Annotated in this window: 110 protein-coding genes and 1 pseudogene (2 of these 111 only partly in view); 50 read left to right on the forward strand and 61 right to left on the reverse strand. The window is 66.7% G+C overall.

Features of this window, described 5'->3' with window-relative positions; translation table 11 throughout:
• The 9 genes from AC1Q7Q_RS04260 to AC1Q7Q_RS04300 all read right to left on the reverse strand — a co-directional run.
• On the reverse strand, positions 1–453 hold the 5' portion of the coding sequence (locus AC1Q7Q_RS04260; protein ID WP_492371962.1) for a 2-thiouracil desulfurase family protein. 60 nt of this gene lie to the left of the window's left edge; 453 of the gene's 513 nt are visible here — the first part of the coding sequence; it begins with the start codon at positions 451–453; its stop codon lies beyond the left edge, outside the window.
• Between the two features lie 88 nt (positions 454–541).
• Entirely contained in the window at positions 542–1003 is a 462-nt protein-coding gene (locus tag AC1Q7Q_RS04265) for a winged helix-turn-helix transcriptional regulator (protein WP_492371963.1), read from the reverse strand.
• A gap of 128 nt (positions 1004–1131) precedes the next feature.
• Positions 1132–1950, reverse strand: coding sequence for a siderophore-interacting protein (locus AC1Q7Q_RS04270; RefSeq protein ID WP_492371964.1), 819 nt, complete (start codon positions 1948–1950; stop codon positions 1132–1134).
• 71 nt (positions 1951–2021) lie between these two features.
• Positions 2022–2777: a PadR family transcriptional regulator gene (locus AC1Q7Q_RS04275; protein WP_492371965.1), complete on the reverse strand. Its 756-nt coding sequence runs from the start codon at positions 2775–2777 to the stop codon at positions 2022–2024.
• A 537-nt stretch (positions 2778–3314) separates the two neighbouring features.
• The gene (locus AC1Q7Q_RS04280) at positions 3315–3650 is read right to left on the reverse strand and encodes a hypothetical protein (RefSeq protein WP_492371966.1); all 336 of its coding nucleotides are present in this window, start codon (positions 3648–3650) and stop codon (positions 3315–3317) included.
• On the reverse strand, positions 3647–3790 hold the full coding sequence (locus tag AC1Q7Q_RS04285; RefSeq protein ID WP_492387131.1) for a hypothetical protein: 144 nt from the start codon (positions 3788–3790) through the stop codon (positions 3647–3649). The genes AC1Q7Q_RS04280 and AC1Q7Q_RS04285 overlap by 4 nt, the downstream gene beginning before the upstream one ends.
• A 143-nt stretch (positions 3791–3933) precedes the next feature.
• Positions 3934–4260: a polymorphic toxin type 8 domain-containing protein gene (locus AC1Q7Q_RS04290; RefSeq protein ID WP_492371967.1), complete on the reverse strand. Its 327-nt coding sequence runs from the start codon at positions 4258–4260 to the stop codon at positions 3934–3936.
• A 194-nt stretch (positions 4261–4454) separates the two neighbouring features.
• Positions 4455–5081, reverse strand: coding sequence for an isochorismate family cysteine hydrolase YcaC (gene ycaC, locus AC1Q7Q_RS04295; RefSeq protein ID WP_492371968.1), 627 nt, complete (start codon positions 5079–5081; stop codon positions 4455–4457).
• Between the two features lie 65 nt (positions 5082–5146).
• Positions 5147–6028, reverse strand: coding sequence for a pirin family protein (locus tag AC1Q7Q_RS04300; RefSeq protein WP_492371969.1), 882 nt, complete (start codon positions 6026–6028; stop codon positions 5147–5149).
• Between the two features lie 123 nt (positions 6029–6151).
• Between AC1Q7Q_RS04300 and AC1Q7Q_RS04305 the strand changes: the two genes are divergently transcribed.
• Entirely contained in the window at positions 6152–7060 is a 909-nt protein-coding gene (locus AC1Q7Q_RS04305; RefSeq protein WP_492371970.1) for a LysR family transcriptional regulator, read from the forward strand.
• Positions 7061–7377: 317 nt separating this feature from the next.
• A pseudogene (locus tag AC1Q7Q_RS04310) lies at positions 7378–7615 on the forward strand (patatin-like phospholipase family protein); the annotation flags it as partial.
• Positions 7616–7736: 121 nt separating this feature from the next.
• Here AC1Q7Q_RS04310 and AC1Q7Q_RS04315 read toward each other — a convergent pair.
• Both AC1Q7Q_RS04315 and AC1Q7Q_RS04320 read right to left on the reverse strand, forming a co-directional pair.
• A complete protein-coding gene (locus tag AC1Q7Q_RS04315) occupies positions 7737–8270 on the reverse strand; it encodes a hypothetical protein (RefSeq protein ID WP_492372073.1) in 534 nt (177 codons plus the stop codon).
• A gap of 516 nt (positions 8271–8786) precedes the next feature.
• Complete coding sequence (locus tag AC1Q7Q_RS04320) at positions 8787–9635, reverse strand: LysR substrate-binding domain-containing protein (RefSeq protein ID WP_492371971.1); 849 nt, start codon at positions 9633–9635, stop codon at positions 8787–8789.
• Positions 9636–9735: 100 nt separating this feature from the next.
• Between AC1Q7Q_RS04320 and AC1Q7Q_RS04325 the strand changes: the two genes are divergently transcribed.
• Positions 9736–10383 (forward strand): LysE family translocator, encoded by a 648-nt coding sequence (locus AC1Q7Q_RS04325; RefSeq protein WP_492372074.1) that lies wholly within the window; start codon positions 9736–9738, stop codon positions 10381–10383.
• 55 nt (positions 10384–10438) lie between these two features.
• On the opposite strand, the gene AC1Q7Q_RS04330 is transcribed toward AC1Q7Q_RS04325, so the two are convergent.
• Together AC1Q7Q_RS04330 and AC1Q7Q_RS04335 are read right to left on the reverse strand one after the other, a co-directional pair.
• A complete protein-coding gene (locus AC1Q7Q_RS04330) occupies positions 10439–10789 on the reverse strand; it encodes a VOC family protein (RefSeq protein ID WP_492371972.1) in 351 nt (116 codons plus the stop codon).
• 200 nt (positions 10790–10989) lie between these two features.
• Complete coding sequence (locus AC1Q7Q_RS04335; RefSeq protein ID WP_492371973.1) at positions 10990–11460, reverse strand: SRPBCC family protein; 471 nt, start codon at positions 11458–11460, stop codon at positions 10990–10992.
• A gap of 225 nt (positions 11461–11685) precedes the next feature.
• Between AC1Q7Q_RS04335 and AC1Q7Q_RS04340 the strand changes: the two genes are divergently transcribed.
• Entirely contained in the window at positions 11686–12441 is a 756-nt protein-coding gene (locus AC1Q7Q_RS04340; protein ID WP_492371974.1) for a hypothetical protein, read from the forward strand.
• Between the two features lie 110 nt (positions 12442–12551).
• Here the strand turns inward: AC1Q7Q_RS04340 and AC1Q7Q_RS04345 are convergent, their stop codons facing one another.
• A complete protein-coding gene (locus AC1Q7Q_RS04345) occupies positions 12552–13184 on the reverse strand; it encodes an MlaC/ttg2D family ABC transporter substrate-binding protein (RefSeq protein ID WP_492371975.1) in 633 nt (210 codons plus the stop codon).
• Between the two features lie 55 nt (positions 13185–13239).
• Positions 13240–13818 carry a TetR/AcrR family transcriptional regulator gene (locus AC1Q7Q_RS04350; protein ID WP_492371976.1) on the reverse strand — a complete coding sequence of 193 codons (579 nt, stop codon included), beginning with the start codon at positions 13816–13818 and terminating at the stop codon, positions 13240–13242.
• Between the two features lie 191 nt (positions 13819–14009).
• On the opposite strand from AC1Q7Q_RS04350, the gene AC1Q7Q_RS04355 reads away from it, so the two are divergent.
• Both AC1Q7Q_RS04355 and AC1Q7Q_RS04360 read left to right on the forward strand, forming a co-directional pair.
• The gene (locus tag AC1Q7Q_RS04355) at positions 14010–14738 is read left to right on the forward strand and encodes an SDR family oxidoreductase (protein WP_150985585.1); all 729 of its coding nucleotides are present in this window, start codon (positions 14010–14012) and stop codon (positions 14736–14738) included.
• Between the two features lie 91 nt (positions 14739–14829).
• Complete coding sequence (locus tag AC1Q7Q_RS04360) at positions 14830–15423, forward strand: 2-hydroxychromene-2-carboxylate isomerase (protein WP_492371977.1); 594 nt, start codon at positions 14830–14832, stop codon at positions 15421–15423.
• A 29-nt stretch (positions 15424–15452) separates the two neighbouring features.
• Here the strand turns inward: AC1Q7Q_RS04360 and AC1Q7Q_RS04365 are convergent, their stop codons facing one another.
• Positions 15453–16256 (reverse strand): MetQ/NlpA family ABC transporter substrate-binding protein, encoded by an 804-nt coding sequence (locus tag AC1Q7Q_RS04365; RefSeq protein WP_492371978.1) that lies wholly within the window; start codon positions 16254–16256, stop codon positions 15453–15455.
• Positions 16257–16505: 249 nt separating this feature from the next.
• Between AC1Q7Q_RS04365 and AC1Q7Q_RS04370 the strand changes: the two genes are divergently transcribed.
• On the forward strand, positions 16506–16871 hold the full coding sequence (locus AC1Q7Q_RS04370) for a hypothetical protein (protein WP_492371979.1): 366 nt from the start codon (positions 16506–16508) through the stop codon (positions 16869–16871).
• Between the two features lie 7 nt (positions 16872–16878).
• Here the strand turns inward: AC1Q7Q_RS04370 and AC1Q7Q_RS04375 are convergent, their stop codons facing one another.
• Positions 16879–18126 (reverse strand): AI-2E family transporter, encoded by a 1248-nt coding sequence (locus AC1Q7Q_RS04375; protein ID WP_492371980.1) that lies wholly within the window; start codon positions 18124–18126, stop codon positions 16879–16881.
• A gap of 343 nt (positions 18127–18469) precedes the next feature.
• Between AC1Q7Q_RS04375 and AC1Q7Q_RS04380 the strand changes: the two genes are divergently transcribed.
• Positions 18470–19381: a YihY/virulence factor BrkB family protein gene (locus AC1Q7Q_RS04380; RefSeq protein WP_492371981.1), complete on the forward strand. Its 912-nt coding sequence runs from the start codon at positions 18470–18472 to the stop codon at positions 19379–19381.
• A 43-nt stretch (positions 19382–19424) separates the two neighbouring features.
• Here AC1Q7Q_RS04380 and AC1Q7Q_RS04385 read toward each other — a convergent pair whose 3' ends face one another.
• The gene (locus tag AC1Q7Q_RS04385) at positions 19425–20180 is read right to left on the reverse strand and encodes a sulfite exporter TauE/SafE family protein (protein ID WP_492371982.1); all 756 of its coding nucleotides are present in this window, start codon (positions 20178–20180) and stop codon (positions 19425–19427) included.
• A gap of 90 nt (positions 20181–20270) precedes the next feature.
• Complete coding sequence (locus tag AC1Q7Q_RS04390; RefSeq protein ID WP_492371983.1) at positions 20271–21254, reverse strand: LysR substrate-binding domain-containing protein; 984 nt, start codon at positions 21252–21254, stop codon at positions 20271–20273.
• Between the two features lie 156 nt (positions 21255–21410).
• On the opposite strand from AC1Q7Q_RS04390, the gene dsdA reads away from it, so the two are divergent.
• From dsdA to AC1Q7Q_RS04425, 7 genes are all read left to right on the forward strand, one after another.
• The gene (gene dsdA, locus AC1Q7Q_RS04395) at positions 21411–22784 is read left to right on the forward strand and encodes a D-serine ammonia-lyase (protein ID WP_492371984.1); all 1374 of its coding nucleotides are present in this window, start codon (positions 21411–21413) and stop codon (positions 22782–22784) included.
• Between the two features lie 52 nt (positions 22785–22836).
• The gene (locus tag AC1Q7Q_RS04400; protein ID WP_492371985.1) at positions 22837–23817 is read left to right on the forward strand and encodes a Bug family tripartite tricarboxylate transporter substrate binding protein; all 981 of its coding nucleotides are present in this window, start codon (positions 22837–22839) and stop codon (positions 23815–23817) included.
• 135 nt (positions 23818–23952) lie between these two features.
• The gene (locus AC1Q7Q_RS04405) at positions 23953–25131 is read left to right on the forward strand and encodes a DSD1 family PLP-dependent enzyme (RefSeq protein ID WP_492371986.1); all 1179 of its coding nucleotides are present in this window, start codon (positions 23953–23955) and stop codon (positions 25129–25131) included.
• Positions 25132–25205: 74 nt separating this feature from the next.
• Positions 25206–26732 carry an amidase gene (locus AC1Q7Q_RS04410; protein WP_492371987.1) on the forward strand — a complete coding sequence of 509 codons (1527 nt, stop codon included), beginning with the start codon at positions 25206–25208 and terminating at the stop codon, positions 26730–26732.
• Between the two features lie 505 nt (positions 26733–27237).
• Positions 27238–28692 (forward strand): cytochrome ubiquinol oxidase subunit I, encoded by a 1455-nt coding sequence (locus AC1Q7Q_RS04415; RefSeq protein WP_492371988.1) that lies wholly within the window; start codon positions 27238–27240, stop codon positions 28690–28692.
• Between the two features lie 5 nt (positions 28693–28697).
• Positions 28698–29705, forward strand: coding sequence for a cytochrome d ubiquinol oxidase subunit II (cydB, locus tag AC1Q7Q_RS04420; protein ID WP_492371989.1), 1008 nt, complete (start codon positions 28698–28700; stop codon positions 29703–29705).
• The gene (locus AC1Q7Q_RS04425; RefSeq protein WP_492371990.1) at positions 29705–29869 is read left to right on the forward strand and encodes a DUF2474 domain-containing protein; all 165 of its coding nucleotides are present in this window, start codon (positions 29705–29707) and stop codon (positions 29867–29869) included. Before cydB ends, AC1Q7Q_RS04425 begins: the two co-directional genes overlap by 1 nt.
• 96 nt (positions 29870–29965) lie before the next feature.
• Here the strand turns inward: AC1Q7Q_RS04425 and AC1Q7Q_RS04430 are convergent, their stop codons facing one another.
• On the reverse strand, positions 29966–30730 hold the full coding sequence (locus AC1Q7Q_RS04430) for an SDR family NAD(P)-dependent oxidoreductase (protein ID WP_174423665.1): 765 nt from the start codon (positions 30728–30730) through the stop codon (positions 29966–29968).
• Positions 30731–30888: 158 nt separating this feature from the next.
• On the opposite strand from AC1Q7Q_RS04430, the gene AC1Q7Q_RS04435 reads away from it, so the two are divergent.
• The 9 genes from AC1Q7Q_RS04435 (at position 30889) to AC1Q7Q_RS04475 (ending at position 41519) form a co-directional block, all read left to right on the forward strand.
• Complete coding sequence (locus AC1Q7Q_RS04435) at positions 30889–31485, forward strand: TetR/AcrR family transcriptional regulator (protein WP_492371991.1); 597 nt, start codon at positions 30889–30891, stop codon at positions 31483–31485.
• Positions 31486–31539: 54 nt separating this feature from the next.
• Positions 31540–32856, forward strand: coding sequence for an MFS transporter (locus AC1Q7Q_RS04440; RefSeq protein ID WP_492371992.1), 1317 nt, complete (start codon positions 31540–31542; stop codon positions 32854–32856).
• A gap of 364 nt (positions 32857–33220) precedes the next feature.
• Positions 33221–35236, forward strand: a complete 2016-nt coding sequence (locus AC1Q7Q_RS04445; RefSeq protein WP_492371993.1) for a LamG-like jellyroll fold domain-containing protein — start codon at positions 33221–33223, stop codon at positions 35234–35236.
• Between the two features lie 30 nt (positions 35237–35266).
• A complete protein-coding gene (locus AC1Q7Q_RS04450; RefSeq protein ID WP_416052405.1) occupies positions 35267–35434 on the forward strand; it encodes a hypothetical protein in 168 nt (55 codons plus the stop codon).
• A gap of 101 nt (positions 35435–35535) precedes the next feature.
• The gene (locus AC1Q7Q_RS04455; protein WP_492371994.1) at positions 35536–37704 is read left to right on the forward strand and encodes a phosphocholine-specific phospholipase C; all 2169 of its coding nucleotides are present in this window, start codon (positions 35536–35538) and stop codon (positions 37702–37704) included.
• Positions 37705–37851: 147 nt separating this feature from the next.
• Positions 37852–38721, forward strand: coding sequence for a LysR substrate-binding domain-containing protein (locus tag AC1Q7Q_RS04460; protein WP_492371995.1), 870 nt, complete (start codon positions 37852–37854; stop codon positions 38719–38721).
• Positions 38722–38858: 137 nt separating this feature from the next.
• Positions 38859–39557 carry an HAD family hydrolase gene (locus AC1Q7Q_RS04465; protein ID WP_492371996.1) on the forward strand — a complete coding sequence of 233 codons (699 nt, stop codon included), beginning with the start codon at positions 38859–38861 and terminating at the stop codon, positions 39555–39557.
• A gap of 166 nt (positions 39558–39723) precedes the next feature.
• The gene (locus AC1Q7Q_RS04470) at positions 39724–40755 is read left to right on the forward strand and encodes a M14 family zinc carboxypeptidase (protein ID WP_492371997.1); all 1032 of its coding nucleotides are present in this window, start codon (positions 39724–39726) and stop codon (positions 40753–40755) included.
• Positions 40752–41519: an alpha/beta fold hydrolase gene (locus AC1Q7Q_RS04475; protein WP_492371998.1), complete on the forward strand. Its 768-nt coding sequence runs from the start codon at positions 40752–40754 to the stop codon at positions 41517–41519. The genes AC1Q7Q_RS04470 and AC1Q7Q_RS04475 overlap by 4 nt, the downstream gene beginning before the upstream one ends.
• Positions 41520–41536: 17 nt before the next feature.
• Here AC1Q7Q_RS04475 and treF read toward each other — a convergent pair whose 3' ends face one another.
• The 4 genes from treF to AC1Q7Q_RS04495 form a co-directional block, all read right to left on the reverse strand.
• Entirely contained in the window at positions 41537–43207 is a 1671-nt protein-coding gene (gene treF, locus AC1Q7Q_RS04480; protein WP_492371999.1) for an alpha,alpha-trehalase TreF, read from the reverse strand.
• A 191-nt stretch (positions 43208–43398) separates the two neighbouring features.
• Positions 43399–45576, reverse strand: a complete 2178-nt coding sequence (locus AC1Q7Q_RS04485) for a sensor domain-containing protein (RefSeq protein ID WP_492372000.1) — start codon at positions 45574–45576, stop codon at positions 43399–43401.
• Between the two features lie 146 nt (positions 45577–45722).
• Positions 45723–46463 carry a DsbA family protein gene (locus AC1Q7Q_RS04490; RefSeq protein ID WP_492372001.1) on the reverse strand — a complete coding sequence of 247 codons (741 nt, stop codon included), beginning with the start codon at positions 46461–46463 and terminating at the stop codon, positions 45723–45725.
• Positions 46464–46538: 75 nt separating this feature from the next.
• On the reverse strand, positions 46539–47444 hold the full coding sequence (locus tag AC1Q7Q_RS04495; protein WP_492372002.1) for an MBL fold metallo-hydrolase: 906 nt from the start codon (positions 47442–47444) through the stop codon (positions 46539–46541).
• Between the two features lie 148 nt (positions 47445–47592).
• Between AC1Q7Q_RS04495 and AC1Q7Q_RS04500 the strand changes: the two genes are divergently transcribed.
• Positions 47593–48519, forward strand: coding sequence for a LysR family transcriptional regulator (locus tag AC1Q7Q_RS04500; RefSeq protein WP_492372003.1), 927 nt, complete (start codon positions 47593–47595; stop codon positions 48517–48519).
• Positions 48520–48585: 66 nt separating this feature from the next.
• Here the strand turns inward: AC1Q7Q_RS04500 and AC1Q7Q_RS04505 are convergent, their stop codons facing one another.
• From AC1Q7Q_RS04505 to AC1Q7Q_RS04515, 3 genes are all read right to left on the reverse strand, one after another.
• Positions 48586–50724 carry an alpha/beta hydrolase domain-containing protein gene (locus AC1Q7Q_RS04505; RefSeq protein WP_492372004.1) on the reverse strand — a complete coding sequence of 713 codons (2139 nt, stop codon included), beginning with the start codon at positions 50722–50724 and terminating at the stop codon, positions 48586–48588.
• Positions 50725–50890: 166 nt separating this feature from the next.
• Complete coding sequence (locus AC1Q7Q_RS04510) at positions 50891–51412, reverse strand: DUF2938 domain-containing protein (protein WP_492372005.1); 522 nt, start codon at positions 51410–51412, stop codon at positions 50891–50893.
• A complete protein-coding gene (locus tag AC1Q7Q_RS04515; RefSeq protein ID WP_492372006.1) occupies positions 51405–52286 on the reverse strand; it encodes a class I SAM-dependent methyltransferase in 882 nt (293 codons plus the stop codon). The genes AC1Q7Q_RS04510 and AC1Q7Q_RS04515 overlap by 8 nt, the downstream gene beginning before the upstream one ends.
• 73 nt (positions 52287–52359) lie before the next feature.
• On the opposite strand from AC1Q7Q_RS04515, the gene AC1Q7Q_RS04520 reads away from it, so the two are divergent.
• Positions 52360–52797, forward strand: coding sequence for a helix-turn-helix domain-containing protein (locus AC1Q7Q_RS04520; RefSeq protein ID WP_492372007.1), 438 nt, complete (start codon positions 52360–52362; stop codon positions 52795–52797).
• Positions 52798–52963: 166 nt separating this feature from the next.
• On the opposite strand, the gene pdxR is transcribed toward AC1Q7Q_RS04520, so the two are convergent.
• Positions 52964–54409, reverse strand: a complete 1446-nt coding sequence (gene pdxR / locus AC1Q7Q_RS04525) for a MocR-like pyridoxine biosynthesis transcription factor PdxR (RefSeq protein ID WP_492372008.1) — start codon at positions 54407–54409, stop codon at positions 52964–52966.
• 81 nt (positions 54410–54490) lie between these two features.
• Between pdxR and AC1Q7Q_RS04530 the strand changes: the two genes are divergently transcribed.
• Positions 54491–55387, forward strand: a complete 897-nt coding sequence (locus AC1Q7Q_RS04530) for a DMT family transporter (RefSeq protein WP_492372009.1) — start codon at positions 54491–54493, stop codon at positions 55385–55387.
• A 344-nt stretch (positions 55388–55731) separates the two neighbouring features.
• Here AC1Q7Q_RS04530 and AC1Q7Q_RS04535 read toward each other — a convergent pair whose 3' ends face one another.
• Positions 55732–56148: a hypothetical protein gene (locus AC1Q7Q_RS04535; RefSeq protein WP_416052389.1), complete on the reverse strand. Its 417-nt coding sequence runs from the start codon at positions 56146–56148 to the stop codon at positions 55732–55734.
• Positions 56149–56666: 518 nt separating this feature from the next.
• Between AC1Q7Q_RS04535 and AC1Q7Q_RS04540 the strand changes: the two genes are divergently transcribed.
• From AC1Q7Q_RS04540 to AC1Q7Q_RS04555, 4 genes are all read left to right on the forward strand, one after another.
• Positions 56667–58433 (forward strand): FAD-dependent oxidoreductase, encoded by a 1767-nt coding sequence (locus AC1Q7Q_RS04540; protein WP_492372010.1) that lies wholly within the window; start codon positions 56667–56669, stop codon positions 58431–58433.
• A 170-nt stretch (positions 58434–58603) separates the two neighbouring features.
• Positions 58604–58891: a hypothetical protein gene (locus tag AC1Q7Q_RS04545; protein ID WP_253929278.1), complete on the forward strand. Its 288-nt coding sequence runs from the start codon at positions 58604–58606 to the stop codon at positions 58889–58891.
• Positions 58892–59148: 257 nt separating this feature from the next.
• Positions 59149–59835: an alpha/beta hydrolase gene (locus AC1Q7Q_RS04550; protein ID WP_150989309.1), complete on the forward strand. Its 687-nt coding sequence runs from the start codon at positions 59149–59151 to the stop codon at positions 59833–59835.
• Between the two features lie 72 nt (positions 59836–59907).
• Positions 59908–60330, forward strand: a complete 423-nt coding sequence (locus AC1Q7Q_RS04555; protein ID WP_492372075.1) for a hypothetical protein — start codon at positions 59908–59910, stop codon at positions 60328–60330.
• Positions 60331–60377: 47 nt separating this feature from the next.
• On the opposite strand, the gene mdtD is transcribed toward AC1Q7Q_RS04555, so the two are convergent.
• Complete coding sequence (gene mdtD / locus AC1Q7Q_RS04560) at positions 60378–61772, reverse strand: multidrug transporter subunit MdtD (protein ID WP_492372011.1); 1395 nt, start codon at positions 61770–61772, stop codon at positions 60378–60380.
• A 189-nt stretch (positions 61773–61961) separates the two neighbouring features.
• On the opposite strand from mdtD, the gene AC1Q7Q_RS04565 reads away from it, so the two are divergent.
• On the forward strand, positions 61962–62822 hold the full coding sequence (locus AC1Q7Q_RS04565; protein ID WP_043354809.1) for a LysR family transcriptional regulator: 861 nt from the start codon (positions 61962–61964) through the stop codon (positions 62820–62822).
• 30 nt (positions 62823–62852) lie between these two features.
• Here AC1Q7Q_RS04565 and AC1Q7Q_RS04570 read toward each other — a convergent pair whose 3' ends face one another.
• Positions 62853–63338 carry a copper resistance protein CopQ gene (locus tag AC1Q7Q_RS04570; protein ID WP_492387132.1) on the reverse strand — a complete coding sequence of 162 codons (486 nt, stop codon included), beginning with the start codon at positions 63336–63338 and terminating at the stop codon, positions 62853–62855.
• 339 nt (positions 63339–63677) lie between these two features.
• Between AC1Q7Q_RS04570 and AC1Q7Q_RS04575 the strand changes: the two genes are divergently transcribed.
• Complete coding sequence (locus tag AC1Q7Q_RS04575; protein ID WP_492372013.1) at positions 63678–64397, forward strand: Crp/Fnr family transcriptional regulator; 720 nt, start codon at positions 63678–63680, stop codon at positions 64395–64397.
• A gap of 24 nt (positions 64398–64421) precedes the next feature.
• Here AC1Q7Q_RS04575 and AC1Q7Q_RS04580 read toward each other — a convergent pair whose 3' ends face one another.
• Positions 64422–65561 (reverse strand): AGE family epimerase/isomerase, encoded by a 1140-nt coding sequence (locus AC1Q7Q_RS04580; RefSeq protein ID WP_492372014.1) that lies wholly within the window; start codon positions 65559–65561, stop codon positions 64422–64424.
• A gap of 376 nt (positions 65562–65937) precedes the next feature.
• Here AC1Q7Q_RS04580 and AC1Q7Q_RS04585 point away from each other — a divergent pair, with 376 nt between their 5' ends.
• Positions 65938–66210 (forward strand): hypothetical protein, encoded by a 273-nt coding sequence (locus AC1Q7Q_RS04585; RefSeq protein WP_174423701.1) that lies wholly within the window; start codon positions 65938–65940, stop codon positions 66208–66210.
• A 42-nt stretch (positions 66211–66252) separates the two neighbouring features.
• Here the strand turns inward: AC1Q7Q_RS04585 and AC1Q7Q_RS04590 are convergent, their stop codons facing one another.
• The 8 genes from AC1Q7Q_RS04590 to phnG form a co-directional block, all read right to left on the reverse strand.
• A complete protein-coding gene (locus AC1Q7Q_RS04590; RefSeq protein WP_492372015.1) occupies positions 66253–66834 on the reverse strand; it encodes an MOSC domain-containing protein in 582 nt (193 codons plus the stop codon).
• Between the two features lie 2 nt (positions 66835–66836).
• Entirely contained in the window at positions 66837–68078 is a 1242-nt protein-coding gene (locus AC1Q7Q_RS04595; protein ID WP_492372016.1) for an alpha-D-ribose 1-methylphosphonate 5-triphosphate diphosphatase, read from the reverse strand.
• Positions 68079–68130: 52 nt separating this feature from the next.
• The gene (gene phnL / locus AC1Q7Q_RS04600) at positions 68131–68904 is read right to left on the reverse strand and encodes a phosphonate C-P lyase system protein PhnL (RefSeq protein ID WP_492372017.1); all 774 of its coding nucleotides are present in this window, start codon (positions 68902–68904) and stop codon (positions 68131–68133) included.
• 2 nt (positions 68905–68906) lie between these two features.
• Positions 68907–69695 (reverse strand): phosphonate C-P lyase system protein PhnK, encoded by a 789-nt coding sequence (gene phnK, locus AC1Q7Q_RS04605; RefSeq protein ID WP_150989340.1) that lies wholly within the window; start codon positions 69693–69695, stop codon positions 68907–68909.
• Complete coding sequence (locus AC1Q7Q_RS04610; RefSeq protein WP_492372018.1) at positions 69692–70603, reverse strand: alpha-D-ribose 1-methylphosphonate 5-phosphate C-P-lyase PhnJ; 912 nt, start codon at positions 70601–70603, stop codon at positions 69692–69694. Before AC1Q7Q_RS04610 ends, phnK begins: the two co-directional genes overlap by 4 nt.
• Positions 70600–71754 (reverse strand): carbon-phosphorus lyase complex subunit, encoded by a 1155-nt coding sequence (locus AC1Q7Q_RS04615; protein ID WP_492372019.1) that lies wholly within the window; start codon positions 71752–71754, stop codon positions 70600–70602. The genes AC1Q7Q_RS04610 and AC1Q7Q_RS04615 overlap by 4 nt, the downstream gene beginning before the upstream one ends.
• Before the next feature lies 1 nt (position 71755).
• Positions 71756–72334 (reverse strand): phosphonate C-P lyase system protein PhnH, encoded by a 579-nt coding sequence (gene phnH / locus AC1Q7Q_RS04620; protein WP_492372076.1) that lies wholly within the window; start codon positions 72332–72334, stop codon positions 71756–71758.
• A 79-nt stretch (positions 72335–72413) separates the two neighbouring features.
• Positions 72414–72923 carry a phosphonate C-P lyase system protein PhnG gene (phnG, locus tag AC1Q7Q_RS04625; protein ID WP_492372020.1) on the reverse strand — a complete coding sequence of 170 codons (510 nt, stop codon included), beginning with the start codon at positions 72921–72923 and terminating at the stop codon, positions 72414–72416.
• A gap of 196 nt (positions 72924–73119) precedes the next feature.
• Here phnG and phnF point away from each other — a divergent pair, with 196 nt between their 5' ends.
• From phnF to phnN, 4 genes are all read left to right on the forward strand, one after another.
• Positions 73120–73854, forward strand: a complete 735-nt coding sequence (phnF, locus tag AC1Q7Q_RS04630) for a phosphonate metabolism transcriptional regulator PhnF (RefSeq protein ID WP_492372077.1) — start codon at positions 73120–73122, stop codon at positions 73852–73854.
• Positions 73855–73947: 93 nt separating this feature from the next.
• The gene (locus AC1Q7Q_RS04635) at positions 73948–75144 is read left to right on the forward strand and encodes an alpha-D-ribose 1-methylphosphonate 5-triphosphate diphosphatase (RefSeq protein WP_492372021.1); all 1197 of its coding nucleotides are present in this window, start codon (positions 73948–73950) and stop codon (positions 75142–75144) included.
• 26 nt (positions 75145–75170) lie between these two features.
• Positions 75171–75932, forward strand: a complete 762-nt coding sequence (locus AC1Q7Q_RS04640; RefSeq protein ID WP_492372022.1) for a DUF1045 domain-containing protein — start codon at positions 75171–75173, stop codon at positions 75930–75932.
• An 11-nt stretch (positions 75933–75943) separates the two neighbouring features.
• Positions 75944–76573, forward strand: coding sequence for a phosphonate metabolism protein/1,5-bisphosphokinase (PRPP-forming) PhnN (phnN, locus tag AC1Q7Q_RS04645; protein ID WP_492372078.1), 630 nt, complete (start codon positions 75944–75946; stop codon positions 76571–76573).
• Here the strand turns inward: phnN and AC1Q7Q_RS04650 are convergent.
• The 7 genes from AC1Q7Q_RS04650 to AC1Q7Q_RS04680 all read right to left on the reverse strand — a co-directional run bounded on the left by AC1Q7Q_RS04650 (position 76527) and on the right by AC1Q7Q_RS04680 (position 84881).
• Complete coding sequence (locus AC1Q7Q_RS04650; protein ID WP_492372023.1) at positions 76527–77807, reverse strand: CoA transferase; 1281 nt, start codon at positions 77805–77807, stop codon at positions 76527–76529. The two genes, phnN and AC1Q7Q_RS04650, sit on opposite strands and share 47 nt — an antisense overlap.
• A 44-nt stretch (positions 77808–77851) precedes the next feature.
• Positions 77852–79048 (reverse strand): acetyl-CoA C-acetyltransferase, encoded by a 1197-nt coding sequence (locus tag AC1Q7Q_RS04655; protein ID WP_492372024.1) that lies wholly within the window; start codon positions 79046–79048, stop codon positions 77852–77854.
• The gene (locus AC1Q7Q_RS04660) at positions 79045–79869 is read right to left on the reverse strand and encodes an enoyl-CoA hydratase/isomerase family protein (RefSeq protein ID WP_492372025.1); all 825 of its coding nucleotides are present in this window, start codon (positions 79867–79869) and stop codon (positions 79045–79047) included. Before AC1Q7Q_RS04660 ends, AC1Q7Q_RS04655 begins: the two co-directional genes overlap by 4 nt.
• Positions 79862–80611, reverse strand: a complete 750-nt coding sequence (locus AC1Q7Q_RS04665) for an SDR family NAD(P)-dependent oxidoreductase (RefSeq protein ID WP_492372026.1) — start codon at positions 80609–80611, stop codon at positions 79862–79864. Before AC1Q7Q_RS04665 ends, AC1Q7Q_RS04660 begins: the two co-directional genes overlap by 8 nt.
• Before the next feature lie 47 nt (positions 80612–80658).
• Positions 80659–81552: a MaoC/PaaZ C-terminal domain-containing protein gene (locus AC1Q7Q_RS04670; protein WP_492372027.1), complete on the reverse strand. Its 894-nt coding sequence runs from the start codon at positions 81550–81552 to the stop codon at positions 80659–80661.
• Positions 81553–81690: 138 nt separating this feature from the next.
• Complete coding sequence (locus AC1Q7Q_RS04675; RefSeq protein WP_492372028.1) at positions 81691–83796, reverse strand: acetate--CoA ligase family protein; 2106 nt, start codon at positions 83794–83796, stop codon at positions 81691–81693.
• Positions 83797–83903: 107 nt separating this feature from the next.
• A complete protein-coding gene (locus AC1Q7Q_RS04680) occupies positions 83904–84881 on the reverse strand; it encodes a tripartite tricarboxylate transporter substrate binding protein (RefSeq protein WP_492372029.1) in 978 nt (325 codons plus the stop codon).
• A 147-nt stretch (positions 84882–85028) separates the two neighbouring features.
• Here AC1Q7Q_RS04680 and AC1Q7Q_RS04685 point away from each other — a divergent pair, with 147 nt between their 5' ends.
• A complete protein-coding gene (locus AC1Q7Q_RS04685; RefSeq protein WP_492372030.1) occupies positions 85029–85976 on the forward strand; it encodes a LysR family transcriptional regulator in 948 nt (315 codons plus the stop codon).
• Between the two features lie 8 nt (positions 85977–85984).
• On the opposite strand, the gene AC1Q7Q_RS04690 is transcribed toward AC1Q7Q_RS04685, so the two are convergent.
• From AC1Q7Q_RS04690 to phnC, 5 genes are all read right to left on the reverse strand, one after another.
• Entirely contained in the window at positions 85985–86482 is a 498-nt protein-coding gene (locus AC1Q7Q_RS04690; RefSeq protein ID WP_492372031.1) for a GNAT family N-acetyltransferase, read from the reverse strand.
• Positions 86483–86525: 43 nt separating this feature from the next.
• Complete coding sequence (locus AC1Q7Q_RS04695; protein ID WP_492372032.1) at positions 86526–87062, reverse strand: phosphonate degradation HD-domain oxygenase; 537 nt, start codon at positions 87060–87062, stop codon at positions 86526–86528.
• Positions 87063–87141: 79 nt separating this feature from the next.
• Positions 87142–87933 carry a phosphonate ABC transporter, permease protein PhnE gene (gene phnE, locus AC1Q7Q_RS04700; protein ID WP_416053247.1) on the reverse strand — a complete coding sequence of 264 codons (792 nt, stop codon included), beginning with the start codon at positions 87931–87933 and terminating at the stop codon, positions 87142–87144.
• A gap of 115 nt (positions 87934–88048) precedes the next feature.
• Positions 88049–89041, reverse strand: coding sequence for a phosphonate ABC transporter substrate-binding protein (gene phnD, locus AC1Q7Q_RS04705; RefSeq protein ID WP_492372033.1), 993 nt, complete (start codon positions 89039–89041; stop codon positions 88049–88051).
• Between the two features lie 69 nt (positions 89042–89110).
• Positions 89111–89950 (reverse strand): phosphonate ABC transporter ATP-binding protein, encoded by an 840-nt coding sequence (gene phnC, locus AC1Q7Q_RS04710; RefSeq protein ID WP_492372034.1) that lies wholly within the window; start codon positions 89948–89950, stop codon positions 89111–89113.
• 384 nt (positions 89951–90334) lie between these two features.
• On the opposite strand from phnC, the gene AC1Q7Q_RS04715 reads away from it, so the two are divergent.
• Positions 90335–90742, forward strand: a complete 408-nt coding sequence (locus AC1Q7Q_RS04715; RefSeq protein WP_492372035.1) for a DoxX family protein — start codon at positions 90335–90337, stop codon at positions 90740–90742.
• Between the two features lie 22 nt (positions 90743–90764).
• Here AC1Q7Q_RS04715 and AC1Q7Q_RS04720 read toward each other — a convergent pair whose 3' ends face one another.
• The 3 genes from AC1Q7Q_RS04720 to AC1Q7Q_RS04730 form a co-directional block, all read right to left on the reverse strand.
• A complete protein-coding gene (locus AC1Q7Q_RS04720) occupies positions 90765–91055 on the reverse strand; it encodes a type II toxin-antitoxin system RelE family toxin (protein ID WP_150989398.1) in 291 nt (96 codons plus the stop codon).
• Positions 91045–91299, reverse strand: a complete 255-nt coding sequence (locus AC1Q7Q_RS04725; RefSeq protein ID WP_043354770.1) for a type II toxin-antitoxin system Phd/YefM family antitoxin — start codon at positions 91297–91299, stop codon at positions 91045–91047. Before AC1Q7Q_RS04725 ends, AC1Q7Q_RS04720 begins: the two co-directional genes overlap by 11 nt.
• A 196-nt stretch (positions 91300–91495) precedes the next feature.
• Positions 91496–92146 (reverse strand): VTT domain-containing protein, encoded by a 651-nt coding sequence (locus tag AC1Q7Q_RS04730; protein ID WP_492372036.1) that lies wholly within the window; start codon positions 92144–92146, stop codon positions 91496–91498.
• A 210-nt stretch (positions 92147–92356) separates the two neighbouring features.
• Here AC1Q7Q_RS04730 and AC1Q7Q_RS04735 point away from each other — a divergent pair, with 210 nt between their 5' ends.
• The gene (locus tag AC1Q7Q_RS04735; RefSeq protein WP_253929250.1) at positions 92357–92758 is read left to right on the forward strand and encodes an OsmC family protein; all 402 of its coding nucleotides are present in this window, start codon (positions 92357–92359) and stop codon (positions 92756–92758) included.
• Between the two features lie 64 nt (positions 92759–92822).
• On the opposite strand, the gene AC1Q7Q_RS04740 is transcribed toward AC1Q7Q_RS04735, so the two are convergent.
• Entirely contained in the window at positions 92823–94055 is a 1233-nt protein-coding gene (locus tag AC1Q7Q_RS04740; protein ID WP_492372037.1) for a bifunctional alpha/beta hydrolase/OsmC family protein, read from the reverse strand.
• 189 nt (positions 94056–94244) lie between these two features.
• Positions 94245–94646 carry a MerR family transcriptional regulator gene (locus tag AC1Q7Q_RS04745; RefSeq protein ID WP_492372038.1) on the reverse strand — a complete coding sequence of 134 codons (402 nt, stop codon included), beginning with the start codon at positions 94644–94646 and terminating at the stop codon, positions 94245–94247.
• 62 nt (positions 94647–94708) lie between these two features.
• Between AC1Q7Q_RS04745 and AC1Q7Q_RS04750 the strand changes: the two genes are divergently transcribed.
• On the forward strand, positions 94709–94942 hold the full coding sequence (locus tag AC1Q7Q_RS04750; RefSeq protein ID WP_492372039.1) for a GDCCVxC domain-containing (seleno)protein: 234 nt from the start codon (positions 94709–94711) through the stop codon (positions 94940–94942).
• 60 nt (positions 94943–95002) lie between these two features.
• Positions 95003–95197 carry a hypothetical protein gene (locus tag AC1Q7Q_RS04755; protein ID WP_492372040.1) on the forward strand — a complete coding sequence of 65 codons (195 nt, stop codon included), beginning with the start codon at positions 95003–95005 and terminating at the stop codon, positions 95195–95197.
• A gap of 21 nt (positions 95198–95218) precedes the next feature.
• Here the strand turns inward: AC1Q7Q_RS04755 and AC1Q7Q_RS04760 are convergent, their stop codons facing one another.
• The gene (locus AC1Q7Q_RS04760) at positions 95219–96136 is read right to left on the reverse strand and encodes a LysR family transcriptional regulator (RefSeq protein ID WP_492372041.1); all 918 of its coding nucleotides are present in this window, start codon (positions 96134–96136) and stop codon (positions 95219–95221) included.
• Between the two features lie 95 nt (positions 96137–96231).
• On the opposite strand from AC1Q7Q_RS04760, the gene AC1Q7Q_RS04765 reads away from it, so the two are divergent.
• From AC1Q7Q_RS04765 to AC1Q7Q_RS04780, 4 genes are all read left to right on the forward strand, one after another.
• A complete protein-coding gene (locus AC1Q7Q_RS04765; RefSeq protein WP_492372079.1) occupies positions 96232–99663 on the forward strand; it encodes a molybdopterin-dependent oxidoreductase in 3432 nt (1143 codons plus the stop codon).
• Between the two features lie 43 nt (positions 99664–99706).
• Entirely contained in the window at positions 99707–100699 is a 993-nt protein-coding gene (gene lhpI, locus AC1Q7Q_RS04770; protein ID WP_492372042.1) for a bifunctional Delta(1)-pyrroline-2-carboxylate/Delta(1)-piperideine-2-carboxylate reductase, read from the forward strand.
• Positions 100696–102159, forward strand: a complete 1464-nt coding sequence (locus AC1Q7Q_RS04775; protein WP_492372043.1) for a short-chain fatty acid transporter — start codon at positions 100696–100698, stop codon at positions 102157–102159. The genes lhpI and AC1Q7Q_RS04775 overlap by 4 nt, the downstream gene beginning before the upstream one ends.
• 155 nt (positions 102160–102314) lie before the next feature.
• Positions 102315–102719, forward strand: a complete 405-nt coding sequence (locus tag AC1Q7Q_RS04780; RefSeq protein WP_006163829.1) for an FKBP-type peptidyl-prolyl cis-trans isomerase — start codon at positions 102315–102317, stop codon at positions 102717–102719.
• A 270-nt stretch (positions 102720–102989) separates the two neighbouring features.
• Here AC1Q7Q_RS04780 and hfq read toward each other — a convergent pair whose 3' ends face one another.
• The gene (gene hfq, locus AC1Q7Q_RS04785) at positions 102990–103364 is read right to left on the reverse strand and encodes an RNA chaperone Hfq (protein WP_492372044.1); all 375 of its coding nucleotides are present in this window, start codon (positions 103362–103364) and stop codon (positions 102990–102992) included.
• A gap of 360 nt (positions 103365–103724) precedes the next feature.
• On the opposite strand from hfq, the gene AC1Q7Q_RS04790 reads away from it, so the two are divergent.
• The 3 genes from AC1Q7Q_RS04790 (at position 103725) to AC1Q7Q_RS04800 (ending at position 107520) form a co-directional block, all read left to right on the forward strand.
• Positions 103725–104648 carry a LysR family transcriptional regulator gene (locus tag AC1Q7Q_RS04790; RefSeq protein ID WP_492372045.1) on the forward strand — a complete coding sequence of 308 codons (924 nt, stop codon included), beginning with the start codon at positions 103725–103727 and terminating at the stop codon, positions 104646–104648.
• 333 nt (positions 104649–104981) lie between these two features.
• Positions 104982–106283, forward strand: a complete 1302-nt coding sequence (locus AC1Q7Q_RS04795) for an MFS transporter (protein ID WP_492372046.1) — start codon at positions 104982–104984, stop codon at positions 106281–106283.
• Positions 106284–106335: 52 nt separating this feature from the next.
• A complete protein-coding gene (locus AC1Q7Q_RS04800; protein ID WP_492372047.1) occupies positions 106336–107520 on the forward strand; it encodes a M20 aminoacylase family protein in 1185 nt (394 codons plus the stop codon).
• Between the two features lie 149 nt (positions 107521–107669).
• Here AC1Q7Q_RS04800 and AC1Q7Q_RS04805 read toward each other — a convergent pair whose 3' ends face one another.
• Together AC1Q7Q_RS04805 and AC1Q7Q_RS04810 are read right to left on the reverse strand one after the other, a co-directional pair.
• Entirely contained in the window at positions 107670–108113 is a 444-nt protein-coding gene (locus AC1Q7Q_RS04805) for a hypothetical protein (protein WP_492372048.1), read from the reverse strand.
• On the reverse strand, positions 108101–108243 hold the end of the coding sequence (locus tag AC1Q7Q_RS04810) for a M35 family metalloendopeptidase (protein WP_492372049.1). Its footprint extends 442 nt past the window's final position; only the last 143 of its 585 coding nucleotides appear in the window; its start codon lies beyond the right edge, outside the window; the stop codon is at positions 108101–108103. Before AC1Q7Q_RS04810 ends, AC1Q7Q_RS04805 begins: the two co-directional genes overlap by 13 nt.

Raw genomic sequence — 108243 nt, forward strand, 5'->3', positions numbered from 1 at the left:
GCGCACGCCGGCCTCGGCCAGCAACGCCGCGGCCACGCCCTGGCCCGGGCGCAGCACGCCGCCAAACGAGCCATCGTAGTGCTCGTGATTGCCGCATGAGGGGCTCAAGGCCTTGAGCAGCGCGTGCCCGCATTGACGCTGCCGGGCGATGGCCAGCGCGTCGCGGGCGCCTGCCACGAACGGCGCGGTCACGTCGGCACCGGTGGCATCGCGCACGATGGCCGCGCCGGCCAGCACCTGCGCGCCGCTGCCGCCGACGATCTCCGCTGGCGGGCGCGGCGTCGGCAAGCCCCCCATGGACTCCGGGCAGACCGGAATCAGTTCGAAATGCCGCGCCAACATGGCCAGCGTGGCGTCGGGCTGGGCCTTGGCCTGGCCGTCATAGCGCACGGGCTGGCCTAGCAGGCAGGCGCTGACGAGAAGGGGCGGCGGGGCGAGAGATGTTTGCGGCATGGCGATGCGCGAGAGAAGGTGTCGGACAGTGTTGAACAGTATTGAACAGTGTTGAAGGGCGGGATGGTCGATGCATCCGGCGCCGGACTTACTGCAACGCGTCCTCGCCGACCTTGCGGACCACCGCATCGTCGGGCCCAAGCAACCGGCCATCCTCGGCACGCACCTCGAGCGGCCGCACGGGCTTGCCAGCCTTGCTGTCCACCAGCACGGAATGCGGCTCGCCAGGGGCATAGAAGAACGCTTCGCCCCACTGCCGCAAGCCCACCACCACCGGGAACAGCGCGCGCCCTTTCGGCGTCAGCACGTATTCCTGGTAGGCGCTGCCGTCGGAGGCCGGCACCTGTTCCAGGATGCCGTGCGCCAGCAACGTGCGCAGCCGGCCGGCAAGGATGTTCTTCGCAAGGCCAAGGCTGCGCTGGAACTCGCCAAAGCGCCGCAAGCCATCGAAGGCATCGCGCACGATCAGCAGCGACCACCAGTCGCCGATCACATCGAGCGAGCGGGCCACGGGACATGCGGCGCCTTCCAGGCTGGTTCGCCGGACCATAGTGCAACTCCGTTTCACTCGCCAGATGCGGCGCGCCGCGGAATGCGGCGCCAAAATGGCGAGGCGGTTGCATTGTAAAACCAGTTGATCCGGCCTTCAAGGCTTGCACTGCCCCCAGCATGCGCCGCTCAGTCGTCGATGTTCTCGTGCACGGCGGCGGCACCGGCCTTCCAGTAGCTGGCCGCGCGGATGCGGCCCTTCTCGATGCCGCGCTCGCCCACCAGGTACTGACGCACGGCGCGAATCGACGCGGCCTCGCCAGCCGCCCAGACATAGCCTTCGCCGCGCGGCAACGTGACCTCGCGCAAGGCTTGTTCCAGCAGCCCGGCGGCGCTATCTGCCGGTGCGCTGTCGCGGTGCTGCCAGTGGATCTCCACGTCGGCGCGGCTGGGCAGCGGGATTTCGGCGGCAGCGTTGTCCACCGCCAGCACCACCAGCGCGCGTACGCCGGACGGCAGTTCCTCGAGGCGGCGGCCGATGGCAGGCAGCGCGGTTTCGTCGCCTACCAGCAAGTGCCAGTCGAAGCCCTCGGGAATCACGAACGACCCACGCGGGCCGCCCACGCCCAGATACTGGCCGGGCGCAGCCTGCGCGGCCCAGGTGGAGGCGGGGCCATCGCCATGCAGCACGAACTCGATATCGAGCTCGCCGGCGGCGGCATCGTAACGGCGCGGCGTGTAGTCGCGCGCGGCGGGCTTCGGCTGGCCTTCGGGAAACACAGGGCCATTGGGGCCAAGCTCCGGCAGCGCGGGCTTGCTTTGCCCCGGCGCGGGGAGGAACACCTTGATGTGGTCGTCGAAAGACGCGGAGACAAAGCCCTTCAGGTCTTCGCCAGCCAGCGTCACGCGCAGCAGTTGCGGCGACACCGCCTGGGTACGCACCACTTGCAGCAAGCGCATCTTGAGTTCATGGCGAACGCGTTGCACGGTGAGATCGCGAGTAGTCATGGATTTCCTGGTTGGCGGGAATGAGGGGAATGAGGAATACGGAATGTGGAGTGTCGGGATGCGGGTCAGCACTAGGCACCCTGGCCGCCCTGGCCGGCGTTGATCTCGGCGGTTGCCCGCGCCAGGATGGCGGCGATGCGGCGCTGCTCGTCCGGCGTGGCATCGGTGCGCAGCAGCAGCGCCCGCTTGAGCGCCACGCGCGCCTCGACGAACTCGGGCAGCCAGCCGCCCGCGGCTTCACGCTCGTCGGCGGCTACGCCCGCCGCACCCGGCTCGGCGGCTTCGCCCGACAGCGCGCGCCGCACCCACTCCATCTTGCGCGCCACGTGCTTGAGCTTGTTGAGCATCAGGGCCAGCCGCTCACGGTTGGCGTCGAGATGGGCCAGGCCCGGCCCCGCCAGCTGATAGCGCTTTTTGTTGCCCTCGGTGTCCACCGTAGCGTAGCCAAGTTCTTCGAGGAAGGTCAGGGCCGGATAGACCATGCCCGGGCTGGGCTTGTAGAAGCCGTTGGTGCGGGCCTCCAGCGCCTTGATCAGCTCATAGCCATGGCTGGGCTTTTCTTCCAGCAAGGACAGCAGCATGAGTTGAAGATCATCCGAGCTGAACTTGCGGCCACGCCGCCAGCTATCGCCGTCGCCGTCGAAGCCATCGCCGCCGCCACCAAAGAAGCCGCCGGGGCCACCGCCGTGGTGGTGGCGGCCAATGGCTTGGCGGCCATGGCGCTCGCCGTGGTGCGAGGAATGGGACGAAAAGTGGGACGAAAAGTGGGAAGACAGATGGGCAAGCATGTGATGGCTAAGCCTGCCCAGAATGGGGTGGTGACGCATCGTCGCAGCTCCTACGTATCGAAAAACATATCTTACGATATATATCGTACGTAAGGATGTCAAGGCGAGATTTGCAGGCGAGACCGGGGGAATCGCAGACGGCCGGCCGCGTCATAGCGACAAATCCAGATCCTGCCTTCCGACTCGATGCGTCGGCGACCGCTGGGTTGTCGGACGCGATCACATCGGCAGGCAGGCAAAAGAATCGCCGCATCACGTTCCACGGGCAGGTGTCAGTGATGCTGGCTTCACTGCTCTCCTCCAGGCTCGTGACCAGAGGCGTTTTGGGCCCTCGATGGGCTGGTCTATTCGCGATACTGATCGAATGCCATGCACGCTAGACGTGGTAACGCCATTTTCCCTAGCCATCGGCCAAGCAGGTAACTCCCTCCATAAGCTCGCCTATCGCAGCGCGTGGCACAAAGTGCCACTGGCCGAATTCGGCATCGAACAACGCGAACTGGTTACATGGGATTCTCAGTTCTTGGTTCAGGGGCCTTTGACGTGCCAATGAAGCCTACTCGCGCCTTGTCTTTCTTAGTTTCCAGCCCGGATTTCTGCCAGCGCCTTCTCCAGCATCTTCAGATCCGGCGGGTTCTTCTGTCCCCCCTTGGAACCTAACCATCTATGCACGGGATTTTTGGGGCCACTGCTGAGTCGGTTGCCTTCCTCCGTTATCTGGCTTGCCATGATCTGCCGTTTAACCACCTGACCTTGCTCGTCGGTGACGCGACATGTAAGCAGACCCTCGGTCTCCATAAACTTGAACAACGCCTCCATACCCGTTCTCACGGTCTCGGCTAGGTCAGGGACGTTGGCGTACGCCGCCACCAACTCATCAATGTCCCAGACCGAATAATCCTTTGCCATCATTCAATACTCTCCATTTTCGACATACCGTTGACGGGCGTGTCGGGTGTTGGCCGGCACCTGCACGACTGCCCGTTGGTCCCGGTGGCCAGGAACGCGGCTTCGACCAGCGTTTCGTCCAGCCGCGCCAGCGGCACGAGCATGTGCGTCGTGGAACCAAAGATCTCCCATTGTTCACTAAGAGCCAATCCGAGAAAGATCTGGGTAGCGTGAGTCCCAATTCAGCCTCAGCAGCACGGATAGCATCTATTGATGTTCCAATTGCGCGCGCTTTAGACATCGCTCCTCACCTACGGAAGTGCGCCCGGTTTCGGCAGACTAAGCTCTCCCGTACCAGGAGAACCGGAGCTTGGCATTTTTGCAGACCAGCATCATTCTCGAACCAGGGACGGTGTGCAAGCTCGTATCCAGGCGGCGCCTTGATGTTGGCTTGTTTACCAGAATCCTTGACACCGCCGACAGCTCGGCGGCACTCGCCGCGCGGGCACCTCGAGGAAATAGGATTGCTGACCGCCCTTGCCGGTCGATTCGTTTGCCATGTCTGGGCCGCAGTGCGCGGCAATGGTAAAGGTGAGGGGCCCGCGAGCGACAACACGTCAACCAACGCAAACACGGGGTAGCGGGTCAGGCCACCGAAGAATGTTCGCCATTCACATCGGACAAGTCCGAAATCGCACCACTTTTAACAAGAATTTTGCATTGTGTAGCGCAATGTGGGCAGCAGATGCGTGCGCCATGGACCAAGAAGCGGGGCCCGTCCCAGCCCCGACCCGGTTCGCCCTTTTGGGCGGGGCTGTATGTCCAACGCTACTTGCCAGCCTTCACCGTGCTATAGCTCGCCATCAGGTTGCGATAGTCGGGAATGTGATTGGCAAACAGCGTGCCCAACCCTTCGATATCGTTGCGCCAGTCGCGGTGCAGTTCGCAGGCCACGCCGAACCAGCTCAGCATCTGCGCCCCGGCTTGCTCCATGCGGGCCCATGCGGCGTTGCGGGTGATCTCGTTGAAGGTGCCCGATGCATCCGTGACCACAAATACGTCGTAGCCTTCGGCCATCGCCGACAATGCCGGGAAAGCCACGCAGACTTCGGTCACCACGCCCGCGATGATCAACTGCTTGCGCCCGGTGGCCTTGACCGCCTTGGTGAAATCCTCGTTGTCCCAGGCATTGATCTGGCCGGGGCGCGCAATGTAGGGTGCATCGGGAAAGGTCTGCTTGAGCTCCTGCACCAGCGGCCCGTTCGGGCCATCTTCGAAGCTGGTGGTGAGGACGGTGGGCAGGTTGAAATACTTGGCCAGATCCGCCAGCGCGAGCACATTGTTCTTGAACTTGTCCGGCTCGATATCGCGGACCAGCGATAGCAGGCCGGCCTGGTGATCGACCAGGAGGACGGCGGCCTGGCTCTTGTCCAGGCGCTTGTAGGGGGTTGCCATGAGAATCTCCTTTCATTAACTCACGATTTGCGATTGACGTCGAATGGGTTAGCGTCCGACGCTGACTACGCCGCTTCGATCTGCCCGAAGCGGCCGCTGCGAAAATCCTGCAGCGCTTGCTTGATCTCTTCCTCGGTGTTCATCACGAACGGCCCGTAGGTCGCCACCGGCTCGTCGATGGCGTCGCCATGCAGCACCAGCACCAGCGCGTCGCTTGTGGCCGCCAGCGCGAATCCGGCGCCCGCGCGATCGAGCAGCACCATCTGCCCGGCTTGGGCGGCCTCGCTGCCGTTGACCAGCACATTGCCGCGCAGCACCACCAGTGCCACGGTGCGCCCCTCGGGAGCAGGCAGGTCCACGTCCGCGCCGTGGCGCAGTTGTACGTCCCATACGTCCATTGGCGTGAAGGTGTGTGCCGGCCCGCGTGCGCTTTCGCCTGTGCCCCGATACTCGCCCGCAATCACGCGCACCTGGCCGGCGCCGCCGGGCAACTGCACCGACGGGATCTGCGCCGACACGATGGTCTGGTAGCCGGGCGCGGCCATCTTGTCGCTGGCGCGCAAGTTCACCCACAATTGCACCATTTCCAGCGTGCCGCCGGTGCGGGTGAAGGCCTCCGAGTGGAACTCCTCATGCAGGATGCCGGACGCTGCCGTCATCCATTGCACGTCGCCGGGGCCGATGCGCCCGCCCTGCCCCGTGGAATCGCGATGCTCCAACTCGCCCTGGTAGACGATGGTCACCGTCTCGAAGCCGCGGTGCGGATGCTCGCCCACGCCGCGCCGCCGGGCGGCAGGCGAGAACTCAGCCGGGCCCGCATGGTCGAGCATCAGGAAGGGGCTCAGGTGACTGCCAAGGCTTTGCTGCGAGAACAGCGTGCGCACGGGAAAGCCGTCGCCCACCCAATGGGCATGCGGGGCACGGTAGGTGCCGCTGATCTTCTTCATGGGAACTCCTGAACGGTGGCGGGCAGGCTTTGCCCCTGACGAAGACCAGCTTAGGCCTGCGGCAGGAACGCCGGTAGCCTCCATGCGCTATCCTCAGTGTCCTATTGATAGGACGATGACCCGATGCATCCCGACCTCAACGACCTTTTCTACTTTGCCCAGGTGGTGGACCATCAGGGCTTTGCGCCGGCAAGCCGTGCGTTGGGCATCCCTAAGTCCAAGCTGAGCCGCCGCGTGGGCGAACTCGAAGAACGCCTGGGCACGCGCCTTATCCAGCGCTCGACGCGGCATTTCTCCGTGACCGAGATCGGGCAGAGCTACTACACGCACTGCAAGGCCATGCTGGTGGAGGCCGATGCCGCGCAGCAGGCCATCGACCTGACGCACTCGGAGCCCCAGGGCATCGTGCGGGTGACCTGCCCGGTGGCGCTGCTGCACGCGCGGATCGGCGCCATGATCGCTGAATTCATGGCGGCCTACCCAAAGGTCATCGTGCATCTCGAGGCGACCAACCGCCGCGTGGACGTGATTGCCGAGCGCATCGACGTGGCGATCCGGGTGCGGGTGCCGCCTTTGAGCGACAGCGACCTGGTGATGCGCACGCTGGCCACCCGCGCGTGGTGCCTGCTGGCCAGCCCCGCGCTGCTGGCGGGCCGCACCATGCCCGCCGTGCCGGCCGACGTGGCCGAGCTGCCCACGCTGGACTGGGGCCCGCCGCAGCCCACGCATAGCTGGCGGCTGCAGGGGCCGGAGGGCGCCAGCGTGGAAATCCGCCATAGCCCGCGGCTGGTCACCGACGACATGCTGGCCCTGCGCCTGGCCGCACTGGCCGGGGTGGGCGCGGTGGCGCTGCCGAGCATGGTGGTGGAGGACGAGTTGAAACTAGGCCAGCTGGTCATGCTGGTGCCAGAGTGGCGGCCAAAGGGCGGCGTCATTCATGCCGTGTACCCTTCGCGCCGGGGCCTGCTGCCTGCGGTGCGTGCTCTAATCGACTTTCTTGCCCTGCGCTTCGAGGCGCTTGTGGAGGCGTAGGCAAAGCGCTGGCGGGCAAGCCGACACATCGCTAGCCACACCACTGCCCAACCACCTTTTGCAGCACAACCACGGGCCAAAAAAGAAAACACTCAATTGCCCTGCCCGCAGTCATGATCGAACATGGAAAACGCGCGGTTGGATGGTGCAGCCAGCGCCATTGCATGAGGCACCGCCGATCACCCGAGGAACAGGCCATGCGACTGCAACGCCTAGCCGTTGGTCTTTTGCTATGTGCCACTGGGTCCACGCAAGCCCAGGCGCAGAAGCCCATCGTGTACCCCGCCAAAGGCAGACCCCGACCCAGCAAGCCCAGCATCGCCGGCACCAGCATGGGCTCGCTGGTGGGTGCCGCGTACGCCACCGGCATGGCACCGAAGGAGATGGCGCAACTGGTCGGCGGCTTGTCGACCGAGAAGCTGTTCAAGGAGCGTGCGCCCCGGCAGGAGTCTGGCGATTCGCCGCAAGCTCGACGACCATACCAACCTGTTCACCCCGGAAATCGGGGTCAGCGGGAATGGCTTGCTGCTGCCAAAGGGCATCGTGTCGGGGATTTTCGCGGGGATGCCTTTTTCAACCTGAACGCCAGCTACCGCCGCACGTGGATCAATTCGCTCGGCGCCGAGTGGCGCACCGATGCGCAAGTCGGCCAGACCAGCCGGCTTGTCAGCGCGCCTTACGACTTCGGCGCCGACGTCACCACAATCGAGATGACCTCGCGATAGACGAGCTTGGCAAGGCGGCCCGCCTTGAGCTTGCCCAGGTCGATGTTGGGGTCCTGGACTTTCACCGTGCGCAGCGTCTCGCGCGGACCACGGAAGGTCACGGTACGGTGCTTCGCATCGACCTTGGTGATCTCCGCCGTCACCGTGGTTGTGATCTCGCGCGCAAAGCCAGGCTTGTCGCCCTCGCCAGCGCGCGCGGTGCGCTCCACCGACTCCGCCAGCGGCATGTCCTTGCTATCGACCGGCTCCAGCGTGGTGACCACGGCCGCCGCGCGGGTCAGCGTGACCAAGTCGCCCTTCTTGATCTGCTTGAAATTCTTGACTTCGTCGCCACCGATCAGCTCGGCGACATTGCCGCGCGGGCCTTGCACCAGCACCGCCTTCGATTCCGGATCGATCGAAACGATGCGCCCGGAGATCACGGTTTCCTCCGCCACGCCGACGGGGCCCGGCGGCGCGGCGTGGACGAGCGGTGCGAATAGCATGGCCGCGCCAAGGCTCAGCGCGTGCAGGGAACGGGGAATCAACCGACGATTTGGCATGGCTGTCCTGACAAGTGAAAAAGCGTGGATACGAAGTAACTTGGAGGCCGCCGGGGCACGCGGCACGCAGCGGTACTTCGGAGTTGAACATAGCGCGCAATGGCGCCACGCGGCATGCCTGTTGAAAGATTTCATATCGGACGGGGTAGAAGGTGAAATCAGCCGAAAGTGCCGCCTGACTCACCCATTCCGGATATCGCGCTCGCCACAAGGCTTAATTCACACGGCGAGAACTGCAGGACGAAACCCGTGCCATTGCGAGGGATGCCTATATCTATGCATTCCCGATGATCGAGAACTACAACACAAAACTGCAGCACCATGGCCAAGCCTGCGGGCCAAGCGAGGCGGCGATGAATGGCACGTGGAAGCTGCCACCGTTGACACCCGCCACGGACTGACCTACCCCTCTCCATGCGTCGATGGACGCTTCACCATGCGTGATCGCTCAGGTTTTCCTCAGGTGCTCAATTCAACCAGGATCTGCTCAGCGAGATAATCGCAGGGAGGTCGCGCGGACCGGGAACTGCGGGCGAGGACGATTTCGAGTTCGGCCAGTGGTGGCAAGCCGTCGCTCTGGGATAGCTGAACAAGATGCCCGGGTACGCTGCATCTCGCCAGGGGGGCCACCGCAAGCCCCGCTTCGACCATGCTGACAAGGCCCAGCAGGCTCGGGCTTTCGTAGGACATGCGGTATTTTATGTTCTCCCGCTGCAGCGCACTGATGGCATTAGCGCGCGCCGTGCTGCCATGGGCGAAAACGGCGATGGGCAGCGGGCGCTCGTTCCACACTTTCCTCACGGCCGACCCGACCCAGACCATCGGCTCGAACCGGATGAATTCGCCGGCGATGCCCTTGGCTTTAGTCAGGCAGGCCAGGTCGAGCGTGTTGTCCTTGAGCAATGGCACGAGCGCACTGCTAGGCATGCCGATCACCCGGATTTCCACTCGCGGGTGCGCCACCGCGAACTGTCTGAGGACCGACGGCAGCAACGATGAGGCGTAGTCGTCAGGCACGCCGATGGTGACGCGCCCCTTCATCTCCGGGCGCACGATCGACGCCCACGCCTCCTCCCGCATCGCGAGCATGCGACGGCCATAGTCCAGCAGCGTCTTTCCCTCGGCGGTAATCGTCACGTGCCGCGTGGTCCGCACAAACAGCGGCTTCCCAAGCGACTCCTCAAGCGCCTTGATCTGCATGCTCACCGCCGACGCGGACCGGTGTACGGTCTCTGCCCCCCGCGCAAACGAGCCGGTGTCGGCGACCGCCACCACCATCTCAATGACGTCCAGATCAAGCTTTTTCATATTAATCAGAAAATCTGAATAAAAACGTCAGTTTAACCCGTTTTACTCGGCCACTCACCAAGTGGATACTGCGGTCAATGTCCACTGGGGAACCCCGAAAATGCACGGTGCGGAATCGATCTACGGATTTTTAGCGGTTGGGGGCATGCTAGCCGTGACGCCGGGCCCGAACATGGTCTACGTGATGTCACGCTCCATTGCGCAAGGACGCAAGGCCGGGCTCGTGTCCCTCGCTGGCGTCATGCTCGGATACCTTTTCTATATGTTTGGCGCGGCGTTTGGCATCACGGCATTTTTCCTGAGCGTGCCCTACGCCAGCAGCATCCTGGGCACGGTGGGCGCTGCCTATCTGTTCTATCTGGCATGGCAGGCCGTGAAGCCTGGTGGCCGCTCCCCGCTCGAAGTCCGCGACCTGCCGCACGAACGCCCCCGACGGCTGTTCGCGATGGGCGCCACCACCAGCCTGTTGAATCCCAAGCTGGCGATGACCTTCCTGTCAGTTCTGCCGCAGTTCATCAACTATCGGAACGGCAACGTCCTCGAGCAATCGCTCGTGCTCGGGTCCTCGTTGATTGTCGCGTTCGCCACCGTCAACGGCGCCGTGGCAATCTGCTCTGGCAGCATGGCAACCCTCCTGTCCCGCCGGCCGGGACTCCTGCTGGCCCAGCGCTGGGCCATGGGCGCGGTTCTGCTTGTGCTGGGCGCGAACATGATGCTCGACGCCCGAAGACTGGCGGGAATTGGCTGACTGTTGCGGTTGCCTGCCATTGCCAGCGCACCTGCCCCCGTAGCAGACCTGCGCGTCAGGTGTGAGCGAGCACATTGATCAGCTTGCCAAATGGGTCGCGAACATAGAAGCGCCGTACGCCCCATGGTTCGTCGACCGGGCCGTACTCGATGGGAATCCCTGCCGACTTTACGCGCTCAAGTGCAGCGACAATGTCGTCCACTTCGATCGAAAGATCCGGCGTCGGCGTGTCTGATCCGCCTTGTGAAGCGAAACTAATCTGCGCTTCCATCCTCTCCGATGACCCGTACGTGGCAATCCAGCCATGATCCATCAGCAGGTCGAGGCCAAATACTCTCCCGTAGAAGTCCTTCGCGTCGCCTACGGCTTGCGTGCTGATATTTGCAACGATGCGTTTGACTTTCATTGCGACCTCGATAGGCGTGTGGAGGGAAATATAGCGGGACACTACCATACGGCTTCGACCGCTCCCCCCCGGCAGCAGGCTGCGCCTATTGGAAAGGATGACATTCTTGAACAACTGCTTCTGGGTGAGGATTCAACCGGTCGATGCAACAGATAGCAGTTTGATGAAACCGATCAGCGGGAAGCGCCACCCCAATGCAGTCAGTCATCTCCCGGCTTCCGTTGTCGCAAGTAGGCAGCCATCGCAGCAAAGCGTCGACGCGTTTCCAACTCGAAGACCTTGGCCACGAATGGATCCAGAATGCGCCCCAACAGCTGTGGGCGTAGCTTGATGTTGAATGTGTAAATCAGCTCCGAGGCGCCATGACCAAGGTCACGGTGTCGCATCGAAGCGCCCCAGAATGCGAACAGGCCGGTAGGGGCAATGATGGTCGCTGCGGCAATTCTGGGAGGATCGTAGCTGACGAATTGCGTCCGCATGCCAAGAAGTTTCTTCCAGCCACGACCGAGATTCGTGGTGATGGCACCTACGTGGGGATGCGTCCCGCCGCCCTCCACATAAGCAACCGACAGCAATGTGTCCCATATCAACCGTTTCTCGTGATTATGGAAGGCCTCAAACGCTGCGGCGGCAGATGCCGGCATTGTAAGCACGATACGACGCTGAGCCATGATCAGGATTCTTCTATCGTTGCGTGGATTCCCCACTCGCGAAAGTGGGGTTCGAAATCCGTGAGCTACCTGAGACAGCCCGTAGATGATCGCAATACACTACAAGCGGCGAGCTTACCAGCAGCCCCCCGCTCTCACAGCCCTTAGTGTGCGGCATTGACCGGTTGAACCCACAGCCAACAGCGGCCGACGCGCTACGATCCGCTACAGTATCAATACAGCCGCATGACACTGGTACAGATGAACCACCGCCCTCAACAGCATCGAGCACAAGACCTCCTCACTTCCTATTTCTGGAGCGGCGACGGCATCCGCAGTCGATGCGTCAGTGACATCGTGTTATGCGGCACGGTCGACGTGCCTGTGCCCCCTGCACGCCTGCTTGCGGACTGGGCCAGGGAGATATCGTCCCGCATGGTCCTGGAACCCGGGGATGTCGAGGCAATGCCTTTGGCACGAGCGCGGGCGCGCTGGCCGGACTACGTGCACTGCGTGCAGGCGGCGTCCGATTGGGCGTGCGCGCTTGGACTGCCCGGGGTGCTTGCCGGCAGCGACGTCGCCCTCATGGCCTGCCGCGGCGCGAGGTACCACCATGATGGTGCGCAGTATGGCGGTGCGGCCTTTTGCAATCTCTTCCTGAGCGAAGACAGGGACCAGGACTTGCATTTTCCCTCGCTGGGTCTTCGAATTCCCCTGTCCCGGGGTACGGCGGTGATATTCGATACTTGCCAGCCCCATGGCGTGATTCAACGCCACAGCGGCAGTTTTAACGCGGCCGACTTTCCGCCCGACCAGGATTGCATCCAGCTATTCCTGACCTGGGAGCTTCCCATCGAAGATACCCATGTTGCGCACGCACTTCAGGTTGCCTTCGACACCGCCCCTTCGACCTCGTTGCCACTGAATGAAGAGCAAGTCTGGCTGAACGGTGCAAGGGCCGCTGTGTGCCCGGATTCTGGCCGGTGGTGCCGGGCCGCCTAATCGTCAGGGTCATGCAGCGGTTTGCCCTGACTGGGCGCACGGGTGCTGCCATCAACCGGACAGTCGCTCCGGATCCAAGGCATACAGCCCGCATGGCCCCTTGGACTCCCCTACTGCCTGCCAGACACAAGCCGCTCATTGCGCTCGGTCAGTGACTGGATCAGCCCATCCACCCCGCTTTGCTGAATCCTGTCGTTGAATTTCTGCCGGTAGGTCTGCACCAGCCAGGCGCCCAGCACGTTCAGGTCATACACGCGCCAGCCTTCCGGCGTCTTGTGCAGACGGTAATCGATCTGCACAGGCTGGCCGCTTTTCATATTGGTGGCGACCGTGCGCACCACCACATCCGTCTCGGCCGGCTCGATGCGCGACGGTGGATACTCGATCTGCTGGTCCGGGCGGAGTTGCGCGATAGCGCCGGCATAGGTGTGGATCAGCAGCAGCTTGAACTGCTCCACCACTTGTTGCTGCTGCGCCGGCGTCGCGGTGCGCCAGTAACGGCCCATGGCGAGCTGCGTGGTGCGGTTCAGATCGGTGTACGGAAGGATGTCCTTGTTCACGATCGTCGTGATGCGCTGGATATCGCCCGGCGCGACCGCGCGGGTGCGCACCTCACGCAGCAACTGCTGCGTCACGGTCTGGATCAGCGCCTGCGGCTTCGACTGGTCATCGACCTGGGCGCAGGCCGCACTGCCAAAGGCAAGCAAGGCCGAAACAACGGGAATCAGGAATACGTTCCTCATCGGTGGGAGTCCTGTCTGAATGTGCAGCCCGCATGTTAAAACAAAGCGCGTTGCGCTACACCCGCACGTCACCCGCCGCACCGCCAGCACGCTCCAACATCGTCCGTGCCCCCTTCAATATCTCCCTGGCCACATCCTGGTTGGCCACCGTGCGCGCCAGCATCAGCGCCCCGACGCACTGGGACATGACGCCCCAGGCCGCCTCCCCGCTCCCCAGCCTTACCGCCAGCTCCAGTTGCATGGCCACCATGCCATCCTCGCAGGCCTGGCGCGTGTCCGCATCGGCGCGGGCGATCTCCGCGCCCAGGCTGGGCAACGGGCAGCCCGTCTCCGGATGCCGCACATGGCCCATGGTGAGGTAGCAATCCAGCATCCTGGCCAGCCAGGCGCCATCGCCTGCCTCCCCGTCGGGCAGCAACAGCTCCCGGCTGCGCTGCAGCTCGCGCTCGATCACTTCGCGCAGCAATGCCTGCTTGGAATCGAAATGGCTGTAGAACGCCCCGCCGGTCAGACCGGCGGCGCCCATCAGCTGGTCAACGCCGGTCGACGCAAAGCCCTCGCGCTTGACCAGCGCGCCGCTGGCCTCCAGCACCCGCTCGCGGGTGGCAGCTTTGTGAGTTGCGGAATAACGCATTGCAGTTCCTGAGATTGTCCTGGGGCAGATGCCGCTTGACGCGACCCGCATTCATACCATAACGTTCGTTTAATAAACGATCGTTTATCTTATGCCGGATCCACTTCCGATGGAAGCGGCCAGCGTGGGCACGAACGCAGAAAGCCCGCCCGGCCATGGCCGGCGGATCATTCCAAGACTGGAGACAAGTCATGTCCAACAAGAAAGCCATCCTTGTGGTGGGTGCCGGCGACGCCACTGGCGGCGCGATTGCGCGCCGTTTTGCCCGCGAGGGCTATATCGCTTGCGTGACGCGCCGCAGCGCCGACAAGCTCACTCCGCTGGTCGAGCAGATCCGTGCAGAGGGCGGCGAGGCCTACGGCTTTGCCTGCGATGCCCGCAAGGAGGACGAGACGGTGGCGCTGATCGAGCGCATCGAGCGCGAGATCGCGCCGCTGGAGGTGGCAATCTTCAATATCGGCGCCAATGTACGGTTTTCCGTGCTGGAAACCACATCCCGCGTGTACTTCAAGGTCTGGGAGATGGCCTGCTTCGGCGGCTTCCTGATGGGGCGCGAGGCCGCCCGCGTGATGCTGCCGCGCGGGCACGGCTCGATTTTCTTCACCGGTGCAACCGCCAGCCTGCGCGGGCGCGATGGCATGAGCGCCTTTGCGGGCGCCAAGCATGCCCTGCGCGCGCTAGCCCAGAGCATGGCGCGAGAGCTGGGGCCGAAGAATATCCATGTGGCGCACCTGGTTGTGGACGCCGCCATCGACACCGATTTCATCCGCTCGAACTTCCCCGACCGCTACGCCACCAAGCAGGACGACGGCATCGTCAATCCGGAACACATCGCCGACACCTACTGGATGCTGCACCAGCAGCCGCGCGACGCGTGGACACACGAGCTAGATATCCGCCCGTGGATCGAGCCGTGGTAAGCGCTGCGGGCCAAAGCCTCAAAACCATGGAAGCCATGAAAGCCATGAAAGCCATCAGCAAAAAAACACCACAACAAGCGGAGACGACGACATGAGCAAGCAAGTGGAATTCTATTTTGACTTCGGCAGCCCGTATTCCTACCTGGCCTACAAGGAATTGCCGCGCGTGGCACAGCGCACCGGCGCGCAGATCGTATGGCGGCCCATCCTGCTGGGCGGCGTGTTCAAGGCCACCGGCAACCACAGCCCCGCGGAGATCCCCGCCAAGGGCCGCTGGTCGAAGACCGACACCGCGCGCTGGTCGCGCCGGTACGGTGCCAACCTGCAGCAGAATCCGCATTTCCCGGTCAACACGCTGGCGCTGATGCGCGCCGCGATCGGCTTCCAGTTGCAGGACGAAGCCGCGTTCCACCGCTATGTGGAGACAATCTTCGCCGCCATGTGGGAGCAGCAACGTAACCTGAACGACCCCGCCGAGATTGGCGCCGCGCTCACAGCCGCCGGGTTCGACGCGCGCCAGGTGCTGGCGATGATCGATGACCCGGCGGTGAAGGATGCGCTCAAGCAGGCCACCGAGGCCGCGGTAGCACGCGGCGTGTTCGGTGTCCCGAGCTTTTTCGTCGGCGACGAATTGTTCTGGGGCAATGACCGCCTGCTGTTTGTCGAGGAAGCGCTGGCCGCATAGCCGGCGCTATCCCTCGAAAGCGCGCGCCGTCAGAACGCCGGCAAGATCGCTCCCTTGAACTGCGTGGCCAGGAAGTCGCGCACTTCCTGCGACTGGTAGGCCGCCACCAGCGGCTTGACCCACGGCTTGTCCTTGTCCTGCGTGCGCACCGCGATCAGGTTGGCATAGGGGCCGCGCAGGTCTTCGGTGGCAATCGCATCCTTGGCCGGGCTGAGGCCGGCCTTGACCGCGTAGTCGGTATTGATGGAAGCCACGGCCAGGTCATCGAGCGAGCGCGGCAGGATGGCCGAGTCCAGTTCCACGATCTTCAGCTTGCGGGGATTGGACTTGATATCGAGCGGCGTGGCGTTCTTGCCGTTCTTGCCGGCGCCGTCGCGCAGCGTGACCAGGCCTTCTTTCTGCAACAGCAGCAGCGCGCGGTTGCCATTGGAGGGATCGTTCTGGATGCCCACCTTGGCGCCGTCCGGCAGTGCCTTCAGCGACTTGAGCTTCTTCGAGTAAAAGCCCATTGGCGCCACGTACGTCAGGCCGACATTGGCGATCTTGTAGCGCCGCGCCTCGATCTGGCTGTCGAGAAAGGGCTGGTGCTGGAAGCTGTTGGCGTCCAGGTCCCCGGCATCCAGCGCGGCATTCGGCTGCGCATAGTCGTTGAACTCGATGATCTTCACGTCCAGGCCGCTGCGCTTGGCCACGGTGCGCACGACCTCCCAGATCTGCGCGTCGGGACCGCTCATGGTGCCAAGGCGCACCACCTGGTCGGCGGCGTGCGCGGCCGGCAACACGATCATGGCGGCGGCCAGGGCGATGGATTTGAATAGACTACGGCGTTGCATGCAGGCTCCACACTCAGGGTTGCGGCTCTTCGCGCGCCGCGCCGATGCGCGGCGGCGCGCAAGCTGGCCGCTGTGATCAAGGCGCGACCGGCACTTGTGATGCCGGCTCGCTTGGCAGCGATGTTAGCGCCGCGGCCATGGGCAGGGAATGAAGGTGTTCGCCTATCGATATGCGTGGCGTGCGCGGCGCGGGCGCGCTCGGCTGCGGGTAGAATCGCGCTCCAGTTTCCTGCAGATATCCAGCCCGCCATGACGCAAACCCTTCCAGCATCGCCCGCCTGCGAGATTCTCTATGCCTTCACCGCAGCCGCGGGCACAGTACTGGAAATCAAGCGCCTCGGCTTGCCCGCCGATGCGCCGCGTTCGCGCAAATACCAGTGGCTGTGGATAGCCGCGGGCAATGGCCCGCAGCAAGCGCTGCCGTTGCAGTTTGTGTCGATGAGCCAGGGAGATTGCCAGGAGCGCGTGTTTGCCGAAGGCACGTTGCGTTTTGGCGAGCGGGATGCGGCAATGACGCTGCCGACGGGACAGACGCTGCATCTGCGGGCGTGCGCGGCGGATGCGGTCCCGCCCGATGTGGCGGCCCTGGTGGCGAGTTTTTTGGCTGCGGATTGAGCCAACCTCACTCGCCCAGAAACTCCGCCACCACTTCCAGCCCCTCCACATGGTCAGCCACCACCTTGGCGATCACGGCGATGGGAATCGCCAGCAGCACGCCCCAGGGGCCCCATAGCCAGGTGAAGAGCAGCAGCACGACGAACACCGCGACGGCGTTCATCTTGGCCATGCGCCCCGTCATCCAGGTGGTCACCAGCGCGCCGATCAGCGTGGCGACCAGCAGCGAGCCGCCTGCCGCCATGGCCGCCAGCGCGAAGTCGCCCGACTGCATGAAGGCGGCAAGCCCAATGCAAACCGCGATGAGCACCGCACCGAAGTAAGGCACCAGGTGCAACGCCGCGGCGGCCAGCGCCCACGTGCCGGCGTTCTCTACTTGCAGCCATTTCAGCAGGAACCAGGTCAGCACGCCCACCATGGCGTTGGTGACCAGCAGCATCACCATATAGCGCTGGATCTGCCGGTTGATCTCGTCGAGCATGTGCACGCTGATCTTCTTCTGCGACAGCGTGGTACCCGCCATCTTGATGAACTTGCGTTTGAACATGTCGCCGGACACCAGCATGAAGAAGGCGAGGAACAACACCACCGCGGCCTGCCCGGCGACGGCAAAGACGCCGACCGAACCTGCCAGCAGGATATTGTTGAGCGAATCCCCGGCGCGCTCCACCACGATCGGGGAGCCACGCACGGGCGGCCCTTGCCCGGTGCCGCCCAGCACCGTGGCCGCCCGCCGGATCTTTTGCACCATCGAGTCGTCTCCGCTGAGCAAGGCGCCCACGGAGCGCGACAGCTTGGTGGCCACTTCCGGCAAACGGTCGATCAGGCTAGCAACCTGATCCTGCAACAGGTATGCGCAGCAGACCACGCTGGCCAGCAGCGCCAGCAGCACCAGCGAGGCGCCGAGCACGCGCGGAATGCGCCGGCCGCACAGCACGGTGACCAGCGGATCGAGCATGTAGGCGACGACCACCGCCAGCACCACGGGGATCACGAAAGCGCTAGCCAGGTGCAGCGTGTAGAGCGACGCGAGCACCGCGAGGATGGTCAGTGGCATTTCGCCGCGCCTGGCCGGTACGGGAAGGTTTGCGGCCACCGCAGGCTGGGCCGCCGATGCGCCCGCAGCCGCGGCTTCAGGCGGCGCCGGCGGCTGGCTGGCTGCAGGAGCCCGCTGGCCTTCGCCGGCGCCGTCACTGGCATCCGCGGAGACAGACGACTGGCTAGCCACAGCGGGGCCGGCGTTCAGATCAGCCATTGGATTGCGGTTCCTGTCGTGATGGTCGCGTACGTGTCGCGTGAAGTGTCGCGTGAATGCCGGCGAGGCAATTGGCCTGTGCGCGCAGCGCGCGCCATGCTTCATCCAAGCATAGCCTTGCCTGCCGGCGTTTCTGTCGGAGAATGCCGCAAGCCTGTGTAGGACAACCACGGCTTGCCGTGCGGCGCGCGATGCACCACATTGAGAGAACACGGATGCGCCGCGAAAGTAACCTCCCTGCCAGTCATACAGACCTCCCAACCAGACAACCCAACCCGCAACGCGCCGTGGCCTGCGCTTTTTCCTGCTGCCCCTGCCATGACGAACTGACACATCCTCTGCCATGCAGATACTCGACGCGCGCGCCCGACTGGTGCTGAAACACCCGTGGCGCTTCGTACTGCGCACGCTCCGGCAATTCCGGGCCAACCAGGGCTTGCTGCTCGCGGGCGCGGTGGCGTACTACGCCCTGCTGTCGATCGTGCCCTTGCTGATCCTGATGGTGATCGCGCTGTCCCATGTGATCGACCCGGCATCGCTGCTGGCCACCTTGTCGCGCTACCTGGAATGGTTGCTGCCGGGACAATCCCGCGCGCTGGTGGGCGAGCTGGCCAGCTTCCTGGCGAACCGCGGGGTGATCGGCTGGGTGCTGCTGGCGAGCATGATCTTTTTCAGCTCGCTGGCGTTCACGGTGCTGGAGAACGCCATGTCGGTGATCTTTGTGCACCGGGTGGCGATCCGCCGCCGCCACTTCCTGGTATCGGCGGTGCTGCCGTACTGCTACATCGTCGTGCTCAGCGTCGGCCTGCTGCTGGTGACGGTGGTCTCGGGCAGCCTGCAGGCCTTAGGCGCGCGGCATGTGGAAGTGCTGGGCCACGACCTGTCACTCGACCGGGTCTCCGGCACCCTGCTCTACCTGCTCGGGCTGGCGGGGGAGATCCTGCTACTGGCCTCCCTCTACCTGGTGATGCCGGTGGGCCGCTTGTCTGTGCGCCATGCGCTGATCGGCGCGGTGAGCGCCGCGCTGCTGTGGGAGGTCTCGCGCCACGTGCTGGTCTGGTACTTCGCCACGTTGTCGCAGGTGAGCGTGGTGTATGGCTCGCTCACCACCGCGATTGTCGTGCTGCTGAGCCTGGAGATTGCCGCCACCTTGCTGCTGCTCGGAGCGCAGGTGATCGCGGAGTTCGAGCGCGGCGGCCTCGATGCGCAAGGGCAGGCGGAGGCGGAAACCGAAACCGAGACCTTTCACACCTGAGCCGCTGCGCACACGAGCCCAGGGCCCAGGGCTCAATGGCCAATCAGTGCAACGTCCCCAGCAGCTTCGGCAGCGAGGCAGAAAGCAGCGCCACGCCGGATGCGGTCAGCAGGCTCAGCACGATCCTGCGAAATGCGATCTCGCTGATGCCGATGTACAGCCGCGCGCCAAGGATGCTGGGCACCAGCATGGCCGGGCCCACCACCAGGAACATGGGCAGCATGTCGCGCGTGACGATGCCGGTGCCGACATAGGTCGCCATGGTCACCGCCAGCGTGGCCAGGTTGAAGTTCTGGATGATGGCGCGCTGCTCGTCCTTGGCCAGCCCGCGCAGGGTGCACCACAGCGTCGGGATGACGCCGGTAAAGCCGCCGATGCCGCCCATGATGCCCCCGGCCGCGCCGATCACGCCGTCAGCCACCCGCCCGCCGGCCCGGATGTGGGGTAGTTGCCTGGACATCAGCATCAGCGGACACCAGATGACCAGCAGCCCGCCCAGGCAAGCCTTGAACACACTGGGATTGAGCGCCGGCAAGATCGCCACGCCAATGGGAATGCCCAGGATGCCGCCGGCCACGAAGGGCAGCAACTGCCGAGGTGAAAAGCTGCGCCGCACCGTCACCGCCGCCACCACCTGGCCGGTCAGCGAGCCGAACACCGCCATCGCCGCGGCCAGGCGCGGCTCCACGGTCCAGACCCAGAAGGACATGGCCACCATGCCGAAGGCAAACCCGGACAAGCCTTGCACGAAGCCGGCCACGATGGCGCCCAGCGCCAGGATCAGGACAGGAAATTCCATCGGTAGCTCGAACGCCCGAAAGCCGGAAAGCCGGAAAGCCGCCCTATGCGGCACGAAAGCCGCAAACTATGCCGGGGATTGAGCGCTTTGTCACCTTCCGGTGGCCTTCGCGCCGCGTGCCTGCACGTCGAGCACCTTGGCCCGCGCCGCTTCGAAGCGCGCGCCCTCGGCAGCCAGCCAATCCTCCACCATGGCGATAGGCGGCGTCTGCCCATGCGCGCAGACGAAGAAGTAAGACGCCTGCGAGCGCGCATGGATGCCGAACAGGTCGACCAGCCGGCCGGCCTCGATATCTTCCAGCACCAGCGCCGAGCGCCCCATCGCGACGCCCTGCCCGGCCAGCGCCGCCCCCACGGCAAGCTGCGACAGGTTGAAGCGCTGGCCCGCGTCAAGTTCGCCCACCTCTGCCGCCACCCCCGCCACCTGCAGCCAGTGGCGCCATTCCTCGAAGGCTTGCGCGCCGTCCCACGGGCTCACGTCGTGCAGCAGCCAGGCCCCCCTCAGGTCCTGTGGCCTGCGCAACTCGGGATGCGCGGCCAGAAAGGCGGGGCTTGCCACCGGCAGCAGCCATTCGTCGAGAAACAGCCGGGCCTTGAGGTCGTCGTAGCCACCCAGGTCGAAGCGCACGGCGGCGTCAATGCCATCGCGTACCATCCGAGTGCGGTCCAGCGCGTGGAACTCGCCATAGACGCGCAGGCCCACCTCGGGGTGATCACGGAAAAAATCGCCCAGCCGCGGGGTCAGCCAGCGCATGGCAAACGACGGTGCGCAACTCAGCGCAATGGGGCCGGCCTCGCGCGGCTTGCGTAGCTGGGTGAGCGTGCCTTCGATGGCCTGGAAGGACTCGCGCAGCACAAAGCGCAACCGCTCGCCCTCGGGCGTCAGCACCAGCGCGCGCGGCGTGCGCAGGAACAAGGGCCGGTCCAGCCACTGCTCCAGCTGCTTCACCTGCTGGCTGACCGCGCCCTGCGTCACGCACAGTTCCGTGGCCGCGTGGGTGAAGTTGCAATGGCGCGCCGACGCCTCGAAGCAGCGCAGCCAGCTCAGCAAGGAAGACGATACCAAGGTGCTCATGACAAGGGGCTCATCAGTGGCCGCCGATACGCATGTCTGCTCTCAGCCAACAATTAGTAAAACTAATGCCTCACTAAATATAAATGGATTGCCAGCGAATCCGCGCAGGCCAACAATGAAGTCACCCAGGAACCCGCAGCAGCCTATCCCTTTCTGATGAACCAGCCTTTAGCCACGAACCCATCAACCGCAACCGGCCCGCACAATGCCGCAGCGCTGCGCGCCAGCCTGGCCGCCGCCACGCCGTTGTTCTGGTGCAATCCGGCGCGCGCCGGGACGCCGCCGCCCGTCCAGGCCGCCGGCGAGCATAGCATTAGTCTAGCTGATGTCGAGGCTGCACAGGCGCGCTTTGCCCGCTTTGCCCCGCTGCTATCGGCGCTGTTTCCCGAGCTGGCCGAGACCCATGGCGTCATCGAGTCGCCCCTGGTGGCCGCGGCGTCGATGCAGGCGGTCCTTGGGCTGCCACACAGCCAGGGCCAGCTGTGGGTCAAGGCAGACCACAGCCTGCCGGTGGCAGGCTCCATCAAGGCACGCGGCGGCATCCACGAGGTGCTGGAATTTGCCGAGAACCTGGCGCTGCGCCATGGCCTGCTTGGCCCTGGCCACAACGGGCCGGAGCATTACCTGGCACTGGGGGAGCCTGCGGCGCGCGCCTTGTTCGGGCGCTACCAGGTGGCGGTGGGTTCCACCGGCAACCTTGGCCTGAGCATTGGCGTGATGGCCTCGGCGCTGGGTTTTCGCGCGGCCGTGCATATGTCTTCGGATGCAAAGGCATGGAAGAAGGCGCGGCTGCGCAACCGTGGCGTGGAAGTCGTGGAGCATGCTGGCGACTACGAGGACGCCGTCGCCGCCGGCCGCCGCCAGGCGCAGCAGGACGAGTTCACCTACTTCGTGGACGACGAGCGCTCGCTGTCGCTGCTGCTCGGCTACAGCGCCGCGGCGCTGCACCTGCGCCAGCAACTCGCCGCGCACGCGATCCGCGTCGATGCCGCGCACCCGCTCTTCGTCTACCTGCCTTGCGGCGTGGGCGGCGCGCCGGCCGGCATCACCTTCGGCATGCGGCAACTGTTTGGGCCGCACGTGCACTGCGTGTTTGCCGAGCCGACTCAGTCGCCCTGCTTCCTGGTGCAGATGATGGCTGGCGCAGGCAATCCGTCCGTCTATGACTTTGGCCTGAGCAACCGCACGCAGGCCGACGGGCTAGCCGTGCCGCGCGCTTCGGAGCTGGCCGCTGCCGTCATGCGCCCGCTGCTGTCCGGCGTGTACACGGTGGCGGACGATACCCTGTTCGAGCACCTGGCCATGGCATGGCACACGCAAGGGCTGCGCATCGAACCCTCGGCCGCGGCCGGCTTCAGCGGGCCGCGCATGCTGTGCGAGAGCCCGGCGGGGCGCGACTACCTGGCCCGGCACCAGCTCGAAGCCGCGATGCCGCAAGCCACGCATCTGGTGTGGACCACCGGCGGGCTGTTCGTGCCGCCAGCGGAGTACCAAGGTTTTCTGGACCAGGCGGCCGCGCTCGCGGCCTGAGCCGCTCACCGCCAGCATCCATCCCCCCATCGTCGCACGCAGGAGAGTCAGCATGAAACCCGTCCATATCTTCAAGCTTGCATGCCTGGCCGCCTGTTGCCTGGCGGTGCCCGCCGGCAGCACGCTGGCCCAGGCCTACCCCACGCACCCGATCCAGATGGTGATCCCCTTCCCACCCGGCGGCGCGACCGATGTGATCGGCCGGCTGCTGGCCAAGAAGCTCGGCGACCACCTGGGCCAGACCGTGGTGATCGACAACCGGCCCGGCGCCGGCACCATCGTGGGCGCCGGCCTGGTGGCCAAGGCCGCGCCGGATGGCTACACGCTGCTGGTCAGCTCGGGCACCACATTCACGGTCAATCCGGCCATCCATCCCAAGCTGCCTTATGACCCGCTCAAGAGCTTCGAGCCGATCGGGCTGACCGGGCGCACCGGCCTGATCCTGCTGGCCAACCGCGATGTGCCGGTCAACAACCTCAAGCAGCTCGCGGCGGCGGTGAAGGCGACCCCCGGAAAATTCTCCTACGGCTCGTTCGGCACGGGTACCACCGCGCAGTTCGCCGGCGAGATGCTGCTGAACGATCTTGGCATCAAGATGCTGCACGTGCCCTACCGTGGCAGCTCGCCGGCCATGACCGACCTGATCGGCGGCCAGATCCCATTCTCGGTGGATACCGTCTCGGCCGCCGTGCCGCAGATCCGCGCCGGCAAGGTCAAGGCCATCGCGGTCACCACCGCCAAGCGCTCATCCTTGCTGCCCGACGTGCCCACCGTGGCGGAAAGCGGATACCCGGGTACCGATATGGATACCTGGCTGGCCGTGGTAGCGCCGCGCGGCCTGGCGCCCGAGGTGAAGGCGAAGCTGGAAAAGGCGCTGGCCGAGACCATGGCCGACCCGGACACGCGCAAGAAGCTGCTGGACAATGGCTTCGAGCCGTCCTACGGCACGGGCGCGGAGGTGACCGCGCTGATCACCAAGGAACTGCCGCGCATGCGCGCCATTGCGCAGCGTGCCAACATCACGGCGGACTGAGCGCACCCAAATGGCCCGTGGCGGGCTCGGTTTGACAGCGCCCGCCCCCAGCCCACATCATCGCAAGCACCGCCGCCCCCGAGGCGGCGCCACGCCCTCCAGAACGATCCGAGACAGCCCAAGACAGCCCGACATATGACGCTCCCCGACTCCACTTCCGCCACCCTGCAGCTTGGCGCCTGCGCCGTCGTCGGCCAGCCCGCGGCGGCCATCGACACGCCGGCGCTGATGCTCGACCTCGATGCCTTTGAGCGCAACCTGACGCAGATGCAGCAGGCCGCCGACCGCGCTGGCGTGCAACTGCGCCCGCATGCCAAGGCGCACAAATGCCCGGAGATAGCGCTGGCGCAGATCGCGCGCGGCGCGGTCGGCATCTGCTGCCAAAAGGTCAGCGAGGCGCTGCCCTTCGTGCAGGCCGGGGTCAGGGACATCCATATCAGCAACGAGATTGCCGGGGCGGCCAAGGCCGCGCTGCTGGCCCGCCTGGCGCTGCATGCACGGATGAGCGTTTGCGTGGATGACGCGCGCCAGGTCGCCGCGCTGGCGCAGGCCGCCGCGCAGGCCGGCAGCCGCATCGGGGTGTTCGTCGAGATCGACGTAGGCCAGGGACGCTGCGGCGTGGCCGACGCGCCTGCCGCGCTGCGCCTCGTCCAAGCCATCGGCGCGCACCCGCAACTAGCGTTCCGCGGCTTGCAGGCGTATCACGGCGGCATCCAGCATGTACGCGATTACGCTGCGCGCCGGCAGGCTGCGGCCGATGCCGCGGCGCGTACCGCCACCATCGTCGCCGAACTGGCCGAGGCCGGCGTGGCTTGCGCCACGGTGACGGGCGGCGGCAGCGGCAGCGTGGAGTTCGACCTGAAGAGCGGCGTCTATACCGAAATCCAGCCCGGCTCCTACATCTTCATGGACGCCGACTATGGCCGCAACGACTACAGCGGCGCACTGCGTTTCGAGCACAGCCTGTTTATCGCCACCACCGTGATGAGCGTGGCCGCGGCAACGCGGCCCTCGCCGCGCGTTGTGCTGGATGCGGGCCTGAAATCGATGGCGGTGGATTCGGGCCTGCCGCTGGTGTGGGGCGCCAATGCCCAGGACCACGCGCTGGCCTATGTGGCGGCCAACGACGAGCACGGCATCGTCGAGCCCGTGCCCGGCACCAGCGCCGCGGGCCTGCCGGGCCTCGGCAGCCAGGTGCTGCTGGTGCCTGGCCATTGCGACCCCACCCTCAACCTGTACGACGAGATCGTTGGCGTGCGCGGGCAGGCCGTGGCCTGCTTGTGGCCGGTGTCGGCGCGCGGGCTGAGCCGCTAGCGCGATCCGGATGCAACGCCGCCGCACCTGCCATGCCGGCGCGGCGCTTCCCCCTACCTGCCAGAGAATTCACCATGACCCAGACCGATAACCTGCTTGCCCAATCCGCCGTGGCGCTGCGCCGCCTGATCGGCAGCAAGGAGATCTCGCCCGTTGAGCTGCTTGAGGCGTGCATTGCCCGCATCGAGGCGGTCAACCCCTTTATCAACGCCATCACCGCCACCTGCTACGAGCGTGCCCGCGCAGAAGCCCGCGCGGCTGAGCGCGCCGTGCTCGACGGCGCGCCGCTGGGCCTGCTGCATGGCCTGCCGCTGGGCGTGAAGGACCTGGAAGCCACGGCCGGCCTGCTCACCACCTATGGCTCGCCGCTGTACCGCGACAACGTGCCCAGCGCCGACAACGTGCTGGTGGCCCGGCTGCGCGCGGCCGGCGCCATCGTCACCGGCAAGACCAACATCCCGGAGATGGGCGCGGGCGCCAACTCGCGCAACGCGGTGTGGGGCGCCACCGGCAACCCCTTCAACCCCAACCTGAATGCAGGGGGATCCTCGGGCGGCTCCGCTGCCGCGCTAGCGACCGACATGCTGCCGGTCTGCACCGGCTCGGACACCGGCGGCTCACTGCGCATCCCCGCCGCCAAATGCGGCGTGGTGGGCTTCCGCCCGTCGCCTGGCGTGGTGCCGAGCTCGCGCAAGCTGCTGGGCTGGACACCCATCTCCGTAGTCGGCCCGATGGGCCGCACCGTGGCCGATGCCTGCCTGCAACTGGCGGCCTCGGCCGGCGTCTCGGCCAGCGACCCGCTCACCTATGCGCTCGACCCGATGTCGTTCCTGCTGCCGGCCAATGTCGACCTGGGCTCGCTGCGGGTCGGCTGGACCGAGGATTTCGGCGTGTGCGCGGTCGACAACCAGATCCGGCAGGTCTTTCGCGACAAGATCGGCGCCATGCGTCACCTGTTCCGCAGTTGCGACGAGATCCAGTTCGACCTGGGCGAGGCGCACCGCTGTTTCGACGTGCTGCGCGCCGAGAGCTTTGTCGCCGGCATGCACGAGGCCTATCAGCGCGATCCGCAGAGCCTGGGCCCGAACACGCGCGCCAACTATGAGATGGGCGCGGCCATGTCGCTGGTCGACAGCGCCTGGGCGCAAGCCGAGCAGACCCGCATCCTGGGCCGCTTCCAGGCCGCCTTTGAAGACTACGACGTGATCCTGTCGCCAACCACGCCGGTGTCGCCGTTCCCGTGGACCAACCTCTACGCCGAGACCATCAACGGCGAAAAGCAGGAAAACTACTACCGCTGGCTGGCCCCTACCTATGTGGTCACGCTCACCACCCACCCCGCCATCAGCCTGCCCTGCGGCCTGGACCATGCCGGCATGCCGTTCGGGCTGCAGGTGGTGGGCCGCTTCCGCGCCGATCACCATACGCTGGGCGTGGCGCATGCCATGGAGCAAGCCTTTGCAGGGTCGGAGGCACTGCGCCGTCCGCTGCCGCGGCTGGACCAGTTGCGCGCGGCGCAGCCGGGCCTGAAGTCGATCGTCACCGCGCCGCCGGTGCTGGATGGCTCGTCGGGCGGTGCCGCTTCGGTCTCGGCCGTCTAGCGCAGCCGCTGCCGCCCGCGCGCGCGGCAACAACGTGACGTGAAGCGAACGCCCCCGGCAAGGACTCCGCCTGTGCAAGTCCCCGGGGGCTTTGCTTCGAGCGCTCAGGCGGCAGCCCGCCCGGCGACGGCTCGGCCGCTGAGCCGTCTTCCGAAACAAGACACCGCTCTCAAATCTGATCCGGTCTTTTTCTGAGCCGTTGCTTCTGTTATCCACCGCAAGCTACCGGTAGCATGTTGTCCATGGCATGCCGCCAATCTCCCAGCCTCACTGCTGCCCCATCCATGGACATCCCTGCATCAAACCCGGCCGCCTCGGCGGGTTTCCTTTTGCGAGCCACATCCCCCGGCCTTTCGCCCCCTCAGTCAGCCCACGAAAAAGAGCACCTCTATGCGCTCGGCCTGTGGTCTACTCTATGTACGCGTGCGCCTGAAACGCAACGTGAATGGACCGCCCCCGAACTGGCCGGCCAAGCCTGTTCCCAATGCCCCACGGAGATCACGACATGTTTGGCTTGAGCGCGCTCGACCTGGCACGGATCCAGTTCGGCTTCACGATTTCCTTCCATATCATCTTCCCAGCCATCACCATCGGCATGGCGAGCTACCTCGCCGTGCTGGAAGGCTGCTGGCTGCGCACGCAAAACACGGTCTACCGCGATCTCTATCACTTCTGGTCCAAGATCTTTGCCGTCAACTTCGGCATGGGCGTGGTCTCGGGGCTGGTGATGGCGTACCAGTTCGGCACCAACTGGAGTTTCTTCTCGGACTTCGCCGGCAGCGTGACCGGCCCCTTGCTGGCCTACGAGGTGCTGACCGCGTTCTTCCTGGAGGCCGGCTTCCTGGGCGTGATGCTGTTCGGCTGGAGCCGGGTCGGCCCCGGCCTGCATTTCTTCGCCACGCTGATGGTGGCGCTCGGCACCCTGATCTCGGCCACGTGGATCCTGGCCTCCAATAGCTGGATGCAAACCCCGCAGGGCTACGAGATCGTCGATGGCCGGGTGGTGCCGGTGGACTGGCTGGCGGTGATCTTCAACCCGTCGTTCCCCTACCGCCTCTTGCATATGAGCGTGGCGGCCTTCCTCGCCACCGCGCTGTTCGTGGGCGCCTCCGCCGCCTGGCACCTGCTGCGCCGGCGCGACAATCCGGCCATCCGCAAGATGCTGTCGATGGCCATGTGGATGCTGCTGATCGTGGCCCCGATCCAGGCCGTCATTGGCGACATGCACGGCATCAACACGCTCAAGCACCAGCCGGCCAAGATCGCCGCGCTCGAAGGCCACTGGGAAAACCGCGGCGACGAACCGCTGCCGCTGATCGTGTTCGGCTGGCCCGACATGGCGCGCGAGGAAACCCGCTTCGCGGTGGAAATCCCGCGCCTGGGCAGCCTTATCCTCACCCATAGCCTGGATGGCCAGATCCAGGGCCTGAAAGAGTTCGCGCCGCAGGACCGCCCCAACTCCACCATCATCTTCTGGAGCTTCCGCGTGATGGTGGGCCTGGGCATGCTGATGATCCTGCTCGGCCTCTGGAGCCTGCTGCTGCGCCGGGGCGGCAAGCTGTTCCACGCGCGCGCGTTCCTGCGCATGGCGCTATGGATGGGCCCGACCGGGTTGATCGCGATCCTGGCCGGCTGGTTCACCACCGAGATCGGGCGCCAGCCGTGGGTCGTCTACGGCGTGATGCGCACCGCCGACGCGGTCTCGCCGCACGGCGTGCCGGAACTGGCGTTCTCGCTCGCGCTGTTCGTGGTGGCTTATTTCTTCGTCTTCGGCGTGGGCATCGCCTACATGATGCGGCTGGTACGCAAGGGCCCGGTCGAGCATGAGGGCGATCCGGAACCCGACGGCGGACACGCTGTGGAAGGCACGCCGGCGCGACCGCTCTCCGCGGTGGACGATCCAGGCGATGTGCCTGGCGCGGTCGCTTCCACCAACCGCCTGGCCGATAGCAGGAGCTGATCATCATGGGCATCGACCTCTCTCTGATCTGGGCCGTCATCATCTTCTTTGGCGTGATGATGTATGTGGTGATGGACGGTTTCGACCTGGGCATCGGCATGCTGTATCCCTTCGTGCCGGACCGCCATGACCGCGACGTCATGATGAACACGGTGGCACCCGTGTGGGACGGCAACGAGACCTGGCTGGTGCTGGGCGGCGCGGGCCTGCTGGCCGCGTTTCCGCTGGCCTACTCGGTGGTGCTCAGCGCGCTCTACCTGCCGCTGATCTTCATGCTGCTGGGGCTGATCTTTCGCGGCGTGGCGTTCGAGTTCCGCTTCAAGGCCAATGACCGCGAGCGCCACGTCTGGGACAAGGCGTTTATCTGCGGCTCGCTGGTGGCGGCGTTCTTCCAGGGCGTTTCGCTGGGTGCGTATATCGACGGCATCAAGGTGACCGGGCGCACCTTCTCGGGCGGCCCGCTGGACTGGCTGCAGCCCTTCCCGCTGTTCTGCGGCATTGGCGTGGTGGTGGCGTACACCGTGCTGGGCAGCACCTGGCTGATCATGAAAACCGAAGGCAAGCTGCATGAGCGCATGCTGGAGCTCACCGGCAAGCTGGCCTGGGTGTTGCTGGCTGTCATCGCGGTCATCAGCATCTGGACGCCGCTGTCGCAGCCGCGCATTGCCGAGCGCTGGTTCAGCCTGCCCAACCTGTTCTGGTTCTCGCCGGTGCCGCTGCTGGTGGCGTTTGCCATGTACCGGCTGATCCGCTCGTTGCAGCAGCATGCGCACCTGGCGCCGTTCATGTACACGCTGGCGCTGGTCTTCCTGGGCTATAGCGGGCTGGCGATCAGCGTATGGCCGAATATCGTGCCGCCGGATATCTCGATCTGGGACGCCTCCTCGCCAGCGCAAAGCCAGGGCTTTGCGCTGGTGGGCGCGCTGTTCATCATTCCCTTCATCCTGATGTACACGGTGTGGGCCTATTACGTGTTCCGAGGCAAGGTGAAACACGGCGAGGGCTATCACTGATGCCAGCGACGCAGCACCGCCGGCGACCGCCGGATGATGCGCCCAGGCCGTGGCTCAAGCGGGTCGGCTGGATGGTGCTGATCTGGGTGGCCAGCGTGGCCGCGCTGGGCGTGGCGGCTTTACTGCTGCGCCTGCTGATGCGGCTGGCAGGCATGCATAGCTGAGGGGCGTTTGCGGCCCGGCGCCCCGGCATCTGCGGGGCGCGATCCTTTGACCGTTGACCGTTGACCGTTGACCTTTGATCCTTGACCCTCAGCGGCTCACGCCGAAAGTCCACCATCCACGCCAATGCTCTGGCCGTGGATAAAGCGCCCGGCTGGCGATGCCAGCAACACCGCCAGCCCCGCTACATCCTTCGCCTCACCGATCCGCCGCATGGGAATTGCGGCGGCCAGGCGTGCCTCCTGTTCGGGGTTACCCCATAGCGCCTCGCGCGAGAACTCCGTGCGCACCGGCCCGGGGTTGATCGCATTCACGTTGATCCCCTTCGGCCCGAGCTCCAGCGCCAGGCTGCGCACCGCTCCGTCCGTTGCGGCCTTGGTGATGCTGTACATGCCGAGCATGGCCGAGCCGCGCTTGGCGGCGATGCTCGACATGAAGATGACGGCACCGTCACCACGCTCGATCATCTGCGGCGCCAACGCATTGACCAGCACCAGGTTGCCTCGCACATTGCCCGCCATGGCCTGCTCGAACACTTCCGGGCCCTGGCTCAGCAGCGCGCCCGCCGTGCCGCTGCCCGCCGCGTTCAGCACCAGCGCATCCACGCGGCCGTAGGCGTCCAGCGCTTGCCTGGCAAACGCCTGGACGCTCTCCACGTTGCCGATATCGCAAGCGATGCCCTTGGCCTTGAAGCCCTCGCCCTCCAGTGCGGCCGCTACCGCCTGGGAAGCGGCCTGGTCACGGCCGGATACCACGAGCGCGGCGCCGGAGGCGCCCAGCGCGCGGGCCATTTCCAGGCCCATGCCCTTGGTGGAGCCGGTGATGACGGCAACGCGGCCGGTGAGATCGAACAGGTTCTGCATGACGGATTCTCCTGATACAGAGGAAAAGAAAAGCGACGCTGCCCGCATCTGCGATGCCGCGCGGCGACGCCGGTTTAAATGATGACCAACATCTATTGAATAAATTATGGTCGTCATATAAAATCCGGTCAAGCAAAGTTTCAGCAGGAGAGATCAATATGGCGCGCGCATCACGAGAGCAGGCCGACAAGCATAGGGAAGCCATCGAGCAGGCCTCCTCCAAGCTATTCCGCGAGCGCGGCCTGAACGGCGTGAGCGTGGCCGAACTGATGGCCGGCGCCGGCCTCACGCACGGTGGCTTCTATGGGCACTTCTCGTCCAAGGACGCGCTAGCCGCGCTGGCGAGCAAGCGCGCCTTCGAGGAATCCGCGCGGCGCTGGTCGCGCCGCATCGAACGCGCCAAAGGCGACAAGCAAGCGATGCGCGCCAACCTGGTGGAGGCCTACCTCACCACGGCGCATTGCGCCAACCGCGGCGAAGGCTGCGCGGCGGTGGCACTCGCTGGAGACATTGCCCGCGAGCCGGCGGACAAGCCGGTGCGCCAGGTCTATATCGACGGCTTCAAGGTCATGGTCGATGACTGGATGAAGACGGTCGAGCACGCCGACCCGGCCGAGCGCCGCAAGCTGGCGCTGGGACAACTGGCCATGCTGGTGGGCGCCATGACGCTGGCACGTGCCACCGAAGGCGATGCCATCTCCGAAGACATCCTGGCCGCGGCGCGCGACATGCTCCTGGGCCCGAATCCGCAGTAACAGCAAGGGCCAGCGCCCCAAGACAAACCAAACGCCCCCCCCGGAACCCGACCCATGTTCGCTCAAGCACTTTCCAGCCGGCTCGACCGGCGCGGCATCCACTACGCGTGGCTGATCGCCGCCATCACCTTCTGCGTGATGCTCACCACCTCGGCCGCACTCGGCCTGCCCGGCGCCTTCCTCAAGCCGCTGACGCGCGAGATGGGCTGGGACACGGATCAGATCTCATCCATCCTCGCGTTTCGCTTTGCGCTGTTCGGCCTGATGGCCCCGTTCTCGGCGATCCTGATGGAGCGTTTCGGCGTGCGCAACGTGGTGTGGGCCGCGCTGGCGCTGATTGCCGGCGGCATGGCGCTGGCCACTGCGGCCACCGAGCTGTGGCAGTTGTTCATTGCCTGGGGCCTGATGCTCGGCATTGGCTCTGGCCTGACCGCGCTGGTGCTCGCGGCCGTGGTCGCCAGCCGCTGGTTCAGCGCGCGCCGCGGGCTGGTGATCGGCATCCTGACCGCCAGTTCGGCCACCGGCCAGTTGGCGTTCCTGCCCGTGGCCGCCTGGCTGATCGAACATATGGGCTGGCGCATCGCGGTGCTGCCGGTGCTGGGCGCCTGCGCGGTGCTGGCCGTGCTGGTGTTCTGCTTCATGCGCAACCGTCCCGCCGATGTGGGCCTGGCTGCGTTCGGTGAAGTGCCAGTGCACGTGCAAGCCGCGCCGGCACCGACCAGCGCGCCCGCGCCGCTGACCTTGCGCGGGCCCTTCGTGGTGCTGCGCGACGCCGCCCGCAACCAGACCTTCTGGATCCTGGCCGGCACCTTCTTCATCTGCGGGCTAAGCACCAACGGCCTGATCCAGACGCACTTCATCTCGCTGTGCGCGGACTTCGGCATGGCCGCCGTGCCGGCCGCCGGCGCGCTGGCGATGATGGGCGCGTTCGACTTTGTCGGCACCATTCTCTCGGGCTGGCTGTCGGACCGCTATGACTGCCGCAAGCTGCTGTTCTGGTATTACGGCCTGCGCGGCCTGTCGCTGTTCTGGCTGCCCCACTCCACGTTCACGCTGTACGGCTTGTCCATCTTTGCCATGTTCTATGGCCTGGACTGGATCGCCACGGTGCCGCCCACGGTCAGGCTGGCAGGCTCGGTATTCGGCAAGGAGCGTGCGCCGATGGTGTTCGGCTGGATCTTTGCCGCCCACCAGGTCGGCGCCGCCACGGCTGCGTTTGGCGCGGGTCTTACCCGTACCTTGCTGCTGACCTATACACCGGCGCTGTACGCCGCAGGCGCGGCGTGCGTGGTGGCCGCGCTGCTGGCGTTGATGGTCCGCCGCCCGAGCACGCAGCCTAGCGGTGCGGCCCCGCAGGCAGCCAAGGCCTGACATTCGCGGCGCTCGCCGCCGCTGCGTTGCCCACGTCGCCATGACAAGGGCAACGCAGCACGTTTGATCCCCGCACTACATCCCGCCTTACGCCTCGCTTCCTCTCCCTTCGTCGTCCTCCGCGGTCATTCCTGGCGCCGCGCTTTCCTCGTTTTTTCGTCCCCCAACCCGCCATCCAGGCAGGGCCTGTGCCTCTGCTCGCCTGTCCCATCAAGAATGCAAATGGGCGCATCAGCATTCTTTGCCTCCCTGTCACCCGCATGACAACCCCTTTTTTTACTCTGCCAACGCGTCACGGGGAGCGTGATCGGACGCGCCGCCGGAGCGGCGCGCCGCGTTGGACAACAGAAAAGAGGAACCGGATATGGCATGGAAACAGCAGGCACGCATGGCATGTGGCCTGGCCCTGGCGGGCACGGTAGCGGCATGCGGCGGCGGCAGCGACTCGCCGGCAGTGGTGGCACCCGATCAGAACAACTTGAGCGGCGCAAGTGTCGGCAGCAAGAAGAAGGTGCTGCTGGTCGGCGTGGACGGCGCCACCTATAGCCAGCTGCAGAGCGGCATCGGCCAGCGCACTTTGCCTAACCTGGCCACGCTGTCGATCACGCCAGCATCGACCGGCGGCCGGCTCGGCACCACCACCGAGCAGGCTCCGCTTGCCGGCCCGAGCTGGGCCACGGTCCTCGCCGGCAATTGGGCCAACCGCCACGGCGTCAGCGACGACGTTGCCGTGGCCAGCGGCATGCGCACGCCGAGCCTGTTCCAGTACTTGCGTGCCAACGCCAGCTCGAGCCGGCTGCGCCGCGGCGTCGCTTCCAGCGCGCCCGTGCTGCCGGCACTGCTCAAGGCCGACGTGACCGCGGGCAATCTCGATTCGATGCGCGACTGCACCGCCGACGACAACTGCGTGGCACAAGAGGGCGTGAAGCTGGTGCAGTCCGGCTACGACGTGGTCTTCACCCAGTTCAGCGCGCCCGGCCTGGCCGCTGCCGCCCAAGGCTTCCAGGGCGGCAGCTACGCCACCGCGCTGTCCGCCTTCGACCAGGCACTCGGCAAGCTGCTGGCCGCCGTGCAGGCAAGCCGCCAGGCCAACGCCGATGAGGACTGGCTGGTAGCCGTGACCACCAGTCACGGCCTGGACGCGACGGGTTCCACCACCACGCTGCCGACGGTGCAAAACCGCACCACCTTCATCGCGCTCAACAAGCCCTTAAACACCGCGGTGGCCAGCAACCTGCCGGCCGCGCCCGCCAACGCGGACGCGCTGGCGGCACTGCCGACCGAGGCCGACCTGCTGCCCACCATGCTCGCGCACGTCGGCGTGGCCCTGCCCGCCGCCTCGTACCAGATCGACGGCTCGGCCTTGGCTGGCACTGCGGGCGTGCGGGCCTTGCAGTCCGTGGTGGGCAGCACCAACACCTCGGTCGTGCTGTCATGGCAAAACCCCACCACCGCCACCGGCGACATGACGCTGCTGCGCGACGGCGTGCAGATCGCCACGCTGCCCACCGGCACGTCCACCTATGAGGACAAGACCATCACCGCGCCGGCCAGCGGCGTGTACCGCTTCAACTACACCTTGGTGCGCAACGGGGTGCCCACCGCGTTGCTGGCGCAGATCAACTACGTCAAGCCGATCGTGCTGGCCGACACGCTGCGCAACAACCTCGCGGCCTACTACAGCTTCGAGACCCTGCCGGCGGTGGACACTAAAGGCACCACCACTATCGGCCCGTGGGTAGCCGGCACAGACGGCGGCTCGCTCGGCAGCGACAACTTCGGCGGCAAGTCGCTGAAGGTCGATTCGAGAATCGATGCCTACCAGCTCACCCAGAGCGGTGCCGATATCGCGCTCAGCCCGCAGTTCACCATCGGCTTCTGGTTCAAGTCCGACTGCACCCAGGGCAATGGCACCGGCGAGCCGATCCTGTCGAACAAGAACTACGTCTCGGGCTCCAACGCCGGCATTGCGCTTGGCCTGTTCGGCAGCTGCGAGATCCGCTTCAACATCGGCAGCGGCGGCAAGCGCGATGACATCCAAGGCATGAAGTTCAGCGCCAACCAGTGGGCCTACGTGGCCTTGTCGGTCAACGCCACGGCCAAGACCTTCAGCGCCTACATCATCGACCCGGCGCTCGGCCTGCAGAAGACCGAGAACAAGGTCATCGCCAACACCGATGTGACCAAGCTCAACGGCCTCGCCACCAAGGTCTGGGGCATCAACGACGATGCCACGCACGCCTATGTGCCGAACAACAGCGGTGCGCTCAAGGGCGTGATGGAGTTCAACGACCTGGCCATGTGGACACGCCAGCTCAGCCTGGCCGAGCTGCAGACCATTGCCGGCTCGCGCCAGCCGCTGTCCACGCTCAACCCTTGATACCCATTCACCCCGAGAGCAAACATCATCATGAAGCCTTCGATCTCCTTCTTTGCCCGGCCAGGCTGGCTGGCGGCACTGGCGCTGTGCGCCGCGCTGGCCGCCTGCGGCGGCGACTCCACCGACAGCAAGCCCGCCGATCCTGCGCAGCCCGGGCAGCCGCCCGCAGCCACGCCGCAGCTGCGCTGCGCGCCTTAACGAGCAGCCGCCAACAGCGGCGACCCGTCCCTAACAGCAGCGCACCGCAGGGCACCGGCCCTGCCCACCGCACGAACCAAACAGTCCAGCTAAACACCAAGATGAGCCTTCACAGCAGACGCAAATTCCTCAAGATGGCCGGCGGCAGCGCCGCCGCCACCGCGGCGCTGGCCGCCTTCCCGCCGTCGATCCGGCGCGCGCTGGCGATTCCCGCCAACAACGCCACCGGCACCATCCGCGACGTGGAGCACGTGGTGATCCTGATGCAGGAAAACCGCTCCTTCGACAATTACTTCGGCACGCTGCAGGGCGTGCGCGGTTTTGGCGATCGTTTCCCGATCCCGCTGGCTGGCGGCCTCAATGTCTGGCAGCAGGCCTACACCAACCGCATCGTGCAGCCGTACCACCTCGACAGCACGGCCGGCAATGCGCAACGCGTCAGCGGCACGCCGCACAGCTACCCCGACGCCCAGAACGCCTGGGACCTGGGCCGCATGAACAAGTGGCCCACCTACAAGAACACCCAGTCGATGGGCTACTACACCCAGACCGAGCTGGACTTCCAGTTCGCACTCGCCAACGCCTTCACGCTGTGCGACGCCTACCACTGCGGCTTCCATGGCGGCACCAACACCAACCGCCTGTTCCACTGGACCGGCACCAACGACCCCACCGGCGCCAATGGCGGCCCGGTGATCGACAACAGCGGCGACTCCATGGGCGCTTCCACCGGCGGCTACCGCTGGACCACGTATCCGGAACGCCTGCAGGCGGCGGGCGTGAGCTGGAAGCTGTACCAGAACATGCCGGACAACTTCACCGACAACCCGCTGGCTGGCTTCGTGCAGTACCGCAAGGCCAATGAGGCGCGGGGCAATACGTCCAATGGCAGCCCCTACCCGGCCTATACCATCGCCGACGACGTCATCAACCCGCTCATCAAGGGCATCGGCAACACCATGCCGGACGGCGGCTTCCTGCAAGCGCTGAAGGACGACATCGCCGCGGGCAGCCTGCCGCAGGTGTCGTGGATCGTGGCGCCGGCGACCTACTCCGAGCACCCGGGGCCTTCCAGCCCGGTGCAAGGCGCCTGGTACACGCAGGAAGTGCTCAATGCGCTGACGGCCAACCCGGCCGTCTGGAGCAAGACCGTGCTCCTGATCAACTTCGACGAGAACGACGGCTTCTTTGACCATGTGCCGCCGCCCTGCGCGCCTGCCTACGACGCCAACGGCGTGCTCGCCGGCAAGTCCACCGTCGCCACCGACGGCGAGTACCACACCGACATGCATCCTTACGGCCCTGGCCCCCGCGTGCCGATGTACGTGGTCTCGCCGTGGAGCCGCGGTGGCTGGGTCAACTCGCAGGTGTTCGACCACACCTCGGTGCTGCGTTTCCTGGAGGCGCGCTTCGGCGTCGCCGAGACCAACATCAGCCCGTACCGCCGTGCCATCTGCGGCGACATGCTGTCGGCGTTCAACTTCGTCAGCCCGAACAGCGCGGCGCTGCCTGTGATCCCGAACCGCACCAAGACCGTTGCCGACAAGGTGCGCACGGATCAGGAAGGCATGGCACCGGTTGCGCTGCCGACCGTAGCCTTCCAGACCGCCAACCCGGCCACCCAGCCGGTGGGCACGCGGCCCTCGCGCGCGCTGCCTTACGAGCTGCATGTGAGCGGCCGTGAGGATCCGGGCCGCCAGGATCCCAACAGCAGGGGCATGTGGCTGCTGTTCAGCAACACGGGCACCGCCACCGCGGTCTTCCACGTATATGACCGTCTGCACCTGGACCGCGTGCCGCGCCGCTATGCGGTCGAACCAGGCAAGCAGCTTAACGGCCTTTGGGACGTCTTCTCCGCTGACAACGGCAAATACGACCTGTGGGTACTGGGCCCGAACGGCTTCCATCGCGCCTTCCAGGGCGACGTCAGCACCGTGACGGCAGCTGGCGGCACCGCGCCGGAGATCCGGGTGTGCTACGACATCGCCAATGCCGCGGTCTACCTGACCATGATCAATACCGGCGCCACGGCCTGCACCTTTACCGTCACGCCCGCCGCCTACCGCGACGACGGCCCCTGGACCTTCGACATCCCGGCAGGCAAGCAGCTCGACCAGCACTGGCCCGTCGGGCTGCAGGGCAACTGGTACGACTTCGTCGTGACAACCACCCAGGGCAGCTTCCGGCGCCGTTTTGCAGGCCGGCTGGAGACAGGCGCCGACGGCATCTCCGACCCCGCCCAGGGCAAGCCCGCACGGGCGGTGCCCTGAACGCAGCCTGGGCCGCACGCACCGGCCCGGGCTTGCCTGCCATCCCTGCTTCTTCGCCGCGCCGCCGCGCCCGTGGCCGCGCGGCGAAGAACTGTCATAAATCGCGGCTAGACTGGCGCGCTTGCATAATTCCCACGGAAATCCCCCATGCTCGGCGACCTGCTGACGACGTTCTATGAAGTGGCACGGCAGGGCAGCATCACCACTGCTGCCAAGCAGTTGCGCGTAAGCCAGCCCACGGTCACGGGCCGCATCCGCCAGCTGGAAGAGAACTACGGCGTGGAGCTGTTCTACCGGCGCGCTGGCCGGGTCGACCTGAGCGACGTCGGCGTGGCCCTGATGCCGGTGGTGGAGCAGTTGATGCAGCACGAAGGCAGCGCGGATTTCCTGCTGCGCAATGCCGGCAACCTGCATCTCGGCCATTTGCGCATCGGCGCTACCGGGCCCTACTACATCCTGAAGAGCGTGGCCGCGTTTCGCGAACGCTATCCCGCCATCGAGATCAGCATCGATATCGGCAACTCGCAGCAGATGCTGGATGCGCTGATCGAGTACCGCATCGACGTCGCCGTCTCCTCGCACGCCGTCGTCGACGATCGGCTGGCCCGCATCACGCTGGCCACCGACCCAATGGTGCTGGTGGTCAACCCAGCCCACCCGCTGGCGCGCGCGCCCAGGGTCAGCCTGGCGCAGCTGGCAACCTGCCACCTGCTGATCCGCGAGCACGGCTCGATGACGCGCAAGGCCACCGAGACCGCGCTGGACGACGCCGGCTTGCCACTGCCGGCCAGCACCGTCATCGGCAGCCGCGAAGCCATCTACGAAGCCATTCGCCAGGGCCTTGGCGCAAGCGTGGTGCCGCTGGGGGAAGTGCCGCGCGACCCGGCGCTGTGCGTTGTGCAGTTTGCCAGCCAGCCGCCCGTGCTGCACGAATACCTCTATTGCCTGCAGGGCCGCACGCATACGCGGCTGATCGGGGCCTTCCTGGAATGCCTTGCGCCGCGCAAGGCAGCGTAAGTGCCATCAGCAGCGTGAGCTAGCTGCGCAGCGCCGGCAAATATCCCTGATATCCGTATTGGGATTCTTGCGCCGCACTTCATCCGTGGGTCATTGCCGGTAGGCATGCTTGCCGCTTTTCCGACCGGAGACGGCGCATGTCCTGCCTTGCCTTGTTTGACCTCGACCACACCTTGCTACCGCTGGATAGCGAATATGAATGGGCACGCTACCTGGTGGAGGCCGGCGCGGCGGATGCCGCCGAAGTCGAGGCCAACAACGCGCTGTGGCTGGCCGAGTACAGCGCCGGACGCCTGGACTTCCACCGCCACGCCGCCTTCGCCCTGGGCCTGCTGGCGCGTCATCCGCACGCACAGCTGGAGAGCCTGCGCAGCGGCTTCATGCGCGACGTGATCGCGCCGGCCATCCGCCCCGAGGCGCGCGCGCTGCTGGCCGCGCACCAGGACGCCGGCGATCTTTGCTGCATCGTCACCGCCACCTGCCGCTTCGTCACCGAGCCGATCGCCGAAGCGCTGGGCGTGGCGCACCTGCTGGCGGTAGAGGCCGGGCGCGACGCGTCGGGCAATTTCACGGGTGCGGTAGATGGCGTGCCAAGCTTCGGGGTGGGCAAGATCACACGTGTGGCGCAGTGGCTGGAATCGCTCGGCATGGCGTGGGCGCAGTTCGAGCGCAGCGTGTTCTACAGCGACTCGCGCAACGACATTCCGCTGCTCGAAGCCGTGAGCCACCCGGTGGCCACCAACCCGGACGCCGCGCTGCGCGCGCTGGCCAACACGCGCGGCTGGCCCCTGCTGATGCTGTTTGCTTCGGCCGAGCCGGCGCTGGCCACGGCCTGACACCCGTGACACCCGTGACACCCGGCGCCAGTCACGGGGCTTTCACAAAACCGGGGGATGATGGCGGGCACGCTTTTGTTACCTGACCGGCCGCCAGCGCCTATATTGACGTTGACGCCCTGACAATCGACCATCGCATCGCCCCCCCAAGGAGCCGCCCTCGCCCATGGCGCAGCCACCCAACGCAGGCAGTTTTGCTGAAATGCAGCAACTGGAGAGCATCCTGGAAGCCGGCGCCAGCCGCCTGGATGCCCGCCGCGTTGGCGAGGTGCAGGCAGGCGGCCAGTGCTTTCCCTTGTACACCGCCAGCATCGGGTCGAACGATCCGCACGCGCCCGCCATCGGCTTTTTTGCCGGCATCCATGGCCTGGAGCGCATCGGCACGCATCTGCTGCTCGACTACATGCGCATGCTGCTGTGGCGCCTGGAGTGGGACGAACTGCTGGAGCGCCAGCTGCAATCCGTGCGGCTGCTGTTCATGCCGATCGTCAACCCGGGCGGCATGTGGGCGGGCGCGCGCGCCAACCCCAATGGCGTGGACCTGATGCGCAACGCGCCACAAGACGCGGTTGGCCGGGTGCCGCTGCTGGCCGGCGGCCAGCGCGTGGGGGCGTGGCTGCCGTGGTACCGCGGCAAGCTCGGCGCGCCCATGGAGGTGGAAAGCGCAGCCATGCTGCAAGTGGTGGAGCAACAGTTGCAGGGCCGGCCCTTGAGCTTCGCACTGGATTGCCACTCGGGCTACGGCTGGGGCGACAGCATCTGGTTTCCCTACGCGCGCACCGCCGCGCCAATGCCGCACCTGCCCGAGATGTTTGCCCTCAAGACCATGTTCGAGCAGGCACATCCTCACCATGGCTATGCCTTCGAGCCGCAGAGCCGCCAATACCTGCTGCACGGCGACCTGTGGGACTGGGCCTACGACCACACGCCGCCCGGCAATATCTTCCTGCCGATGACGCTGGAGCTGGGCTCGTGGCTGTGGATCAAGAAGAATCCCCGCCAGTTGTTCTCGCGCCAGGGCTTCTTCAACCCGGTCAAGGCGCACCGCACCGCGCGCGTGCTGCGCCGGCATGCCAACCTGCTGGATTTCCTGGCCCGCGTGGCCTATGCGCCCGAGCGCTGGCTGCCACGCGGGCAACACCGCCAGGAATTGCTCGACCGCGCCAACGCGCAGTGGCCCTGGGGGCCGCCCGGATGAGCGACTGGATATTGCTGCGCGGCCTGACACGCGAAACACGCCACTGGGGCGTCTTGCCGGGCGTGCTGCAAACCCACGCCGGCATCGGGCCAGTCACCATGCTGGACCTGCCTGGCAATGGCGTTGAGGCGACCGGGCGCGCGCCGGCCAACGTAGCTGCCATGGTGGCGTTCCTGCGCGATCGTGCCGCCAGGCAGGGGCTGGCGCGGCCGTACCGGCTGCTGGCGATGTCGCTGGGCGCCATGGTGGCGGCGCAGTGGGCGCAGCAGCACCCGGAGGAGATCGGCACGCTGGTGCTGGTCAACACCAGCATGCGACCCTTTTGCAGCGTGGCCGAGCGGCTGCCAACGCGCAACTGGCCCGCACTGCTGGGCATGGCGCTGCGCTGGCACAACGCACCTTACTGCGAGCGCATCATCTACCGGCTGACCTGCAACGCCAGCGCGGCCTTCGCGACGGATGTGGCGCACTGGTGCGCGATTCGCACCAGTGCCCCGGTAAGCCGGGCCAATGCCCTGCGCCAGCTATGGGCCGCGGCACGCTATCACGCGCCGGGTGCGCCGCCGGCCTGCCCGACGCTGGTACTGTCGTCGGCGGCGGATCATCTGGTCGACCCGGTGTGCTCTGCGCGCCTGGCCGAAGCATGGGGCGCGCAGCACCGCCGCCATCCCTGGGCGGGGCACGATTTGCCGCACGATGATCCGGCCTGGCTGGCTGCCACGGTGGCGCGGTGGCTGGGCGCAACCGGCGCCAGCCACCGCTGAAGCCACGCCTTCATGCCTCACGCCTTCACGGACTTCACACCCGCGCGGCAGCGGCACGCCACATGCGTAGGGTGCTCCTGCAGCAGCCTGCGCACCACACCGTTGGTCCAGCCAAAGCCATCCTGCAGCGGATACTCGCCGCCCCCGCCGCCTACGGCGCCGTCCTCTGTGAGCTGCAGGGCGTACTTCTCCACCAGCTTGTACTCACGCTGGTAAAGGCTCGCCACGGTCAACAGCCAGCGATGGGCGATCTCGTGCGCAAGCGCCGCTTGCCCGGAACACGCAAAGCCGCCGATCGCCAGCCATTGCAGCGGCGCCCAGCCGTTGGGCAGGTCCCACTGCTGGCCGCTGACGTGCTCCGTGGTGGCAATGCCGCCGGGCTGCAGCAGCCTCGCGGCCACGGTTTGCGCCACCCGCGCCGCCTGCGCGGGAGTGGCCGCGCCAACGTAGAGCGGCACCACGGTCGCCGCCGTCAGGTTGGCGCGGGCGTGGTGGCGTTGCCAGTCGAAATCGAAGTAGGCGCCCTCGGCCTCGCGCCACATGAACCGGTCGATGGCCTCCCGGCGGGCCTGCGCGCGCTGGGCGAAGACCGGTGCGTCGGCGTCGCCGGCGGCCCGGGCCAGTTCGGCGAGCTTGTGCTCCAGCTTGAACAACAGGCAATTGAGATCTACTGGCAGGATCGCCGTGGTGCGAACGCTCTCCAGCCCGCCGCCGGGTTCCTGCCAGCGCGAGCTGAAGTCCCAGCCCGATTCGGCCGCGGCGCGCAGGTCGCGGAATACCTCGGCGGCCGGCCGGGCGGCCAATGCTGCCGTGCCGATATCTTCGATATAGGCTTCCTCGCGCGGGGTGTCGCGCTCGTCCCAGTAGCGGTTCAGCAGGCTGCCGTCGGCCAGCCTGACCACCCGCCGGCACGCCTGCCCCGGCGCAAGGCAGTCGGCGCCCCGCATCCAGAAAGCGTACTCCTTGCGCAACTGTGGCAAGAAGCCCAGCTCGGCCTGCACACCGTGTTCCTCGAACAGCTCCACCATCAGCGCGAACACCGGCGGCTGCGAGCGGCTCAGGTAGTAGCTGCGGGTACCGTTGGGGATCACGCCATAGGTGTCGAGCAGGTAGGAGAAGTTGTCCGCCATGCCGCGCAGCAAGCCGGCCTGCCCGCTGGCGGCCAGGCCCAGCATGGTGAAGTACGAATCCCAGTAGTAGAGCTCGGAGAAACGCCCGCCCGGCACCACGTAGGCATGCGGCAGCGGCAATAGCGAGCATTGCGGCGGGTGCTGCGCGGGATGCCGGGTCAGCACCGCCCACAGCCCGTCGATATGGTCGGCCAGCGGCTGGTTGGGGTCGGACTCGTAGCAGCTGCGCGGCACCTCGGGCAGCACGAAATGCGCGTGCACAAAGGCGGCAAGGTCGAAGCCGGCTGCGCTGGCGCGAGCTCGGTAGGCGGCCAGGATGGTGGCCGGGTCCTGCCGGGGCATGGCGTCGGTGAAGGTCTTGCTGTCGGGAAAAATGCGCCCCATCTGCACCGCCACGAACAACTCCTGGTAGCGATCGGCGGGCGTGAGCGGATCGGCGTGCGCACAACCTGCCAAGCGGTGCGGGGCGAGTGTCTGGCCACCGGTGGGGTCGTCCACCTCGCGCACATGAGGCTGGCCTGCCGGCTGGCCGCCTTCGACGGTGATGCGTGGCGCCACGGCCCCTCCCGGTTTTTACCTGTGCGGCAGCGCGGGAAGCTGCCGACAAGCAATGAGAGTGGCTGGCGGGCGGGCGAGTTCCACCGCCGCGCAAAGGCGCCGCGTGCGGCCCGGACCGCGCGTCAAGCGCACGGATCGCGACATGCGCGCACAGGAAGCATCGCATGCGCCGCATGCGCCGGATGCGCCTCTTAGCGTTCCGATGTCTGCGTCGTGACCAGCCGCGGCCCGACCACGGCGTGGGCGCGGCGGAAATACTCGAGCGGCTGCGGGCGCCCGAGCAGGAATCCCTGCGCTTCGTCGCAGCCCTCGGCTTGCAGCAGGCTGAGCTGCTCGTCGGTCTCCACGCCTTCGGCCAGCACCGGGATCGCCAGGCTCTGGCCCAGCGCCAGAATGGCGCGGATGATGGCCTTGGCCTGCTGGCTGTCGGAGATTTCCGCGATAAAGGTGCGGTCCAGCTTGATCTTGTCGAACGGGAAGGAGCGCAACGTGTCGAGCGACGAGTAGCCCGTGCCGAAATCGTCGATGGCAATGGTCACGCCCAGCGCCTTGATGCGGCGCAATATGTCCAGCGCCCGCTCCTTGTCGCCGATGATGGTCGACTCGGTGATTTCGAGTTCCAGCCGTCCCGCCGCCAGCCCGGTTTCCTCCAGCACTTGCGCCACCAGCGTGACCAGGTTGCCGTGGGTGATCTGCACCGGCGACAGGTTGACCGAGATCTTGCGCGGGAACGTCCACTGCGCGGCTTCCTGGCATGCGGTGCGCAGCACCCATTCGCCGATCGGCAGGATGGCGCCGCATTCTTCGGCCAGGGGAATGAAGCTGTCGGGCGCGATCAGCCCGCGCTCGGGATGATGCCAGCGCAACAGCACCTCGCAGCCGATGGCCTCACCACTGGCAATGGCGGTCTGCACCTGGTAGTCCAGCACGAACTGGTTGGCGGCAATGGCGGTCCACAGCTCGCCGGCCAGCGCGCGCCGCTCGCGCTCGGCCTCGTCCATCCGGCTTTCGTAGAAGCAGATCGATTCGGACAAGCTGCCCTTGGCGCGGTACATCGCCAGGTCGGTATTGCTGACCAGCTGGTCGCGATGGGTGCCGTCGCCGGGATAGATCGCAATCCCGATGCTCGCGCCCGTGGTCAGGTCAAAGCCATCGAGCCGCACCGGCTCGCTCAGGCATGTCACCAGGCGCGCGCTGAAGTCGCTCAGCTCGGCCTGCCGCTCGAAACGCTTCACGGCAATGAACTCATCGCCGCCGATGCGAGCGATGAACTCGCCCGGCTCCAGCTGGCTGGCGATGCGCTGGGACACCGCGCGCAGCACAGTGTCGCCGGCCGCATGCCCGTGCAGGTCGTTGATTTCCTTGAAGCGATCCAGGTCGATGCCAAGCGTTGCCACCCGGCTGCCCTGCCTTTGCGCGCGCTGCAGTTCTTCGTCCAGGTAGTCGTTGAAATAGCTGCGGTTGGGCAGGCCGGTAAGCCCGTCGTGGCGCGCCATGTACTGGATCTTGGCTTCGATGCGTCGCTGCTCGGTCACGTCCTCGCAGGTGGTCACCCACGAGCCGTCAGCCATTGCGCTGTGCGACAGCGCAATGGCGCGCCCGTCGGGCAACGCTTCCACGCTGCGCCATTGCTGGTGGCGGCGCAGGATCTCGCGGTGCCGCTCGCAAAGCGCCTGCGCGTATTGCTCCGCACGGTCGTCGGACTGGCCGGCCTCGGCCTGCATATCGCCGCCAAGGCGGCTGGCGAGCACGCCTGGTGCCGCGATTTCGCTCTCGCGCGCGCCAGCCATGGTACGGCACAGGGCGAGAAAATCCGCGCCTGGCACCAGCGCCGCGCCCGCGCCGCGGAAGATGTCTTCCATGCGGCGATTGGTCAGGATGATCGTGCCATGCGGATCGAACAGGCACAGCCCCTGCGACATGTTCGCAAGAGCCAGGTCCAGCGTGCGTGTCACCTCCGCAATGCGCTCGGCGTCGGCCTTTTGCTGCGTCATGTCGCGCGTGACCTTGGCATAGCCAAGCTGCTTGCCCTTGCGATCGAAGATCGGCGTGATCAGCACGTGGGCCCAGAAGCGGGAACCATCCTTGCGCAAGCGCCAGCAGCCTTCCGCCGCGAAGCGGCCTGCCTCGCGCGCCTGCCGCAACGCCTGCTCGGGCAGCCCTGCGGCGCGATCCTCCGGCGTGTAAAAACACGAGAAATGCGCACCCAGGATTTCATCCCGGGTGTATCCCTTGGCCCGCTGCGCGCCGGGGTTCCAACTGCTCACGGTTCCAGCGGGATCCAGCGCGTAGATCGCGTAATCGGTCACGCCGAGTACAAGCGTGCGAAAAAGTTCGGTCTCTCCGGGAGGGCCTTGGATGTGCGGCATGCAGGGTGCGGGTGTAGGGTCGATGCCGTCTCGTGCGGCGCTCGTCCCGACGAAAGGACAAGCCGCGTGCAAACGACAATCGACGGAACCGGCGCAGCCTGTGTGCCGGGACGTCGATTGGTATAACGGCAATGCGGGCGCGAAGTTTACCCTTGCGCCGGCAAAGCGCAACCCTGCGCGTCGCAAGCCGGGCCGCCGGCGCCATCCTGGCTGCCCGCCTCCATGCGCCCGCCCTGCCGCGCAACCGCCCGCGCCAGGCTCTCCTGCCACGCCCGCGCGTCGCCAAGGAACGGGCCCACGTCCAGCACCGCAAATTGATCGGTGCCGTTTTGCAGCGCAAACGTGGGGAAGCCATGCCCGCCCAGACGGTTCAGCAGCGCGCGGCTGGCGGCCATATGCGCCTGCGTCTTGTCACCGCCAATGTCCAGACAAAGGCCGGCAAAGCGCTGCGGGTCCAGTCCGGCCTGTCCGGCAAGATCGGCCAGCACCTGCGCATCGGCAATGCGCAGCCCGTCCACATAGTGCGCATGCTGCAGGCGCGCCAGCAGATCGGCGGCGGCCTCGACGCCGCCCAGCGCCTGCGCGGCCAGGATCGCGGTGGTAGGCGGCGCGGAGTCCATCATCGCGCTCTCGTCGCGCAGCAAGCCTTCGAAATAGCGCTCGCCGAACGGCTGGCCGGTGAGCGCGGCGATGCGGCGGTCGTGCGGCATCACGTAGTCGCGCCATTGCGCCGTGATGCGGCGGCGGTTGGCGCCCGTGAGCATGCCGCCGCCGTGCAGCGCGAGCGCGAGGCCAGGCACGTCGCGCGCGGCACGCACCAGCGGCGCGGCGCCGTAGCACCAGCCACACAGCGGGTCGTAGATGTAATGCAGGGTGAGACCGGACATGATCAATGCTTCCTGAGATTTGATGCAGGCGTCATGCGCATCGCGAAACGCGAAACGCGGCTTGGCGCACCGCCGTTATTTTGCGGGCCACTGCATTTCGCCCTTGATGACCTTGGCGCTCAGATCGAGCGAGTCCAGGCCGCCCAGCTGCGGATAGTGCTTTTGCATCGCCGCGCTCAGCGCCTTGGCATCCGGCGCGCGCGCCGCCTCTTGCTCAAACGTGCGCAGGTAGTCCCGCGTGAAGCGCACCGACGCCAGCGTCTGCGGCGCATCGTCCAGATAGTGCCCGGGCACGACCCGCGCTGGCTTCTTAGCCGCGATGCGATCAAGCATGGCGATCCAGTGCTGGCGCGAGGCCGGTGTTTGCGTATCGGCCACCCAGACGTGGCTCTTGCCGAAGACCACCACGCCGCCGGCCACGGTCTTGAGCGACGGAATCCACACCACCGTGCGCTCCGGCGCCTGGCCGTCCAGGCCCAGCACTTCCAGCTTGCTGCCCTCGAGCTCGATGGCATTGCCGGCCAGCGGCTCGGGCAGCACCAGCGCCTTGGGCGCATTGTCCTTCAGGATCGGGGCCCAGTAAGCCAGCTTGCCCGACATGGATGCCTGGATGGCCGCCACCGTTTGCGGCGTGGCAACGATCCTGGCCGCCGGGAACGCGGCCTTGAGCACGTCCAGCCCGAAGTAGAAATCCGGATCGCTGTGGCTGATGTAGATGGTGGTGAGGTTCTTGCCGCTGGCGCGGATGCGCGCAACCAGCGCCTCGGCGTCGTTGCGCTGGAACTGCGCGTCGATCAGCACCGCGTCGTGCGCGCCGGTGACGAGTTCGGACGAGACCGGGAAAATGCTCTTGGTGCCGGGGTTGTAGACCTCCAGCTTGAGCGCGGCTGCGGCCACTGCGGGCGTGCTGGCGACGATGCCCAGGCACAAGGCGGTGGCGAGGCCGCGCAGGAATCGGTTCAGGGTCAGGCTGGAGCGCATCGGGAGTCTCACATGGCTGGGGATCAAGGAAACCGCCAGCATAATTTGCACAGACCGGTACAAAAACCCCAAAGAATGAACATCTTTGTTGCATAAATCGATTAAATAGGGCAACAAGCTACACCAACGCCACCCGCCAACCCATCCCATGGACCGCATTACCGCCGCCGAAGTCTTCGTCGCCATTGCCGAACGCGGCAGCATGACGGCCGCCGCCGAGGCGCTGGACATGTCGCGCGCCATGGTCACCCGTTATCTCGCGCAGATGGAAACCTGGGCCGAGCAACGCCTGCTGCACCGCTCCACGCGCAGCCTGAGCCTGACACCCGCCGGGGAGCAAGCGCTGTTGCGCTGCCGCCAGATGCTGGAGATCGCCGCCCAGATGGCGCGGCCCGAGCATGAGCGCGCGGGCATGCCGCGCGGCATGCTGCGCATCAGTTGCGCGCAATCCCTGGCCGAGTCCGTGCTAGCCGCGGCCGTGACGGCCTACCTGAAACGCTATCCGGAAACCGCCGTCGACCTGCATATCGCCAGCCAGGCGGTCAACCTGGTGGAGACGCGCATCGACCTGGCGATCCGCATCACCAACGACCTCGACCCCAACCTGATCGCACGCCCGCTGGCAAGTTGCGCCTCGGTGATCTGCGCCGCGCCTGCCTACATCGCCGCCCATGGCATGCCACGCCAGGCGCAGGACCTCGCCATGCACAACTGCCTCACCTACTCGTACTTCGGCAAAAGCCTGTGGCAACTGGAACGCGCGGGGGAAACGCTGGCGGTGCCGGTGCAGGGCAACCTCAGCGCCAATGAATCGACCGTGCTGCTGGCCGCCGCGGTGGCTGGCGCCGGCATTGCCATGCAGCCGCTCTACTCTGCCGCGCCGCTGCTGCACAGCGGGCAACTGGTGGCCCTGCTGCCCGGGTGGCAACCGCAGGCGCTTGGCATCCACGGCGTCTACGCATCGCGCCGGCAAATGCCGGCAATCCTGCGCACCATGCTGGACTTCCTTGCGGAGCGCTTTGCCGCGGACCCCGGATGGCAAGGCGCAGGAACCGCAGCCAGGCTTCCGGGCTAGGCGGGGCGGAGCGCCCCGCCCGCCGCATCACAGCCCCTTCAAAAGCCCCTTCAAAGGCCCCTTCGCTCAGGGCAACACGGGATTCGCCTGCGCGTTCGCCACGCGCCGGTCGGCATCCGCCTGCAGCAGGAAGCGCCTGGCCACCAGCCCGGCGGCCACGCTCTGTACCTTGGCCACATAGCCGGCCTGGTCGGTGTAGAGCGACTCCAGCGAGGGCCGCGTATCGCCAGCCGCAATGCGCGCGGCCTCGGTCTTGTGGAAGGGAATGTAGCTGCCGCTCAGGTTGACCAGATCCACGATGCCCGGCGTGGCCACATAGTTGAACTCCAGGCTGGTGCCCACTGGCGCGTCCACGTCGACGCCGTGGATGCCGGCCTTGGTCAGCCCGGTCTGCGCGTCCACCTGCGGCACCATGATGGCGTAGTCCCGTCCCATGTACGACGGTGGCAGCAAGGTCGGGATGCCGGACTCATCCTGCGGGCGATAGGTCGGGCCGTAGTCGAGCAGCGGGAAGCCGTTATAGCGCGCCAGGTACTGCAGCGCGGGAATCGCAGCATTGCTGCCCGCGCCGGCCCAGGTAATGCCCTTGGTCACGGGGAAGGTCAGCTGATCGGGCCGCACCAGCGTGCCATCGGCGATGGCCGGAACCTGGCTGGCCGGCGGCGCGACATCACGAGCCACCCAGTCTTCCAGCGCGACGAACAGCGCGCGGAAGGTATCGGCAAAATCGACCATGGAACCTGCCGGGTACACCGTCGACGCTGGCGCGTAGCTGATCAGCGGCGACTTGCCGCCGTGCTGCGTGCTGGCGTAGTAGTAGATGCGCGCATTGTCAGGCTGCTTCAGGTCGGCAAAGCCGTAGGGATCGGTCAGCACCGGCGAGCCCTGCAATTGCCAGAACTCCGTGCCCGACAGGCCGAGGAAGAACTTCGGGCAAGTCTGCGTAGCGGTGCAGCGCTGCATGACGCCGCCGCTGCGGCCCGCCAGCGTGTCCTGGTAGTCGGCAGCCAGCCCGCGCGGCGCGGTCTGCCCGAAGGCGCGATGGTCGGTGCGCAGGCCACCGCCGCCACCCGGCACGGCGAAGCGCGTGTTGATATTGGTCTGGCGCGCGGCCACATGCGCGTAGATGCCGTCGAACACCTTGCTGCCATCCAGCGCCTGGTTAAAGCCAAGATGCAGGAAGGTCTTCATCGCGTTGCCCGATTGCGAAGTGCCCTGCCCGATGGCAAAGCGCACCGCGCCCGCCACCGGATTGGGCGTGCCCGCCGAATCCGCGGCCTGGTGCCGGAAAAACGTGATGGTGTCGCGCAGCGCCGCCAGGCCCACACCCATCACCTTCGGGTCTTTCGCCACGTAGGTGATCTCGTAGAGATAGCCCGGCACGAAGCCGCCCTTGAGGCAGATGTTGGCGGCGTCGGACTTGCCCGGGAAGGGGTTGCCTGCGTTATCGCAGGTGGCGAACTTCCAGTCCGTGGCGGGAATCGCCACGCGCGGGTCGGTTTCGTTTACGCGCCGCGTCAGCGTGTAGCCCGGCAAGGTGTTGTCGAGGCTGGCTGGCGCATAGGGAATCATCGTGCTGTTGAACACGCCGCCCGGCAGGCTCATCGACGGGCTGGCAGCGCTCGGGATCAGCTCCGCCGCATACGGGCCGGTAATGCTGGTGCCGTCCTTGTTCTTTGCCACCGGCACCGCCAGCGTGAGCCTTGCCGCCGAGCTCTTCGGCACATCGCCCTGCCAGGCCGAGTACAGCAGCACGTAGCCGCGTTCGAAGTAGAGCGAATCCCCGGGCACCGCGGTGGGGTTCGGCATGGTCAGGATATTGCCGCGATTGGGCGCGTCGTAACGCAGCACGCCACCCGCCTTGCTCATGTCCTTGGGCTTGAGCATGACGAATTCCGTGGTGTACTCCACAAGCCCGCGGCCATTCACCGGGGCCAGCGCCAGGTCCTGGATGACGGCGTTATGCGCATCGGCGGGATCGACCTCGCCCTTGAGCGTGCCCGTGAGTTTTTCGTAGGCGCCTACGTTGCCATAGGTGCCAGGCATGTCTTCCCGCGCGGTGATGGTCAGCGTCATGCCCGGGGTGGCCGCCGCGGTGGACGTGACGGCGGTGCCCGTGTTTGCGCTCTCATCGTTGCCGCCGCAGGCGAGCAACGGCAAAGCTAGCGCCAGCGCCGCCGTGCGGCGCGCCAAGGTGATCTCCATACTTGCTCCTCTCTTGTCGTACGCCCTGCTAAGGGGGGCGTTGGCGCAAAGTGTAGGGAGCGTGGCAATATAAGGTAAATGGATAGTTTCGATGGATTATGCGGATAAACCGCTGAATCGCTTTTTGGGGCGCGTAGGCATTGCGGGAAGAACGCGCTTGGCGCTGCTACCAAAAGCTCGGCCATGGCAACGTGTCCAGCCAGCTTGTCACCCGGCCCGCCGCATAAAGACCCAGGCCGAATATCCCGTGCGTGACGAGGCTATGGAAGCGCGCGGCGGCGGGACGCGGCGTGCGGCTTGCTGCGACGCCGGCGCCCATGGCTGGCTGCATCAAAAAGAAGGGAGCCGCCACGCTGCCAATGCCAACGATCAGCGCGGGGCCGAGCCTCGGATGACGGACCCAGCCGTGGCCCCAGAAAGCGAGCAGCACGGCCGCAAATGCGATGCCGATCAGATAATGGGCGACCCAGCCAATCAGGCGTTCGCCCCGTACGCGCGGCGAAGCGGCAATGGGATCGTGGCGAAAGCGCCCTCGCGCCAGATGGGCGAGCCAGCGGCCTACCAGGGCGTAGTTCAGTGGAGGAATGCCGAGCAGCCACTGTCGAGCCGCGGCCCAGATGTCCATCACCACGGTCGCGCCCGTCCCGATCAGGAAAGCGCACATCGGGTAGCCCACTGCGTCAGACATGGGTGGTCCCCTTCAGCGCGCCTGACGCAAACGGCGCTCGGGCGCTGACCATCCAGCAGGCCGCAGTGAAGCGAACTTCAGCGCCGTGCACATAGGGATCGAAGGCGGTGCGGGCCGTTTCGATGACCTGCATGCGCGTGCGCTCGTCCGCCTCTTGCAGGATCAGGCCAACGGGGCCGAGTTGGGACAGGTAGCCGACCAGTTCGTTCTCGGGGAAGGTGCATTCCACGTTGAGCGGCCGGATGTCGATCTCGGCCCAGCCGCTCTCCTCCAGCATGGAAGAGACCCAATGCCCTTCCGCGAAGGAGAACTGTCCCGGCGCACCTGGCCGGCGGGCGGGCATGCTCGGCAACAGCGGCGCAGCGGCGCGCTCGGCCGTCGTCATGAACGGATTTTCCGCGGCGCTGCGCCACGCGATAAAGCAGAGATCTGCGCCGTCCCGTGCGGCGTGGCGCAGGTTCTTGAAGGCCAGGACCGGGTTGTCGAAAAACATGACGCCGAAGCGCGAGATGATCAAATCGAAGCTTGCGGGCTCGAAGTCATGTTTCTGCACGTCGGCGCGGATGAAGCGTGCGGTGATGTCTTCGCGTTCGGCGCGCACCCGCGCAGCGGCGATCATCGGATCCGAAATGTCGGCGCCGGTGCAATGGCCCTTCGCGCCGAGCCGCCGCGCTACGGCGAGCGTGGTGCTGCCCGTACCGCAGCCCACATCCAGCACCCGGTGCCCGGCGCCGCCACAGACCGCTTTGACGAGCAGGTCTTCGAAGGGCTTGAACATCTGGTCGAGCAGCGCCTGCGCCTCGACCCAGGCGCGCCCGGAGCGGCCCCTCCAGAGCGCCGCCTGCTCGCTTTCGGCCTGTTGTGTGACGTCCATGATCGTTTTCCTTTGCTGCCCCAGGGAGCGGAAGCTAGACTGTGCCAGTTCAAGTCGACTTGAGGTCAAGAGGGTGAAAAGCCTAGACATAGCCGAAGTGGCGCAGCAGTCCGGCGTTCCCGCATCGACGCTGCGGTTCTATGAGGAAAAGGGGCTGATTGCCTCCACTGGCAGGCGCGGGCTGCGCCGCCTGTTCGATGCCGGCGTGCTGGAACGGCTGGCGCTGATCGCGCTGGGGCGCGCCGCCGGCTTCTCGCTCGACGAAATTGCCCTCATGTTCGCGCCGCAGGGGCAGCCGCGCATCGACCGGCAGATGCTCGCGGCCAAGGCGGATGAGCTGGACAGGACGATCAAGAAGCTCAGCGCCATGCGCGACGGCCTGCGCCACGCCGCCGCCTGCCCGGCGCCTAGCCACATGGAATGCCCAACCTTCCGCCGCATCGTGCAGGCCGCCGCGTCCGGCGCCCTTGGAGCGCCGCCGAAGAAGGCGCCGCGATCGCCGCGGAGTTAGCGCGGAGTACGCACCATCGGGGTGGTCATGCCCACGCTGTGATAGGCTCGCGTGCCGAGCATATCGCCTCAAAGTCGGATTCCGGCCCATGCCCCATGTCTCCTCCGATCCGACCGAATGCGCCAAGAGTTGCACCGCGAGCATCTAGGCTTGACCGCGCCGGCCCTCACCAAAGCTTGCGCAGCGCCTTCAGCCCCGCCGCGATGCCCGCCTCGTCGATCGCGCCGAAGCCAAACAGCAAGCCCGCACGGTCCTGCGGGCCAAGGTAGTACTCCTGCGTGGTCCAGACCCCGATGCCCTGCTTCCTCGCGCGCTCCGCCAGCGGCTCGATATCGGCATGGCCAACGCATAGCGCGGCCAGATGCAGCCCGGCGGCGCAGGGCACCGGATCGAGCCGGCCGCTGAAATCCGCGCGCAGCGTATCCAGCAGCAGCTGGCGGCGCACGCCATAGAGCCGGCGCATCTTGCGCACGTGGCGTGCCAGGTGCCGTTCGGCGATGAAGGCGGCGAGCGTGTCCTGCGCAGCGGCAGCGCAATGCCAGTCGCTGCACTGCTTGGCCAGCGTGAGCGCCTGCCGGGCCCACCGCGGGGCCACCACGAAGCCCAGCCGCAGCGTGGGAAACAGGCTCTTGGAGAAGGTCCCGACGTAGCACACGGATTCGGCGCGGTCGAGGGTCTGCAGGGCGTCGAGCGGGCGCTCTCCGTGGCGAAACTCGCCATCGTAATCGTCTTCGACGATGACCGCGCCGTGCGCCTGCGCGAACGCAAGCAAGGCCGCGCGCCGCGCCGCCGACATGGCATGGCCGAGGGGAAACTGGTGCGATGGCGTGACGTAGATCACCCGCGTATCGGCAGGCAGCCGGTCCACCACCAGCCCGTGCGCGTCCACCGGCACCGGCACGATCCTGGCGCCGGCGGCGGCAAAGGCAGCGCGGGCCGGCGGGTAGCCCGGGTCCTCCACCGCCACCACGGTGCGCCCGGGCGTCACCAGCACGCGGGCCAGCAGGTCGAAGGCCTGCTGCGCGCCCGCCGTGACCACCACGTCGCCAGCCTGGCAGGCGACCGCGCGCGCAAACGAGACGTGGCTGGCAATGGCCTCGCGCAACGCGGGCTGCCCCTGCGGGTCGGCATAGGCCACCGGCGCACGCGTCATCGCCCGCATTGCGCGCGCCGTCAGGCGCCCCCACAGATCTGCCCGGAATCCCGACAGGCTGGGCACGCCTACGCGAAAATCAAAGCGCGGCACCAGCGGCGAAGCTTCCCGAGGCGGCAAGGGCGGCGCGCGCCAGAACGCGGCCAGCCGGCGCTCAGCCTCGGGCGCGCCGGGCTGCGGGGCTGACTCACGCGTGGGCGCCAAGAGCCCCGCCACATAGGTGCCGCCACGATCGCGCGCCACCACATAGCCCTCGCTCAGCAGCAGGTCGTAGGCGGCCACGACGGTGTTGCGCGACACCCCACAGGCCTGGGCCAGCGCGCGCGTAGCAGGCAGGCGCAAACCAGGGCGCAGGCGCCCGTCCAGGATCGCCCCCTTGAGCTGGCCGTGCAGGCTGCGCAGCAAATGGCGCGAGCCGGGTGCCGGCAAGCGGATCGGGAAGGCGAATTCTGGATCCATAAACTTCCTTTTTCCTGGTTCTTTTCAGGTACCAGTTTGCCGTCTTATCCTGGCCCTGTCATCCCCATGAGGTGCCTGGAAATGAAACGCTCCGATCTTTCGATGTTGCTGTCGCTGGCCGCCCTGTGGGGCGCCTCCTACCTGTTTATCCGTCTGGGTGCGGGTGAGTTCGGCGCCGTGCCGCTGGCAGGCGCGCGCGCCGGTGGCGCGGCCCTGCTGCTGCTCCCGCTGCTGGCCTGGCGCGGCGGGCTGGCCGGCCTGCGCCGCCGCTGGTGGGCGATCGCCGTGGTAGGGATCACGAATTCCGCGCTGCCCTTCGTGCTGTTCAGCTTTGCCGCGCTGACGATTCCGGCCGGGCTCTCCGCCATGTTCACCGCGGCCACGCCGCTGTTTACCGCGCTGATCGGCTGGCTGTGGTTGCGTGAAAGCCTGGGGGCGCCACGCGTAGCCGGGCTGGCCCTGGGCTTCGCCGGGGTGCTGTGGCTGGTGTGGGATAAGGCCGGGCTGCACCACGGCGCCGCGGGCAAGGCCGCCGGCCTGGCTGCGCTGGCCTGCCTGGCCGCTACCCTGCTCTATGGCTTCTCCGCCAACTTTACCCGCAAGTACCTGGCGGAGGTGCCGCCGCTGACGGTGGCAGCGGGCAGCCAGCTCGCATCGGCTCTGCTGCTGTGCGCGCCTGCGGCCTGGCTGTGGCCGGCCACGCAGCCAAGCGCGCACGCGTGGCTGGCGCTGGGCGCGTTGACCGCCGCCTGCACCGCGCTGGCTTATGTGCTCTTCTTTCGCCTGATCGCCAAGGCAGGGCCAGCGCGGGCAATGACCGCGCTATTCCTGATCCCGGCCTTCGGTGTCTTGTGGGGTGCGCTGTTCCTGGGAGAGCGCATCACCCCTTCGATGCTGCTGGGCTGCGCCGTGATCCTGGCCGGCACCGCCCTGACAACGGGCATTGTGCGCGGATGGAACAAGCGCCTGGCAAGCTAGCAAGGCGCAGGGATGCGGCCTGGATTTACGGGGCTTGTAAAAAGCTTCGGCGCGCCACAGTGGGCGCGCCGTTTCGCATGCAGCGTGGGGACGCTGCGATATGCCTTCTTTACCACGGATGCTGTGGATCCCAGGGAACCCTCAGGCCGGGAGTGCCTGTGCCACCACGGTGGCCATGGAGCCGCTGGCAACGCAAACCAGCGCCCAGCCTGCCAACATCCGGAAACTCTGCCAACGGTTCATGATGTGCTCCAGGTATCCGCGCGTCGTTACGGTGACGCCGCGGGGTGATACATGCAATCCGGCGCCTCGGCCATCGAGACCTTTGAGGCACCGGTTTTCACTCAGGCCCTTGCGCCGTCGGTGTACACGTCCCGTGCGCCGCTGCGGGCACCGTCGAAGTACGGGTTGCGCTTGTCGTTGCGGGCGCCGTCGGTGTACGGGTCGAACTTGCGGCTGGGTTCAGACGACACGCCGCTGCGATCCAGGCCCGCGACGGTACGGAAACCATCCGTGTACGGGTCGGTCTTGCCAACGCGGGCGCCATCGGTGAACGGATCGGCCTTGCCGGCGCGTGCGCCTTCGGTGAAGGTATCGAACTTGCCGCTGCGGGCGCCGTCGCTGTAGACGTCGCGGGTGCGGTATTCATAGCCGTACTTGTCGGCGGTAACGGTTGCGGCGGCCTGGGCATGGCCAGCAGCGAATGCTGCGGCGAGGGTGGCGGCGGTGAGCAGGGACTTGGCAAAAAGCTTGGTGTTCATGATGTTCTCCAATCGAAGCATGGGTCCGGGGGTCTGCTTTGGCCGCGGGGACCGGGTTTTAGCTGGTTCGTCGTTTTTTCGCCCTCTTACCTATCACTAGGTAGAGAGGCGGAGCAAAAAAAATGACTTTCGTCTTTGTTCCTCATTTGCTGCATTGGAAACCGGCTGGCTGGGCCTTGTCTGCTTGGCGTTACCTTGCTGCGGGATCCATGGAACACATCTTATCTACCTGTAAGTAGATAGTCAAGGGTTTTTACTAGGTTGTACCTACGATATCCACCAATGGCATAAGCAGCACAAACCAAAGAAGGGGTTCATGAGTCGCTATTTGGCGCTATAGCCCTTTGATGCCCCGCGTGTACTACGCTTTTGGGGTGCGCGGACAACGAGGGATTGCCGCATCGCGGCATCGCGAGCAAACTCTCCGGGCCATGCCCGGGCATCCCCGCGCACGCATCAGCAGCACTCGACTCATCCGCACCGGCGCCCGCGCGGTGCCACCGGGAGGCCTTACAGCCATGAGCGCAGACACCGCTATCGGAAGCCTGGAACCCCCTGGCCCGCAAGCCATTGTTGCGGCGGGCCTGGCCATCGAGCAGGAGGCAGCCACCGCGGCGTTCTCCCCGATGGAGTCGCGCCGCCACCAGATGTGGCCCCTGCTTACCGCCGCCGAGATCGTGCGGCTCCAGCATTTCGGCACACTGCGGCAGTGGCGCGCCAATGAATACCTGTTTCGCACCGGCGACCCTGCCCACGGCATGGTGGTGGTATTGCGGGGCCGCGTGCGCGTCTTGCAGCGCGACGCGCGCGACCGTGCGTCGGTGGTCGGCGAGCACGGGCCGGGCAACTTCCTTGCCGAGGTGGGGCAGCTATCGGGCAAGCCCGCGCTAGTCGACGGCCTGGCGCTGGAGGACATCGAGGCCATCTCGATTCCACCCGATCGGCTGCGCGCGCTGATGGTCGCGGAAGCCGATCTGGGCGAGCGGATCATGCGTGCGCTGATCCTGCGCCGCGTTGGCCTGATCGAGCGCGGCAATGGCCCGACGCTGCTGGGCCGCGGCAGCGACGCGCGCCTGCTGCATCTGCAGGCGTTCCTGCGGCGCAACGGCTATCCCCACACCGTGGTCGACGCGGATACCGATCCCGATGCGTGCGCCCTGCTCGATTTCACCGCCGCCGCGCCCGGCGACTTTCCGCTGGTGATCTGCCCCGGCGGCGCGGTGCTGCGATGTCCGGACGCGGGCCAGCTTGCCACCTGCCTGGGCCTGCTGCCCGAATTCGACCCGGACTATATCTACGATGTGATCGTGGTGGGTGCCGGTCCGGCGGGTCTCGCCACCGCGGTGTATGCCGCTTCCGAAGGCCTGTGTGTTGCGGTGTTCGACAGCCTTGCGCCAGGTGGCCAGGCCGGCGCCAGCTCGCGCATCGAGAACTACCTGGGCTTCCCCACGGGTATTTCCGGGCAAGCATTGGCCGGCCGGGCCTTTGTGCAAGCCCAAAAGTTCGGCGCGCACCTTGCCATCCCCTTGCAGGTGAGCGCGCTGCATTGCGGCGAGCATCCGCAGCGCATCGAGCTGAGCGATGGCCGCAAGATTGGGGCCCGGACCGTGGTCATTGCCAGCGGTGCGGCTTATCGCCACCCCGCCATCGCGGAACTCGATCGCTACGAAGGACGCGGCGTCTACTACTGGGCCTCCCCGGTGGAAGCCCGCCTGTGCAACGGCGAAGAAGTCGTGCTGGTGGGTGGCGGCAATTCCGCAGGGCAGGCCGCCGTGTTCCTGGCCGCGCACGCCAAGCGCGTGCACATTCTCATCCGGGCATCAGGGCTTGAGGCCAGCATGTCGCGCTACCTGATCGAGCGCATCGCGGCCCAGCCCAATATCGAACTGCATACCGGCACGGAGATCGTCGCCCTGGGCGGGGAAGAACGCCTGGCCACCATCGGCTATCGCTCGCGCGACAGCGATCGCGTGACCGAGGTGCCGGTCCGGCATCTGTTCCTGTTTACTGGCGCCGACCCCAATACGGGATGGCTCGCCAGCTGCAATGTGCGCGTGGACGCGAAGGGATTCGTGCTGACCGGCACAGACACGGCGCATGAAGGCACCATGCCGGCATCCACGCTGGAGACCAGTGTGCCAGGCATTTTTGCAATCGGGGACGTGCGCTCGGGTTCCACCAAGCGGGTTGCGGCGGCCGTGGGCGAAGGCGCGGCGGTGGTCGCTCAGATCCACGGCTACCTGGAAAAAATGAAACAGCCGGAGCCGGGAACGCTTGCCATGTAAGCGCTGCCGGGCACCTTGCAAACACCGGACGATGAATTTACTCCTGCCGTTGCACGCCGGCAATCGACCGTGTGGACGGCGCGCGACAGGGCCTGAAATGCGCTTTTATTTACTATATTGGTTGCATGGCAGGAGCTTCAATTCGAAGCCGTCGATAGCGGGAGGTTGCCATGCGTTCGCTTGCAGACATGTTTAGTCCGCCCACCCCGGAGAAAATCGCAGCAAGGGAATTGCAGCAAATGCGGCTTACCTTATTCCAAGCCGAGCGTCGTCTGCTGGAGGCACAGATGCAGGTCGACTACTACCGCGACCTGGTCGCCTTCCTGGAGGAGGTGACCGCCTCTGGCGTCGAGAGCGTGGTGGACAAGCGGCGCGCACCCGTTGCCGCGGAGCATGCGCAAGCGCCCCGCTCCGCGCCCGGCCTCATCACGGTGCCTACCGTACCTTCAGCAGCCTGACGGTTTGCCGTCAGGCCATGCCGCGCGGCTTGAAGCCGCCGCGGCCATCCGCTCGCATGACACGCGGCGCTTGCTGAAGCGTTCCCGATTGCCCAGCCGCCGGCACCGCGCCGGCGCTGTGCGATACTTGCCGCCTCACGCGGCCACCCCCATGCCATCCGCACAGACACATTGCCCCGCACCGGGCAGTGGCGCCCAGCGCGCTCGCCGTGCCGGCAAGGGGGCCCGATCAGGATCCGGGAACAAGGAACATCGAAATGAGCGCACTGCTGCCAGCCATTGAAATCGAAACCGCGCCGTCACCCACGTGGTCGGTCATCTGGATGCACGGGCTCGGCGCCGACGGCAGCGATTTCGTGCCCGTGGTGCCGGAGCTGGGCCTGGCGTCCGCGCCCGGCGTGCGTTTCGTGTTTCCCAATGCGCCGGCCATCCCGGTTACCTGCAACGGCGGCTACGTCATGCCGGCCTGGTACGACATCCAGTCGCTCGATGACGCCCGCCGCCATGCGGACGAGGCCGGCATCCGGGTCTCCCGCGATGCCATCCGCGCCCTGATCGCGCGCGAGAACCAGCGCGGTGTGCCCAGCCACCGCGTGGTGCTGGCGGGGTTCTCGCAAGGCGGGGCCGTGGCCTATACCACAGCCCTGACGCATCCCGAAGCGCTGGGCGGCATCATTGCCCTTTCCACCTATATCCCCGCGCCGGCAATGCTTGCCGCCGAGTTCAGCGAAGCCAACCGCGCCACGCCGATCTTTGCCGGACACGGCAGCGAGGACGATGTGGTGGCCGTGCAGCTCGGCCTGCTGGCGCGCGAGACCGTGGAAAAACTCGGTTGCAAGGTGGAATGGCACACCTACCGCATGTCTCACTCGGTCTGCATGGAAGAGATCAAGGCGATCGGCGCCTGGCTGAATGCGCGCTTCGCGGCGGCCGGGAAATCCTGACCCGCACGCACGCCACCCCGGCACCGGATAGCGTGGTAGGCTCGCGCCCCACCGCACGATTTGCAAGTCATGATGAAAACCTCTCCCCCCGACGCTTCTGCTTCTGCTTCTGCTTCCGCTTCCGCCCCCACGCCAGCGCCCGCGCTCAAGCTCGACTTCAATACCCGCAAGGCCTTGCTGTTTGCGCTCGCCGCCGAGCGCTTGTCGGCATTCTACGAACACCGCCAATGGATGACCGATGCCCAGGGCGCCACCCTGGCGAGCCTGTGGCTGTCGCGCTCCAAGCTGCAACTGGCGCTGGCCGAGCGGCGCTTGCTGTCGCAACTGAGCGATCAGTTCGCGCGCCAGCTCGCCGGCACGCTCTCGCGCGAGGCCGGGCTGTACACCGCCCACGAAATGATGGAAGCGCTGGACCCCAATTACCAGTCGGCCTTTGCGCACGACCTGCTCGATGAGTGCGAGCGGCTGCTGCATGAGAACGGCGTGACTGAGTGATGACAGGGCAAGCCGGCGCGCGATGCGCCGCGTCCCGCCATGGGGCATCAGCGACTGGCTACGCTGGCCGGGCCGCGGCTCTTGTCGAACTGCTCGGCATCGAGCCGGCGGAACACCAGCGCCGATAGCAGCGTGATCATGCCCACGGTGAAGAACGCCAGCCGGTAAGCTGTGCCGGCCACGCCCAGCTGGGCTGTGAACATGCTGACCAGCCCGCCGCCGATGGTGACCCCGAGGCCGATTGCCAGCATCTGCACCATCGAGAACAGGCTGTTGCCGCTGCCCGCGTCTTCCACGCTCAAACCCTTGAGCGTCACGCTGTTCATGGCAGCAAACTGCATGGAGTTGGTGGCCCCGAACAAAGCGAGCTGCGCAATGGCAAGGCCCACGGGCCATCCCGGCGCAATCGCTGCGAACGAGGCGATCGAGCCACCTACCAATACCGTGTTGACCAGCAGGAAGTTGTCATAGCCAAAGCGCTTGACCAGCGGCACGATCCAGCGTTTGGCAACCACGCCGGCCAGTGCGGCCGGCAGCAGCATCAGCCCCGAATGCAACGGGGAATATCCCATCTGCAACTGCAGCAGCAATGGCATCAGGAACGGTACCGCACCCGAGCCGATGCGGCACACCAGGTTGCCGGCCAGGCCCACGCTGAAATTGGGCTCGCGAAATAGCGCCAGCCGGAACAGCGGACTTTGACGGCGCCGCGCATGCGGGATGTAAAGCAGCGCGGACAGCAGGCTCTGCGCGAACAGGCTGCCGCTCCATGCCGCGTGGCTTGCCTCGCGCGGGGTGTCCAGCGCCAGCGAGAACGCCACCATGCAAAGCGACAACAGGCCGCAGCCAACAAAGTCGAACGGTGGCGCACGGCCAATGGTGTGGTCGGGCAGGTAGCGCAAGACCGCCAGCATCCCGATGGCGCCCACGGGCACATTGATCAGGAAGATCCAGTGCCAGGCCACCGACTGCACGATCCAGCCGCCCAGCACCGGGCCAAAGATCGGCCCGACCTGCCCCGCCACCGAGACAAAGGCCAGCGCCGCGATGTAATGCTCGCCGGAGACGCTGCGCAGCACCGCCAGCCGGCCGATTGGCAGCAGCATGGAGCCGCCCACGCCCTGGATCACGCGGGCAATCACGAGCTGGTCCAGGCTCTGCGCACCCGCGCAGAACAGCGAGCCCAGCACAAAGATCAGGATCGCGGCGAAGTACACGCGACGGGTGCCGAAGCGGTCAGCCAGCCAGCCCGAGGCCGGCGTGAGCATGGCCATGGTCAGCGTGTAGGCCACTACCACGGGCTTCATGTCGAGGGGGCTTTCGTTGAGGCTGCGCGCCATCGCGGGCAACGCGGTGTTGACAATGGTGGTGTCGAGCGTTTGCATGAAAAAGCCCGCTGCGACGATCCACAACATGGCCTTTTGCGAGGTTTGGCTGGTCATCTGGTACGTCTCGAGGCAAGTGCCGGCAATCAGGGGCAATGACCGGCGCGGCATCTGGAGTGGACCGTGGAAGAAGCGATCGGGGCAAAACCAGTGCCAGGAATGCTGCCGATGTTAATACCGGCCATGCCAATCGGGAACCCCGCTAGGTATATTGACTGTCATCGGAAAATCCGATGACAATGCGGCATGCTCAATCCTGTCTGGATCAAGACCTTCGCCACCGTAGCCGCCGCGCACAGTTTTACCGACGCGGGGCGCCAGCTCGGCCTGTCCCAATCCAGCGTCAGCGACCACGTCCGTCGCCTGGAACAGCACGTCGGGCGCCGGCTCTTTGTGCGCGATACCCACACCCTGACCATGACCGCCGACGGCGAGGCGCTGCTGGCGCACGCGCGGCTGATCCTGGATGCCATTGCGCGCGCGGAGTCCCAGTTCAATGCGCCGCGCCTGCAGGGCCGCGTGCGCCTGGGTACTTCCGATGACCTCGCGCTGGGCCCCCTGCCCAATGTGCTGGCGGCGTTTCGCAACTCGCATCCGGATGTGGAGCTGGAAATCACCATCGGCATGACCGGCAAGCTCTACGAGCTGATGGATGCCGGCGCGCTGGACCTGATGATCGGCAAGCGCCGCGAAGGCGACCGGCGCGGGTCTCCGTTGTTCAGGGGCAAGCTGGAGTGGCTAGCCCGGCCCGGCACGGTGGCGGACCTGCGCCAGCCGCTGCCGCTGATCCTGGTGCCCGAGCCCAGTGTCACGCGCGCCATCGTGCTCGATACGCTGGCCAAGGCCGGGATGCGCTGGCAGATCGTCTGCACCAGCAGCAGTCACTCGGGCTGCATCGCCGCCGCGCGCGGCGGGCTGGGCATTACCGTGCGCGCGCAATACCTGTCCGGGCGCGGGCTGTCGCCGCTGGTCAACGGCGACAGCCTGCCGGCGCTGCCGGAGGTGGAGTTCATCTCGCTGCGCGCGGGCCGCCTGAGCCGGCCCGCCGAAACCTTGCTGCAACTGCTGCAAAAGAGCGATCTGCGCGGGTCCTGGCTGGACGAGTAGCCGGCCCCGGCGCATTGGACCGCGCGCGGCTCACGCATCCGCGCCATCCTGGTACACGTTGAAGCTGCGGGCCGGCGACGCCGAAACGCCGCGGGTATCCATGCCGGCCACTTTCTGCGCGCCATCGACGAACGGGTCGATATTGCGCGCCGGATCGGCGGAAACGCCAGTGCGATCCAGGCCAGCGATGCGGGCCCCATCGGTGAACGTATCGAGCTTGCGGGCGCCGTCGACGAACGGGTCGATGCTGCGCGCCGGATCTGCGGAGGGACCAGTGCGGTCCAGGCCGGCTATGCGCGCGCCATCGGTAAAGGGATCCACCATGCGGGCGCGGGCGCCATCGGTGAAGGCGTTCACGGGCGCAGTGCGCGCCCCGTCGCTGTAGATGTCGCGCACGCTGGTGGCGCCGTGGGCAGCCGGGCTGGCGGCTTGGGCGCTGCCCAGGGCAAGCACCGCGCCGGTGATGGCGGCGGCAAACAGTGACTTGGTGAACGACTTGGTGAGGTTCGGGTACATGGCAATCTCCAACTGGGTGAATGTGCCCATTCGTCGCCGCCACCCACAGGAACTTACAGGTTTTTTTAGATTGTTTGCGCCGATCCGTCCGCCGCATCCCCGTGCGGCGCCCCGGCCACCTAACCCCCCCGTCAAAAGTATGAACCCGGGGCTGAATCCAGCCAAAAGCATATCCCCCCAATACCGTGGCGATCTCCAACCTCCGGCCAGTGTCGGCAAGCGCACGCATGACGCTTAATACGTTAACGGGTCAAGCCCGGCTGCGTGGCATACCGAACAGAGAAAAAACCAAACGGCTGGCGCAGCAGCCGCGACCTTTCGACTTCGGGAGACAACGGGATGATCGATACCGAACTGGATCTGGCCGGCAATCACTTGCTAGGCGCCCTGCCGCCGCACGAGCGCCGCTTGCTGCTGCCGCGCCTGGATAGCGTCAGCCTGCGCACAGGGCAACTGTTGAGCGATTCCGGTCAGCGCATCCGGCATCTCTATTTCCCGAGCACGGCGGTGATCTCGATGATGTCGCTGCAGGAAAGCGGCGCCACCGTGGAACTGGCCTCCGTGGGCCGCGAGGGGCTGGTGGGACTGCCCGCGCTGACCGGCGCCGAGACCATGCCCAACCGGATCGAGGTACGCAGGAGCGGCACCGGGTTTCGCGTCGCCGCGAGCGACCTGCGCACGATCTACCCCGAGCTGCCCACGCTGCAGCGCATGGCCCTGCTCTATATGCAGGCGTTGCTCACGCAGGTGTCGCAGACGGCCGTCTGCATCCGCCACCACTCGCTGACCACGCAGTTGTGCCGCTGGCTGCTGCTGGCGCTGGACCGCTCGCCTTGCAATGAGCTCGACGTGACCCAGCAGACCATTGCCGACATGCTTGGCGTGCGCCGCGAAGGCGTGACCGAAGCGGTGGGCAAGCTGGCGGAGCTCCAGATGATCCGCCACAGCCGCGGCCATATCACCGTGATCGACCGGGCTGGGCTGGAGGGCTTTTCCGGCGAGTCTTACCGCATCGTGCGCAACGAGTTCGACCGTTTGCTCCGCCGCGCGGCCGGCTGATGCGGTGGTGGATCCGCCAGGCCGTCAATCCTGCGGCAGCGCCTGGTAGGCGGTGGCAAGGTGATATGGCGTGGTCGAAGGCATCTCCGCCCGCTCCACCTTGCCGGCAGGCGAGAGGCACTCATGCCAGCCGCCTGCGTGCAGGAATCGCGCCGGGTAGGCTTTCAGCCAGGCCTGCAGGTGCGCCAGCGCCACGCTGTCGCCGCGCACCGCCAGCGCCCGCGCGAATTCGGTCTGCGCCCAGATGCGCTGGATCGGGTCTCTGGGCGAGCCATCCAGATGCAGCGCCGCGGCTACGCCCATGGTGCTGGTGTCAACGCCGTGCTGCATGGCAAAGCCGAAGGCGCTTGCCAGCGCTTGCGCAAGCCCGGAGCCGTCGAACAACGCGGGCGCGCTGGCAAGCAGCGAGAACCACTCGAACTGATGGCCGGGCTCGACCCGGTTGCCAGCGCGATCGGTGCACATCGGCAACTCGGCAATGCAACCCGTCGCCGGATCGACAAAGGTGGCCAGCACGGCGGCGGCAATGCCCGCCAGCCGGTCCGCATAAGAGCGCTCCCCGGTGACCTCGAACGCCGCCAGGTAGGCCTCGGTCAGGTGCATGATCGGGTTTTGCTGGGGCGCCCCGCCCAGTGGGCGAAAGTCCTGCGCTAGCGCCGCATGGTACAGGCCATCCGCGGTGGCGAAACGCGCCTCGATCAGCCGTGTGGTGCCATCCAGCAAGGCACGCGCCTGCGCACTGCCTGAACGCTTGAAATACGCCGCGCAGGCAAAGACGACGAAGGCGTGGGTGTACAGGTCCTTGGTGGTATCCAGAGGCTGTCCCTGCGCATCGATGCTGTAGATAAAGCCACCCTGCCCGCCATCGGCAAAGCAGCCCCCGAGCGATGCGAACAGGCGCGCGGCATGGGCGGCCTCATCGGTGCCATCGCACTGCGAAAACACATAGAGCTGGCGCGCGCAGGCCATGGCGCGGTAACGCGCCACCGGCAGAGGCTGCTGGTCGGCGCCGGACAGCGCCTCATAGGGCAGCTGCATCGTGGCGTTCCAGCCCGGCCCGGTCCAGAGCGGCAGGACGACGCCATCGTAGTGCGCGCGCAATGCGGCGAAGGAAGCGGCCTCGGGATCAGCACCAGTGGTGGCAAGGGGTGGCGTAACGTTCATGCGGAAAAGGAAATCGGTAAGAGGCGCGTATCTGCCACCCGTGGAATATACCTCAGCCCGCCAGTTGGCCTTCCCGAGCGGCGATGGCGGCCGCTGAGTGCCGCCTTCGTCCTACTAGCTCTTTTACGCCGACGGCAAGCTTGATCCCGCCAGTAAATCGCCTAACCTTACGGCGTGGCCCCTTGAATCGATCGCCGCGGTAAGCGGCTTTTGCGCCGTATTCCGCGCCTGCCGCGGCGTCCTGGCCACATTCCTGGTTTGTGCAGGTGACATGGACGGAAGGCTCCCCCCGCCTCCCGTCCAGTCCGTTCTCCAAGCACTTTCGGCCCGTCCGGAGCCCTCCGGAGGTCGCGCCCATGCTCCATGGGAGAGCAAGATGGAAAAGCCGGTTGTAAGCCCCTTGCGTTTTGTCGAACTACTCAACGCCAGGCTGCCCGCCCATCCCCTGTATCAGGAAGGGATGCGCGTGTACGCCATTCCCAATCATTCGGAACACCCGCACAGCCTGGTCTGCGTAGGCCCGCGTGGCGTCAAGGGCGTCTGCGCGACGGTGGAGTTGATCGTGCGCGGCGAGTGCGAGATCTTCCCCGACATACCAGGCGACTGGCACGGCTCCCACCACGGAACGGTCCGCGCGTCGCACCGCTAGGGCTGCTCCACCCTCACCCGTACCCTCATCCTCGCATCCTGCTCAAACCCGATCCAGCTTGCGGTGAGGCTCGGGCGGCAGCGTCACGCGAATCGCGTCGTGCGCGCGCACCAGTCCGCCGGCCAGGACAATGCCCATGATGCCGGCCTTGCGCACCAGCTTGCCTTCATCGTCCCGACCCAGCACCCGCGCAAGCAGGCCCGGCTGGAAGCGCTCGATCTGCGCGCAGGGATTGCGCAGCCCGGTGATCTCGACCAGCGCGGTCTCGCCCAGGTGCAGCCGCGCGCCCGTTGGCAGCGCCAGCAGGTCGATGCCCTGCGTGGTGATGTTCTCGCCCAGCGCGCCGGGCGCCACCGCATGGCCTGCGGCTTGCAGCATCGCCTGCAGCTCCACCGATAGCAGGTGAACCTGCCGCAGGTTCGGCTGGCTGGGGTCCACCGCCACGCGGGAACGGTGCTTGACGGTTTCCCCCAGATGCGCGTCACCCTCCACGCCCAGCCCGGCCAGCAGGCGGATGACTGGCGTCACCGTCTTGCTGAAGGTGTGCGTGGCACTCAGGCTTACCGCGGCCACACTGCCCGCCTGCGGCGATTCGGCCCACCCGTTGCCAATATCGGCCGCCATGGTCATGCTGCCGCGCGGCTTGGCTCGCCTGGTGCGTCGGGCGCCGGCATCTGGACCACCCCCGAGCTGTCAGCCGCCAGGGCGCCCGCCGGATAGCGCGCGGCAAACACCAGCCGGCCCGATGACCACGTATGCGTGACCAGCGGCTGGCCGGCCACCATGGCGACCGCCACCAGGTCGGCACGCAGCCCGGCCCCGATGCGCCCGCGATCGGACAAGCCGCAAGCCGCGGCCGGGTTGGCGCTGACCAGCGCGGCAGCCTGCGGCAGGCTCAGGCCAGCGAGGCGTTCCGCGGCAAAGGCGGCGGCAATCAGCGTGGATGGCTGGTAGTCCGAGCACAGGCAGTCCGCCACCCCGGCGTTGATGGCGTCGATGGCACGCATGGAGCCACTCTGGCTTTGGCCGCGCAGCACGTTGGGCGCGCCAAGGATGGTCGGCAGCCCCTTTGCCTTGGCGGCCTGCGCCGTCTCCAGGTTGATCGGGAACTCGCTCATGCGCACGCCCAGCGCATGCATGGTGGCAATACGCTGTGCCGAGTCGTCGTCATGGCTCGCGGCCGGCACCCCTGTGCGCGCGGCCAGTGACAGCAGGCGTTCAACCCGGTCCAGTGCGCCGTCCTTCTCCACCAGTTTCTTGGCGGCGGCGGCATGGGCCTCTTCGCGGCTCATGGCGTGGTTGCCCATCATGTAGGCCAGGTAGGCCTCCAGTGTCTTGAACTGGCCCTGCCCGGGCGAATGGTCCATCACGGAGACCAGGTCCACCAGGCCGGATTCCACCAGTTGCTCCAGCACCGGCAACGCGCTGGCGTCCGTGACCTCATAGCGGCAATGGATGCGGTTATCCACCAGGCTGTGGCCGCGAAAGGCGGCGACGGCGCGCACGAGCTCGCCGGCCGTGTCGAAATTGCGCACGCCGAACGAGTTACCCGCGAACGAGACCGCGTGGTAAGGCGTGGTGATGCCCGCTGCGGCGTTGCGGCGATCGATCTGCGCCACGGCAAAATCCAGCGGGAACATCACCCGCGAGCGCGGCTCGGCTTCTTTCTCGATGGCGTCGCAATGCAGGTCGACCAGGCCGGGAAGCAGCGTCTGGCCACGCAGGTCGATCACCTGGGCGGCACGCGGCACGGCGGCGGCATCGGGCTCGATGGCCGCGATGTGGCCGTTATCGATCAGCAAGGCGCTGTCGGCTAGCACGCCGTCGGGCAGGACGATTCGTGCATGAGTCAGGTAAGCAGGAAGCATGGTCGGTTCCGGGAGCGATTGGGAACGAGTGAATACGGGAAAAATGAATGGCTCAGCCCGCGACAGCCGCAAGCTTGCCTACCGGCGCAGCCTCCATGACAGCCGGCGGGTGCAATGGCAGCAGCCTGGTGGCCACCGTCTCGCGCACGGCTTCATCGTGGAAGATGCCGACCAGGCACCGGCCCTCGGCCAGCGCCTCGCGGATCAGCGCCACCACCACCGCGCGGTTATCCGCGTCGAGCGAGGCGGTCGGCTCGTCGAGCAACAGCACCGGATGGCCGCCGATCAGCCCGCGCGCAATGTTCACGCGCTGCTGCTCACCGCCCGAGAACGTCGCGGGCGGCAGGCTCCACAGCCGGCCCGGCACCTGCAGCCGCGCCAGCAGCACCGCGGCACGCTCGCGCGCTTCGTCGGCACTGGCGCCACGCTGCTGCAGCGGCTCGGCCACCACATCGAGCGTGCTCACGCGTGGGATCACATGAAGGAACTGGCTGACATAGCCAATCACCTCGCGCCGCAATTGCAGGATGCGTTGCTCCGGCGCGCGGGTCAGCTCCACCCACGCGTCGTTGTCACGGATGCGGATGCTGCCTTCGGTGGCCAGGTAGTTGCCGTACAGACAGCGCAGCAGCGTGCTCTTGCCCGCGCCGGAACTGCCGGCCAGCACCAGGCATTCGCCGGCGGCAGCGTCGAAATCGATGGCCTGCAGCACGGGCAGGCGCGTGCCGCCCTGGTTGTGCAGGATGAAGGTCTTGCCGAGGCCGCGCACCTGGATGCGCTGGGCGTCGGCGGCCGTGCTTTGATGGTGGTAGGCGTCTTGCGTCATGATCAGCCCTGCAGAATGGAAGACACCAGCAACTGGGTGTACGGGTGGTGCGGATCGTCGAGGATCTGGTCGGTCAGGCCGCTTTCCACCACGCGCCCGCCCTGCATCACCAGCGTGCGGTGCGCCAGCAGGCGCGCCACGGCGAGGTCGTGGGTGACGATGATGGCAGCCAGCCCAAGGTCCGCCACCAGCCGGCGCAGCAGGTCGAGCAGGCGGGCCTGCACGGAGACATCGAGCGAGGCGGTAGGCTCGTCCATGAACACCAGGCGCGGATGCGTCACCAGGTTGCGGGCAATCTGCAGGCGCTGCTGCATGCCGCCGGAGAAGCTGGTCGGCGCATCGTCCAGGCGGCCCAGGTCGAGCTCCATCTTTTCCATCCACGTGCCAGCCACTTCGCGCAGCTCGCCATAATGGCGCCCGCCCACCGCCATCAGGCGCTCGGCGATATTGGCGCCGGCGCTCACCCGCATGCGCAGGCCATCGCGCGCGTTCTGGCGCACGAAGCCCCAGTCGGTACGCGCCAGCAGACGCAGCCGGGCGTCGGACAGCGTGGCGAGGTCAACCAGCCCTTGCTCGCGGGTGTCGTAGCAAACGCTGCCGGATTCCGGCGCGGCCTGCCATGACACCGCCTGCAGCAAGGTGCTCTTGCCCGAGCCGGACTCGCCCACCACGCACAGCACTTCGCCGGGGAACAGATCGAAGCTGACATCGTGGCAGCCATGCACGCCGTCCCAAGTGCGGGTCAGGCCGCGCACGGACAACAGCGGCTGGTGCGGATCGGTGCGGCTCATGCGGCCTCCTTGCGTGCGTGGGCGGCGGTGCCGTTCGGCCCGGTCTCACCCTGCTCCTGGCGCGTGGCGCAGTACTCGGTATCGGAGCAGACGAACATGCGCCCGCCCGCGTCGTCGGTGATGATTTCATCGAGATAGCTGTCGGTGGAGCCGCATAGCTCGCAGCAGCCATCCCACGTCTCCACCGCGAACGGATGGTCGTCGAAGTCCAGGCTCTTCACGCTGGTAAAGGGCGGCACCGCATAGACTCGTTTCTCACGCCCCGCGCCGAACAGCATCAGCGCCGGGCTGTAGTCCAGCTTGGGGTTGTCGAACTTGGGGATCGGCGACGGCCGCATCATGTAGCGCTGGTTGACCATCACCGGGTAGTCGTAGGTGGTGGCAATGCGCCCATGGCGGGCAATGTCCTCGTAGAGCTTGACATGCATCGCGCCGTACTCGGCCAGCGCGTGCATGGTGCGGGTCTCGGTCTCGCTCGGTTCCAGCCAGCGCAGCGGCTCAGGGATGGGCACCTGGAACACCATGATCTGGCCCTTGGCCAGCGGCGTTTCCGGAATCCGGTGGCGGGTCTGCACGATGGTGGCTTGTGCGGTGCGCTCGGTGGTCTGCACGCCGGTCACGCGGCCAAAGAAGCGGCGGATATTGATGGCGTTGGTGGTGTCGTCAGAGCCCTGATCGATCACCTTGAGCACATCGTCGCTGCCGATGATGGAGGCGGTGACCTGGATGCCACCGGTGCCCCAACCGTAGGGCAGCGGCATCTCGCGGCTGCCGAAGGGCACCTGGTAGCCGGGGATGGCCACCGCCTTGAGCAGCGCGCGGCGCAGCATGCGCTTGGTGGATTCGTCCAGGTAGCCGAAGTTGTAGTGTTCGTCGCGCACGACGGTGTTGGCATTGGTGTCGGTCATGATGCGATGGCCTCCTGCGCCAGCACTTGGGAGATGACGGCATCGTCTTGCCCGGGCGGCGTGGGCGCCGGGGACGGCACGCCCTGACCGCGCTCGGCGCGCAGGCGGCGCAGCAGTTCGAGATTGGTCTGGAAATCCACGTAGTGCGGCAACTTCAAGTGCTGCACGAAGCCGGAGGCCTCCACGTTGTCGCTGTGGTAGAGCATGAACTCCACGTCGTTGGCGGGCGCGTCGGCGGCCTCGCCCAGTTCGGCGGCGCGCATGGCGCGGTCGGCCAGCGCCATCGACATGGCCTTGCGCTCGCCATAGCCGAACACCAGGCCGTAGCCGCGCGTAAAGCTCGGCCCTTCCTGCGCGTTGCCAGCGAACTGGCTCACCATCTGGCATTCGGTGACCTCGATCTCGCCGATGGTCACGGCAAAACCCAGTTCCTCCACGAACAGTTCCACTTCCACCTCGCCGTAGCGGATCTCTGCCGCGAACGGGTGCGAGTTGCCGTAGCCCCGCTGGGTGGAGTAGCCCATCGACAGCAGGAAGCCTTCATCGGCGCGGGCCAGGTTCTGCAAGCGCGCCGGACGCGCCGCGGGCAGCGCCAGTGGCTCGCGCGTGAGGTCGGGCGGCGCGGGATCGTGCTCGGGCACGGTCTCCGGCTCGATCAGCGACTCCTGGCGCAACAGGTCCGTCACGCGTGGCATGCGCGCATCCAGCGTGGTTGCCGCAGCCGGCAGCGGCGCATTGTCGCGCTCGGCTTCCAGTGTGAAGTCGAGCAGGCGCTGGGTGTAATCGTAGGTCGGCCCCAGCACCTGCCCGCCCGGCACGTCCTTGAAGGTGGACGAGATCCGGCGCTGCAAGCGCATGGCGCCGGTATCGAGCGCCACCGAATAGCCAAAGCGCGGCAGCGTGGTGCGATAGGCGCGCAGCAGGAACACGGCTTCGATCAGGTCGCCCGCGGCCTGCTTGATCGCCAGCGCGGCCAGGTGCGGGTCGTACAGCGAGCCTTCGGCCATCACGCGCGACACGGCCAGCGGCATTTGCTCGCGCACCTGCGCCAGTGTCAGCTCCGGCACGCGGCGGTCGCCGCGGCGGTAGTCGTCCAGCATGCGGTACGAATTGAGGATGGCGCGCTCGCCCCCTTTGACGGCAACGTACATGTCAAGCCTCCGCTTGGGTGGTGCGCGGCAGCGCGCACAGGGCGCTGCCACTGGTCAGCAGCACGTCCACGCCGAGCGGGAAACGCGCATGGTTGGCCTGCCACTGGGTCCAGAAATCGGCCGGCAAGCCTTGCACGGCCAGCGTGGCGTGGGTCTCGATGCCCGGGCCGCGCAGCGTGACCTTGGGGCCGCCGTTCAGCGAGGCGACCTCGATCAGCAACGTGGCGGAGCGGTCCGGGTACGCCGGATCGCCCTGGGCGCAAGCCACCAGATCGGGCACGGCATGGCCGGCCGGCACCGCCACGAAGGCCGCCTGCGCCACTTGCGCCACCAGCGGGCAGCCGCAATGGAAGCGCAGGAAGGCGCGCACGCCCTCGGGCGTCTCGGGCGGCAGCCACAGCGGCGTATCGCTGTCGACCAGCGCGAGCAGCAGCGCGCTCAAGGCCGGGGACAAGCCCTGCGGCACGCCGCACGGCTCGGCCAGTTCGCCGATGCTGCCCGGGTGGGACATGGCATGCAGCGCGGCGCGGAAGGTCCGCTGCGCCGATTGCACCGCATCGTCGAAGCCGGGCAGCAGCATCGGCGCAAGCGCGCCGTGCCGCCCCGGGGGCACGTTGTCGTATCCGGCCGTCTGGGCGGCAATCGTTTGGCCTGGCATCTCAGTCCTCTCCACGCACCATGGTAAAAAACTCCACCTTTGTCTGCGCCGCCACGGCGGCCTTGTGTTCGCCTTGCGCCGTGCGCGCCCGGGCCAGCGGCGCGACCACTTCGGCCTGCACGCGCGCATGCCAACCGGGCAACTGCAGCAGCGCATCCAGCACGGCGATCTGCTCCGCCTGGGCGTGGGTGCGGCCTTGCACGTAACCCACCCCGACCACGCCCGGCTCCAGCGTCACCGCGCAGCGCGTCACGCTGACCTCCCCGAGGTTGAACTGCGCCCCCGTGCCGCCGGCGCGCCCCCGCACCATGGCCATACCGCTCTCCGGCTTGCGCAGCAGGCGGTAGGCCGGCAGCGCGCCGAGGCGGCCCACGGCCTGCGCCAGGGCATCCGGAGCGGCCAGAGCCAGCACGCGCAGCCAGGCGGCTCGGGCCGCTTGAGCCGCTTGAGCCGCTCGCTGCTGGGCCGCCGCCCCTGCCTGCGTGCCCGCTTCGGTATCGGTTCGATCCATTTCACATCCCCTATACGTCTATACGTTTAGATGTAGAATACCATCCATGGCCGAACTACAACACAGCCAGATGAAGCTTTCATGACGCCCTGCCGTGCGCTTCGGCCCCGTGCACGGCATGGCCAGGTTGAGGCACAATCGCATCTTATTGAAGCATGCAAGTGATTAACGCAGGATGACGAAAAGGCAGGGCGCGATGGTGGAACAGGAAGTCGAGCGGGGTTCGGGAGTTGCGGTATGGCGCCAGATCGGCGAGGCCCTGGCGCTCGACATCCGCAACAAGCTCTATGTCCCGGGCGAGCGCCTGCCGCCCGAGCCGGAGCTGGCCACGCGTTTCGCCGTCAACCGCCATACCATCCGCCGCGCCATGGGCGAGCTGGAGCAAAACGGGCTGGTGCGCATCGAGCAAGGCCGCGGCACCTTCGTGCAGGAACACGCCATCGACTACGCCATCGGGCGGCGCACGCGTTTTTCGCAGAACCTGGCCAGCCAGGGCATGCGCGGGCACATCGAGGTGCTGGAATCGCAAACACTGCGCGCGCCCGAGATCGCCAAGCACCTGGGCCTGGCGCGCAGCGCGCCCATCCTGCGCGTGCAGATGCTGGGCAAAGCCGAAGCCCGCACCATTGACGTGGCCGAGCATTATTTCGATGCCACGCGGTTTCCGGACATGGACGCCGAGCTGCGTGCGCGCCTGTCGATCTCCAAGGCGTTCGCCCATTACGGCATTACCGATTACACGCGCAAGTGGTCGCGCATCACCGCCGCCATGCCGACGGCGCCGGTGGCCCGCCAGCTCAACCAGCCCAAGACGCGGCCGATCCTGCAGGTGGAGGCGCTCAACGTCGACCTGGAGGGCGCGCCGCTGCAATACAGCGTGGTGCGCTTTGCCGGCGACTGGGTCCAGCTGACCGTAACCGACCAGGACTAAAATGCGCAATCGTCCGCCGTTTGGGATACACGCCCTACCGATCAAATTGGTCTAGACATCTGTTTGTCATTTGCCCGCGCTAAGGTCGCCAGCATGGATACCAATCACGCACCTCACCCCACCCTTGCCGGCCTGAGCGGCCGCCGCGTTCTCACCGCCAACGGCATTGCGCCGGCCGCCTTCGCGTTCCGCGACGGTTGCCTGGCGGGGCCGGCCAGCACGGCAGGGCCTGCCCTCGATGCGGGCGACCTGCTGGTGCTGCCCGGCATCGTGGACATTCACGGCGACGCCTTCGAGCGTGCCGTGATGCCGCGCCCCGGCGTGAGCTTTCCGTACACCAGCGCGCTGTTCGACGTGGACCGCCAGTTGCTCGCGCATGGCATCACCACCGAGCTGCACGGCGTGACGCTATCGTGGGAAGGCGGCCTGCGCGGCGAGGCTTACGCCCAGCGCATGTTCGACGGCCTGGAGCGCATGCGCGGCACCCTTGGCGCGCAGCACCATGTGCACCTGCGCTTCGAGGCACATCACCTGGCCGGGCTGGAAACCGCGCTGGCCTGGATCGATAGCGGCAAGGTGCGCTTCCTGGCCATCAACGACCACCTGCCGCTGATGGCCACCCGCCTGCACGACGCGCGTAAGCTGGCGCAGTACGCGGACCGCGCGGAGTGCGATCCGGTCATCTTCCGCCAGCGCCTGGAGCAAGCAGCCGCGCAGGCAAGCGAGGTGCCCGAAGGCGTGGCCCGGCTGATTGCCGCCGCCCGTGCCGCCGGCCTGCAGGTCGCCTCGCACGACGACGGCGACGCCGCCACCCGCCAGCGCTATCACCAGCAAGGCTGCACCGTGGCGGAATTCCCGCTCACCGTGGATGTGGCCCGCGCCGCCCACGCGCTGCGCAACCACGCTGTATTCGGCGCGCCCAACGTGATCCGCGGCGGCAGCCACACCGGCGCCCCGGATGCCACCGAGATGATCGCCGCCGGGCTGTGCAACGTGCTGGCCTCCGACTACTACTACCCGGCGCCCCTGCAAGCCGCGTTCCGCGTAGCACAGCTCGGCGTGCTGCCGTTGCCGGCCGCCTGGGACCTGGTCTCGCGCAACCCGGCGCGCGCCGCCGGCATGAACGACCGCGGCGCGCTCAGCCCCGGCCTGCGTGCCGACGCCATCATCGTCGACGACCGCGATCCCGCCCTGCCCCAGGTCTGCGCCGCCATTGTCGGCGGTGTGCTGCACCACGCCACGCGTGCCTTCCCGCTGGTGCAGGCCAGCGGCGAGCGGCGCGCGGCCTGACCCGCATGACCAGGATGCCGAGCCCGATGTCGAACAATCCATTGCCACAGGCTTACCGCTACGCCATCTACCTCAACCCCGCCGCGCCCTTTCGGCTGGTGGGCGAGCAATGGCTGGGCCGCAGCGCCGAAACAGGCGAGGCAATTGCGCGTACCGTACCCGACGATGCCCGCCGCATTGCCCGCATCGCCCGCTGGACGGAAGCACCGGCCCACTATGGCCTGCATGCCACACTCAAGGCCCCGTTCCGGCTGGCGGATGGCCAGACGCCTGCCGGGCTGGACGCCGCCATGCGCGTCTTCGCGCTGGACCGCCAGCCCTTCGCGGTACCGCTAGCGCTGCACAACCTGCGGGGCTTCCTGGCCTGGTGCCTCGGCGGCGACGCCAGCGCCAATGCGCGCATGCACGCGCTGGCAGACGCAGCGGTGCGCGAGTTCGACAGCTTCCGCGCGCCGCCCACCCCCGCCGAGCTGGCACGCCGCAAGCCAGGGCAACTGAGCGAGCCAGCCCGGCGCATGCTGGATGCGTGGGGCTACCCGTACGCGTTCGAGACCTTTATTTTCCACATCACGCTCACGGGGCTGCTCGACCAAGCCGAGCAGGACAGCGCCATCGCCATGCTGCAGGCCGCGAGCGGCCCGCTGCTGCTGCAGCCGATGACGGTACGCGACGTCAGCCTGTTCGTGCAGAGCGCGCCGGACGCGCCCTTCCTGGCCGCCCGCCACTATGGCTTTGACGGCAGCACCACCGATGCCGCCGGAGCGGTCCTGCTGGAAGCCACGGCATGAGCGCCAAGGCCATGCGCACCGCGGTGCGCGCCAACATCGCCGCGCCCTGCGCCGAAGCCCCGCGCGGCAGCGGCCTGGTTTACCTGATGGGGCCCTCCGGCAGCGGCAAGGACTCGCTGCTGCGCGTGATGCGCGACAAGTTGCAGGATGATGCCGGCGTACGCGTGGCGCAACGCTACATCACCCGCGCCAGCAGCGCCGATGAAGACAGCGTGGCGATCACCCCCGCGGCGTTCGAGCACCGCGTGGCGCAAGGCGGCTTTGCGCTGCACTGGCGCAGCCACGGCTTGTGCTACGGCATTGGGACCGAGCTTGACGACTGGCTGGCGCAGGGCTTGTGCGTGGTCGTGAACGGGTCACGCGAGCACCTGGCCGCCGCCCACGCGCGCTATCCGGCCCTGCACGCCGTGCAGGTCAGCGTGCGCCTGCACGTGCTGGGAGAGCGCCTGCGGCTGCGCGGCCGCGAGGACGAGCAAGCCATCGTGCGGCGCCTGCAGCGCGCCGGCGAGCCGTTCGCCGTGCCGGCAGGGTGCCGGCTGACGGTGATCGACAACAGCGGCGCACTGGAGGACGCGGCAAGCGCGTTGATGCGGCTCACGCACGAGCGCACGCGCCAGCACCAGAATCAGCAACAGCCGTAGGGTCCCGCTCCGGGCCCGCCACCACCCCGGCATCATGCAGCCGGCCTACGGCGGCGCCATCGAGCCCCAGGACTTCATGCAGCACCTGGTCGGTATGCGTGCCCAGCAACGCAGCAGGCATGGTTGCCTCGCGCTCCATCGACGCAACCCGCACCGTCGCGCCGGCCGCAAGATGTTCGCCGATCCCTGGGGTCGCAATGCGCTCGAACACCGGATTGGCAAGGCTGACACGCGGATCGCCGGCCAGCAACTCGCCGACCGTGCTGTAGCGGCCCCAGCAGACCTTGCGCGCTTCCAGCAAGCGCTCCGCCTCTGCCTGCTTGCGGGTGGCAAACCAGGGTGCAACCAGTTCGGCAATGGCCTCGCGGCAGGCAAAGCGATCGGCCTCGTCGCCCAGGTTCAGGCCCGTGCGCTGCTCCAGCGCAGTCACCTGCCCGGCGATGCCGCAAGCCTCCACCAGCGCCTTCCATTGCCCCGCCGAGATCGCCGCCACCATCAGGCGGCCACCGTCCAGCGTGCCAAAGTCGCGGCCGAAGGCGCCATACAGGTGATTGCCGATCGACGGCCGCTCCTGCTGCAGCAATTCGGCCTCGGCCAGCAGGCCAAGATGCGACAGCATGGTGAAGGCCATGTCGGACAACGCCAGCTTCAGCTGCGCGCCTGCGCCCGTGCGCCGGCGTTGCTCCACCGCGGCGACCACGGCAAAGGCGGCCTGGTAGGCGCAGGCAATGTCCCAGGCCGGCAGCACATGGTTGACCGGCCGCTCGCGCGACCCGCCGCCGGTGACAGCCGGATACCCGGTGGCGCAATTGACGGTGTAGTCCACCGCCGTGCTGCCGTCGCCGTTGCCCTGGATGGTGCAGCTGATCATGTCCGCGCGCCGCGCGGCCAGCGCCTCGTGCGCGAGCCACGCTGTGCCGATATTGGTCAGCAGTACGCCCGCATCCGGCCCGGGCGCCGTCGCCAGCGCCTGCACCAGTTCACGCCCTTCGGGCTTGTGCAGGTCGACCGCGATGCTTCGCTTGCCCTTGTTCAGCGCGGTCCAGTACAGGCTGCGTCCCTTGCCGCCGGCCTGCGGCATGCGCGGCATGCGCATGTAGTCAATGCCGCCGCCGATCATGTCCACGCGGATCACGTCAGCGCCGAACTGGGCCAGCGTGAGGCCGGCCAGTGGCGCCGCGATAAAGGCCGAGCTTTCGATCACGCGCAGCCGGTTGAGGAATGGATAGGTCATGGGAGCGGTCCGGTCCGTAGTGGCGTAGTGGCGTAGTGGCCGCGTCAGGCGCGCTCGAATACGGCGGCAATGCCCTGCCCGCCGCCGATGCACATGGTTTCCAGGCCGTAGCGCGCACCGCGCCGGCCCAGCTCGTGCATCAGCGAGGTCATGATGCGCACGCCGGTGGCGCCCACCGGATGCCCCAGCGAGATGCCGGACCCGTTCACATTGAAGCGATCCGGATCATTCCAGCCCCAGCCCTTGGCGCAGGCCAGCGCCTGGCAGGCAAAGGCTTCGTTCAGTTCCACCAGACCCATGTCGTCAAAGCCCAGCCCGTTCTTGCCGAACAGCTTCTTGACGGCTGGCACGGGGCCAATGCCCATGTGCGACGGCTCGCAACCAGCCACGGCCCAGCTATGCAGGTAGCCGATGGGCGCCAGGCCAAGCGCTTCCAGCTTGTCTTCGGCCACGATCAGGCAGGCGGCGGCGGCATCGTTCTGCTGGCAGGCGTTGCCGGCAGTGACGATGCCGTCCTTCATCAGGGGCTTGAGCCGTGCGAGCTGCTCGATGGTGAGATCCCCACGGATGCCCTCGTCCTCGCTCACGATCAGCGCCTCGCCCTTGCGCTGCGGCACGCTGACCGGCACCACTTCCTGCGCGAACTTGCCGCTGGACCAAGCGGCAGCGGCGCGCTGATGGCTGCGCAGCGCAAAGGCATCGGCCTCCTCGCGCGAGATGCCGTAGTCGCGTGCCAGGTTCTCGGCTGTCTCGATCATGCCGGAGATGCGGCCGAAGCGGGCTTCGGGCTGCGAGCGTTCGCGCCCGCGCTCCAGACGGTCGTGGAACTTCACGGTGCCGGCGCGCTTGCCCCAGCGCATGTCGGTGGTGTAGTACTCCACGTTGCTCATGCTCTCGACGCCGCCGGCCATCACGACATCGGCGACGCCGGTCTGCACCATCATCGCAGCCGTGGCGATCGCCTGCAGGCCGCTGCCGCAGCGGCGGTCCAGCTGCATGCCGGCAACGCTGATCGGAAAGCCGGCCTGCAGCGCTACCCAGCGGCCGGTGCAAGGCACTTCGCCGTTGGCGTAGGAATGCGCGAACACCACATCCTCGATACGGGCCGGATCCAGGCCCGTGCGCTCGACCACGGCGCGCGCCACGGTAGCGCCGAGTTCTTCGACAGAGATACTGCGCAGGCTGCCGCCGAACGCGCCGATGGGCGTGCGCAGCGGGGAGACGATTGCGGCTCGTTTCATGATGGCATCCTTTGTTCTTGATGCAGTTCGTCAGTGCCGAACCGCGGGGTTTCCCTGGCGAAGAAGGCACGCACGCCTTCCTGCGCTTCCTTGGAACTGAAGACGCGGTCCGACAGCGGCAGCGCCTGGCGCATCGCCTCGTCTTCGGTGGTGTCAAAGCTCAGGTCGATGGCCTGCTTGCACAGCGCCAGCGCCAGCGGCGGGCGCTGTGCCAGCGTGGCCGCCAGCGCCAATGCCGCTTGCAGCGCCTGGCCCGGCGGGGCCACGCGGTTGACCAGGCCCCAGGCCAGCGCGGTGGCTGCATCGATAGGCTCGCCCAGGAACATCAGCTCCTTGGCGCGCCCTTCGCCCACGCGCCGCGTGACGCGCACCGGGCCGCCGCTGCCGGGGAACACGCCCAGCTTGATCTCGGGCAGCGCGAAGCGCGCCGTCTCGTCCGCCACGATCAGGTCGCAGCAGACCGCGATCTCCAGGCCGCCGCCGAACGCCAGGCCATTGACCGCCGCCACCGTCGGCTTCGGGAAATCGTCCAGCCGCCCGAACACCGCATGCTGCAGGGCGAGCTTGCCCGGCACGATCTGCCCGGGCCGCATCAGCGGCCGGAACTCGGCGATATCGGATCCCGCGCAGAAGGCACGGGTGCCGGCGCCGGTCAGCACCACGGCGCGCACGGCGGGATCGCGTTCCAGCGCATCCAGCGCACGGTCAAGCGCCTCGGTCAAGCCACGGAAAACCACGTTCAGCGGCGGGTTGTCCAGCGTCAGCGTAGCAATGCCGTCTTTGGCGGAGCAACGCACCGGCCCTGCCGAGATCTCAGCCATAGCGCCCACCGGTGACGTGCAGCACCTCGCCGGTAATGAAGCTGGCGCGCTCCGAAGCCAGGAAGGCCACCGCATCGGCGATGTCGCCCGGCCGGCCAACCCGCTTGATCGGCTGCGCGGCGACGGCCCGCTCCTTGATGGTCTCGTAGGTGGGCAAGGCCTGCACCATCTCGGTTTCCATGAAGCCAGGCGCCACGCAATTGACTGTCACGCCGTAGCGCCCTTCCTCCAGCGCCAGCGCCTTGGCCATACCGATCAGCCCGGCCTTGGCCGCCGCGTAATTGGCTTGCGTGGGATTGCCGAAGTGCGCGCGCGAGCTGATATTGATGACCCGCCCCCAGCCTTGTTCGATCAAACGCGGCATCACGGCCTTGGTAGCCAGGAAAGCGCCCTTGAGCATGACCTCCATCACCAGGTCCCAGTCCTCCTCGGTCATCTTGACGAGGTACTTGTCGCGCGGAAAACCGGCGTTATTGACCAGGATGTGCACCCCGCCAAAATGCGCGACGGCTTCATCCACCAGCCGCTGCACGTCGGCGCCCTTGGTGATGTCGGCGACGATGCAATGCGCCTGCAAGCCATCGGCGCGCAGCGCGGCGGCCGTGGCTTCGGCCTGCTCGCGCAGGATGTCCGTGATCACCACCTTGACGTCCTCTTGCGCCAGGTGGCGTGCCGTAGCCGCGCCCAGCCCGCGGGCCGAGCCCGTGACGATGGCGACTTTGTCCTTGATCTGCAGATCCATTCGGTTCTCCTCGGAATACGTGTGTCGGGATGGCTGCGCAAGCAGCGTCAGATTGGAGCCGGCGGCTGGCTCAGGTCCACGCGCCCGGCGTTGAGCACCACCACACCGCGTTCCAGCGCCGTGGTGCGCAGCGACACCACCGGGCCATCGACCCAGATCGCCGTGCGCAGCGTTTCGCCGGGCAATACCGGAGCGGTAAAGCGCACCCGCATGCCGCGCACCGTGGCGGCGTCGTAGGCCAGCACGGTTTTCAGCACGGCGTGCATGGCGATGCCCATGGTGCACAGGCCATGCAGGATGGGCCGCGAGAACCCGGCCGCCTGCGCCACCGCCGGGTCGGCGTGCAAGGGATTGAAGTCCCCGTTGAGCCGGTACAGCAGCGCAGCCTGCGGCAGCGTCCCCAGATCGCACACGGCGTCCGGTTCGCGCTCGGGCATCGCATGCGGCGGCGGCGGCGTGCCCGCCCTGGCGCCGCCGGCGGCAAAGCCGCCATCGGCGCGCAGCATGGTGGTCTGGGTGACGGTGGCCAGCAACTCGCCGGTGGCCGCGTCATGCACCTGGCGCTCCTGCATCATCAACGCGCCTTTATCCGGGCCTTTGTCGTACAGCGCGGTGACCTTGTTCCGGCCAACTACCCGCCCCTGCGCCGGCAACGGCCGGTGCAGCACGAACGCCTGCTCGGCGTGCACCAGCTTGCGCCAGGTGATGCCGGTGTCCGGCTGGTCGGCCCAGAAGCCGCTGTAACCCAGCACGTTGACCAGCGTGGGCAGCGCCTGCAGGCCGCCGCGCGCGTGCTCATAGACGTAGCGCAGCTGGCCAGCGTCGAGCGGATCGGCGCCCAGGCCGATGCCCAGCGCATAGCACATGCTGTCGCGCGCGCTGTAAGCCTGCTCGACGGGCGCGAACTGGCGGCTGAGGAGATGCTTGGGGTCGAGTGGCATGGCGTGTTGTCTGCAGTTGTCTGCTGGATGGTGACGGCGTCAGGCGCGCGGCGTACAGGCGCTCGGCGGGTACCAATTCCTCGCGCACAAAGCGCCGGATGCTGTCGCCCAGGGCGTTGAGGGTTTCGGCGTCGCGAATCATCCGGGTAGCTCCGTCACCTCGATCACGGCGTCGACGGCAAAGGCGCCCCGTCCTTGCGGCATCGCAAACACCGGATTCAGGTCCACCGATTGCAGGCGCGGGCCGGCCTGGTGCGCAAACACAGACAGCCGCGCCAGCATGCCCGCCAGCGCCTTGATATCCACTGGCGGCTTGCCGCGCGCACCCAGCAGCAGCGGCGCGCCCTTGATGGAGCGGATCATCTGCTCGGCCACGTCCTCGCCGAACGGGCAACGGTGCAGCACCACGTCCTTCATCACTTCCACAAAGATGCCGCCCAGCCCGAACATGGCCACCGGGCCAAAGACGGGATCGCGCTGGATGCCGAGAATGCATTCCACGCCGCCGCTGAGCTGTTTGGCGACCAGCACGCCTTCGAGGCGCGCGCCCGGCACGGCCTCCTTGCCGCGTGCAATCAACAGACCGAAGCCAGCACGCACGCCTTCGGCATCGGTGACGTTCAGCAGCACGCCGCCGATCTCGGACTTGTGCTGGATGCCCGGCGACAGGATCTTGAGCACCACGGGATAGCCCAACGCCTCGGCCGCCGCCACCGCCTCGCTGGCCGTGGCGCAAGCGCGTTCTGGGGCCACGGCGATGCCAGCCTGCGCCAGCACGCGCTTGGCCTGCGCCTCGCTAGGCATGCTGTCAGGCAGCTCCACCGCGGGCACCGAGGGCGGCGGCAAGCTGGGAGCGCGCTCAAACGCTTGCCCAAAACGGCCCATGGCTTCGATGGCCACCACCGCGCGGGTGGGATCCTCGAACACGGTGAAGCCGTCGGCCTCGTACTCGCGCACACGCTCGGGCGAGGCCAGCACCGACAGCAGGTACAGCCGGTCCGGATGCTTGTCGCGCACGCCCTTTAGCTGCTCGCGCAGGCGCGGCGCGATGGAGTCGGCGCCGCCTGTGTAGGTAAAGAAACCCAGCACCGACTGGTAGCCGCCCTCGGCCACCACCGCTTGCGTGAAGCGGCCCGCGATGGTCATGTCGTTCAGGAACTGCGCCGTGCAGTCCACGGGGTTGCGCGGCGCGGCAAAGGGCAGCAACGCTTTCAGGCGCTCCTGGGCCGCCGGGGGCATCTCCGGCATCGGCAAGCCAACCACTTCCGCCGCATCGGAAATAATGACGCCGGCGCCGCCACTGACGGTAATCACGCCCAGGGAATTGTTGGCGGGATAGATGCGGCGCGTGGCCAGCCGTGCCACGTCGAGCATATGCTCGGTGGAGCGCGCCCGCACCACGCCGAACTCGGCCAGCACGGCATCGGTCACCGCGTCGTTGCCGGCCAGCGAGGCCGTGTGCGACTGCGCCGCCGCGCTGCCCACCGCGCTGGTGCCGACCTTCATCATGACCACCGGCTTGCGCGCCTTGCGCGCGGCCTCCAGCGCCTGCATCAGGCGCTGCCCGTCGCGTATGCCCTCGGAGTAGACCGCGATCACATCGGTGTTGTCGTCGTCCACCATGGCGTGGACGATGTCGCCCAGGCTGATGTCGCTCTCGTTGCCGCTCATCACGCAGGCCGACACGCCAATGCCTGCATCGCGCGCAATGCCCAGGATGTGGCTGCCATACGCGCCGGACTGGCTGGCAATGCCGACCCGCCCCGCCGCCGGAAAGCCCATTTCCACCACCGAGGTGAAGCTGCCGTAAAAGCCGGTGCCGGGATTGACCACGCCCAGCGAGTTCGGGCCAAGCAGGCGCATGCCGGTTTTGCGCGCCGAAGCCACCATGCGTTGCTGGATCTGCGCGCCCTCGTCCCCGGCCTCGGCAAACCCTGCGGAAAACACAATGGCCGCCGCCGTGCCGCGTGCCGCTAGTTCCGCCACCACGTCGGGCGCCAGCTTGGCGGCCACCGCCACGATGGCCACGTCCGGCGTCTGCGGCAGGTCAGCCACGCTGGCGTAGGCTTCCAGGCCCTGGATGGTGGCGCGATTGGGATTGACCGGCATCAGGCGGCCCTGGTACCCCTGGCTGCGCATGTAGTCGATAGGCCGGCCGCCGATGCGCAGCGGATCGTCCGAGGCGCCGATGACGGCGACGGAACGCGGACGAAGGAGACGCACAAGGGGATGACGGTCTGGCATGGCGAGATCGCTTGCAAGAAAAACAGTGGCGGCGGAAGGGGAATAGGAAAAAGAAGAGGAGCGGATCGGGTCGGGGCGGCACCCGCCCCTGCCTTCGCAAATCCGGCTTACTCGACTTTGGCGCCGGAAGTCTTGACGACCTTTGCCCAACGGTCGATCTCCGAGCGGATCAACGCGCCGAATTGCTCTGGCGTGCCCGGCGACGGCTCGAAGCCCTGGGCGCGCAGGCGCTCCTTCATCTCCGGCGCGTCCAGCGCCTTGTGGATCTCGGCGTTGAGCTTGTCAATGATCGGCTTGGGCGTGCTTGCCGGCGCCATCAGCCCGTTCCACGCCAGGGTCTCGAAGCCAGGCACGCCGGACTCCGCCACCGTTGGCACGTTAGGCAGCAGCGGCGAGCGCTTGGCGCCGGTGATGGCGATCGCACGCAGCTTGCCGCCATTGACCTGCGGCAGCGCCGAGAACATCAGGTCCATCACCAGTTGCGCATTGCCCGCCATCACGTCCGCCATGGCAGGCGCGCTGCCGCTGTACGGGATGTGGGTCATCTTCACACCAGCCATCGAACTCAGCAGCTCGGTAGCCAGGTGCGTGGACGAGCCGTTGCCCGCCGAGCCGAAGTTGATCGATCCCGGCTTGGCCTTGGCCGCGGCGATCACGTCCCGCACCGTCTTGTAAGGCAGCGACGGGGTCACCATCACCAGCATCGGGCCGCGCGTCAGCTCGCTCACCGGGGTGAGGTCGGTCTTGATGTTGTAGCGCAGGTTCTTGTAGAGCGAAGGGTGAATCGAATGCCCCGTCGTCACCAGCAGCAGCGTGTAGCCGTCGGGCGCCGCGCGGGCCACCTGCTCCGCGCCCAGGTTGCCGGAGGCGCCGGGCTTGTTTTCGACCACGAACGGCTGGCCCATGCTGTCACCCAGCTTCTGCGCCAGCAGGCGCACAACGATGTCATTGGTGCCGCCCGGCGGGTAAGGCACGACGATCTTGACGGGCTTGGCAGGAAAAGCCTGCGCCAGGCTAAGCGCGGGCAAGGTGAGAGCGGCGGTGGCCGCAACGGCAGCGGCAAGCCAGCGTTTCGTGCTGATCATCGATTGTCTCCGGTCTGAGGTCAGGCGCAGCCAAACGTGTGTTCGGCGCCCTCGGCTTCTTTGTGCCTGTTTCAGAAACAATCGTAAGCAATGTCATATACTTAATCCAATACTTTACATACGCATAGCTATACACGAGGTATATGGATGGACCTGCGTCAACTCAAGCAATTCGTAGCCGTCGCCGAGACCAGCAGCTTCAGCCGGGCGGCAGAGCGGCTGTTCATGGCACAGCCGCCGCTTTCCGTCGCCATCCGCAAACTGGAGGAAGAACTCGGCACGCCCTTGTTCGAGCGCACTGCCCGCGGGGTACGGCTGACCGCCCCCGGCGAAGCCGCCCTGCAAGCCGCCAGGAAATGCCTGCAGAATGCGGAAGAAGTCAGCGCGGCCGCGCGTGCGACCGCCACCGGCGAAGCCGGACGGCTACGCATCGGGTTTATCGGCTCGGTCACGTTCGGTTTGCTGCCGCGGCTGATACAGGCGTTCACCAAGCGCCACCCGCAGGTCAAGCTGGAGTTGCGCGAAGGCACCAACCTCGAACTGCTATCGCTGGTGGAAAACGGCGAGCTCGACGTGGGCTTCGTGCGCGTGCCCACCGCCCGCCCGGAGAACGTCCGCTTCCAGCTGATCCAGACCGACGTGTTCTGTGCCGCGCTCCCGCGCGGCCACGCACTGGCCAAGCAGAAGCAGGTCGCCTTGCACGACCTCGCCGACTGTCCCCTGATCGGCTACACGCCCTCACGCGTGGGCGGCCTGCAAGCCGCGGTGTCGCACCTGTTCGCACGCGCCGGCATCAGCCCCTACATCGCGCAGGAAGCCGTACAGGTGCAGACCGTGGTAGGGCTGGTGGATAGCGGGCTCGGGGTCGCCCTGGTGCCATCGGTCAACGCATCGCACTCATCGGGCCGCGTCGTGTTCCGCCCGATCTCCGACCTGCCGCCGGATGCGTCGATCGGCATTTCCCTGGCGTATCACGCGCTGGCCGAAACCGCTGTCACGCAGCGCTTTCGCGAAAGTATCGAGGCGCCGGCGGAGAAGGCGCCTAGGGCCGAGGGGGAAACGGCCAGGCGGAGTGCGGGCAAGCGGATGGGATAGCGCTACTGTCAGAGGTGCACCGCGGCCACCGGCAACCCGACGCTAAAACTGGTCCCGTGCTCCGTAAACCCAAGCCGCCGGTAGAACTGATGCGCCTGCAGCCGGCGCGCGCTGGACGATAGCGCCAGCTTGGAGGCGCCCGCCTCTTCGGCCAGCCGCATGGCGGCGTGCATCATGGCCGTGCCTACGCCGGTGCCGCGCGCGTCGTGGGTCACCACCACGCTTTCCACGATGGCCTCGCTGCGGCCGTCGTGCGCCAGCACCGGGAACACCAGCAGGCAGAACGTGCCGAGCGCTTCGCCGGCGGCGCTGCGCATCAGGTAGCAGCGATAGTGCGGCATCGCCTTGAGCTGGGCGAACAGCGCGCGCATGCGCTGCAAAGGCAGCGGCGTCTCGTTGTCCATTTCGGAGAGCAAGGCGGCCACCTGCAGCAGTTCGGCATCGGTGCCGGTCACTTCGTGCAGGGTCGGGCCGCCGCTGGTGCGGCGTGCATCTGGCAGGTCCATGCGGATATCGGTTTCGAGTGAGATTGCTTAGGTGCGATGCCGGTCAGGGCGCGCGGCGCAGGCAGCGCGCCACCATCGGCAGGTAGTGCTCCAGCGGCGGCGTGGCAAGGCCGACGACCTTGGCCAGGTCGTCGTAGCGGCGCAGGCGCACGGCTGCCGGCCCGTGGGGATGGGCGACGAACGCCTCCGCCTGGGTGGCGCCAAAGGGGCCGCCCTGCAGTGCCAGGCTGTGTTGCGAGGCAGGCGACAGGGTGGCCTGGTAGCCCGGCTCGGTAGCGCACAGGTAGCGCTTGGCGGCCACATGCATGCGCACCGGCTCGGTCACCTCCGGCCCAAACCCGACCGCGAGCAGGTCGGCGCCGACTTCTTGGTGGCGCAGATCGATGGTGCTGTCCTCGGACATCACGAGGTGGCCGAGGTCGTGCAGCAGGCTGGCAACGATCAGCGGCTCAGGGTCGCCGGCCTGCTCGGCCAGCTGCGCGCACTGCAGCGCATGTTCGGTCTGGGTGATGGCCTCGCCGCCGTAGAAGGCGGTGCCGTGGCCGGAGAAGAGGATTTCGATGCGCCTGAGGATCGTCATGGTGATTTGTGTGTTCGGGCTGGTGTCGTGAGGCGGCTTGAGACGGTTTAAGGCGGCTTAAGGCGGCCTGAAGCCGCTGTCAAACCAGCGCCTTGCGGATCCGGGCGGACAGCAAATCGATGACCGTGACAAAGCCAACAATGATGATGATCACCGCGCAGGTCTCGGCATACTGGAAGCTGCGGATGATCTCCCACAGCACGGTGCCGATGCCGCCAGCGCCGACGATGCCAAGCACCGTGGCCGAGCGCACATTGGATTCGAAGCGGTACAGCGCATAAGAGATCCACAGCGGCAGCACCTGCGGGATCACGCCGTAGACCACCTCTTCGAGCGCGCTGGCGCCGGTGGCGCGCACGCCTTCCACGGGGCGCGGGTCGATGGCCTCCACGGCTTCCGAGAACAGCTTGGCGAGCACGCCGGTGGTGTGCACCCACAGCGCGAGCACACCGGCGAAGGGGCCCAGCCCCACCGCCACGATAAACAGCATGGCGAACACCATCTCATTGATGGCGCGGCAGGCATCCATCACGCGGCGCATCGGCTGGTAGACCCAGGCCGGCACGATATTGGCGGAACACGCCAGCCCCAGCGGCACGGCAAACACGATGGACAGGAAGGTGCCCCAGATCGCGATCTGCACGGTCACCAGCATCTCGTCCAGGTAGATGCGCCAGTCACGGAAACTGGGCGGAAAGAAGTCGGCAGCGAATTTCGCCATGTTGCCGGAGTCCCTCCACAGATCGAGCGGACGCATGTCGGCGCCCTGCCACGACATGACCAGCAAGGCGAGCACCACCGCCCAGACGAACATGACAGGCAGGCTGGCACGCGGCGGACGGACGGCACGAGGCGGAGTGGCTGGGATCATGGTGGGGTTGGCGCAAGGATGCATGAGTACTCGGGCTAAAGCAAAGGTGAGGCGACGGTGTGCGGCCCGCCCCGGCTTGGGGGCGGGCCGCGCATAGTGCTTGACTATGGGCGCGTTACTGCGCGCTGGCGGCGATCTTGTCCAGCTCAGCCAGCTTGCTGCTCAGGTCGGCGAGGCGCTTTTCCTTGTCCGGCGCGGCCATCGTGGTGTCGGACTCGATCTTGGTCTTCTCGCGGGCCAGCTCGATCTGGCGGATCGGCACCAGCTGCTTGTCGTTGGACGCACGGAAGCCCTGGTAGGTCAGCTTGGCAAGGTTCTCTTTCTCGCGGGCGGCGTCGGCACCCTTGCCGTAGTTCACGAAGAAGGCCTGTACCTTGGCCTTGACATCGGCCGGCAGGTCCTTACGGTAGACCAGCGGATCCGCCGGGATCAGCGGCGACTTCCACAGCACGCGCACCTGGTCATAGGCGTTCTTGCCGGTGTTGATGCGGTAGCGCTCCATGTTCTCGGTGTTGTTGACCGCCACGTCGACCTGCTTGTTCAGCACGGACAGCAGGTTGGTTTCGTGGTTGCTCACACGCACCGTCTTGAAAAAGGTCTTCGGCTCGATCTTGTGGGCGCCCCACAGGTAGTGGCCCGGCACGGCGGTGCCCGAGGTGGAGTTCGGATCGCCCGCGCCATAGCTCAGCGACTTGCCTTGCTTGAGCACATCGTCCAGCGTCTTGAGGTTGCTGTCCTTGTTGACGATCAGGAGCGACCAGTAGCCGGGGTTGCCGTCCTTGTCGATCACCGAGGCGAACACCTCGCCGTTGGCGCGGTCCACCGCTTCGATGGCGGACTTGTTGCCGAACCAGGCAATCTGCACCTTGTTGAAGCGCATGGCTTCGATGATGCCGGCGTAGTCGGAGGCGAAGAACGGCTTGACCTGCACGCCCAGCTGTTTGCTCAGGTCATCGACCACCGGCTGCCAGGCGGACTTCAGGTTGGACGAGGTTTCCGTCGAGATAAAGCCCATGTTGAGGACCTTGCCTTCCTGGGCAAAGGCGGGCAGCGAGAGCGCGCCAGCGGCGCTCGTGACGATCAGGGCGAGAAGGGTTCTGCGCAGCATGAGGGAACTCCGAGGAAAAACCTTGTTGGGGGTGCTTGCGGGAAACATTGCGAAGTAATCCGGGGTCAATCAGGCCGCCGCCAGGCCACCGTGCAGCATGGCGGGCGCGGCAACCTCCAGCCCCGCGCCGTCGGGCAGCAGCTCGGCGGCTTCCGTGCCATACAGCTCGCGCAGCATGGCCGGGGTCAGCGCGGCGGACGGGCCGTCGTAGACCACCTTGCCGTGGCGCAGCGCGACCACGCGCGGGCAATAGCGCATCGCCACATCCACTTGGTGCAGCGACACCACCACTGCCACGCGGCGCGCTCGGTTGATCTGCGCCAGCAACTCCATCACGCGCCGCGCGGATTCGGGATCCAGCGAAGCGATCGGCTCGTCGGCCAGGATCACCCGCGCGTTCTGCACCAGTGTGCGGGCAATGGCCGCGCGCTGCTGCTGGCCGCCCGACAAGGTGGATGCCCGCCGAAAGGCATAGTCGTCTATACCAACCTGGGCAAGCGCTTCGAGCCCTGCGTCGATCTCGCCGACACGGAAGAAGCGGATCAGGCTGCGCCACAGCGGCACGCGCGGCAGCATGCCGGTCAGCACGTTCGTGATCACCGGCAGGCGGCCCACCAGGTTGAACTGCTGGAATACAAAACCGATCTCTGCCCTTGCCGCGCGCACATCACGCGCCAGCCGGCCGCCTTGCTGGATGGCCCGGCCATTGACCAGCACCTCGCCAGCGCCGCCCGCATCGGCAGCGATAAACCCCGCCACGTGGCGCAGCAACGTGGACTTGCCCGAGCCCGAGGCACCCAGCAGCGCCACCATTTCACCAGGGGCAACGGCAAGGCTCACGTTATCCAGCGCCTTGCGTCCCGCCTGGAACGACTTGGACAGGCCGCGCACTTCAATCGCATGCGTCATCCCACACTCCTTGCATCAACAGTGAGCGCATTCTGGGTGGTGCGGATGACAAAACGATGAAGGTTGGAGAGCAATCTCGAATTGGGAGGCCCGCTTGGCCAGCCGCCTGCACCAAGTGGCCTCGGGCCGACCTCGCTGCCGGCCCGCCGGGCCGCATGGGCTACTGGGCGCGAGGCATGCACATGGCCATGCAGGACAGTGGCCATTCTCCGCCCCGGGGACCCCATCTCTCGATTGAAACAGGTGGAACATTCAAACGATGCAAAGCGCAAGGTATCCTTCTTGGGCACCTTCCACGTGGGGGAGCACAGGGTGCCCGGCCGGACCAGAGGTTGCCCCCGATGAAACCCTCCGGATTGCGTACGCGCACCGACAAGGACGTTCATGAGCAAAGCAAAACGCGCCGGGCTGCTGTTTGTGTTCGTTTGGTTCGCCCTCGGCGGGCTCGGGCACTTCATGCTGACGCCGTTCTTCGTCAGCATCGTCCCTCCATCGATCCCCTACCCTGCCGCCGCCGTGCTGGTGAGCGGCGTGTTCGAGCTGCTGGGCGCGCTGGGGGTGCTGTGGCTGCCCACCCGGCGAGCGGCGGGATACGGCCTGGCACTGCTGACGCTTGCGGTCACACCGGCCAATGTCTACATGTGGCAGCACCCCGAGCTGTTCCCGAAGATTCCGCCGAGCCTGCTGGGTATCCGGCTGGTGGTGCAGGTGTTGTTGCTGGTGTGCATCTTGTGGAGCACGAGCCGGCCGGATGATGCCGTTGCTACGCGAGATGGGAAAGGCGAACCATAGGTCGGGCAATACAAGGTGACCGCTATCGCCTTACACCGGCCCGGCGATAAGCCTCACTCTTGTCCCGTCGTCCAACAGCGAGCACTAGCACAGTGACGGTACGATCGTTGACCTCGTACACCAGCCGGTATCCGGCATCGCGCAGCTTAATCTTGTATACGTCTTTCATGTCCTTGCCACTGAGCTTGGCAGACGGCACCCGGGGTTCGGCCAGACGTTTCTCGAGCTGCTTTCGAAACTGATCCTTGATCGACGCATCGAGTTTCTTCCATTCCTTCAAAGCGTCTTCGTGAAAGGCGAGCTCATAACTCATCCAGCGACACCTTTACGGACTTCCCGCCGCGACGCTGCCGAACGATTTCTGCAAGCTCGATGTCCTCAAGCCGGTCCATAAGTGCTTCGAAAGCCTGGGCGGGAACCAGGTATGCGGCCGGGCGATTGTGATTGAGGACTGCCACGGGTTCGTTACCGGCCTCCTCAATGATGGCACCGGGGTTGCGGCGAAGGTCCGTGATGCTTACGGTCGCGGTAGCGTAGATGGCGCGTGTGACTGTCATATCTTTGGGTTGCCTGGCGTAGCGGGTTCCAATCGGACTGCATGGACAGGCTTGCAGCCCGTTCGTTACCCGTAATAAAGCACATAATTTAGCACAAAAATATGTGTACTTTTTGTCCTATCGATCAGCAACCAGAAGCCGGGCGACCCGAGGCCTTCCATGTCCATGCTTGCGCGCCGTCACAACCGCAAACGACTCACCCCCGTGCCCCCTGCCTGCCCTTCACCGCCCGCCACGCACTGGCCACCACCAGCGACCCCAGCCCAAGCGCAAGCCCAAGCAGGACGATGGCGCTCATGTGATCGCGCACCAGCGGCACATTGCCGAAGAGATAGCCGCCGGCCAGCAGCGACACCACCCACACCGCGGCGCCAGCACTCGCGGCCAGCGCGAAGCGCGTCGCGGACATGGCGGACACGCCCGCGACGAACGGGGCAAAGGTGCGCACCACGGCGACAAAGGGGGACAGCAGCAAAGTCAGGCCGCCGTGGCGCTGGTAGAAGTCATGCGTCCTGCGCAGTGCGTCGCGGTTGATCCATCGGTAGCCGCCCGTGAACACGCGGGCCCCGATGGCTTTGCCGATGGCGTAGTTCAGCAGGCTGCCGGCCACCGCGGCGACCAGCAGCACCGGCAGCAGGATCCATAGCTTGAGCGCGCCCGCCGCGCAGAACGCGCCACAGAGAAACAGCAGCGGGTCGCCAGGCAGGAAGAACAGCGGCAACAGCCCGATCTCGCAGAACACGATGGCAAACAGGATGCCGTAGACCAAGATGCCGTATTGCGCGATGGCAGGGCCGAGATGCTGGTCGAAATGCAGCAGCAACGGCAAGACTTGCGATGCTTCCATGCGTGCCCCCGGTCTTGAAGTGATGGCTACAGTGTAGGCGCGCCCTGGCCACCGGGGACCCCAGGTGGGTACGGTGCCCTGGCCTCTGTGCCGATGACAAGCGGGAAATATGGCGAGAAGAGCCTTTCCCTCCGGCGCGCGCCCGCATAATATTGAGCATAACCCGCATAATCCGCACAATCCTCTGCACCAACAACCCCAGGAAATACCATGTCAAATTCCCAAGCCACCGCCCGGATCGGCTCGGTCGATGCCAACTACCTGGTGCACCTGCAGGCCGGCAGCCACGCACTGGTCGGTGACGAGTCCGCCGGGCTGGGCGGCACGGACCAGGGCCCGCCGCCCTTTGCCTTCGTGCTGTCCGGTCTGGTGTCCTGCACCGCCATCACGCTGAAGATGTACATGCAGAGGAAACAGTGGCCCGTGGCCGATGTGGAAGTCACGGCGGTCTTCCAGGGCAAGGACGAGGCACGCTTCATCCGGCGCGAGGTCCGGCTTAGCGGCGTGGAACTGGGCGAGGCCGAGCGCGAGCGGCTCGCGCAGATCTGCGAGCGCACGCCGGTGACGCTGTTCCTCAAGGGTGCGTCGCGAATCGAGACAACCTTCCTCTGAGAAGCCCCAGGCAAAACCGGAAGGGGCAGCCCGCAGGCCATCTCTTCCGGTTCGTGCCGGCGGCCTACCCGGCGGCAGTCTCCGCCAGATGGGTGCGCACCACCACCTCCGAATGCAGGGTCCGGTGGACCGGGCACTTGTCGGCGATCTCCATCAGCGCCGCGCGTTGCGCCTCGTCCAGCGGGCCGCGCATGGTGATCTCCCGCTCGATCCAGTCGATCTTGCCTTCGGTGGTGGAGCACTCCGCGCAATCGGTCGCGTGGATCTTCTCGTGGCGCAGCGTCACGGCCACGTGTTCCAGTGGCCAGCCCTTGCGGTCCGCATACATGCGCATGGTCATGGCGGTGCAGGCGCCCAGCCCCGCCAGCAGCAGGTCGTAAGGCGCGGGGCCGCCGTTGAGCCCGCCAAACGAAACGGGTTCGTCGGCCAGCAGGTGGTGCGGCCCGGCGGTGATGCGCTGCTGGTACTTGCCGGCGTGGCTTTCCTCCACCCGCACCAGCCCTTCCTCGGCCACTGCGGCCGGCACATCCAGGGCATCGATGTCGAGATAGCGCTGGCTCCATGCCGCAATGGTGTTGGCCACGTAAACGGCATCGGCCTTGCGCGTGAGCAGGTGATCGGCGCGGTCGAGCGAGACGAAGCTCTTGGGATGCTTGGCGGCAATGAAGATCTGCGTGGCGTTATCGATGCCGACGGTGTCGTCCTGCGGCGCATGCATGACCAGCAGCGCCTTGCGCAGCTTGGCTACGTTATCGAGCAGCTTCTGCTCGGCCACGTCTTCGATGAACTGCCGCTTGATCTTGAACGGACGGCCGGCGAGCCGGACCTCGGCCTCTCCATCGGCCTCGATGCGTGCGGCCTGGTCGCCGAACAGGCCGACCACATGGCTCGGATCGCTCGGCGCGGCGATGGTGACGACCGCCTTGGCTTCGGGGATGCCGTGCGCGGCGCTGAGCACCGCCGCGCCGCCCAGGCTGTGGCCAATCAGCAAGGCTGGCGCCCGGTGGTGCTGGCGCAGATAGTCCGCCGCCGCCAGCAGGTCGGCCACGTTGGACGAGAAGTTGGTATTGGCGAAATCGCCGCCGCTGCCGCCAAGGCCGGTGAAATCAAAGCGCAGCACGGCGATGCCGTGTGCCGTCAGCGCCTGCGCGATACGCGTCGCCGCCAGCACGTCCTTGCCGCAAGTGAAGCAATGGGCGAACAAGGCAAAAGTGCGCACCGGGCCAACTGGCAAATCCAGCCGCGCGGAGAGTTGCTGACCATCACTTCCCGGGAACTGCAGGCGCTGGGCTTCCATGGGTATCCTCATGCTTGACGCGAACTGTATGAGGTTCCCACTCTAGCCAAGTTTGCCGCCGGGTGCTACTGGCGTCGCATGGCTGGCCGCGCACAACGCGCAGTTGCGCCGGCAGGCTTGCCAGCGCCTTGCTTTCCGTTGTACGGCAAGTCCCCGATCCTCCCTGTGGATGCCCGCAATGCTGCACGGCTAGCAGGACGCGCACAGCGTTGCAATCAAGGGGCACGAGCCAGTGCCATCGCTGGCGTGGCATTGCCCGATCAACCTGCGCAAGTCGGTACGCAGCGCCTGCAACTCCCCCAGGCGCGCCTCCACCGCCTGGAGCTTGCGTTCAGCCAGCGTACGCGCGGTCCCGCACGTGCTACCGTCATTGAGTTGCAGCAAGACGCGGATTTCATCCAGCGCGAATCCAAGCGCCTGCGCGCGGCGGATGAAGATCAGCCTTTGCAGGCTTTCACGTGGATATTGCCGGATGGCGCCAGGCGCTCGCTCGGGTACCGGCAGGAGGCCACACCTTTGGTAGTAGCGCACCGTTTCCACGCCCACATTGGCCGCCTTGGCCACCTGCCCGATCGTCAGTGCCGATTCCATCGCTTGACTCCGTACCCGAGTACGCACCTAGACTATGTGCAAGCTGGCCTTAAGGGAAGGGGATGCGCACCGTCCTACTGCAGTCGACCATCACCTGCCCACATTGCGGACACCGGAGCGCCGAGAACATGCCCACCGACGCGTGCCTGTGGTGCTACACGTGCGGGCACTGCAACGCCGTGCTGAAACCCAAGGCCGGGGACTGCTGCGTATTCTGCTCCTATGGCGATACCCGTTGCCCGCCGCGCCTGCAAGAACCGGGCGAGCGCAAGCGATGCTTCGCTCGTGCTCCCTGATCTGCCATCTTCCCCGCTTCCATCATGCTATGTCCAAGTTGTAGGAAATCTGACTTGTCAGTGGCAACGCTCGAGATCGATGCGCCCGAACTGGGTTCGTCTTTCCTCCTGACCGTGCTCAGGTGCCCCCTGTGCAGCGAAGGGATCATTGCGAAAAAGGAACTCCAGCGGATATTCCGCAAAGGCCGGAAGCCGGCAATGGCCGGCAAACCGGCCCCGCCCGTGCGGCTTCGGGAATCCGGCGCCGGCCACTGATCCTGGCATAGGCCCGCCGGCTCACATGCGCGCTTTCTCCCTGCCCTTGAGCGCACTGCGCAGGTAGTCCGCAAGCGCCACCACATTGCCCGGGGTGGCGGGCTCGCGCTTCCATACCAGCCCCACGTCCATCGACGGCACCTTGTCGGCAATCGCGCGCCGCACGATGCGCTGCCCCTCCAGCGACCACGGCCGGTAAACCAGGTCGGACAGGATGGCAATGCCGCGCCCGGCCGCCACCAGGCTGCGGACCGCCTCGATCGAGCAGCTCTGGTAGCGGACCTGCGGTGCCAGTCCATATTGCCCCCAGTACTTGCCGACCGTGGCAATGTGCTCGTCCATGTCGAGCAGGATGTAGTCATGCCGCGCCACGTCCGCCAGGCCGATGCGGTCCGCCATCATCAGCGGATGCTCGGGATGGCCCCATAGCTGCCTTGGCGAGCGCAGCAGCGTTTCGCAGGTGACATGGTCGAGCCCGGGCAGGTTCGAAACCAGCAGCAGGGCAATGTCGATCTCGCCACGCAGGATGCCCCGCTCGATGTCATGCCGTTCCCGCTCCAGCAACTCAAGCCGCAGCCGGGGGAACTTTCTCTCGATGGACTCCAGCAAGCCGGGCAGCACATAGGCCGTGATGGTTTCGGTCACGCCCAGGCGCACCGTGCCCGCGATGTCTACCGGCGCCACGCTGACGGCTTCCACCGCATCCAGCACGGCGTCCTCGATCTGCTGCGCATGCCGCAGGAAACGCGTACCGGCTTCGGTGAGGCGCACGCCGCTGGCGTGCCGGGTGAACAACTGCACGCCTACCGCTTCCTCCAGACCCTTCAGGGAGGCCGTCATGGATGACTGCGATACGTGGCAACGAAGCGCCGCACGCGACACCTGTCCCGTCTCGGCGATGGCCACGAAATGCTGCAGTTGCTTTAAGGTGGGTAGCATCGATTTTTCCGATATTGCTATGTCGAAATTATGAATTAGAAATACTTCCTCATGCTAGCTAGCATCCGGTCAGGAGACAAGATGCGGTGACAACCATGATTCAGGAAGACAAGCGCGGCTACTGCACGTTGTGCCGCTCCCGATGCGGCACGGTGAACGTGGTGGCGAACGATGCGCTGATCGCAGTGCGCCCCGACACCGCGCACCCCACGGGCAAGGCAATGTGCATGAAGGGAAAATCCGCGCCGGAACTGGTCCATAGCGCCGACCGCGTCTTGTATCCGATGCGGCGAACCACGCCCAAGACCGATGCGGATCCCTGCTGGCAGCGCATTAGCTGGGAGGAGGCCCTGGCCGAGGTTGCGCAGCGCCTGCTCCAGGCCAGGCGTGAGGGCGGCGCCGAATCGGTCGCCTTTGCCGTCACCACGCCGAGCGGCACGCCGCTATCCGACAGCATCGACTGGATCGAGCGGCTTATCCGGCTCTTTGGCAGTCCCAACACCTGCTACGCCACGGAAATCTGCAACTGGCACAAGGACTATGCGCACGCCTTCACCTTCGGCTGCGGCATGCCGACCGCCGATTACCGCAATGCCGAACTCATCGTGTTGTGGGGCCATAACCCGACCAACACCTGGCTGTCGCAGGCCGAAGCGATTGGTGCCGGCAGGGCCGCCGGCGCGAAGCTGCTGGTGGTGGACCCCAGGGAGACAGCGCTGGCAGGCCAGGCGGAGCAATGGCTGCGCGTGCGGCCGGGCACGGACGCCGTGCTCGCCATGGCGATCGCCAACCTGCTGATCGAAGCCAATGCGTTCGACCTGGCCTTCGTGCGGCAATGGACCAATGGCCCCTTGCTGGTGCGCTGCGACAACGGGCGCTTCCTGCGGGGCCGCGACCTGGGGCTGGCCGATGGCGATGCCTACCTGGTCTGGGACGCCCATGCCGGACAAGCCCGGCCGTCATCGGCGCTAGCCGGGCGGGATTTTGAGCATGTTGCGCTAAGAGGCACATTCGAAGTGGGCCAGGCCACAGCCACAGCCACGGCCACGCTCGCTTGCCGACCCGCCTTCGACCTGTATGCCGGCGAATGCGCCCGTTACCCCGTCGACGTAGCCGCGCGGCTCACCTGGGTGGCACAGGCGGATATCCACCATGCGGCAAGCCTGTTCGGCTCGGCCAGGCGCGTGGCCTATCACGCCTGGTCCGGCGTTGGCCAGCACGACAACGCAACCCAGACGGACCGGGCAATCGCCTGCCTCTATGCCTTGACCGGCAGTTTCGACAAGCCGGGCGGCAACCGGATCTTTCAAAAGCCCCCGTACAACCCGGTCAGCAGCTTCGACCTGCTGCCGCCGGCGCAGAAGAGCAAGGCGCTGGGCTATGACGCGAGGCCGCTCGGGCCGCCCGCGCAGGGATGGGTCACCGCGCGCGACCTTTACCGGGCGATCCTGCACGCGCAGCCCTACGCCGTGCGCACGCTGATGGCATTCGGCACCAATCCCCTGCTCTCGCAAGCCGATGTGGAAGACGGCGAGCGCGCCTTGCGCAGCCTGGACTTCTATGTCCATTGCGATTTGTTCGAAACCCCCAGTTCCCGCTACGCCGATATCCTGCTGCCGGTCAACACGCCATGGGAGCGCGAGGGACTGCGCATCGGCTTCGAGATCTCCGCCGAGGCCGAGCAACTGGTGCAGTTGCGCCAGCGCATGGTGTCGCCGCGCGGCGAGTCGCGCTCGGACAACGACATCGTGTTCGATCTCGCCGTCAGGCTGGGCATGGGGCAGGCGTTCTTTGGCGGCAGCCTGGAGGCGGGATGGAATCATATGCTCGCCCCGTCGGGGTTGACGGTGGACAGGCTGCGCGAGCAGCCGGAAGGCATCCGCGTGCCCGTTGCCGACGTGGAGCGCAAGTATGCGGGCCGGCCGCGTGAGCGCGCCTTCCATACGCAAACGGGGCTGGTGGAGTTGTACTCAGAACAGCTGCTGCGTCACGGCTATCCGCCACTGCCACGCGCCGGCCAGTGCCCCGAAGAAGCGGACGACACTGCCGACGGCGCCTATCCTTTTGTCCTGACCTCGGCCAAAAGCGGCTACTACTGCCACAGCCAGCATCGCGGGCTGCCCTCGCTGCGGCGCCGCGCACTGCAACCCGAAGCGGAAATCCCGGCCGCGCTGGCGGCCGCGCGCGGGATTGCCAGCGGCGATGCGATCCGGGTGACCACGTCCATCGGCAGCGCAAGGTTTATCGCCAAGGTCCGGGAAGGCCTGCATCCCCGCGTGGTGGTCGGCGAGTTTGGCTGGTGGCAGCGCTGCGATGCGCTTGCGCAGACCGCGCTGGGCGTCACGGGCGAGAACAACAGCAACTACAACGGCTTGATCGCCGCGGACAGCATCGATCCGGTCAGCGGCTCCGTGCCGCTGCGGGCCTACCGCTGCAACGTCGAGCCCGATCCGGCTTTCGACGTAACGCGCCGCCGGTGGGACGGCTATCGCGCCTTTCGCGTCGCGAGCCTGGCGAAGGAAGCGCACGAGGTCATGTCGGTATGCCTGGAGCCCTTGGATGGTGGCGGCTTGCCGGACTTCCTGCCGGGCCAGCATGTGACGATCAAGCTCACCGTGCCGCCCGCCGGCGAAGAGATCGTGCGCTCGTATTCCCTGACCGGCCCTGCCGTATTGCCGGCGCGGCGCGGCTACTCGATCTCCGTGCGCCGCGCCGCTGGCCTGACCGATGCCGGCGAGGCCGTGTTCGGGCGCGCTTCGTCGCATATCAACCTGTGCCTTGCGGTTGGCGACATCGTCTCGCTGCGCGCGCCATCCGGCACCTTTGTCATGCCGGTGCGCACCCGGCGCCCGCTGGTGCTGCTGGCCGGCGGGATAGGCATCACGCCGTTCATCAGCCTGCTCGAATCGCTGGCCGGGCTCGCCGATCCGCCAAGGATGCTGCTGTTGTACGCGAACCAGAACGGCCTGGCCCATGCGTTCCGGTCACGCATCCGGGCGCTGCGGCACACCCTGCCGACGCTGGAAGTCGTCAACTTCTACGACCGTCCCGCGCAAGGCGACGTGCCCGGCGTCGACTACGACGTGGCCGGACGCGTCAGCGCCGAGCATGTCCCCGCCGAACTGCTCGGCCAGCGCCCGCTCGTCTATATGTGCGGCCCCGCGCCAATGATGACCGCCTTCGCCAATGCGCTCGCCGAGCGTGGCGTGCCGCGCGCCGACATCTTGCGCGAAGTGTTCCGCTCGCCCGAGCGCGTGGCGGCCGGGCCCGGCCAGCAGTTCAATGTGGTGTTCGCCAGGTCCGGCACCACCGGCACCTGGCGCTCGACGGACGGCCCCCTGCTGGGCTTCGCTGAAAAACTCGGCCTGGCACTGCCCAGCGGCTGCCGGGTCGGCCAGTGCGAGAGCTGCGCGGTTTCCGTCGTGTCGGGCCGCACCCGGAACCTGCATGGCGAGGAACCCGAGGATGCCGGCATGTGCCTGGCGTGCCAGGCCGTGCCCGCCAGCGACATCGTGCTGAACGCGTGATCGCGCCCGCCGCCGCCCTTTTTCCAACCCCACCCAAGCCAAGATGCTGATACTCGACTCCGACACCACCCGCGCGCTGCTGCCGTTCGCCAGGCTCGTGCCCGCCCTGCGCGACGCGTTTATCCGCGGCTGCGAGGTCCCCCAGCGCCACAGCCATGTCATCGATCCGCACGGCGCGGCGCCGGGGACGATGCTGCTGATGCCCTCGTGGCAGGCCGGCGCCTATCTCGGCGTGAAGACCGTGACCATCTACCCGGGCAATACGCTGTCCGGACTGCCGGGCCTGTACTCGACCTACCTGCTGCACGATGCGTGCACCGGCAAGCCGCTGGCCATGATCGATGGCAACGAGATCACGTCCAGGCGCACCGCCGCCGCGTCGGCGCTGGCGGCCTCTTACCTGAGCCGCAATGATGCTTCGTCGATGCTGGTGCTCGGCGCGGGCCGCGTTGCCAGCCTGCTGCCCCATGCCTATCGCGCCGTCAGGCCGATCCAGCGCGTTGCCGTCTGGGATATCAACGCGAGCCAAGGCGAAGCGCTGGCGGCAAGACTGCTGGCCGACGGCTTCGAGGCGCGCTTTGTCCCGACGATCGCCGCCGCCTGCGAAGACGCTGACATCGTGACCTCGGCCACGCTCTCCACCTCGCCGCTCGTGCAGCGCGCGTGGCTCAGGCCCGGCACCCACCTGGACCTGATCGGCGGCTTCACGCCGGCCATGCGCGAGGCCGACGACGGCTGCTTCGAGTCAACCTCCGTCTTCGTCGATACCAGCGAAGCCGTGCTCAAGGCCGGCGACCTGCTCCACCCCATCGAGGCTGGCGTGCTCAAGGCCGCCCACATCCGGGCCACGCTCGCGGACCTGTGCCAGCAGCGCCATCCCGGCCGCGCGGATGACACGGAGATCACCGTCTTCAAGGCCGTCGGCACCGCGCTGGAAGACCTCGCGGCCGCCGTCATGGCTTATGGAGGATTCGAAGGCTCGCCGCGCACCACGCCGCGCGCAGAAAGCCATGGCAATGCAAGGAGACAAGCATGAAAAGCACCCCCCTATCCCTGGACACAACGGACCAGCCTGAACACCCGGACCACCCGGGCCGCGGCGGACTGGAGCGCCTGGCCGTCAAGGTCACCGACTGGTCCGAGCGCTGGTTCCCCGACTCGTATATTTTCGCCGCCATCGCGGTGATCGTCGTGGCGCTTGGCGCGATGGCCATCGGCGCGCCCGCGCAAGGCGTAGCCCGCGCATTTGGCGACGGCTTCTGGAGCCTGATCCCGTTCACCATGCAGATGGCGGTGGTGGCCATCTCGGGCTACGTCGTGGCGGCCTCGCCCCCGGCGTCCCTGCTGATCGAGCGGCTAGCCGCCCTGCCGCGCACGGCGCGCGGCGCCATCGCCTTTGTCGCGCTGGTCAGCCTGCTGACCTCCCTGCTCAACTGGGCCATCAGCCTGATCTTCAGCGGGTTGCTGGTGCGGGCCATTGCACGACGCACCGGGCTGCGCGTGGACTATCGCGCGGCCAGCGCCGCCGCCTACCTGGGGATGGGTGCCACCTGGGCACTGGGCTTAAGTTCGTCCGCTGCGCAGTTGCAGGCCAACCCCGCCAGCCTGCCCAAGTCGCTACTGGATATCACCGGCGTGATTCCGTTTTCGCAGACCATCTTCCTGTGGCAATCGATGGCGATGACGGCCGTGCTGATCGTCGCTTCCTTGCTGGTAGCATATTTTTCAGCGCCGGCGGGCGAGCGCGCGCGCACCGCGCAGGACATGGGCGTGGATATCGACGATGCCGGCGATGGCATTGGCCGCCCCACGCGTCCCGGCGAATGGCTGGAGTACAGCCCCTTGCTGACCCTGCTGATCGTAGCCCTCGGCGCCGGTTGGCTGGTGCATGAGTTCACCACCAAGGACCCGATCCTCGCGATCTCCAACCTCAACACCTACAACTTCCTGTTCCTGATACTGGGAATGCTGCTGAACTGGCGTCCCAAGCGCTTCCTGCGCGCCGTGGCCAGATCCGTGCCATCCACCGCGGGGGTGCTGATCCAGTTTCCGCTGTATGGCGGCATCGCATTCATCCTCACCAAGGCAGCTGGAATGGATGGCACGACGTTGTCGCACCACCTGGCATCGGCTTTCGTCTCGGTCGCCACCAAGGAATCGTTCTCCGCGGTGATGGGCGTCTATTCCGCCGTCCTGGGCTTCTTCGTGCCATCGGGCGGCGGCAAATGGGTCATCGAGGCGCCTTACGTGATGCAGGCTGCCAATGAACTGCAAGTCCACCTGGGCTGGGCGGTGCAGGTGTACAACGCCGCGGAGGCGCTGCCCAACCTGATCAACCCGTTCTGGATGCTCCCGCTGCTGGGCGTGCTGGGGATCCGGGCCAAGGACGTGGTCGGGTTTACTTTCACCCAGTTGCTGGTCCACGCGCCGCTTGTGCTGTTCATGCTGTGGGCCTTTGCTTCAACGCTGCCTTACCGTCCGCCAGTCATGCCTTGATGCCGTGGTGCCTTGCCGTCGAGTGGCTTGGCAAGCCTGGCGGCCACGCCGGTAGCGGTGGACAAACCCGGAGGGATCCCATTCCCGGTTTAAGATGCTGGTTTTCAGGCCGGCGCGACCGGCCAACTTTCCCCCTCCACTCTGCCAGCTGACATATGAAGAAGATTGCACTGCTACTTGCCGCCCTGGGCATGGCGTCCATCGCTCACGCTGCCGCCCCGGCCGCGGAAACCCTGCCGTCCGGCATGTCCATCCAGACCATTGTCAAGGGCACCGGCGCCACGCCGAAAGCCTCCGATGTGGTCAAGGTGCACTATCGCGGCACGCTCACCGACGGCACCGAGTTCGACAGCTCCTACAAGCGCGGACAGCCGATCTCGTTCCCGCTGAACCGCGTCATTCCCTGCTGGACGGAAGGCGTGCAGAAGATGCAGGTCGGCGGCAAGGCCAAGCTGGTGTGCCCGGGGCCGACCGCCTATGGCGCGCGCGGCGTACCCGGCACGATCCCACCGAACGCCACGTTGAACTTTGAAGTCGAGCTGCTCGGCATCGGCAACTGACGCGAGGCAGCCTCACCGCTTTTCGCAAGGCCCCGGCCTCCCGGCCGGGGCGCGATTGACTGGCACCGCAGCGCTACGCCTGCACTGCCGTCGCCACACCCCACAGCGCGAGCCAGCGTATGTCCTCGCCTTTGCGTCCTGCGGTCATCCGGGCGCAGATCGGCATCGGATTCAAGGAAGACGGTACGCAGCAGTTCCGGCCATGAGCGCGGCAATGAGCGGGTCAGGCGGAACGTAGAAGGCCACCCCGCCCGGGGTGGGCGGCCAGCATTACTCGTTTGAACCGCCAGGCGCCATGGCGCGGCGCTTGCGCGTTACCACCAGGGGCGCCTGGGCGTTGCCTTCTGAAGACACGCGCGGCGGACGGGGGCCAGAGCCCGGCGTCCGCGGGCCTGCGCCGGGCGGACGTGCGCCGCCACCGCCGCCGGGAGGACGCGTGCCGGTATCCAGCTGGATCGTCGAGATGGCGCGCTTGTAGATGGTCTGCATGCCGCCGGGCGTGCTCAGCATCACCACGAATGCGTCGAAGGACTCGATGGAGCCGACGAGCCGGATGCCGCTGACCAGGTACACCTGCACACGCTTGCGCTCTTTGCGCGTGGTGTTCAGGAAGGAGTTTTGCGGGTTGGTGTCGTCAAGCTGCATGGGATATTGAGAGTAAGGCAGACGAAGCGCTGCGAGAAAAAGATGGCTACTGCGGCGCAGCTTCGTCGGCGGCGCACCGATGCACAATATCGGTGCGCACGCGCTAACGCAAGATGAATCAAGCACGCCCGGATGGCAGCGCATCATGATTGCTTACAGTGGCTAGGCTTGCCATTCTAGCGCAAGCCGGATGCAGTTCCCCGCGCAAGGAGCATGCCAACGGTTCCGGCGCCCGGCTGAAAGCCACCTCAAGACCACCTCACGGCCACCTCGCATGCCGATCACCGCACCAGGCTCCCATCCTTTCACGCCGCCCGCTTTGCCATTAACATGTCCGCCCACGATCCAGCAGGCCACCACATGAAGCTCAACCAGCTGCGCGCCCTGGCCGCCGTTGCCGAAACCGGCAGCATCCAGGAAGCCTCGCGCATCCTTCACCTGACGCAGCCCGCACTGAGCAAGGCGATCAAGGAGCTGGAGAGCAGCGTCGGTGCCACCTTGTTTGTGCGCTCCAGCAAGGGCGTGCAGCTCACGCCCTTTGGTCAGCGGCTGGTCTCGCATGCGCGGCTGATCAGCGAGAATGTGCGCCGCGCGCGCGAAGACCTGGAAGACATGAAAGGCACGGTGCAAAGCGAGATCACCGTGGGGGTGACGCCGGTCACGGCGCTGATGCGGCCGATGGCGGCCTGCCTGAGTACCTTCCGCCGCGAGTTCCCGAACGCCCGGCTGCGGGTGCTGGAGATGCGCCCGGCGCAGTTGCTGGAGCACCTGCGCGAGGGCACCATGGATTTCGCGGTGACCTCGCAGTTGCTGCCGCTGGATCGCGGGCTGGACTGCACCCAGGTGTGCCGGCTGCCGACCGTGATCGGTGCCCGGCGCGGGCATGCGCTGCGCGCGGCACGTTCGGTGCGCGTGCTGCAGCAGGCGGACTGGCTCGCGCTGGACCCGCTGTCCGATGCGAGCTCACCTTTTCATCAGTTGTTCGCGGGTAACGGCCTGGCGGTGCCGCCCCGGGTGGTCGAGTGCACATCGATGGGCTTGGCGCTGGACCTTTGCTGGCAGGTTGACACCCTGATCCTGCTTTCCAGCGAGTCGCTTGGCAGCCAGTACATCACCGAGCGGATGGATTTCATCGAGGTCGCCGAGCCCGTGCCCGACCGCATCATCTCGCTGGTCACGCGCGACCGGCATGTGCTGACGTGGGCGGCGGCGCGCCTGCACGACGCCGTGCTGCAAGCGCTGGCGAGCCACTATCCGCCACCGGGCAGCACCGCCGCCCAGTGAGCGGTCCCGCATGCGCCGGCAACGCGCATCCGGGCCAGGCAATGCCCCAGCACCGCGCTGGCCCGGCATGACGCGATGACGCAAACCCATCCCCGATTAAAACCCATAACAATCAATTAGTTACGGGCAACAATCGAATCGAAGGGCAATGAAAACAGCCCATTGCCTGACGCCGCGCGCCCAATCGGCGGCCGCCCCCTGATTCCCAATGCTCATACCCATGAAAAAAAGCGAAGTGCTTATCCAGCGCGCGGCCCCTACCATGCCCCCACACCGAGAGTAACGGGGCCACGCCGCACCCGCTGCCCATCTACCCCACCCGAGGAGGACAGCATGACCATCGCCCACACCGCACCAGGCCACCCGGCCGGCGCCGTGCCTGCCACTGCCGCCCGCCCGCACTCGCGCCGCGCCATCGTTGCCGCCGCCATCGGCAACGGGCTGGAAATGTACGACTTCACGGTCTATAGCTTCTTTGCCGCCACCATCGGCAAGTTGTTCTTTCCGTCGAGCAGCCCGCTGGCATCGTTGCTGCTGTCTTTCGCCACCTTCGGTGTCGGCTTCGTGATGCGTCCCCTGGGCGCGGTGCTGATCGGCAACCTGGCCGACCAGCGCGGCCGCAAGGCGGCGCTCACGCTCACCATCGTGCTAATGACGGCAGGCACCGCGCTGATCGCCTTCACGCCCACCCATGCAAGCATTGGCATGGCCGCCACCGTGCTGGTGGTCATCGGCCGGCTGCTGCAAGGCTTGTCGGCTGGCGGGGAAATCGGCGCCGCATCGGCCCTGCTGCTGGAGACCGCCAGCAAGCGCAACCGTTGCTTCCTGGTCAGCTGGCAAGCCGCCACGCAAGGCGGGGCCGCGCTGCTGGGCGCGCTGACCGGTGCCGCGGCATCGGCCTTGCTCAGCCCCGACGCCATGCTTGCGTGGGGCTGGCGCCTGCCGTTCATGCTTGGCCTGCTGATTGCGCCGGTGGGCATGTATATCCGCCGGCACCTGCAAGAAACCCACGAAGGCGGCAGCGCGCATGGCGGCGTCGGCAAGGTGTTTCGCGAACATGGCCGCACGCTGCTGCTGGGCATGCTGCTGATGACCGGCAGCACCTCATCCATGTACATCATGGTGTTCTACATGCCCACTTACCTGGTGAGCGCTCTGCATATGCCACCTGTCACCGCCTTCCTGGCGGCATGCACGGCAGGCGCTGCCATGCTGGTGATGGCGCCCTTGTTCGGCCTGCTGGCCGACCGGCTGCCGAGCCGCAAGCCCCTGCTGTTTGCCGGCGGGCTGACTTCGCTGGCGCTGGTCTACCCCAACTTCACGCTGCTATCCGCGGGCCCCAGCCTGCCGCTCACCATGGCGTTGATCGGCGGGGCCGTGACCCTGGGCTCGGTCGGCAGCGGCGCGGGTGCCGCCCTGATGATGGAAGCGCTGCCGCGCCACCAACGCGCCACCGGCATGTCGGTGATGTACAGCTTTGGCGTGACCGTGTTCGGCGGCTTCGCCCCGCTGATCGTGACCTGGCTGATCAGCGCCACGGGCAGCAACATGGCGCCTGCCGGGTACCTGATCGCGGCCTCCTGCATCAGCCTGACCGCGCTGGCGCTGTTCCCCAGCCACCCCGGCCGCGACTGACCCGCGGCGCAAAACCCATCCCTTCCGAACGCACGACACACACCCTGCAGCCATGACCAAGCACCCAGGAAACATCCCGCCGGCACTGACCGAATCCGCCGAGCGCTTCGCCGAACTGCGCCACCGCATCCACGCCCACCCAGAGTTGGGCGCCGACGTGCCACGCACCGCCGAAATGGCCGCCGCGCTGCTGCGCGAATGGGGCTATAGCGTGCACACCGTGGGCGGCCACGGGCTGGTGGCACAACTGAAGGTCGGCAACGGTGCGCGCACCATCGGTATCCGCGCCGACATGGACGCGCTGCCGCTGCAGGAGCGCACCGGCCTGCCCTATGCCAGCCAGGTAGCAGGACGCATGCACGCCTGCGGCCATGACGGTCACACCGCCACGCTGCTGGCCGCTGCCGAGTACCTGGCCGCCACGCGCCACTTCGACGGCACCCTCAACCTGATCTTCCAGCCCGACGAGGAAGGCATGACCGGCGCGCTGGCCATGATGAACGACGGCCTGTTCGAGCGTTTCCCCTGCGACGCGATCTACGCCTTTCACAATGCGCCCGGCCTGCCGGTGGGCATGGCGGTAGTGCAGAGCGGCCCGATGGGCGGCTCCTCAGACCGCGCCACGATCACGTTCCGCGGCAAGGGCGGCCATGGCGCCATGCCCCACCGCGCCACCGATCCCACGCTGGCCCTCGCCTCGACCGTGATGGCGCTGCAAGGCATCGTGGCGCGCAATGTGGCGCCGGTCGACGCCGCCGTGATTAGCGTGGGCGAGATGCAGGCCGGCAGCACCTACAACATCATCCCGGAGACCGCGACGCTGAAGCTGAGCGTGCGCGCCACCGTGGCGCAGGTGCGAGACCTGCTGGAGACCCGCATTCGCGAGGTGGTGACGCACCAGGCCGCCTCGTGCGGCGTGACGGCAGACATCGCCTACGAGCGCCTGGCGCCCGCGATCTGCAATACCGTGGAAGAAACCGCCATCGCACGGCAGGCCGTGGCCAGCGTGCTGGGCAGCGACAAGGTCATCCAGGTGCCGCCGTCCATGCAGATGGGCAGCGAGGATTTCGCGTGGATGCTGGAGAGGATGCCGGGCTGCTATTTTGCGCTGGGCAATGGCACCGGCGAGTGGGTGGGCTGCTCGGTGCACAATGACGGATATGACTTCAACGACCAGCTGATTCCGCTTGGCGCTGCTTGCTGGGTGGCGCTGGCCGAAGGCTATCTGCGCGCCTGAGACGGCGGCATGGCCGGTTTTCTCCCTGCTTTCGCCAAGGCCTTGTCTGAGGTTATTTAGAGAGCGTCAGGGACACTGCCTGCAGGTGGGTAGCCGGCCCAGGGCGCCCCCGCACCAGGGGACACGCCCCAGTAGGCACGGAGAACAACTCACCGACTCGCTTTGTCGCAACATGCGTGCGGGCATCGCGGGTTTACAGCTATCGTAACGGTGTTCAGGAACGTGGCGGCATCCGCTGATGGGACGTAGTGGTTGTCGATGTCGCGAATCTCTGGCTGGTGAATGTCAGCGCCGTTGACATCCATGTGCTCAAGCAGATCAGCAAGCCAACGTGCACGCGCTTCGGCAAGCTTCCTGGTGATTCCGGCGCTCTCGTTCCGCCACAGCGACATGAATACCTCAAAGCCCGCAGGAAACGCTTGCCGCGTATCACTGCGCCACGCGGCCAGCCGAGCAATTTCGGGAGCGGAGAGCTTCGCCGCCCCACGCTCAAAGATGGGTTCGTGCGTCAAGAATGCAGGGCGGCAGGCATAGGCAGGCAACACACAGAGCAATACGAATGCAACGAGCAGCTTTTTCATCACGGTTTCCATGCTGGCGGCCTGTAGCTCCAATTTGGGATGTTCGTCACGTAGTATGCGATGTTGTCTGCATTGACGATGCAAAACTGATTGCGCGCTTTGGCCCGAAGCCTTGACAGGAGAATGTTGTACCACTTGTCTT

It is taken from the genome of Cupriavidus sp. GW823-FHT07A04 (assembly GCF_058794615.1).

Excerpts from the sequence above, each read along its gene's own strand:
- AC1Q7Q_RS04265 (WP_492371963.1), bottom strand. The coding sequence starts at position 1,003 with ATGGTCCGGCGAACCAGCCTGGAAGGCGCCGCATGTCCCGTGGCCCGC.
- AC1Q7Q_RS04270 (WP_492371964.1), bottom strand. The coding sequence starts at position 1,950 with ATGACTACTCGCGATCTCACCGTGCAACGCGTTCGCCATGAACTCAAG.
- AC1Q7Q_RS04275 (WP_492371965.1), bottom strand. The coding sequence starts at position 2,777 with ATGCGTCACCACCCCATTCTGGGCAGGCTTAGCCATCACATGCTTGCC.
- AC1Q7Q_RS04280 (WP_492371966.1), bottom strand. The coding sequence starts at position 3,650 with ATGATGGCAAAGGATTATTCGGTCTGGGACATTGATGAGTTGGTGGCG.
- AC1Q7Q_RS04285 (WP_492387131.1), bottom strand. The coding sequence starts at position 3,790 with ATGCTCGTGCCGCTGGCGCGGCTGGACGAAACGCTGGTCGAAGCCGCG.
- ycaC (WP_492371968.1), bottom strand. The coding sequence starts at position 5,081 with ATGGCAACCCCCTACAAGCGCCTGGACAAGAGCCAGGCCGCCGTCCTC.
- AC1Q7Q_RS04300 (WP_492371969.1), bottom strand. The coding sequence starts at position 6,028 with ATGAAGAAGATCAGCGGCACCTACCGTGCCCCGCATGCCCATTGGGTG.
- AC1Q7Q_RS04305 (WP_492371970.1), top strand. The coding sequence starts at position 6,152 with ATGCATCCCGACCTCAACGACCTTTTCTACTTTGCCCAGGTGGTGGAC.
- AC1Q7Q_RS04315 (WP_492372073.1), bottom strand. The coding sequence starts at position 8,270 with ATGCTATTCGCACCGCTCGTCCACGCCGCGCCGCCGGGCCCCGTCGGC.
- AC1Q7Q_RS04320 (WP_492371971.1), bottom strand. The coding sequence starts at position 9,635 with ATGAAAAAGCTTGATCTGGACGTCATTGAGATGGTGGTGGCGGTCGCC.
- AC1Q7Q_RS04325 (WP_492372074.1), top strand. The coding sequence starts at position 9,736 with ATGCACGGTGCGGAATCGATCTACGGATTTTTAGCGGTTGGGGGCATG.
- AC1Q7Q_RS04330 (WP_492371972.1), bottom strand. The coding sequence starts at position 10,789 with ATGAAAGTCAAACGCATCGTTGCAAATATCAGCACGCAAGCCGTAGGC.
- AC1Q7Q_RS04335 (WP_492371973.1), bottom strand. The coding sequence starts at position 11,460 with ATGGCTCAGCGTCGTATCGTGCTTACAATGCCGGCATCTGCCGCCGCA.
- AC1Q7Q_RS04340 (WP_492371974.1), top strand. The coding sequence starts at position 11,686 with ATGACACTGGTACAGATGAACCACCGCCCTCAACAGCATCGAGCACAA.
- AC1Q7Q_RS04345 (WP_492371975.1), bottom strand. The coding sequence starts at position 13,184 with ATGAGGAACGTATTCCTGATTCCCGTTGTTTCGGCCTTGCTTGCCTTT.
- AC1Q7Q_RS04350 (WP_492371976.1), bottom strand. The coding sequence starts at position 13,818 with ATGCGTTATTCCGCAACTCACAAAGCTGCCACCCGCGAGCGGGTGCTG.
- AC1Q7Q_RS04355 (WP_150985585.1), top strand. The coding sequence starts at position 14,010 with ATGTCCAACAAGAAAGCCATCCTTGTGGTGGGTGCCGGCGACGCCACT.
- AC1Q7Q_RS04360 (WP_492371977.1), top strand. The coding sequence starts at position 14,830 with ATGAGCAAGCAAGTGGAATTCTATTTTGACTTCGGCAGCCCGTATTCC.
- AC1Q7Q_RS04365 (WP_492371978.1), bottom strand. The coding sequence starts at position 16,256 with ATGCAACGCCGTAGTCTATTCAAATCCATCGCCCTGGCCGCCGCCATG.
- AC1Q7Q_RS04370 (WP_492371979.1), top strand. The coding sequence starts at position 16,506 with ATGACGCAAACCCTTCCAGCATCGCCCGCCTGCGAGATTCTCTATGCC.
- AC1Q7Q_RS04375 (WP_492371980.1), bottom strand. The coding sequence starts at position 18,126 with ATGGCTGATCTGAACGCCGGCCCCGCTGTGGCTAGCCAGTCGTCTGTC.
- AC1Q7Q_RS04380 (WP_492371981.1), top strand. The coding sequence starts at position 18,470 with ATGCAGATACTCGACGCGCGCGCCCGACTGGTGCTGAAACACCCGTGG.
- AC1Q7Q_RS04385 (WP_492371982.1), bottom strand. The coding sequence starts at position 20,180 with ATGGAATTTCCTGTCCTGATCCTGGCGCTGGGCGCCATCGTGGCCGGC.
- AC1Q7Q_RS04390 (WP_492371983.1), bottom strand. The coding sequence starts at position 21,254 with ATGAGCACCTTGGTATCGTCTTCCTTGCTGAGCTGGCTGCGCTGCTTC.
- dsdA (WP_492371984.1), top strand. The coding sequence starts at position 21,411 with ATGAACCAGCCTTTAGCCACGAACCCATCAACCGCAACCGGCCCGCAC.
- AC1Q7Q_RS04400 (WP_492371985.1), top strand. The coding sequence starts at position 22,837 with ATGAAACCCGTCCATATCTTCAAGCTTGCATGCCTGGCCGCCTGTTGC.
- AC1Q7Q_RS04405 (WP_492371986.1), top strand. The coding sequence starts at position 23,953 with ATGACGCTCCCCGACTCCACTTCCGCCACCCTGCAGCTTGGCGCCTGC.
- AC1Q7Q_RS04410 (WP_492371987.1), top strand. The coding sequence starts at position 25,206 with ATGACCCAGACCGATAACCTGCTTGCCCAATCCGCCGTGGCGCTGCGC.
- AC1Q7Q_RS04415 (WP_492371988.1), top strand. The coding sequence starts at position 27,238 with ATGTTTGGCTTGAGCGCGCTCGACCTGGCACGGATCCAGTTCGGCTTC.
- cydB (WP_492371989.1), top strand. The coding sequence starts at position 28,698 with ATGGGCATCGACCTCTCTCTGATCTGGGCCGTCATCATCTTCTTTGGC.
- AC1Q7Q_RS04425 (WP_492371990.1), top strand. The coding sequence starts at position 29,705 with ATGCCAGCGACGCAGCACCGCCGGCGACCGCCGGATGATGCGCCCAGG.
- AC1Q7Q_RS04430 (WP_174423665.1), bottom strand. The coding sequence starts at position 30,730 with ATGCAGAACCTGTTCGATCTCACCGGCCGCGTTGCCGTCATCACCGGC.
- AC1Q7Q_RS04435 (WP_492371991.1), top strand. The coding sequence starts at position 30,889 with ATGGCGCGCGCATCACGAGAGCAGGCCGACAAGCATAGGGAAGCCATC.
- AC1Q7Q_RS04440 (WP_492371992.1), top strand. The coding sequence starts at position 31,540 with ATGTTCGCTCAAGCACTTTCCAGCCGGCTCGACCGGCGCGGCATCCAC.
- AC1Q7Q_RS04445 (WP_492371993.1), top strand. The coding sequence starts at position 33,221 with ATGGCATGGAAACAGCAGGCACGCATGGCATGTGGCCTGGCCCTGGCG.
- AC1Q7Q_RS04450 (WP_416052405.1), top strand. The coding sequence starts at position 35,267 with ATGAAGCCTTCGATCTCCTTCTTTGCCCGGCCAGGCTGGCTGGCGGCA.
- AC1Q7Q_RS04455 (WP_492371994.1), top strand. The coding sequence starts at position 35,536 with ATGAGCCTTCACAGCAGACGCAAATTCCTCAAGATGGCCGGCGGCAGC.
- AC1Q7Q_RS04460 (WP_492371995.1), top strand. The coding sequence starts at position 37,852 with ATGCTCGGCGACCTGCTGACGACGTTCTATGAAGTGGCACGGCAGGGC.
- AC1Q7Q_RS04465 (WP_492371996.1), top strand. The coding sequence starts at position 38,859 with ATGTCCTGCCTTGCCTTGTTTGACCTCGACCACACCTTGCTACCGCTG.
- AC1Q7Q_RS04470 (WP_492371997.1), top strand. The coding sequence starts at position 39,724 with ATGGCGCAGCCACCCAACGCAGGCAGTTTTGCTGAAATGCAGCAACTG.
- AC1Q7Q_RS04475 (WP_492371998.1), top strand. The coding sequence starts at position 40,752 with ATGAGCGACTGGATATTGCTGCGCGGCCTGACACGCGAAACACGCCAC.
- AC1Q7Q_RS04485 (WP_492372000.1), bottom strand. The coding sequence starts at position 45,576 with ATGCCGCACATCCAAGGCCCTCCCGGAGAGACCGAACTTTTTCGCACG.
- AC1Q7Q_RS04490 (WP_492372001.1), bottom strand. The coding sequence starts at position 46,463 with ATGTCCGGTCTCACCCTGCATTACATCTACGACCCGCTGTGTGGCTGG.
- AC1Q7Q_RS04495 (WP_492372002.1), bottom strand. The coding sequence starts at position 47,444 with ATGCGCTCCAGCCTGACCCTGAACCGATTCCTGCGCGGCCTCGCCACC.
- AC1Q7Q_RS04500 (WP_492372003.1), top strand. The coding sequence starts at position 47,593 with ATGGACCGCATTACCGCCGCCGAAGTCTTCGTCGCCATTGCCGAACGC.
- AC1Q7Q_RS04505 (WP_492372004.1), bottom strand. The coding sequence starts at position 50,724 with ATGGAGATCACCTTGGCGCGCCGCACGGCGGCGCTGGCGCTAGCTTTG.
- AC1Q7Q_RS04510 (WP_492372005.1), bottom strand. The coding sequence starts at position 51,412 with ATGTCTGACGCAGTGGGCTACCCGATGTGCGCTTTCCTGATCGGGACG.
- AC1Q7Q_RS04515 (WP_492372006.1), bottom strand. The coding sequence starts at position 52,286 with ATGGACGTCACACAACAGGCCGAAAGCGAGCAGGCGGCGCTCTGGAGG.
- pdxR (WP_492372008.1), bottom strand. The coding sequence starts at position 54,409 with ATGGATCCAGAATTCGCCTTCCCGATCCGCTTGCCGGCACCCGGCTCG.
- AC1Q7Q_RS04530 (WP_492372009.1), top strand. The coding sequence starts at position 54,491 with ATGAAACGCTCCGATCTTTCGATGTTGCTGTCGCTGGCCGCCCTGTGG.
- AC1Q7Q_RS04535 (WP_416052389.1), bottom strand. The coding sequence starts at position 56,148 with ATGAACACCAAGCTTTTTGCCAAGTCCCTGCTCACCGCCGCCACCCTC.
- AC1Q7Q_RS04540 (WP_492372010.1), top strand. The coding sequence starts at position 56,667 with ATGAGCGCAGACACCGCTATCGGAAGCCTGGAACCCCCTGGCCCGCAA.
- AC1Q7Q_RS04545 (WP_253929278.1), top strand. The coding sequence starts at position 58,604 with ATGCGTTCGCTTGCAGACATGTTTAGTCCGCCCACCCCGGAGAAAATC.
- AC1Q7Q_RS04550 (WP_150989309.1), top strand. The coding sequence starts at position 59,149 with ATGAGCGCACTGCTGCCAGCCATTGAAATCGAAACCGCGCCGTCACCC.
- AC1Q7Q_RS04555 (WP_492372075.1), top strand. The coding sequence starts at position 59,908 with ATGAAAACCTCTCCCCCCGACGCTTCTGCTTCTGCTTCTGCTTCCGCT.
- mdtD (WP_492372011.1), bottom strand. The coding sequence starts at position 61,772 with ATGACCAGCCAAACCTCGCAAAAGGCCATGTTGTGGATCGTCGCAGCG.
- AC1Q7Q_RS04565 (WP_043354809.1), top strand. The coding sequence starts at position 61,962 with ATGCTCAATCCTGTCTGGATCAAGACCTTCGCCACCGTAGCCGCCGCG.
- AC1Q7Q_RS04570 (WP_492387132.1), bottom strand. The coding sequence starts at position 63,338 with ATGTACCCGAACCTCACCAAGTCGTTCACCAAGTCACTGTTTGCCGCC.
- AC1Q7Q_RS04575 (WP_492372013.1), top strand. The coding sequence starts at position 63,678 with ATGATCGATACCGAACTGGATCTGGCCGGCAATCACTTGCTAGGCGCC.
- AC1Q7Q_RS04580 (WP_492372014.1), bottom strand. The coding sequence starts at position 65,561 with ATGAACGTTACGCCACCCCTTGCCACCACTGGTGCTGATCCCGAGGCC.
- AC1Q7Q_RS04585 (WP_174423701.1), top strand. The coding sequence starts at position 65,938 with ATGGAAAAGCCGGTTGTAAGCCCCTTGCGTTTTGTCGAACTACTCAAC.
- AC1Q7Q_RS04590 (WP_492372015.1), bottom strand. The coding sequence starts at position 66,834 with ATGGCGGCCGATATTGGCAACGGGTGGGCCGAATCGCCGCAGGCGGGC.
- AC1Q7Q_RS04595 (WP_492372016.1), bottom strand. The coding sequence starts at position 68,078 with ATGCTTCCTGCTTACCTGACTCATGCACGAATCGTCCTGCCCGACGGC.
- phnL (WP_492372017.1), bottom strand. The coding sequence starts at position 68,904 with ATGACGCAAGACGCCTACCACCATCAAAGCACGGCCGCCGACGCCCAG.
- phnK (WP_150989340.1), bottom strand. The coding sequence starts at position 69,695 with ATGAGCCGCACCGATCCGCACCAGCCGCTGTTGTCCGTGCGCGGCCTG.
- AC1Q7Q_RS04610 (WP_492372018.1), bottom strand. The coding sequence starts at position 70,603 with ATGACCGACACCAATGCCAACACCGTCGTGCGCGACGAACACTACAAC.
- AC1Q7Q_RS04615 (WP_492372019.1), bottom strand. The coding sequence starts at position 71,754 with ATGTACGTTGCCGTCAAAGGGGGCGAGCGCGCCATCCTCAATTCGTAC.
- phnH (WP_492372076.1), bottom strand. The coding sequence starts at position 72,334 with ATGCTGCTGCCCGGCTTCGACGATGCGGTGCAATCGGCGCAGCGGACC.
- phnG (WP_492372020.1), bottom strand. The coding sequence starts at position 72,923 with ATGGATCGAACCGATACCGAAGCGGGCACGCAGGCAGGGGCGGCGGCC.
- phnF (WP_492372077.1), top strand. The coding sequence starts at position 73,120 with ATGGTGGAACAGGAAGTCGAGCGGGGTTCGGGAGTTGCGGTATGGCGC.
- AC1Q7Q_RS04635 (WP_492372021.1), top strand. The coding sequence starts at position 73,948 with ATGGATACCAATCACGCACCTCACCCCACCCTTGCCGGCCTGAGCGGC.
- AC1Q7Q_RS04640 (WP_492372022.1), top strand. The coding sequence starts at position 75,171 with ATGTCGAACAATCCATTGCCACAGGCTTACCGCTACGCCATCTACCTC.
- phnN (WP_492372078.1), top strand. The coding sequence starts at position 75,944 with ATGCGCACCGCGGTGCGCGCCAACATCGCCGCGCCCTGCGCCGAAGCC.
- AC1Q7Q_RS04650 (WP_492372023.1), bottom strand. The coding sequence starts at position 77,807 with ATGACCTATCCATTCCTCAACCGGCTGCGCGTGATCGAAAGCTCGGCC.
- AC1Q7Q_RS04655 (WP_492372024.1), bottom strand. The coding sequence starts at position 79,048 with ATGAAACGAGCCGCAATCGTCTCCCCGCTGCGCACGCCCATCGGCGCG.
- AC1Q7Q_RS04660 (WP_492372025.1), bottom strand. The coding sequence starts at position 79,869 with ATGGCTGAGATCTCGGCAGGGCCGGTGCGTTGCTCCGCCAAAGACGGC.
- AC1Q7Q_RS04665 (WP_492372026.1), bottom strand. The coding sequence starts at position 80,611 with ATGGATCTGCAGATCAAGGACAAAGTCGCCATCGTCACGGGCTCGGCC.
- AC1Q7Q_RS04670 (WP_492372027.1), bottom strand. The coding sequence starts at position 81,552 with ATGCCACTCGACCCCAAGCATCTCCTCAGCCGCCAGTTCGCGCCCGTC.
- AC1Q7Q_RS04675 (WP_492372028.1), bottom strand. The coding sequence starts at position 83,796 with ATGCCAGACCGTCATCCCCTTGTGCGTCTCCTTCGTCCGCGTTCCGTC.
- AC1Q7Q_RS04680 (WP_492372029.1), bottom strand. The coding sequence starts at position 84,881 with ATGATCAGCACGAAACGCTGGCTTGCCGCTGCCGTTGCGGCCACCGCC.
- AC1Q7Q_RS04685 (WP_492372030.1), top strand. The coding sequence starts at position 85,029 with ATGGACCTGCGTCAACTCAAGCAATTCGTAGCCGTCGCCGAGACCAGC.
- AC1Q7Q_RS04690 (WP_492372031.1), bottom strand. The coding sequence starts at position 86,482 with ATGGACCTGCCAGATGCACGCCGCACCAGCGGCGGCCCGACCCTGCAC.
- AC1Q7Q_RS04695 (WP_492372032.1), bottom strand. The coding sequence starts at position 87,062 with ATGACGATCCTCAGGCGCATCGAAATCCTCTTCTCCGGCCACGGCACC.
- phnE (WP_416053247.1), bottom strand. The coding sequence starts at position 87,933 with ATGATCCCAGCCACTCCGCCTCGTGCCGTCCGTCCGCCGCGTGCCAGC.
- phnD (WP_492372033.1), bottom strand. The coding sequence starts at position 89,041 with ATGCTGCGCAGAACCCTTCTCGCCCTGATCGTCACGAGCGCCGCTGGC.
- phnC (WP_492372034.1), bottom strand. The coding sequence starts at position 89,950 with ATGACGCATGCGATTGAAGTGCGCGGCCTGTCCAAGTCGTTCCAGGCG.
- AC1Q7Q_RS04715 (WP_492372035.1), top strand. The coding sequence starts at position 90,335 with ATGAGCAAAGCAAAACGCGCCGGGCTGCTGTTTGTGTTCGTTTGGTTC.
- AC1Q7Q_RS04720 (WP_150989398.1), bottom strand. The coding sequence starts at position 91,055 with ATGAGTTATGAGCTCGCCTTTCACGAAGACGCTTTGAAGGAATGGAAG.
- AC1Q7Q_RS04725 (WP_043354770.1), bottom strand. The coding sequence starts at position 91,299 with ATGACAGTCACACGCGCCATCTACGCTACCGCGACCGTAAGCATCACG.
- AC1Q7Q_RS04730 (WP_492372036.1), bottom strand. The coding sequence starts at position 92,146 with ATGGAAGCATCGCAAGTCTTGCCGTTGCTGCTGCATTTCGACCAGCAT.
- AC1Q7Q_RS04735 (WP_253929250.1), top strand. The coding sequence starts at position 92,357 with ATGTCAAATTCCCAAGCCACCGCCCGGATCGGCTCGGTCGATGCCAAC.
- AC1Q7Q_RS04740 (WP_492372037.1), bottom strand. The coding sequence starts at position 94,055 with ATGGAAGCCCAGCGCCTGCAGTTCCCGGGAAGTGATGGTCAGCAACTC.
- AC1Q7Q_RS04745 (WP_492372038.1), bottom strand. The coding sequence starts at position 94,646 with ATGGAATCGGCACTGACGATCGGGCAGGTGGCCAAGGCGGCCAATGTG.
- AC1Q7Q_RS04750 (WP_492372039.1), top strand. The coding sequence starts at position 94,709 with ATGCGCACCGTCCTACTGCAGTCGACCATCACCTGCCCACATTGCGGA.
- AC1Q7Q_RS04760 (WP_492372041.1), bottom strand. The coding sequence starts at position 96,136 with ATGCTACCCACCTTAAAGCAACTGCAGCATTTCGTGGCCATCGCCGAG.
- AC1Q7Q_RS04765 (WP_492372079.1), top strand. The coding sequence starts at position 96,232 with ATGATTCAGGAAGACAAGCGCGGCTACTGCACGTTGTGCCGCTCCCGA.
- lhpI (WP_492372042.1), top strand. The coding sequence starts at position 99,707 with ATGCTGATACTCGACTCCGACACCACCCGCGCGCTGCTGCCGTTCGCC.
- AC1Q7Q_RS04775 (WP_492372043.1), top strand. The coding sequence starts at position 100,696 with ATGAAAAGCACCCCCCTATCCCTGGACACAACGGACCAGCCTGAACAC.
- AC1Q7Q_RS04780 (WP_006163829.1), top strand. The coding sequence starts at position 102,315 with ATGAAGAAGATTGCACTGCTACTTGCCGCCCTGGGCATGGCGTCCATC.
- hfq (WP_492372044.1), bottom strand. The coding sequence starts at position 103,364 with ATGCAGCTTGACGACACCAACCCGCAAAACTCCTTCCTGAACACCACG.
- AC1Q7Q_RS04790 (WP_492372045.1), top strand. The coding sequence starts at position 103,725 with ATGAAGCTCAACCAGCTGCGCGCCCTGGCCGCCGTTGCCGAAACCGGC.
- AC1Q7Q_RS04795 (WP_492372046.1), top strand. The coding sequence starts at position 104,982 with ATGACCATCGCCCACACCGCACCAGGCCACCCGGCCGGCGCCGTGCCT.
- AC1Q7Q_RS04800 (WP_492372047.1), top strand. The coding sequence starts at position 106,336 with ATGACCAAGCACCCAGGAAACATCCCGCCGGCACTGACCGAATCCGCC.
- AC1Q7Q_RS04805 (WP_492372048.1), bottom strand. The coding sequence starts at position 108,113 with ATGGAAACCGTGATGAAAAAGCTGCTCGTTGCATTCGTATTGCTCTGT.